Source organism: Mycobacterium sp. 1274756.6 (assembly GCF_001668625.1).
Taxonomy (GTDB): domain Bacteria; phylum Actinomycetota; class Actinomycetes; order Mycobacteriales; family Mycobacteriaceae; genus Mycobacterium.
In genome coordinates this window covers 1-112060 of record NZ_LZLJ01000016.1, presented here as the reverse complement: position 1 = coordinate 112060, position 112060 = coordinate 1, and the positions used below count along the sequence as shown (strand labels likewise).

The following is a 112060-nucleotide window of genomic DNA, read 5'->3' as shown; positions in this document are numbered from 1 at the left end:
TGTTGGACCGACCCGCCGGCGACGGCCCCTTCCCCGGGGTGGTGGTGGTCCACGACGCGTTCGGTTACGGCCCGGACAAGGAAGCGATCTCGGCGCGCATCGCAGCGGCGGGTTATCTGGCCATCACCCCGAACCTGTACGCCCGCGGCGGGCGGGCCCGCTGCATCCCCCGGGTCTTCCGCGAGCTACTGACCCAGCGGGGCCGCGCCCTCGACGACATTCTGGCCGCCCGCGACCATCTGCAGGCGCTGCCGGAGTGCTCCGGGCGGGTCGCGGTGGCCGGATTCTGCATGGGCGGGCAGTTCGCGCTGGTGCTCGCGCCGCAGGGCTTCGCCGCGGCGGCGCCCTTCTACGGCACGCCGCTGCCCCGCCATCTCGACGAAACGCTCAGCGGTGCGTGCCCGGTCGTGGCCAGCTTCGGCCGGCGCGACCTCTATGGCATCGGGGCTCCGGCCCGGCTGCAGCGCGCCGTCGCGGCCAACGGCGTCCGCGCCGACATCAAGGTCTATCCCGGTGCCGGACACAGCTTCGCCAACCAACTGCCCGCTCAGCCGCTGTTGCGGATCGCCGGGTTCGGCTACAACGAGGCGGCCACCGAGGACGCCTGGCGGCGGGTGTTCGCTTTCTTCGGCGAGCACCTGCCCGCTTAGGCGGCCCGGAGCTCCAGGCCGATGTTGTGGCGCATGCCGCCGCGCAGTTTGCTCACGAAGTTGAACGCCCGCCCCATCAATCCGTAGCGCTTGCCGAGCGCGTCGTAGACGGCCCCGGTCTCAGCTTGGTCGAGGATGGCGGCGACGGCCTCGGTCGCCGCGCTTTTGGGCCGGCCCCGCACGTCGCACACGGCCAGGGTCACCCGGGCGGTGTTGCGGATCCGCTTGACCTTCCAGGCGTCGGCGCGGGTGATCACCAGCAGTCGGTCGCCGTCGGGCGCGGCCCAGATCGGGGTCGGTTTGGGCCGACCGTCCTTGGTGAACGTGGTCAGCAGCAGGTAATCGGCTTTGGACAGATCGGCAAACGTTGGAGCCACGCCGGCCAATCTACCGGGTCAGCGGACGTCGAAATCGGTGAGCTCAGGCCGGCGCAGCAATTCGCGGTGTCGTTGCGGTGTCCACGGGAACAGTTCGGGCAGCCCGTCCGCGCCCAGATACCAGCTGTTGCAGCCGGTCACCCAGACCGTCTGCGGCATAGCGGCTTTCATCTCCTGGTTGTAGCGCTCGGTGGCCTGCGCGGTGGGGGCGGCGGTGGTGAATCGACCGTCGCGGATCCGGGTGATCCACCACAGCGCGTAGTCCGCCTGGTCCTCGGCGATCGGCACCAGCGACTGGTTGCCGATCGGTGAATGCGGTCCCATCAGCATGAACAGGTTCGGGAAACCCGGCACCGCCACCGAGCGGTAGGCGTGCGGCCCGTCGGCCCACACCTCCTCGAGGGTGCGGCCGCCCTCGCCGGTCACCGCCAGTGGGCGCACGTAGGCCCGGGCGTCGAATCCGGTGGCGTAGACAAGCACGTCCAGTTCGTGCCGGGTGCCGTCGGCGGTGACCACGCCTTGCGGTTCGATCCGGTCGATCGACTCGGTGACCAGCTGCACGCCGGGTCGCTGCACCGCCCGGTAGAAGTTTGCGGCGGCGATCAACCGCTTGCACATCGGCTGGTCGGTCGGGGTCAGCTTGGCGCGCAGCTGCGGGTCGCGCACCGACAGGCGCAGATTCCACCGGCACACGGCTTGCACGATGCGCCGCTGGAGTCCGGGTTGGACCACCGCCCGCCCGAACAGGGACCGGAAGAAGGTGCCCCAGCCGCGGTAGCCCACCGCGCTCAACGCCGGCCACCGGCGCAGCACCGCGCGGCTCAGCGCCGAGTAGCGCGGGTTGGGCATCGGGTAGATCCACTGCGGGGTGCGCTGGAACATGGTCAACTGCCGCACGTTGCCGCCGAGTTCGGCGACGATCTGCACCCCGGTCGACCCGGTGCCGATCACCCCGATCCGCTTGTCCGGCAGCGACACCGTGTGATCCCAGCGGGCGGAGTGAAACGCCGGTCCGGCGAAGGACTCCCGGCCGGCGATGTCGGGGTAGCGGGGAATCCGCAGCACCCCGGTGGCGGTCACCAGCACGTCGAAGGCTTCCTCGTCGCCATCGGCGGCGGTCAGCCACCAGCGCTGATCGCGGTAGTGCGCCGCGGTCACCGCGGTGCCGAACCGGATGTGGGGCCGCAGACCGCGCTCGTCGGCGACCTGCCGGAAATACGCCTGGATCTCGTGTCCCGGCGGCAGCAGCCGCGACCAGTCCGGGTTCGGCCGAAACGAGTAGCTGTAATAGCGGGACGGCACGTCGCAGGTCAGCCCCGGGTAGGTGTTGTCCCGCCAGGTTCCGCCGACGTCGTCGGCCTGTTCGAAGACGGTGAAGGAGTCGATGCCGACGTCACGCAGCTTCATCGCCATGCACAGCCCCGACATGCCGGCCCCGATGATCGCGACGCGCACCGGTCGAACTGTGCTGGGCACCATCTGATCCTCCCGCCGGACGAAGCCGGGTGCTGCCGCCGATGATGCCACGGTTGATCCGGGCCGGGCGCCGATCACCCGGTTCCGGTGGGTCGGGGGGCCTGCGTCATCGGGCGGCACCCCGGCGGGTGAAGCCGAATCGGCGCCGTCCGCGCGCCGCGGTCAGCCGGAAGACGCCCAGCGCGACCCGCGTCCGGCGGGGCGTGGACGGGAACCACAGCGGCTCTCGGCTGCCGGTCGGCGTCCGCGGCACGGTGATGGCTTGCGGCCGGCAGTATTTGCGGATGCCGGCCGCGCCACCGGAGCGGGCTCCGATGCCGGACTGTTTCCAGCCGGCCATCGGCAGGGCGTGCGCGAAGGCGTTGCTCCATACGTCGTTGACGTTGACTCCGCCGGCCTGCAACCGGCGCGCCACCCGCTCGCCGCGCCGCTTGTCGGCGGTCCACACGGTGGCCGACAGCCCGTAGCAGGAATCGTTGGCCAACCGGATCGCTTCCTCCTCGTCGGCGACCTTCAGCACCGGCAGGGTGGGGCCGAACGTCTCCTCGGTCATACAGGTCATCGCCTGGGTGACGTCGACCAGCACGGTGGGCTGGAAGAAGGTGCCGACGCCGGTCGGCCGGCCCCCGGTGGCCACCACGGCCCCGGCGGCGACGGCCTCCTCGACGTGGCGCTGCACGATGGCGCACTGCGCCGTGCTGGCCAGCGGGCCCACGTCGTGATCGCAGCGACCGCCGTCGCGGCCCTGCCGCAACGTCGCGACGGCCGCGGTGAGCTTGGCGACGAACTCGTCGTAGACCGGCGCCTCGACGTAGACCCGCTCCACCGAGATGCACACCTGGCCCGAGTTGGCCATCCCGCCCCAGGCGATGCCGTTGGCGGCGCGGTCCACGTCGGCGTCGGCCAGCACGATGGCGGGGTCTTTTCCACCCAACTCCAGGCTGTGCGGGATGAGTCGTTCCGCGCAGGCGACCGCGATCTTCCGCCCGGTGGCGGTCGAGCCGGTGAACTGCACGAAATCGGCCTGCGCGAGCACCGCGGCGCCGGTCGCACCGGCGCCGGTGGCCAGCGCCAGAACCGGAGGAGCACCGATCTCGGCCCAGCCGTCCACGAAGGCGACCGCCGCAAACGGGGTCAACTCCGAAGGTTTGAGCAACACCACCGCACCCGCGGCGAGCGCCGGCACCACATCCAGGGCCGGGAGCAGGAGCGGGAAGTTCCACGGGCTGATCACCGCGACCAGCGGGTACGGCCGGTAGGCGGTGATCAGTTTCTTCGTGAGCCCCAGCGGACCGGGCTGCCGGGGTCGGTCATCGGCAAGGAACCGCTTGGCGTTGGCGGCCCAGTAGTGCAATACGTCGGCGGCGACGATCGGTTCGGTGCAGGCTTCGGCGCGGGTCTTGCCGCTCTCCGCCTGGATCACGTCGGCGAGATGGTCCGCGTTGTCGAGGACCCAGTCCTGAAATCTTCGCAGCCATTTGCGGCGGTTTGCCGGACCGATCGCCTCCCACTCGGGTTGGCTGTCGCGCAGTCGCTCGGCCATCGCCGCCACCGCGGCGCCGGTGTGGTCCGGCACTTCGCCCACGACCGTTCCGTCGATCGGGTTACGCACCGTCACCGTTGCGCGGTTGACGGTGTCGATCAGTGCGATCGCCATCAGCGGCCTCCGAATCTCCGTGATCTGCTGAGTATCCGGCCGTGCCGCCGACGCGCCGTAGGGTAGCCGGCTACCCCACTGCGTGCCCGCGCCCGCTCGGGTAGCGGGCTACCCTAGCCACCCCCTGCGCGGGCCAGAACAGTGGACGAATCCGGGGATTCAGTCGCAACGAAACGAGGTTGCCATGTCCAACGTCGATACCGCGCGCTCTGCCTTCCAGGCTTTCCGCAGTGGAGATCTGGCCGCCCTCAAGGAGTTCTACGCCCACGACGCGGTGTGGTACTCCTCCGACGAGGTCACCCCCGGCGGCGAAAAACACAGCCGCGACGCGATCGTCGAGATGATGGCGCAGGTGCCGGAGCACTGGTCGACGTTCAGCCTCGAACCGCGCGAGTACCTCGATGCCGGGGCGTACGTCGTGGTGTTGGGCACCCACCGGTTCGGTAACGATCGGGGCAGCGCGGAGGCACCGTTCGTCAACATCGTTGAATTCGACCGATCCGGCAAGGCGGTGCGCGGCGAGTTTCACAGCGACAGCGCCAAGATGGCCAGACTGCAGCGATGAGCGCACCGCCCGGCGTCTAATCGGCCAGTGGTTGCGCGGCAAGCAGACTCAACAGTTGGCTGCGCCGCTCGATACCCAGCTTGGTGAAGATGCGGTAGAGGTGCCCGTCGATGGTGCGTACCGAAACGCACAGTTGGTCCGCGATCTTGCGATTGGACATCCCGGCCGCCGCCAGCATCGCGATTTCGCGCTCCCGGTCGGTGATCGGCAGCGGATGGGCGGTGGCGACCACCGCGGGCGACCGCAGGTCGCAGCGGGCGGCCAGGGCGTGCGCCCGGCCCGCGGACCCGAGTTCCTTGCTGTACTGGCCGCGTCGGGCGTGTTCGCGCGCCGCCTGCGCCGCCGCGTCGGCCGCCAACGCGGTCGCGCCGAGCTCGATGAACCGCTCCGCGGCGGCGTCCAGCAGGTCGCCTTCGTGGCCGGTGAGGGCCCGCGCCTGGGCCGCCATCACCGCCGCCAGCGGGGTGTCCACGATCGCCGCCAGCTCCGTCAGCCGGGCCGCCCGGGCCCGGTCGCCGAATCGCACGGCCGCATGCAGCGCCGCGATCTCGAGCATCCACATCCCGCTGCGCCGCGCCAGCTGCGCCGCGGTCGCCGCATGCTGTTGCGCGGCGGTGGTCTCGTTGGCGGCCGCGCGCTCCCAGGCGCGAGCCAGTTCGAGTTCCGGACGGAACACCGCCACCTGCGGGCCGTCGGCCTGCTCCGCCAGGCGCACCAACTCCGCCGCGACACCGCCCGCGCCGCGGGCCCCTTCGGTCTGGGCGGCCCAGGCCGCCACGGGCATCAGCCAGCCCGGCGGGAAGCCCTGCGCCATCAACGCCACCGCCTTGGCGAAGGCGGCGGCCGCCGGACCCAACTCGCCGCGGGCGGCCAGCACTCGACCGCGCATCGTTTCGATGATGGCGTCGCCGCCGGGTGCGCCGGCGCTCGATTCGCTGTAGCGGTGGGCGAGCTGTTCCGCTCCGGGCAGGTCGCCGGCCGCCAGGGTGGCGACGACGTCGGCCAATCCGGTGGCCAGTGGTTGCATGCCGATGCGGCCCGGCTCGGCGATCGGCCGCGACGCCCGCGCCGCCAGGTTGGCCGCACCGAACCGGCCGACCAACGCCGAGGCCCACGCGGTGGACATCGTCAGCGCGGTCCAGGCCAGCGCTCGGTGGTGGGTGTCCGTCGCGCAGATCGTCAGTCCGGCGTCGATCGCGGCCGTGACGTCACCGGCGAAGAACGCGAACGAAACCCCCAGCGCGGCGACCACGTCGTCGAGTACCGCCGCCTCAGCGGCGGGCGCGATCCCGGCGAGCAGGCGCTGGGCCGCGTCGACGTCGCCCAGACCCCAGAACAGGTTGGCGGCGCGCGCGCAGCCCCACCGCACCTGTTCGGCCGGTCCGGTCGGTTCGATCCCGGCGAGAACCGCGTCCGCCTCCCGTCCCCGGCCCTGCCAGCTGAGTGCTTCGGCCAGCACCAGTGCGGCGGGCAAGCCGCCACCGCGGTCGAGGGCGAACCGGGCCAGCTCCTCGCCCTTGTCCAGCCCGGACATCGCCACCGCACTGGCCGCCGCCGCGGTGACCAACTCCAGATCCGGTTCGAGATCGCTGCGGATAACATACTGCGCCAACCGGATTCGCCCACGCGCATCCGGTAGCCGAGTCTGTTCGCCACCGGACTGCAGCCTGGTGTGCAGGATGGTCACCAGCCGGCCGTTCAGCTGACGGCACCGCACCACCCCGGCCAGCTTGACGGCCGCATCACCGATGATCGGGTGGTTCAGGCGCGCCAACGTGTGCGAGCCGTCGGCATAAACCTGGATCAGCCCGCGCCGCTCCAGCCGGCCCGCCGCCGCCGCATCGCAGAGTTCCCGCAGCACGTCCCAATCCAGCAGTTCACCGACAGCGAGGGCTTCGACCACCTCCCGTTCGGCGGAGTCGAGGGAGCGCAGCCGGAACTCCAGCAGGTCATCGAGTTCGTGGCCGGGGCGCAGCGGCCCGTGCAGCCGCCAGCCGCTCGCCGACGAAACCAGCACCCCGCTCTCCCGCCCGGCGCTCAGCAATCCGCGCAGTAGCAACAGGTTCCCGCCGGTGCGCCGGTACAACTCGTCGACCAGACCGGCGTCGACCGGCCCGCCGAGTACCGCGCGGGCCAGTTCCTCGACCTGCTCGGCGGTGAACGCCTCGATGCGCAGGGTCCGGAGCCGGCGGTCGGTCACCAGCGCGCTGACCGCGTCGGGCAAGCCGTCATCGGGTCCGATCGTCGCGATCACCCGGGCGTCTCCCTCGGTGACCAGCTGGTGTACCAGCAGGGCCGAAAGCGGGTCGAGCAACTGGGCGTCGTCGACGACGACGGTCAGGTCCTCGGCTTCGGCCAGCGCGGCATGCGCCGCGGCCAACATCGCCGCCGGTTGCTTGGTGACGGTGACGGTCACCGCACGGGAGAACGCGCCCAGCGGCACCGCCCGACCGGTTTCGGTGCCGACCGCATACCGCACCGGGCGGCCGGCCGCCTCGATGCTGCCGGCCACCGCCCGCGCCAGCGTCGATTTGCCGACGCCGCTGGCGCCGTACAACACCGCCCCGCGAAAGTCCGCGCTCGGGTCGAGCGCCGCCAACGCCTGGCGGAGCTCGTCATCGCGGGCCACGATCGGCCAGCCGAGCCGCGGCCCCGCGTCACCCGACACCGGACCCCCTGCCTCCGCACGGAAGGTGGTGTGGAATTTTACGCCCGATCACCGGCGGTGTGTCCAGTGTTCGCCGGTGTGCCCAGCAGCAATCCGGTGCGACCGCGGGACGCCGACGCGGCCCGCCGGTCAGCCCTCGAGGTCGCCTTCGGTCTCCAGCATCACCTGACGCAACCGGTCCAGGGTGTCCTCCGGCGGCGCGGCCCACATGCCGCGGCCGGCGGCCTCCAGCAGCCGCTCGGTCATGCCGTGCAGGGCCCACGGGTTGGATTCGGCCAGGAACTTGCGGTTCTCGTCGTCGAAGACGTAGCTCTCGGTGAGCTGTTCGTACATCCAGTCGGCCATCACGTGGGCGGTCGCGTCGTAGCCGAACAGGTAGTCGACGGTGGCGGCCATCTCGAACGCCCCCTTGTAGCCGTGTCTGCGCATCGCTGCCATCCACCGCGGATTGACCACCCGGGCGCGGAAGACCCGCGTGGTCTCCTCCGACAGCGTGCGGGTGCGGACCGCGTCCGGGCGGGTGTTGTCCCCGATGTAGGCGGCGGGGTCGCGGCCGGTGAGCGCCCGCACCGTGGCGACCATCCCGCCGTGGTACTGGAAGTAGTCGTCGGAGTCGGCGATGTCGTGCTCGCGGGTGTCGGTGTTCTTGGCCGCCACCACGATCCGCCGATAGTTGCGGTTCATGTCGTCGGCGGCGGGCGCGCCGTCCAGCCCGCGCCCGTAGGCAAACCCGCCCCAGGCGGTGTAGACCTCGGCCAGATCCGCGTCGTCCCGCCAGTTGCGGGAATCGATCAACTGCAACAACCCCGCCCCGTAGGTGCCCGGCTTGGAGCCGAAGATGCGGGTGGTGGCGCGCCGCTGGTCGCCGTGCGCCGCCAGGTCGGCCTGGGTGTGCGCGCGCACGTAGTTGTCCTCGGCCGGCTCATCGAGCCCGGCGACCAGTTGCACGGCGTCGTCGAGCATGGCCACCACGTGCGGGAACGCGTCGCGGAAGAACCCGGAGATGCGCACGGTGACGTCGATGCGGGGCCGGCCCAACTCGGCCGGCTCGATCGGCTCCAGGTCCACCACGCGTCGGGAGGCGTCGTCCCAGACCGGCCGGACCCCGAGCAGGGCGAGCACCTCGGCGATGTCGTCGCCCGCGGTGCGCATCGCCGAGGTTCCCCACACCGACAAGCCCACCGACTCCGGCCACCGGCCGTGGTCCTCGTGGTAGCGGGCAAGCAACGAATCAGCCATGGCCACACCGGTTTCCCACGCCAGCCGGGACGGGATCGCCTTGGGGTCCACCGAGTAGAAGTTGCGCCCGGTGGGCAGCACGTTGACCAGCCCGCGCAGCGGCGAGCCGGACGGCCCGGCGGGGATGAACCGACCGTCGAGGGCGCGCAGCACCTGATCGACCTCGGCGGCGGTGCCGGCCAGTCGCGGGACGACTTCGGTGGCGGCGAAGCGCAGCACCGCGGCGACGTCCGGGTCGTCGGTGAGGTCGTTGACCGCCGCGGGATCCCAGCCGCGGTCGGCCAGCCCGGCGACCAGGGCACGTGCCTGCTGTTCGACTTCGTCGACGGTGACGCGTTCGGCGCTGCCGTCCTCGGCCAGCCCGAGGGCCTGGCGCAGCCCCGGCACGGTCTGCTCGCCGCCGAACAGTTGCCGTGAGCGCAGGATCGCCAGCACGAGATCGAGTTGTTGCTCGCCGGTCGGCGGCTGGCCGAGGATGTGCAGCCCGTCGCGGATCTGGACGTCCTTGATCTCGCAGAGCCAGCCGTCGACGTGCAGCAGCATGTCGTCGAACTGCTCGTCGTCGGGGCGTTCTTCCAGGCCCAGGTCGTGGTCCATCTTGGCCGCGCGGATCAGCGTCCAGATCTGCTGGCGGATCGCGGGCAGCTTGCCGGGGTCCAGGGCGGCGATGTTGGCGTGCTCATCGAGCAGCTGCTCCAGTCGCGCGATGTCGCCGTAGCTCTCCGCGCGGGCCATCGGCGGGATGAGGTGGTCGACCAGCACGGCGTGGGCGCGGCGTTTGGCCTGGGTGCCTTCGCCCGGGTCGTTGACCAGGAAGGGGTAGATCAGCGGCACATCGCCCAGCGCGGCATCCGGGCCACACGACCCGGACAGGCCCAGCGTCTTGCCCGGCAGCCACTCCAGGTTGCCGTGCTTGCCCAGGTGCACGATCGCGTCGGCGCGGAAACTGTCCGGGAAGTCGGCACCCAGCCAGCGGTAGGCGGCCAGATAGTGGTGGCTGGGCGGCAGGTCGGGGTCGTGGTAGATCGCCACCGGGTTCTCCCCGAATCCGCGCGGCGGCTGCACCATCACCACCACGTTGTCGGCTTGCAGCGCGGCGATGACGATCTCGCCGGCCGGGTCGCGGCTGTAGTCGACGAACAACTGTCCCGGCGGCGGGCCCCAGTGGTGTTCGACGGCGGCGGCGAATCCGGCGGGCAGCGTGGCGAACCAGGCGCGGTAGTCCGCTGCCGGCACCCGGATCGGGTTGGCCGCCAGTTGGCCCTCGGTGAGCCAGTCGGGGTCCTGGCCGCCGTGCTCGATCAGGGTGTGCATCAGGGCGTCCCCGTCCCCGGCCGCGACACCGGGCAACTCCCCCACCCGGTAGCCGTGCGCACGCAGCGCGTTGAGCACGGCGATGGCGCTGGCGGGGGTGTCCAGCCCCACCGCGTTGCCGATGCGGGCGTGCTTGGTCGGGTAGGCGGAGAACACCAGCGCCACCCGCTTGTCGGCGGCGGGGATGGCGCGCAGCCGCGCGTGGCGCACCGCCAGCCCGGCGACCCGCGCGCAGCGTTCCGGGTCGGCGACATAGGAGATCAGGCCCTCGTCGTCGATCTCCTTGAACGAGAACGGCACGGTGATGATGCGGCCGTCGAACTCGGGGACCGCGACCTGGCTGGCCACATCCAGCGGGGACAGCCCGTCGTCGTTGGCCTCCCACTGCGCACGCGAGGTGGTCAGGCACAGCCCCTGCAGTATCGGGATGTCCAGCGCGGCAAGGTGTTCGACGTTCCAGGATTCGTCGTCCCCACCGGCCGAGGCGCCGGCGGGTTTGGTGCCGCCGGCGGCGAGCACGGTGACCACCATCGTGTCCGCGCGCCCGAGGGTGTCGAGTAGCTCGGGTTCGGCGGTGCGCAGCGACGCGCAGAACACCGGCATCGGGGTGCCGCCGGCGGCCTCGACAGCCGCACACAGCGCGTCGACGTAATCGGTGTTGCCGGCCAGGTGCTGGGCGCGGTAGTAGAGCACCGCGACGACGGGCCGGCCGTCCTCGGCGGGCTCGCGGGTCACTCCCCAGGTGGGGGTGCTCACCGGCGGGGCGAACCCGATGCCGGTCATCAGCACGGTGTCGCTGAGGAAGGCGTGCAGCTGCTGCAGGTTCGCCACCCCGCCGTGAGCCAGGTAGAGGTGGGTCTGCAACGCGATCCCCGCCGGAACCGTGGACCGGTCGGTCAGGTCGGCGTCGGGCGACTGCTCCCCGCTGACCAGCACCGCCGGCACCCCGCTGGCCAGGACGGCGTCGATCCCCTCCTCCCAGGCGCGGTAACCGCCCAGGATGCGCACCACCACCACGTCGACACCGGCGAGCAGCTCCGGCAGCTCCTCGTCGAGCAGCCGCGCCGGGTTGGCCCAGCGGTAGCCGGCGCCGCTGGCGCGCGCGGTGATCAGGTCGGTGTCGGAGGTCGACAGCAGCAGGACGGTGGCATCGGTGACTTCGGGTGCAGCGGACACGCCTACTTCCTACCGCACGGCACTTTCCCGCCCGGCTCCGCTGACCCCCCGGGCCGGCGAACCGGTGCTGCCGTCGCGGGGCGTCCTCATCCGAACGGCTGAGAATCCCGCACCCTGACGTGCCGGAAAACGGGTAACCGGCTGCCCTATCGCCCCGCCGGCCGCAGCGGGAGAGTCGAAGCACCAGGATCTGGATACCGTCGAGGAGGAACCGACATGTCGAACACCGACACCGCCAGGAGCGCCTACGCGATGTACCGCGCCGGCGATATGGGCGGCCTGAAAGACCTCTTCACCCACGACGCCACCTGGTACTCCTCCGACGAGATACCGCTGGGCGGCGAGCTGCACGGCGCGGACGCCATCCTGGAGATGATGTCCCGCATCCCCGACCACTGGTCGGAGGTGACGATCGAGCCCAGCACCTACCTGGCCGCCGACGACTACGTGATCGTGCTGGGCACCCAACGGTTCACCAACGCCAAGGGCACCGCGCAGACACCGTTCGCCCAGGTGCTCAAATTCGACGGTGCGGGCAAGGTCGTGCGCAGCGACCTTTTCGGCGACACCGCGAAAATGGCCAAACTGCAGACCTGATCCGATGAGCGACGACTTCTCCCGATTGGTGTCGGAGATTTATGCGACGATTCTGACACCGGCGCTGTGGGAGACTGTCGTTACCGACATCGGACACACGATCGGTGACTCGGAAACGGCGCTATTGGCTCCGCTCAATGGCTTCGGCCGGCAAATCACCCACGCGAATCTGCCGGCGGCGATATCGGACACCTATAACCGGTATTACGCCCGCCGCGACCCGCTCATGGCGGCCGTCGAGGCGGGGCCGGTGGGGGTGGTGCGGACCCGCGCCGAGTTGGTCGAGCGGCCCGGCAGGACGGAGATCGACGCGGACTGGTGTCTGCCGAACGGATTCCGTGAGGTCTACTTCGCGCTCCTCACCACGACACCGGGACCGACCAGCATCGCGGTCAAGGTGCCGAAAAGCATCGGCGTGTCCGCCGCCGGGTCGGGCGCCCCGCTGCTCCGGCAACTAGTGCCGCACCTGCGCCAGGCCCTTCGCACCCGTGAGCAGCTCGACGAACTCGACTGTCACAACAGGGATCTGGCGCTGGCTGGTGAGTTCTTGCAGCACGGTGTCGTGATTCTCGCCGCCGGCGGACGGATCCTGCACGCGAACTCCGCCGCCGAGGGTCTGTTGCGCCTCGATGACGGGCTACGGCGCCAACTGGCCCGGGTCGAAGCCGAATATCTGCGCGCCGATCCGGCGAAGCTGGCCGGATCCTTCTTGTGCCCACGCCCGTCCGGGAAACGTTCGTACATCATCCATGTCGTTCCGACGACCCAGCCCGTCCCGGATTTCACCCGGTCGCCGCGCCGGATGGTCATCATCGTCGACCCCGAACTGCAGCAGCTGCCGCCTGCCGGCTTGTTACGGCGACTCTACGGCCTGACCCGAAGCGAAGCCGAGGTCGCCGTCATGGTGCTGCGCGGGCACGGCCTCAAGACCATCGCCGAAACCCTGTCGGTCTCGTTGGCCACGGTGAAGACCCACCTGCAGCATGTTTTCGACAAGACCGACACCCACCGGCAGGCCGAACTGGTCCGGTTGCTGCTCAACCACGGCCCCTGCCTCCATCCGGCCCAGAACGACGACGGGGCCGATGACGGCGACGATGAGGTCAGAGGTGACGTAGCTCGCGAGTCATTCTCGCGTCCTGGATGAACACCGACTCACGCGGCGGAACGCTCCGTCGCTTTTGCGGGGCCGGCACATTTTTGTGGCCGACTGCAGCCGAATGAATTCTGCCGAACCATGGGGCGGCTAACACATTGAACATCGTCGGGGTTCCTTTCGTGTGTGTGCTTTCACCGAAAGAAAACCACCGCCGGCACTGCCCCATCCTCAACCGCATGGATGAAATAGAAAGAGGAATGCCACGTTTCATCCATTCGGGTGAGAACCCGTCGGGCGGCTTCGCCGCCACCGGGCGCACGGCACTGCGCACGCCCTTAGGCTGGGTGAATGAGCCGCGCCCGCGACACCGACGCCTGCCCCGGCGCGCTGCAGACCCATCCGGCCGCCGACGGCGCCCTGGCCCGGATCCGGCTGCCCGGCGGGCAGATCAGCGCCGCGCAGTTGGCGGCGCTGGCGCGCACCGCCGTCGAATTCGGCGCGCCGGCGCTCGAACTCACCTCCCGGGGGAATGTTCAGCTGCGCGGCATCACCGATCCCGTGGCCGTCGCCGAGGCGGTGGCCGCCGCGGGTCTGCTGCCCTCGGCCAGCCACGAACGGGTCCGCAACATCGTCGCGTCGCCGCTGACCGGCCGGGTCGGCGGAACGGTCGACCTGCGCGCGCACGTGACGCGGTTGGACACCGCGATCCGGGCCGAGCCGCGGCTGGCCGAGCTGCCCGGCCGGTTCTGGTTCGGGCTGGACGACGGGCGCGGTGACGTCGCCGGGCTACGGCCCGATGTCGCCGCGCTGTGGCTCGGCCCCGACACCGCGGCGCTGCTGCTGGCCGGCCGGGACAGCGGGGTGCGCCTGCCGGGTGCCGCGGCGGTGCCCGCGCTGACCGCGGTCGCCGCCCGGTTCGCCGCCGTCCGCGGCGACGCCTGGCGGATCACCGAACTGGCCGCACCCGAGGCGCTGCTGACCGGGCTGGAGATCACTGCCGAGCCGGGCGCCACCTGGGCGCCGCAGACCCGGCCGCCGGTCGGCTGGCTGGACCAGACCGACGGGCGGGTGACCCTCGGCGCCGCGGTGCCGTTGGGGGTGCTGTCGGCCCGGGTTGCCGAGTACCTCGCCGCGATCGAGGCTCCCCTGGTGGTGACGCCGTGGCGCTCGGTGCTGATCTGCGACCTCGACGAGCCGGCCGCCGACACCGTCGTGCGGGTGCTGGCGCCGCTCGGGCTGGTCTTCGACGCGCACTCCCCGTGGCTGACCGTCAGCGCCTGTGTCGGCAGCCCGGGGTGCGCGCGATCCGCGGCCGACGTGCGCGCCGACGCCGCCGCCCGCCTGGACGAGTCGGCGGACGACCATCGCCACTTCGTCGGCTGCGAGCGGGCCTGCGGCAGCCCACCGGGCGCCCGGGTGCTGGTGGCCACCGCGGACGGATACCGGGAGCTCACGCCGTAGGGTGAGCGCGTGCTGGACTACCTGCGCGATGCCGCCGAGATCTACCGGCAGTCGTTCGCCACGATCCGCGCCGAGGCGGACCTGGCCCGGTTCCCCGCCGACGTGGCCCGGGTCGTGGTGCGACTGATCCACACCTGCGGACAGGTCGACCTGGTCGACCACATCGCCTACACCGACGACGTGGTGACCCGGGCGCACGCGGCGCTGGCCGCCGGTGCGCCGGTGCTCTGCGACTCCTCGATGGTGGCGGCCGGCATCACCCGGTCGCGGCTGCCCGCGGACAACGCGGTGGTGTCGCTGGTCGCCGACCCGCAGGCCGCCGAACGCGCCCACCAGTCGGCCACCACCCGTTCGGCAGCCGGGGTGGAGCTGTGGGCGGACCGTCTCGGCGGGGCCGTGCTGGCCATCGGCAACGCCCCGACCGCGCTGTTCCGGCTGCTGGAGTTGCTCGACGAGGGCGCCCCCGCCCCGGCCGCGGTGCTGGGCGGGCCGGTCGGCTTCGTCGGCTCGGCGCAGTCCAAACAGGAGCTCATCGACCGCCCGCGCGGACTGGCCTACCTGGTGGTGCGCGGCCGGCGCGGCGGCAGCGCGATGGCCGCCGCCGCCGTCAACGCGATCGCGAGCAGCGCCGAATGAGCGCGCCCGGCACGCTGTTCGGGGTCGGCCTGGGCCCCGGCGACCCCGAGCTGGTGACGATGAAGGCGGCGCGCATCATCGCCGCCGCCGACGTCGTCGCCTACCACAGCGCGCGGCACGGCCGCAGCATCGCGCGCGGGATCGCCGAGCCCTACCTGCGCCCCGGCCAGCTCGAGGAGCACCTGGTCTACCCGGTGACCACCGAGACCGTCGACCACCCGGGCGGCTACGCCGGCGCGATGGCGGATTTCTACCGCTCGGCGGCCGACCGGATCGCCGCTCATCTGGCCGCCGGGCGCGACGTGGCGCTGCTCGCCGAAGGCGACCCGCTGTTCTACAGCTCCTACATGCACCTGCACACCCGACTCACCGAGCGTTTCAACGCGGTCATTGTGCCCGGGGTGACCTCGATCAGCGCCGCCTCGGCGGCGTTGGCGACCCCGCTGGTGGCCGGCGAGGAGGTGCTGTCGGTGTTGCCGGGCACCATGGGCGTCACCGAGTTGAGCCGCCGGCTCGCCGACGTCGACGCCGCGGTGATCCTCAAACTGGGTCGCTCCTACCCGGCGGTGCGGGAGGCGCTGTCGCGCACCGGGCAACTCGACGACGCCTACTACGTGGAGCGGGCCTCCACCGCGGCGCAGCGGGTGCTGCCGGCCGCCGACGTCGACCCCGCCGACGTGCCGTACTTCTCGCTGGCGTTGCTGCCCGGCGGACGGCGCCGCCGCACGACCACCGGCATGGTCACCGTGGTCGGGTTGGGGCCGGGCAGCGCCGACTGGATGACCCCGGAGAGCCGGCGGGTGCTGGCCGCCGCCACCGACCTGATCGGGTACGGCCCCTACCTGGACCGGGTGCCCACCCGCGACGGTCAGCGGCGCCACCCCAGCGACAACACCGACGAGCCCAAACGCGCCCGGCTGGCCTGTGAGCTGGCCGAGCAGGGCCACACGGTGGCGGTGGTGTCCTCCGGGGACCCGGGCGTGTTCGCGATGGGCGCCGCCGTGCTCGAGGAGGCCCGGCAGTGGCCGGGGGTGACGGTGCAGGTGGTGCCGGCGATGACCGCGGCGCAGGCGGTGGCCAGCCGGGTCGGTGCGCCGCTGGGCCACGACTACGCCGTGCTTTCGCTGTCCGACCGGCTCAAACCGTGGGAGGTGATCGCCGCCCGGATCAGCGCGGCCGCCGCCGCGGATCTGGTGTTGGCGATCTACAACCCGGCCTCCAAAAGCCGCACCTGGCAGGTCGGCGCGATGCGGGAACTGTTGTTGGAGCACCGCTCCCCCGAGACTCCGGTGGTGATCGGGCGGGACGTGTCCGGCCCGGCCGAGCAGGTGAGCGTGGTGCGGTTGGGCGACCTGGATCCGGCGGCCGTCGACATGCGCTGCCTGCTGATCGTGGGATCGTCCCGAACGCAGTGGTACGCCCAGGATTCGGCGGATCGGGTGTTCACCCCCCGGCGCTATCCGGGTTAGCCGCGCCAACTTCCCGGCAGCATCGGCACCCTGATGTCGTCCTCGTCGTCGACGGTGATCAGGCCGACCGCCGACGATGCCCGGTCGGTTGCGGCCACCCCGGCGAACCCGAACGCGCCCGCGCTTCGCGTCGAGGCCGCCACCCCGGCCGGTTCGGGAGGCGCCGGGTCGGCGAGCGACTCGGCGTCGAGGAACTCGTAGCGGTAGCCGCGTTCGGTGGCCACGCCCGGACGCCGGCGCCGGTGTCTCATCCGGCTGCGCAGCGCCGCGCCGGCCTGCGCCGGGTTGGGGGCGTCGGTTTCGGCGCCCTCCGCCGCGGACCGCCGGGCGGCGCGGCGGCTGCCGGCCGACCGCTGCGCCGACAGTGCGCTCGCCGTTGCCACGAACAGCGGATCACTCATCGGCGCGCCGGTGCCCTCCGCGGCGGTGGGCCCGAACCCGGCGCCCGGCCCGCCCCCGCCCGGTCCGGGCGCCGTCGCCGCCGCCCCGGGTGCGGGCGCCCCGGCCGGCGCGGTGCCGGCCGAAGCGCTTCCCGCCGATGTCATGGCGCTCGGCGCCGGCCCGCCCGCGACCCCGGCGGGTGCGACGCCGCCGACGGCCACCGGCAACTCCGCGGGGGCGCCGATGCCCGCCAGCCCCGACAGGCCGGCCGCACCCGCCATGCCAGCCACCCCGGCGGACCCCACCATCGCCCCGGCGAGCAGCGGTGCGGCGCCGACCAGCACCGGGATCGCCAGCTGCACCGCGATCTGTCCCATCGGCCAGATCAGCATCAGGGTGTGGTAGGCCGACCAGCCCAGCGCGCCGGCGAGCACCGGCGACATCCCCGGGATCATGCCGAACAGCTGGGCGAACTGGGTCGCCGTCTCGTAGGCGGGCAGCGGATACCCGTCCACCCCGAGCAGCTTCCACAGCTGCTTGGCCACCGGGTCGAGCACCCCCATGTTGATGTTGGTCAGCAGGTCTTTGATCTGTTGCTCCCAGCCGGTGGCGGCCTGGCTGTCAGCGGTGGTGTCGGCGGCCCGCAGGTGCGCTCCCGCCTCGCCGGACCGGCCCGCGCCGGCCCCGTCGGTGCCGGCGGTTGCCGCGGCGGCGGCCTCCGCGCCGGGCGCCACGATCGGGGGGGCCGGGATGGTTGGCGCCACCGTGGCCAGTGCGGTCTGGGCTACCACCTGGTAGCCGGCCATGGTCTCGGCGGCCTGTACCCACATCCGCACGTAGTCGGCCTCGTTGACCGCGATCGGGATGGTGTTGATCCCGAAGAAGTTGGTGGCGACCAGCGCGGCGTGGAGGGCGTGGTTGGCGGCGAGTTCGGCCAGGGTGGGCATGGTGGCCAGGGCCGCGCTGTGCGCGCCTGCCGCGGTCTGGTGCGCGGCGGCGGCGACGCTGCTCTTGGCGGCGCTCTCGGCCAGCCAGGCCAGGTAGGGGCCGTGGGCGGCCAGGTAGCGCGCGGCGGTGGGGCCCTGCCAGGCGCCCGCGTGTACGGCGGCCAGGTCGGCGGTGAGTTCCTCGGCCGCGGCGGTGTACTCGGCGGCCAGCTGCGCCCACGCCGACCCGGCTGCGACCAGCGGGCCCGCTCCGGGCCCGGAGCTGAGCAGCGCGGAATGAACCTCGGGGGGTGAGGCCAGCCAGATCGGCGCGATCATCGCGACCGGCACCCCCTTTTTCCGTCAGCTCGCGGCGGCCTGCCCGGTAGGCGCCGTCAGATGAGTAGTCGGATCGCGGGCCGGGTTAGTTCCCGGCGGTGCGGGGTTTTGTCCGCCGAGGTCGATTTGTCAGGATGAGGTGGTGAATTGCGAGGTCGCGCGTGAAGCACTCTCGGCGCGTCTGGACGGCGAGGCCCAGCCGGTGCTGGGCCACCAGCTCGACGCCCACCTGCGCGGCTGCCGGGGCTGCCGGGAGTGGCTGATCGCGGCGGCGGCGCAGACCCGCGATATCGCGGTGGCCGGCCCGCCGCGCGGCCCGGACCTCACCGAGCAGATCCTCGCCGGTGCGCGCGCCCGCGCGGCCGGCACCGCGGCGCTGTGGTGGCGCGGTGCGCTGATCGTTATCGGGGTCGGGCAGCTGGTGTTGGCGGCCGCGCAGATCGCCGGGCTGGACTTCGGGATGGTGCACACCGAGGGGCACGGCGCGGCGACCGGCGCGCACCTGCTGCACGAGTCCACCGCCTGGCTGGTCGCCCTCGGGGTGGCGATGATCGCGGCGGGGATCTGGACGGTCGCCGCGGTCGGGGTGGCCGCGATCACCGGCGCGTACACGGTGGCGCTGCTGGGCTATGTCGTGGTCGACGCGGTGACCGGGCAGGTGACCGCCTCCCGGGCGCTGAGCCACATCCCGATCCTGTTCGGGCTGGTCTTCGTGCTGCTGGTGGTGCGCGACCGGTTCGGGGCGCCGCGGCGCGATCGCGGGACCGCCGAGGCCGACCCGCCGGTCCCGTGGCCGGAGCCGGGGCGGCGGGATCACCTGCGGCCGGTGAACCGGGCGGCGGCATGACCACACCCCGCACTGACCTACGACTGCGCGTCGTAGACTGGCCGCGATGACCGCGCGCAACGACGACGAGGCCGTGACGGCGCTGGCGCTGGCCGCCGCCGGGCGCAACAGCCGCGCGTTGGAGGCCTTCATCCGCGCCACCCAGCAGGACGTGTGGCGGTTCGTCGCCTACCTCGCCGACGTGGGCAGCGCCGACGATCTCACCCAGGAGACCTTCCTGCGCGCGATCGGCGCCATCGAACGGTTCTCCGGCCGGTCCAGCGCCCGCACCTGGCTGTTGTCGATCGCGCGGCGGGTGGTCGCCGACCACATCCGCCACAACCGGTCGCGGCCCCGCTCGGCGTATGGCGCCGATCCGGCGCAGCTGGCCGACCGGGCGCACACCAGCCGCGGCTTCGAAGACGTCGTCGAGGTCACCGCGATGATCGCCGATCTCTCCCCCGACCAGCGCGAGGCGCTGCTGCTCACCCAGCTGCTCGGGCTGTCCTACGCCGATGCCGCCGCGGTCTGCGGCTGCGCGGTGGGCACCATCCGGTCCCGGGTGGCCCGGGCCCGCGATGCCCTGCTGGCCGACCCGGATTCCGACGAACTCACCGGGTAGCGGCCAGCCGGCGCACCCATGCGGCGGCCCGCGCGGCATCCGGCGCGGTGTCGACGCCGGCGGGCAGGGCGGGCCGCTGCACCATGACCACCGGGATGTCGTGATCGGCGGCGGCGGTCAGTTTCGCGCGGGTCATCTGCCCGCCGCTGTTCTTGGTGACCAGCACGTCGATGCGGTGTTCGGCCAGCAGCGCGGCCTCCTCCGGGTAGCCGTAGGGGCCCCGGGAGAGCAGCAGCCGATGTCGGGCCGGCAGCGCGCCGGGCTCCGGCGCGGTGACCACCCGGATGAGGAACCAGGCGTCGACGCCGGTGAACGCCGTGACGCTGGAGCGCCCGGTGGTCAGGAACACCCGCCGGTAGCCGTGCTCGGCGATGACCTCGGCGGCCCCCCGATTCGACGCCACCGGGATGGCCCCGTCGGTGGGCCAGGCCGGCCGGGCCAGCACCAGGTGCGGCAGCCCCAGCTCGGTGCAGGCCGCGGCGGCGTTGGCGGTGATCGTGGCGGCGAACGGGTGGGTGGCGTCGACCACGGCGTCCACGGCGGACTCGGCCAGCCAGCAGCGCAGTCCTTCGGCCCCGCCGAACCCGCCGATGCGCACCGCCCCGACCGGCAGCGCCGGGTCGGGCACCCGGCCGGCCAGGGAGCTGATCACCTCGATGTCGGGTTGCAGCGCGGCGGCCAGTTCGCGGGCCTCCCCGGTGCCGCCGAGCAATAGGACCTTCACGGGCCGCTCCCCCGCCGCCGCCCGGCCGAGTACAGGTAGCTGTCGGTGAAGCCGGCGGCCGCCAGCGCGTCGCCGACGAAGATCACCGCGGTCTTGGTGATGTTGGCGGCGTGCATCTGCTCGGCGATGTCGGCCAGGGTGCCGCGCCGCACCGTCTGCTGCGGGCGGCTGGCGAACGCGACCACCGCCGCCGGGGTGTCGGGACGGTAGCCGCCGGCCAGCAGCTGCGGCACGATCGTGTCGATCTGGGCGGCGGCCAGGTGCAGCACCAAGGTGGCGCCCGGTTTGGCCAGCGCGGTGAGTTCCTCGCCGGCGGGCATGGCGGTCGACAGGGTGGCGACCCGGGTCAGGGTCACCGTCTGCGCCACGCCCGGCACGGTGAGTTCGCGCCCGAGTTCCGCTGCGGCGGCGGCGAAGGCCGGGACGCCGGGCACGATCTGGTAGTCGACGCCGGCCGCGTCGAGGCGGCGGCACTGTTCGGCGACCGCGCTGTAGAGCGACGGATCCCCGGAGTGCAGCCGGGCGACGTCGTGGCCCGCCGCGGCGGCGGCGGTGATCTCGGCGATGATCTCGTCGAGGGTCAGCGGGCCGGTGTCGACGATGCGGGCGTCGGGCGGGCAGAACGCCAGCAGGTCGTCGGACATGATCGATCCGGGGTGCAGGCAGACCGGGCAGGCGGCCAGCAGCCGCTGGCCGCGGACGGTGATCAGGTCGGCGGCGCCGGGTCCGGCGCCGATGAAGTACACGGTCATCGGGTCAGCTCCCACTGGGTCACCGGGCGGTGCGGCAGCCAGCCGCGGAACGCCCCCAGCGGTTCCACCCGGTGGTGCTCCAGCCGTCGCAACACCCCTCCGTGTTGCGAATACGCCTGCAACAGAACGGCTTCGGACTCGACGGTGACCGTGTTGGCGACCAGCCTGCCGCCGGCGGGCAGGGCCTGCAGACAACCCTCGAGCAGCCCCGGTGTGGTCAGGCCGCCGCCGATGAACACCGCGGCGGGGGCGGCGGCGCCGCCGAAGGCCTCCGGCGCGGCACCGCGCACCTCGACCCGGGCGCCGGCGCCGGCCGCGTTGCGCGCGATGTCGCGGCGGCGGGCCTCGTCGTGTTCGAACGCCACCGCGGTGCACCCCGGCGCGCTGCGGGCCCACGACACCGCGATGCTGCCCGATCCCGACCCGACGTCCCACAGCCGCTCGCCCGGCCGCGGGGCCAGCGCGGCCAGCGTGACCGCGCGGATGCCGTATTTGGTCAGCTGGCCGGTGGTTTCGAACGCGCTGTCGGGCAGGTGGACACCGGCCTCGTCCGGCAGGTAGCGCACGGCGATGACGTTGAGGTCGTCGAGGTCGGACTCGGCGGCGCCGGCCCACTCCCGGGCGGTGCCGTCGCGGCGGCGTTCGGCCGGTCCGCCGAGTTGCTCGAAAACGCTGAGTTGCGAGTCGGCGCGGCCGTGCTCGCACAGCAGCGCGGCGAGCTGCGGCGGGCTGGACCGGCCGCGGGAGAGCACGATCGCCCGCCCGCCGCGCCGCACCGCGGTGTGCGGCGGCGCGCTCACCAGGCTGATGACCTCGGTGTCGGCGACGCTCCAGCCCAGCCGGGCGCAGGCCAGCGCCGGGGACGACACGTGCGGCAGCACCGTGACCCGCTGCGGGCCGAACAGCCGGATGACGGTGACGCCGATGCCGTGCAGCAGCGGGTCGCCGCTGGCGAGCACGTGCACGTCGTGCGGCTGGTCGAGCAGCGCGGGCAGCGCCTCCAGCAGCGGCGACGGCCAGCTCCGCCGGTCCGCCGCAACCGTGCCGTCGAGCAGCCCGAGTTGCCGGTCCGACCCGTAAACCACGGTGGCGGAGCGCAATTCGGTACGGGATCGCTCGGCCAGGCCGCCCATCCCGTCGGCACCGATGCCGATCACCACGATCCGGCTCACCGCGGCAGCCTCCGCCACACCGCACGGGGCAACAGCCGCATCCCGGCGAATAGCGGGCGCAGTGCCCACGGGATCCACACCGTGTGACGGCGGCGGGCCAGCGCGCGGGCGGTCGCGGCGGCGACCTGCCGCGGGGTGCTCGACAGCGGCGCCGGGGTCATCCCCTCGGTCATCCGGCCGACGACGAAGCCGGGTCGGGCGACCAGCAGGTGCACCCCGCTGCCGTGCAGGGCGTCGGCGAGCCCGCCGGCGAACCCGTCCAGGCCGGCTTTGGCCGAGCCGTAGACGTAGTTGGCCCGCCGCACCCGCACCCCGGCCACCGAGGAGAACACCACCAGCGCGCCTCGCCCGGCCGCGCGCATGGTGACGGCCAGGTGGGTGAGCAGGCTGATCTGGGCGACGTAGTCGGTGTGCACGATCGCCACCGCGTGCGCGGCGTCGGTTTCGGCCCGGGCCTGGTCGCCGAGGACCCCGAACGCCAGCACCGCGGTGCCCAACGGCCCGTGCTCGGCGACCAGCTCGGCGACCAGCGGCCCGTGCCCGGCGAGGTCGTCGGCGTCGAACTCGACGGTGTGCACCGCGGCGGCGCCGGCGGCGCGCACCGCGGCCACCTGCGGGTCGAGCCGGTCGGCGTTGCGGGCGGCCAGCACCACCGTCGCGCCCGGCGCCAGCAGGCCGGCCAGCTCGACGCCGATCTCGCTGCGCCCGCCGAAGATGACCACCGGTGGGTTTCTCGTGTCCTCCACGCCAGCGATTATGTCCTGCGCTAGCGTGGGCCGTGATGGCGAACACCACGACCCGGCTCACCGACGACGCGCACTCGTTTCTCACCGAGCGGCACTTGGCGATGCTGACCACGCTGCGCGCCGACGGCTCGCCGCACGTGGTCGCGGTCGGATTCACCTTCGACCCGAAAACCCATATCGCACGGGTGATCACCAACGGCGGCTCGCAGAAGGCGCTCAACGCCGAGCGCGGCGGGGTGGCGGTGCTGTCCCAGGTCGACGGGGCGCGCTGGCTGTCGCTGGAGGGTCGGGCCAGTGTGAGCGCGGACGCCGATGCGGTGCGCGACGCCGAACTGCGCTACGCGCAGCGTTACCGCACCCCGCGGGAGAATCCGCAGCGGGTGGTCATCGAGGTGCAGATCCAGCGGGTGCTGGGCTCCTCGACGCTGCTCGACCGCGACACCGATTAGCCGGCCACGCCGGCCACGGCTCAGCCGGCGACGACCAGCTCGTGGGGGCGGGTGTTGACCGGTTCCGCGCCGTCGTCGGTGACGATGACGATGTCCTCGATGCGGGCGCCCCATCGGCCGGGGAAATAGATTCCGGGTTCGACGGAGAACGCCATCCCGGCGGCCAGCGGCAGGTCGTTGCCGGCGACCAGGTAGGGCTCTTCGTGCACCGACAGGCCGATGCCGTGCCCGGTGCGGTGCACGAAGTACTCGGCCAGCCCGGCCTCGGCCAGCACGTCGCGGGCGGCGGCGTCGATCTGCTCGGCGGTCGCCCCCGGACGCACCGCGCTCACCGCGGCGCGCTGGGCGCGCTGCAGCACCGCGTAGTGCTGCGCCACTTCGGGGCCGGGTTCGCCGACGCTGTAGGTGCGGGTGCAGTCGGAGTAGTAGCCGGGCTCGACGGGCCCACCGATGTCGACGACCACGATGTCGCCGTGGCTCAGTTGCCGCTGCGAGCAGGCGTGGTGCGGGTCGGCGCCGTTCGGCCCGGACCCGACGATGATGAACGCCACCTCCGAATGCCCTTCGGCCACAATAGCTTCGGCGATATCGGCGGCGACGTCGGCTTCGGTGCGGCCGGCCCGCAGCAGCGCGGGAACCGCGGCGTGCACCCGGTCGATGGCGGCGCCGGCGCGGCGCAGCGCGTCGATCTCGGCGGGATCCTTGCGCATCCGCAGCCGGCGCAGCACCGCGGTGGCCAGCTCCGGCGGGGCGCCCAGCAGGGTGGCCAGCGGCACCAGGTGCAGGGCGGGCATCGCGTCGGTGACCGCCGCGGTGGTCCCGGGCAGCGCGTCGGCGACCAGCCGGTAGGGGTCGTCGCCGTCCACCCAGTCCCGCACCGTGATGCCCAGGTCGCCGACCGCGGATTCGGCCAGGGCGGGCACCTCCAGCCTGGGCACCACCATCGTCGGCTCCCCGTCGGCGGGCAGCACCAGCGCGGTGAGCCGCTCGAAGGTCTCCGCCCGCGACCCCAGCAGGTAGCGCAGGTCGTGTCCGGGGGTGATGACCAGCCCGGCCAGTCCGGCCTCGGCGGTGGCGGCGGCCGCGGCGGCCAGCCGGCGGGCGTAGACGGAGCTGTCGAACCGGGAAGTCACCTCCCCAGGCTATCGGGTGGGGCGGCGGTCGATCCGGGCGGGAAATAGCATGGCGGGCATGCCCGCTCCGCTGCTGCTGCTCGACGGCGCCTCGATGTGGTTCCGTTCCTTCTACGGGGTGCCGTCGTCGATCACCGCACCCGACGGGATGCCGGTCAACGCGGTGCGCGGTTTCCTCGACGCGGTGGCCACCCTGGTCACCGCACAGCGGCCGCGCCGCCTGGTGGTCTGCCTGGATCTGGACTGGCGTCCGCAGTTCCGGGTGGCGCTGCTGCCGTCTTACAAGGCGCACCGGGTGGAGGAGGTCGAGGCCGATGCCCCCGACGTCGAGGAGATGCCCGACGAGCTCGGCCCGCAGGTGGAGGTGATCCTGGAGGTGCTGGACGCCTTCGGGATCGCCACCGGCGGCGCGGAGGGGTTGGAGGCCGACGACGTGCTGGGCACCCTGGCCGCCGCCGAGACGGCCGACCCGGTCGTGGTGGTCTCCGGGGACCGGGATCTGCTGCAGGTGGTCGCCGAGGACCCGGTGCCGGTGCGGGTGCTCTACCTCGGGCGCGGGCTGGCCAAGGCGACCCTGTTCGGGCCGGCCGAGGTCGCCGAACGCTACGGGGTGCCCGCCGCGCGGGCCGGGGCCGCCTACGCCGAGTTGGCGTTGCTGCGCGGTGACCCGTCCGACGGACTGCCCGGGGTGCCGGGGATCGGGGAGAAGACCGCCGCGCGGCTGTTGGCCGAGCACGGCTCGCTGGCCGCGGTGCGGGCCGCCGCAGCCGATCCGAGCTCGCCGATGGCCAAGGGGATCCGGGCGAAGCTGGTCGCGGCGAGCGACTACATCGAGACCGCGGGCCCGGTGGTGCGGGTGGTCACCGACGCCGCGGTGGAACTGTCCCGGGCCACCGACGCGCTGCCGGAACGGGCGGTGGACGCCGATCGTGTTGCCGCCCTTGCCGACCGGTACGGGGTCGGCTCGTCGGTGCGGCGGCTGGAGACCGCGCTGCAGACCGCCGCCCGCACCGGTTGACCGGTCAGCGGGGCCGGCCGACGGCGTAGGTGCCCGAGTCGTCCTGGAAGGTCACCGTCACCTTGCGCTTGGTGCCGTCGATGCTGACCTCGCAGTCGAAGGTGCCGTCCTTCTTGACCGTCGGGTTGCCCTTGCCCTCGTTGCAGATGACGTCCTTGACGTTCTTGGCGCCGTAGCCGTTGGTCTCGTCGCTGAGGATCTGCTGCACGCCGGCCTGGGCCTTGTCGATGTTGAGTTTGGTGGTGACCAGGAAGCCGGGCCACAGCAGCCCCAACACCAGCACCGCGACGATGATCGCGCCGGTCAGCGCGGCCAGGGTGACCGCGGCGCGCCCGCTGATCGGCATGCCGAGGAACTTCTTGCGGGCGTCGGAGACCAGGTGGTGTTCGTGGCCGGCGGGAGCGCCGGGCTGCGCCGGGGGCTGACCGGGCTGGGCGTACGGGCCCGTCGCGCTGTAGTCGGTGGGTTGGCCGTACGGGCCGGGCTGGGCGTACTGGGTGGGATGCCCGTACTGGCCCGGCGGCGGGTATTCGGCGGTCTGGCCGTAGGGCTGACCGGGCGAACCGTAGGGGGTGGGCTGGCCGTACTGCTCGGGCTGCGGGTAGCCGGGCACCGCCGGGTAGGTGGGCGGGTACTCCTGCTCGTAACCGGTCGGCTGCCACGGCGACGGCTCGGCCGGCGGCACCGCGGCGTCCTGGTGACCCGACTCGGCCTGCTGGGGGCTCTCCGCCGGCTCAGCCGGGGGCTGCCAGGCTTCCGTCGGGTCCGGTCCCTGCGGTCCGCTCATGCCATCTCCCTGTGTACTGCGTTCGCCTCGCTGTTCGCGCCTACCCTACCGGCCTATCCCCCGTCCACCGCGACGACGCCGCGCCGAACCGCGCCGATCGCTTGTTGGGCGGTTCGGCGCAGTTCGGCTTGCGGGCCGGCGTTGCGGACCTGATCGAGCAGGTCGAGCACCTGGCGGCACCAGCGCACGAAATCCCCTGCCGACAGCGGGCTGCCGGTCTCGGTCACATCGGAGGCGGCCAGCGCGGTGGCCAGGTCGCCGGTGCGGGCCCAGTGGTACGCCGCCGCCGCGAAACCGTCGTCGGGCTCACGGCCGGTGGCCAGCCGGTGGCGCTGCTCGTCGGAGCGCAGCTGCGCGGAGAGCCGCAGCGTGTTCTGCAAGCCGCGCCGCACCCCGGCCGACGGGGCGTCGGCGCCGTGGATGCCGCCGTGGCCGTCCCCGCGGGTCTCGAACAGCACCGCCGAGACCACCGCGGCCAGCTCGGTGGGTTTGAGACCCTGCCACGCGCCGGTGCGCAGGCATTCGGCCACCAGCAGGTCGCTTTCGCTGTAGATGCGGGCCAACAGCCGGCCGTCGTCGGTGACCGACAGCTCGCCGTCGGGGCCGCGGCGGATGTAGCCGCGTTCGGTGAGCAGCCCGACGATCCGGTCGAAGGTGCGGGCCAGCGAGTTCGTCGCCGCCGCGACCTTCTTGTCCAGCTGGGCGTTGTCCCGCTCGATGCGCAGGTAGCGCTGCGCGGCGGCCAGTCCCTCGTCCCGGTCGGCGGCGTGGTGCACCGGGTGGGCCCGCAGCTTGGTGCGCAGCGCCGTCAGTTCCGGGTCGGCCGGTTCGTCGTCGCGGCCGCGGCGCCGGCCGGGCAGCGGCAACCCGGCGGCCGCCGACCGCAGCGCCGACGCCAGGTCCCGGCGGACCCGCGGCTGGCGGTGCTCCACCCGCTTGGGCAGCCGCATCGTTCCCAGCGGCGGCGTCGCCCCGGAGTAGTCGGCCGAGGAGATCCGGCCCGCCCAGCGGTGCTCGGTCAACACCAGCGGCCGCGGGTCCAGCTCGTCGCGGGCGGCTTCGATCACCACCGCCAGCCCGCCGCGGCGGCGGTCGTTGATCGTGATGATGTCGCCGCGGCGCAGCGCGGCCAGCGCGTCGTTGGCGGCCCGGCGCCGCTGCAGCCGTCCGGCGCGGGCCTGCGCCTTCTCCCGCTGGGAGACCTGGTCGCGCAGCCGGGCGTAGTCGAGGATGGGCGCGTCGGTGCCGCCGAGTTCGGCGGCGATCTCGGCCAGCATCCGCCGGCCCCGCTCCGCGCCGCGCACCAGGCCCACCACCGACCGGTCGGCCTGGTACTGGGCGAAGGACTGTTCCAGCAGCCGGTGGGCCTGCTCGGTGTCCATCCGCGAGACCAGGTTGATCGTCATGTTGTAGGACGGCGCGAACGAGCTGCGCAGCGGGAAGGTGCGGGTGGAGGCGAGCCCGGCCACGTCGGCGGGTTCGATGTCGGGCTGCCACACCACCACCGCGTGGCCCTCGATGTCGATGCCGCGCCGCCCGGCCCGCCCGGTCAGCTGGGTGTACTCCCCCGGGGTGAGCGGGGCGTGTTCCTCCCCGTTGAATTTCACCAGCCGTTCCAGCACGACGGTGCGGGCGGGCATGTTGATGCCCAACGCCAGGGTTTCGGTGGCGAACACCGCCTTGACCAGCCCGGCGGTGAACAGTTCCTCCACGGTGTGCCGGAAGCCGGGCAGCATCCCGGCGTGGTGGGCGGCCATGCCCCGCAGCAGCCCCTCGCGCCATTCGTAGTAGCCCAGCACCCCCAGGTCGGTGTCGGCCAGGTGCGCGCAGCGCCGCTCGACCACCTCGGCGATGCGGTCCCGCTCGGCCTCGGTGGTCAGCCGCAGCGGGGAGCGCAGGCACTGGCGCACCGCCGCGTCGCACCCGGCGCGGGAGAACACGAACGTGATCGCCGGGAGGAGCCCGGCGCTGTCCAGCGCGGCGATCACCTCCGGTCGGGCCGGCGGCCGGAAGGCGCGCACCGGCCCGGGGCCGCGGTGCCGGTGCGGACGCCAGTCGGAGAGCCGGTCGGCTTCGCGGCGCTGGCTGATGTGGCGCAGCAGGTCGGGGGCGACCGCGCCGGGTTTGCCGTCGGCGTCGAACAGGTCGAACAGCCGCTTGCCGACCAGCATGTGCTGCCACAGCGGTACCGGCCGGTGCTCGTCGACGACGACGGTGGTGTCGCCGCGCACGGTCTGGATCCAGCCGCCGAACTCCTCGGCGTTGCTCACCGTCGCCGACAGGCTGACCAGCCGCACCGGTTCGGGCAGGTGCAGGATCACCTCCTCCCACACCGCGCCGCGCATCCGGTCGGCCAGGAAGTGCACCTCGTCCATCACCACGTGGGAAAGCCCGTGCAGCGTCGGGGAATCCGCGTAGAGCATGTTGCGCAGCACCTCGGTGGTCATGACCACCACTGGGGCGTCGCCGTTGATCGACTGGTCGCCGGTGAGCAGCCCGATGCGCTCGGCGCCGTAGCGGGCGCTCAGGTCGGTGTGCTTCTGGTTGCTCAGCGCTTTCAGCGGGGTGGTGTAGAAGCATTTGCCGCCGCCGGCCAGCGCCAGGTGCACCGCGAACTCCCCCACCACGGTTTTGCCCGCGCCGGTGGGGGCGCAGACCAGCACGCCGTGGCCGGCTTCCAACGCGGTGCAGGCCCGCCGCTGGAACTCGTCCAAGGCGAACGGCAGGTCCGCGGCGAAGCGGGCCAGTTGCGACTCAGGTGGCGTCGTCATCGGTGCGGGTGATCGGGCCGGGCGCGGGCACCGGGGCGGGCTCCTCGAGCACCGACGCCTCGTCGTCGGCCAGGGTGGCGGCTTCGCGTCGCGCCCGGCGTCTGTCGTGCAGGCGAGCGATCTGGATCGCGAACTCCAGCAGCAGGGTGAGCGCGAGGCCCAGCGCGATCATCGAGAACGGGTCGGAGCCGGGGGTGAAGATCGCCGCGAACAGGAACACCACGAAGATCAGGCCGCGCCGCCACTGCTTGAGCCGCTGGTAGCTCAGCACCCCGACGGCGTTGAGCATCACGATCAGCAGCGGGAACTCGAAGCTGATGCCGAAGACCAGCAGCAGGTTGATCAGGAACCCGAAGTACTGGTCGCCGGAGAGCGCGGTGACCTGCACGTCGCTGCCGATCGTCAGCAGGAAGTGCAACGCCTTGGCCAGGACCAGGTAGGCCAGCAGCGCGCCGGCGACGAACAGCACCGCCGCCGAGACCACGAAGGTGACCGCGAACCGGCGCTCCTTGCGGTAGAGCCCCGGGGTGATGAACGCCCACAGCTGGTAGAACCAGACCGGGCAGGCCAGCACCACCCCGGCGGCCAGGCCCACCTTGAGCCGCAGCATGAACTGGTCGAACGGGGCGGTCGCCAGCAGCCGGCACTGCCCGTCGGCGCTGATGTCGGCCCGCGCCGACGGCGGCAGCGCGCAGTACGGGTGGCGCAGCCATTCGCCCAGGCTCTCCAGCCCGAACACCGAGTGCGAGTACCACAGGAAACCGGCGATCGTGGTCACGAAGATCGCCGCCAGCGAGATCAGCAGCCGGGTCCGCAGTTCGCGCAGGTGGTCGGCGAGCGCCATGGTGCCGTCCGGATTGGTGCGGCTGCGGCGCTGCCGCGGATCCAGCCGTTTGAACAATCCTTGGGTGCGCACCATCAGAAGTCGGGGCGTGCGGCCGTGCCGCACGCCGGGGTCGAGGCCGGGTTAGGAAGCCCGTCCGTCGGCCGCGGGTGGGTCGACGCGCTCGGACTGCACCGCGGTGGGCGGCGCGGCGGGGGAGGCAGGGGACTCGGCCCTGCTCTCGTTCTGCAGTTCACGAACCTCGGATTTGAAGATCCGCAACGACTTGCCCAGCGACCGTGCTGCGTCGGGAAGCCGTTTGGCACCGAACAGAACGATCACCACGACCAGCAGGATCGCCCAGTGCCACGGACTAAGACTGCCCACTTTGGTTACCTCCAGACGTCGCCACGATGCTACCGCAGCCGGCTGGCAGCGTTAGGTGGAGAGGCCCGCGGCGTCGTAGGCGGCCAGCGCCGCGGTCGCGGCCTGCCGCACCTGATCGGCCAGCGTCTCCGGTTTCAGAACCCGCACCTGCCCGCCCAGGCCGAGCAGCAGCCGGGTCATCCAGTCGTCGGAGGCATAGGTCATCGCCGCCTCGCAGGTGCCGTCGGGCCGTTCGTTGAGCACCCGCATCGGGTAGTACTCGAACATCCAGGCCGCCGTCGGCGCCACCAGCAGGGTGGCGGCCGGCAGGCCCGGGTCGGCGGTGAACAGCGACATGTCGGTCGGGGCGGTCACGGCCGGCTCCGGTGGGGACGACGGTTCGTCGAGCACGGTGGTGTCCACGATCCGGTCGAACCGGAACAGCCGGACCCCCTCGGCTTCCCGGCACCAGCCCTCCAGGTAGCTGTGGTTGCCGATCAGCACCACCCGGATCGGGTCCACCATCCGGGTGGTCAGGGTGTCGTGGGAGGCGGCGTAGTAGTCGATGCTCAGCGCGCGGCGGTCGGTGACGGCCTGGCGGACCGCGGCGGCGGCGTCGTGCTCGGCGGGGGCGGGTTCGTCGACGGCGGCCACCGCTTCGGGCTGGTCAGCGGTGGCCGCGCCGGCCGCCGCCTCGATCTTGGCGATCGCACTGCGCGCGGCCTCCGGCTCCACCACGCCGGGGATGTCGGTCAGGGCGCGCAGCGCCATCAGCAGACCGGTGGCCTCCGGGGAGGTCAGGCCCAGCGGGTGGTCCAGCCCGGCGGAGAAGGTCACCTCGATGTGGTCGGCGTCGATGTCGACGAAGTCGATCAGGTCGTCGGGGTAGTGGCCGGGCAGGCCGCTGACGAACAGCAGGTTGAGGTCGTCGACCAGCTGCTCCTCGGTGACCCCGAGGTCGGTGGCCGCCTTGGCGCGGTGCACCCGCGGGTTGGCCTGGAAGTACGGGACCATGTTGAGCAGCCGTACCAGTCGTTCGGAGATCGGGCGCATCAGCCGGACACCTCCACGTCGTCGCTCGCCAGGGCTCGCAGCCGGGCGAGGACGTCCTCGCGCAGCTCGGCCGGTTCCAGTACCACCGCATCGGCGCCGTACCCGGCGACGGTGCGGGTCAACTGGCCCAGCGCGTCGGCCGGCAGTTCGAACACCGTGCCGTCGCGCTCACCCAGCCGGCGCTGCTCGACGGCGGTGCCGGTGCGCCGCAGCGCCACCCCGCGGTCCTCGGCCACCCAGACCCGCGCGGTCGTCGTGGTCGCCGACCCGGCGACGACGTCGGTGAGCAGTTGTCGCAGGTCGACGTCGGCGGTGCGGCTGACGGCGCCCGGCGCCCCGATCGGGGTGACGGTGTCGCCCATGCGGGACAGCCGGAAGACCCGGGTGTCGTCGCGGTCGCGGTCGTGGCCGACCAGGTACCAGCGGCCCTTGGCGGTGAGCACTCCCCACGGCTCGACGGTGCGCAGCGTGTAGGGCTGGCTGCGGGAGGGCCGGTGCTCGAACTGCACCGCCTGGCCGTGGTCGATGGCGGCGAGCAGACCGGCGAGCACGGTGCCCGCACCGCGCAGGCCGGGCCGTTCGGTGACCGGCGCGATCGCGGTGGAGGCGTCGGGGTCGACGTCGACGCCGGCGGCGCGCAGCTTCAGCAGGGCCCGCTGGGTCGCGGTGATCAGTTCGGGGGTCTCCCACAGCTGGCCGGCCACCGCCACCGCCGCGGCCTCCCCCGCGGTCAGGGTGATCTCGGGCAGCGCGTAGTCATCGGCGCTGATCCGGTAGCCCTCCACCGGGCTCGATGAGGACGCCTTGCCGGTCTCCAGCGGGATGCCCAGGTCGCGCAGTTCGCTTTTGTCCCGCTCGAACATGCGGGCAAAGGCGTCGTCGCTGGAGTTGTCGTAGCCGACCACCGTGGCGCGGATCTTCTCGGCGGTGAGGTACCCGCGGGTGGACAGCAGTGCGATCACCAGGTTGAGCAGCCGTTCGACTTTCGATTCCGCCACGGCCACAGCCTAATGGGCGTGCGGCGCTCAGGGTCGGGTCCGGCACGCCGATCAGCCCGGGATCACCCAATCCGCCCACGGGCCGGGCCCGACCCGGTAGGAGCCCGGGAACTGCTGGGCCATCAACACGGCCACCGCGACGGTCGGCGGGCCGCCGGTGCGGGCCCCACCGGGTGGCATGCACCCCACATCGGCGATACCGAGTTTGACCGCATAAGACCCCGGCCCGCTGGTCAGTTCGCAGGCTTCCCGCACGGTCACTGTGCGATCAGCGTGCGCGAGCGGCGCCGCAGCGACCGCGGCGACCGCCGCGAAGACCATTCCGATCACGATTCGGTTCATGACAGCCCCTTTGCTGTGCATCTGATCCGACGCACAGTAATCGCGGAGCGATGTCGGCGGGCGGCTTTGACCGGATCGCCCGGAATCGCGCGCGGCTCACATGCTGGCGATCAGCCGCGCCACCCGCTCGTCCTCGTACCGGAACGGGTCCTTGCACAGCACGGTGCGCTGCGCCTGGTCGTTGAGCTTGAGATGCACCCAGTCGACGGTGAAGTCGCGGCCGGCGGCCTGGGCGGCGCTGATGAACTCCCCGCGCAGTTTGGCCCGGGTGGTCTGCGGCGGGGTGTCGACGGCCGCGTCGATCTCCTCGTCGGTGGTGACGCGGGCGGCCAGCCCTTTGCGCTGCAGCAGGTCGAACACCCCGCGGCCGCGTTTGATGTCGTGGTAGGCCAGGTCCAGCTGGGCGATCTTGGGATCGGACAGTTCCATGTCGTAGCGGTCCTGGTAGCGCTGGAACAGTTTGCGTTTGATCACCCAGTCGATCTCGGTGTCGACTTTGGCGAAGTCCTGGCTCTCCACGGCGTCGAGTTGGCGGCCCCACAGGTCGATGACCTGCTGGAGCTGCGGCGCGGGCGCCCGGTTGGCCAAGTAGTCCACCGCGCGGCTGTAGTACTCGCGCTGGATGTCCAGTGCGCTGGCCTGTCGCCCGCCGGCCAGCCGGACCGGGCGCCGGCCGGTGACGTCGTGGCTGACCTCCCGGATCGCGCGGATCGGGTTGTCCAGGGAGAAGTCCCGGAACGCCACCCCGGCCTCGATCATCTCCAGCACCAGCGCGGCGGTGCCCACCTTGAGCATCGTGGTGGTCTCGCTCATATTGGAGTCGCCGACGATGACGTGCAGGCGACGGTACTTCTCGGCGTCGGCGTGCGGCTCGTCGCGGGTGTTGATGATCGGCCGGGACCGGGTGGTGGCGCTGGAGACACCCTCCCAGATGTGCTCGGCGCGCTGGCTCAGGCAGAAGGTGGCGGCCTTGGGGGTCTGCAGCACCTTGCCCGCGCCGCAGATCAGCTGGCGGGTCACCAGGAACGGCAGCAGCACGTCGGAGATGCGGGAGAACTCCCCGGCCCGCACGATCAGGTAGTTCTCGTGGCAGCCGTAGGAGTTGCCGGCCGAGTCGGTGTTGTTCTTGAACAGGTAGATGTCGCCGCCGATCCCCTCGTCGACCAGCCGCTGTTCGGCGTCGATCAGCAGGTCTTCGAGCACCCGTTCCCCGGCGCGGTCGTGGGTGACCAGCTGCAGCAGGTTGTCGCATTCGGCGGTGGCGTACTCGGGGTGGCTGCCCACGTCGAGGTAGAGCCGCGCCCCGTTGCGCAGGAAAACGTTGGAGCTGCGTCCCCAGGAGACCACCCGGCGGAACAGGTAGCGGGCCACCTCGTCGGGGGACAGTCGGCGTTGGCCGTGGAACGTGCAGGTCACGCCGAACTCGGTCTCGATGCCCATGATTCGTCGCTGCACGGTTTGAGCCTACTGGGTGGGCGGGTGCGGTGCGGGTCGGCCGCGCCGATAGGCGGGAGAGCGCTAGTCGGTGCTGTCCGCCGCCCGCTCGGGCAGCAGCGCCTCCAGCGCGGCCCCGGTGATCCGGCGGAACGCCCGCTTGGGCCGGCCGGCGTCGAGGATCGCCACCTCCAGCGTGCCCGGCCCGAGCACCCGGGGCTCGGCGGCCTCCCCGTTGTCGGCGTGCAGGGCATGCACCGCCACCTGCACCGCGTCGGCCAGGTCGGCGTTCTCGGTGTAGGAGTCCTTCATCGCGGTGATGATCGGCTCGGTGGTGCCGCCCATGACCACGAAATGCGGTTCGTCGTTGATCGAGCCGTCGTAGGTGATGCGGTACAGCTCCGGGCGTTTGGTCTCGCCGTAGTGCGCCACCTCGGCGACGCACAGCTCCACCTCGTAAGGCTTGGCCTGCTCGGTGAAGATCGTCCCCAGCGTCTGGGCGTAGACGTTGGCCAGCTGCCTGCCGGTGACGTCGCGGCGGGCGTAGGCGTAACCGCGGGTGTCGGCGAACTGGATTCCGCCGCGGCGCAGGTTGTCGAACTCGTTGAACCGGCCGACCGCGGCGAACCCCACCCGGTCGTAGAGCTCACTGACCTTCTGCAGGGACCGCGACGGGTTCTCGGCGACGAACAGCACACCGTCGGCGTAGGAGGACACCACCACGCTGCGGCCGCGCGCGATCCCCTTGCGGGCGAGCTCGCTGCGCTCGCGCATCGCCTGTTCCGGCGAGATGAAGTAAGGGAAACTCACTGCTGCTCACCCCGCTCGCCCGCGGCGCCGTCGGGGCCGAATGTATCGGCGCGGGTGCGGCTTTCGATGATCTCGCGGGACAACTCGGCGATCCGCTGCTCGGTGACCTCCTCGGCGCCGTCGGCGTCGATGGTCACCGCGGTCGGGAAGATGCCGCGCACCAGATCCGGTCCGCCGGTAGCGGAGTCGTCGTCGGCGGCGTCGTAGAGCGCCTCGATGGCCACCCGCAGCGCCGAGTCCGCGTCGCGCACTTGGGCGTAGAGCTTCTTCATCGACGACTTCGCGAACAGCGAGCCCGAGCCCACCGACTGGTAGCCCTCCTCCTCGAGGTTCCAGCCGCCCGCGGCGTCGAACGAGACGATCCGCCCGGCCGAGTTCGGGTCGGCGGCGTCGATGTCGTAGCCGGCCAGCAGCGGCAGCGCGATCAGCCCCTGCATGGCCGCGCCCAGGTTGGACCGCACCATGATCGCCAGCCGATTGACCTTGCCGGCGAACGTCAGCGGCACCCCTTCGAGCTTTTCGTAGTGCTCGAGCTCCACCGCGTAGAGCCGGGCGAACTCCACCGCGACCGCGGCGGTGCCCGCGATGCCGGTCGCGGTGTACTCGTCGGTGATGTAGACCTTCTGCACATCGCGCCCGGCGATCATGTTGCCCTGGGTGGCGCGACGGTCACCGGCGACCACCACCCCACCGGGGTACTTCAGCGCGACGATGGTGGTGCCGTGCGGCAGCCGGTCACCGACGCTGTCGGCGGTCGCGGTCATCGGCAGCAGGTCGGGCGCCTGGCGGCGCAGCAGATCCGAAAACGAGGAGAGCTCGGTGAAACCGGAGCCGGTCGTGGCGAGGTGGAGGCCCTGATGGTCACCGAACATCCAGGTCACTCGCCGCCCTTCTGCACGTAGGCCCGCACGAAGTCTTCGGCGTTCTCCTCCAGCACGTCGTCGATCTCATCCAGCAGATCGTCGGTCTCGGAGGCCAGCTTCTCGCGACGTTCCTGACCCGCACCGGTGTCCCCGGTCAGGTCGTCGTCACCCCCGCCTCCGCCGCGCTTGGTCTGCTCCTGCGCCATCGCTGCCTCCTGCTTGGTCGTTGGCGGGCGCATCACGCGTCCGCCAGCTTCTTCAGCCTACCGTCCGGGGCCCGGCGCGCCGCGCTCAGCGGCGCTCAGGTCGTGAGTTGATCCACCAGCTCCACGGCGCTGTCCACCGAGTCCAGCAGCTCCCCGACATGCGCCTGGCTGCCGCGCAGCGGCTCCAGGGTCGGGATGCGCACCAGCGAGTCCCCGCCCAGGTCGAAGATCACCGAATCCCAGCTCGCCGCGGCGATATCGGAGCCGAACCGGCGCATGCACTCACCGCGGAAGTAGGCGCGGGTGTCGGTGGGCGGGTTGTCGACGGCGTGCAGCACCTGCTGTTCGCTGACCAGCCGGCGCATCGAGCCGCGCGCCACCAGACGGTTGTACAGGCCCTTGTCCAGCCGGACATCGGAGTACTGCAGGTCGACCAGGTGCAGCCGCGGCGCGGACCAGGCCAGGTTCTCACGCTGGCGGAACCCCTCCAGCAGCCGCAGCTTGGCCGGCCAGTCCAGCAGGTCGGCGCATTCCATCGGGTCGCGTTCGAGCAGGTCGAGCACGCGTGCCCAGGTCTCCAGGACGTCGGTGGCCCGCGGATCGGGGTCGCGCCGGTCCACCAATTTGGCGACCCGTTCCAGGTAGATGCGCTGCAGGGCCAGCCCGGTCAGCTCGCGCCCGTCGGCCAAGGCCACCGCCGTACGCAGCGAGGGGTCACGGCTGATGGCGTGCACGGCGTGCACCGGCCGGGCCAGCGCCAGGTCGGTGAGTTCCAGGCCGTGCTCGGGCCCCTCCTCGATCAGATCCAGCACCAGTGCGGTGGTGCCCAGTTTGAGGTAGGTCGACGTCTCGGCGAGGTTGGCGTCGCCGATGATCACGTGCAGGCGGCGGTATTTGTCGGCGTCGGCGTGCGGCTCGTCGCGGGTGTTGATGATGCCGCGTTTCAAGGTGGTCTCCAGCCCCACCTCCACCTCGATGTAGTCGGCGCGCTGGGTGAGCTGGAAACCGGGTTCCTCGCCGGCGGGGCCGATCCCCACCCGGCCGGACCCGACCACCACCTGCCGGGACACGAAGAACGGGGTGAGTCCGGCGATGATGGTGGAGAACGGCGTCTGGCGGCTCATCAGGTAGTTCTCGTGGGAGCCGTAGGAGGCGCCCTTGCCGTCGACGTTGTTCTTGTACAGCTGCAGTTTGGCCGCGCCGGGCACGCTGGCGACGTGGCGGGCGGCGGCCTCCATGACCCGCTCGCCGGCCTTGTCCCAGATCATCGCGTCCATCGGGTCGGTGCACTCCGGCGCGGAGTACTCCGGGTGGGCGTGGTCGACGTAGAGCCGGGCGCCGTTGGTGAGGATCATGTTGGCGGCGCCGACCTCGTCGGCGTCGACCACCGGCGGCGGGCCCGCGCTGCGGCTCAGGTCGAACCCGCGGGCGTCGCGCAGCGGTGATTCCACCTCGTAGTCCCACCGGGTGCGTTTGCCGCGCTGCAGACCGGTGGCGGCGGCGTAGGCCAGCACCGCCTGCGTGGAGGTCAGGATCGGGTTGGCGGCCGGATCCGACGGCGAGGAGATGCCGTATTCGACCTCGGTTCCGATGATCCGCTGCATACCCCCACCCTAGGCGGTGGGATCAGGCAGCAACTCCCAGCGGTCGTCGTTGCCGACGCCGCCCGCGGTCACCCGCAGGGTGCGGTCGTGGCCGGCCGGGTCGGTGGCCGTGCAGTCGAAGGACTGCCCGGCGGCGACGATCTTGATGCCCTCACCGCAGTCGACGCGCACGTCGAATCCCTGGTTCGCGGTGAGCTGCTCCCCCAGCTTCTCCGCCGCGGTCGGCAGGTCGTAGAGGGTGTCGAGGGTGCGGAAGTCCACGTGCCCCTCCTCACCGACGGTGACCTCGATGCGGACCGTCTGGTCGTCGTGGCCGTCGACGGTGGCGGTGCACTCGAAGGTGTCCCCGGTTTTCGGCGGGGGCTTCACCCTCGGGCACTCGACATCGGACGGGGTGTGCCCGAATTCGCGGTACTGCCCGGCGAGGGTGTCGTTGATCTGGGCTTGCAGCTTGTCGTAGTCCAGGTTGTCGCCGGTGGAGAACCACATCGAGCAGGCGCTCGCCAGCGGGACCGCCAGCAGCGGGGCGAGCCGCCGAATGCGTTGAGGCATGCGGAAACGGTAACGCGGCCGCCGGCACCCCCGGCACGGAATATCCGGGCTACAGGTACTGGCCGAGGTTGGATTCGGTGTCGATGGCGCGGCTGGCGCTGGAGCTCTTGCCGGTGACCAGCGTGCGGATGTAGACGATCCGCTCGCCCTTCTTACCGGAGATCCTCGCCCAGTCATCCGGGTTGGTGGTGTTGGGCAGGTCCTCGTTCTCGGCGAACTCGTCGACGATCGAGTCCAGCAGGTGCTGGATGCGCAGACCCGGTTGGCTGGTCTCCAGCACCGATTTGATCGCGTACTTCTTGGCCCGGTCGACGACGTTCTGGATCATCGCGCCGGAGTTGAAGTCCTTGAAGTACATGACCTCCTTGTCACCGTTGGCGTAGGTGACTTCCAAAAACCGGTTGTCCTCGATCTCGGCGTACATCCGGTCGACGACCTTCTCGATCATCGCCTTGACGGTGGCCGCGTGGTCGCCGTCGAACTCGGCGAGGTCGTCGGCGTGCACCGGCAGGTCCTCGGTGAGGTACTTGGAGAAGATGTCCTGAGCGGCTTCGGCGTCGGGCCGCTCGATCTTGATCTTCACGTCCAGCCGGCCCGGCCGCAGGATGGCCGGGTCGATCATGTCCTCGCGGTTGGACGCGCCGATGACGATGACGTTCTCCAGGCCCTCCACACCGTCGATCTCGCTGAGCAGCTGCGGCACGACGGTGGTCTCCACGTCCGAGGAGACGCCGGTGCCGCGGGTGCGGAAGATCGAGTCCATCTCGTCGAAGAACACGATCACCGGGGTGCCTTCGGAGGCCTTCTCCCGGGCCCGCTGGAAGATCAGCCGGATGTGCCGCTCGGTCTCGCCGACGAACTTGTTGAGCAGTTCCGGGCCCTTGATGTTGAGGAAGTAGGACTTGGCTTCCTTGGCGTTGTCGCCGCGCACCTCGGCCATCTTTTTGGCCAGGGAGTTGGCGACCGCCTTGGCGATCAGGGTCTTACCGCAGCCCGGCGGGCCGTAGAGCAGCACGCCTTTGGGTGGGCGCAGCAGGTATTCGCGGTACAGCTCGCCGTGCAGGAACGGCAGCTCCACCGCGTCGCGGATCTGTTCGATCTGCCGGCCCAGGCCGCCGATATCGGCGTAGCTGACGTCGGGCACCTCCTCGAGCACCAGGTCCTCGACCTCGGCCTTGGGGATGCGTTCGAAGGCGTAGCCGGCCTTGGTGTCGACCAGCAGCGAGTCGCCGGGGCGCAGTTTGCGGGGCCGCGAATCGTCGCTGAGGGTGCCGCTGCCGTGGTCGGGCAGGTCCTCGGCGATCAACGGATCGGCCAGCCAGACGATGCGTTCCTCGTCGGCGTGCCCGACCACCAGTGCGCGGTGGCCGTCGCCGAGGACTTCACGCAGCGTGGAGATCTCCCCGACCGACTCGAACGTGCCGGCCTCCACCACGGTCAGCGCCTCGTTCAGCCGGACGGTCTGGCCCTTCTTCAGCTCGGCGATCTCGATGTTCGGTGAGCAGGTCAGCCGCATCTTGCGACCGGAGGTGAACACGTCGACGGTGTCGTCGTCGTGGGTGCCCAGCAGCACCCCGTACCCGCTGGGCGGCTGGCCGAGCCGGTCGACCTCCTCGCGCAGCGCCAGCAGCTGCTGGCGGGCTTCTTTCAGCGTCTCCATCAGTTTGGCGTTGCGGGCGGTCAGCGAATCCAGCCGGGCCTCCAGCTGGTGCACCTCCCGGGTGCCGCGCGTTCCGCCCGACGCTTCGAGCCGGTCCCGCAGCGTGGCCGCCTCGCGACGCAGTTCCTCGAGTTCGGCGGCGTCGTCACTGGACAGGGGGTGGCTGCGGGGATCGCCGAACGCGTCACGCTCTGACTCGCCCATGGGGCCCTCCTTTCCAACGCCGGAACCGGCGGAGTGGATAGTTCAACGCTACCGGCGATCAGCGTTTCATGCGTGCAGGAGAAATCCGACACTCCGGTGGCACTGTTAACCTGGATCCTCAGCTGGTCCGGAGCCGGACCGATTGAAAGGACGACTTTTACCGTGAAATTCCTAGCCACAGGTGTTGCCGCCGTCGCCGCCATCGGCGCCGCGGCGACCGGACTGACTTCGCCGGCCGCCGTCACCGCCCCGCCGGTCCAGCCGGTGGTGTTCGACGCGCCGCTGCCGCTGGAGCCGCCGGACGCGGCGCTGCCCTCCCCCGACCAACTGACCGGGGTGCTCAACGGCCTGGCCGACCCCAACGTGCCGTTCTCCAACAAGAGCTACCTGGTGGAGGGCGGGCTGGGCCTGCTGGAATCCCGCACCGCGGACAAGGCGCTGCAGCGCGCCGCGGAGAAGGGCAGCCTGCCGCTGTCGTTCAGTGTGGCCAATATCGCACCGGCCGGTCCCGGCGCGGCCAGCGCCGACGTCACCGCCAGCGGCCCCTCAACCCCGGCGATCACCCAGTCACTGACCTTCGTCGACCAGGGCGGCTGGAAGCTGTCGCGCACCTCGGCGATGACGCTGCTGCAGTCGGTGCGTTAAGCGCGAGCAGATGCGTCGGACGCTGACCGCCGCGCTGGCCGCCCCGGCGGCGGCCGCGGTGTTGTGGGTGCCCGGGTGTGCGCCGCAGGCGAGCACCCCGGTGGACACCACGTTGCCGGCGCCGCCGTCGACGACCACCACGCCGCCGCGTGACCCGGGCTTGCCCGATCCGGGGGCGCTGACCGACGTGCTGTACCGGTTGGCGGATCCGGCGGTGCCGGGGATCGAGAAGGTGCCGCTGGTGCAGGGCGCTACCGAAGCCGACGCCGAAACCCTGGACCGGTTCGCCACGGCGTTGCGGGACAACGGCTACCGGCCTGCCACCTTCACCGCGGACAACCTCGTGTGGTCGGCTGCCGGCCCGCCGGACGGGGTGGTGGCCGACGTCACGATCGCCAAGAACGGTGAGGAGCACGGCTTCTCGCTGCCGATGGAGTTCGACCGCACCGACCAGCAGTGGCAGCTGTCCCAGGACACCTTCGACATGCTGTTGGGCAGTGCGCCGGCCGGGCCGGACTCGCCTGAACCATCCGAGCCGGAGAACCCCGAACCGGAAGCCCCCGAACCGCCCGGGTGACCGATGTGGATCGGGTGGCTGGAGTTCGACGTCCTTCTCGGTGATGTGCGTTCGCTGAAGCAGAAGCGGTCGGTGGTGCGCCCGATCGTCGCCGAACTGCAACGCCGGTTCGCGGTGTCGGCGGCCGAGATCGGCCGGGTCGATCTGCATCGCCGTGCCGGGATCGGGGTGGCGGTGGTCGCCGGTGACCGCGCTCACGTCGTCTCGGTGCTCGACGCCGCCGAACGACTGGTGGCCGAACGCCCGGAGATCGAGTTGCTCTCAGCCGGTCGCGGTTTGCACCGCAGTGACGACTGAGGTGCCGGCCGAGTCACCGAATGTGTACTCCCTGCGAAGTTTTCGGCGATTTTTCGCACTGAGTACACGCTCGGGACGGGCTAGTCATCGGAGGTGTGATCGCGCCCCGCACGGCTTTACCGGGGCTGCTTGCGGCGTTTGGGGGCCGGTGGGGTGACCCCGGGGGCCATCCGCCGGGTCGCGACCAGGAAGGCCGTGTGCCCGCGCATGTTGTGTTGCGGGCGCACCGCCAACCCCACCACGTCCCAGTCGCGTTGCAGGGTCTCCCAGGATCGCGGTTCGGTCCAGCATTGCTGTTCGCGCAGCGCCTCGACCACCTTGGACAACTGGGTCACCGTGGCGACGTAGACGATCAGCACCCCGCCGGGGGTCAGCACCCGGCTCACCGCGTCGAGCACCTCCCAGGGTGCGAGCATGTCGAGCACCACCCGGTCGACCGAGTGCGACGGCAGGTCGGTGCGCGAAACGTCGCCGATGATCAGTTGCCAGTGCGCCGGCGCCTCGCCGAAGAAGGTCTCGACGTTGCGGCGGGCGTGCTCGGCGTGGTCCTCGCGCACCTCATAGGAGATCACCTGCCCGGTCGGGCCGGTGGCGCGCAGCAGCGAGCAGGTCATGGCCCCGGAGCCGGCCCCGGCCTCCAGCACCCGCGCCCCCGGGAAGATGTCGCCCTCGTGGACGATCTGGGCGGCGTCCTTGGGGTAGATGACCTGCGCCCCCCGTGGCATCGACAGCACGTAGTCGACCAGCAGCGGCCGCAGCACCAAAAACGGATTGCCGTTGGTGGAGGTGACCACGCTGCCCTCGGGCAGGCCGAGAATGTCGTCGTGCCGCACCGCGCCGCGGTGGGTGTGGAACTCACCGCCTTCGGCGAGCAGCACGGTGTAGCGCCGCCCTTTGGCGTCGGTGAGCTGGGCACGGTCGCCCACGGTGAACGGGCCGGTGATGGACACGGACGTCTAGCCTGCCAAAGCCGCGCGAGGCGGCGTCGGCCGGGCCGATCAGCCCGCGGCGGCCAGCGCCAGCACCCCGACCCCGCCGAGGACGGCGACGCCGTCCTCGATCGACCCCGCCGTCAGCCGGCGTCCACCGGTGGCGTTGATCAGCAGCTGCCGGCCCGCGTAGCCGCCGAGGGTGCCCAGCACGGCGCCGATGAGGCCCGCGCCCAGGCTCGACCAGCGGTAGCCCCACACCGTGCCCAACACGGTGCCGGCGAAGGCGCCGGCCAGCAGGCGGGCAGCGAACTGCGCGACGATGGTGCGGTCGGGGGCACCGGGCAGCTTGTCGCCGACCAGTTCGGTCACCGCCAGCAGGGTCAGCAACACCACGGTCACCGGCTGGCCGACCCAGGAGGCCCAGGTGTCGTCGAGGCCGATCCAGCCCAGCATGGCGGCCCAGGAGACCACGGCCGGCGCGGTGAGTGCCCGCAGTCCGGCGATCACGCCGATCAGCAACGCCAGGGACAGCACCATCAATTGGGTCACCATTGCCTCCAGCGCCTTGCCGTTGCCGTCCCGGCGGTCACCGGGACGCTAACACGGTTCAGAATCGGCAGAACCGGATATCGGAGGCCAGAATCGCCCGCGCCCCCACCTCGGAGAGCCGGTCCATGGTGGTGTTGACATCACGGCGCGGCACCAGGGCGCGCACCGCCACCCAATCCGGGTCGGCCAGCGGCGCGATCGTCGGAGACTCCAGGCCCGGGGTGATCGCGGCGGCCGCCTCGAGCACCGAGCGGGGGCAGTCGTAGTCGAGCATCAGGTACTGCTGGCCGAACACCACGCCCTGCACCCGGGCGGCCAGGTGCCCGCGGGCGGCGGTCTTGGCCTCCTCCGGCGGGTTGCGCTCGATGAGCACGGCCTCGGAGTCGCACAGGGAGGCGCCGAAGGCGGCCAGGTTGTGCAGCCGCAGGGTGCGCCCCGACCCGACGACGTCGGCGATGGCGTCGGCGACACCGAGCTGGATGGAGATCTCCACCGCGCCGTCGAGCCGGATGACCTCCGCGCTGATCCCCCGGTCGGCGAGGTCCTTGCGGACCAGGTTCGGATAGGAGGTGGCGATGCGTTTGCCGGCCAGGTCGGCCACCGACCAGTCCCGCCCGGCCGGTGCGGCGTAGCGGAAGCTGGAGCGGCCGAAGCCCAACGCCAGCCGCTCGGTCACCGGCGCCTCGGACTCCAGCGCCAGATCACGCCCGGTGATGCCCAGATCCAGTTCCCCGGAGCCCACGTAGATCGGAATGTCCTTGGGGCGCAGGAAGAAGAACTCGACCTGGTTCGCCGGGTCGAGCACGGTGAGGTCCTTGGCGTCGCCGCGGCGTCGATACCCGGCCTCGCCGAGCATCTCCACGGCGGACTCACTCAACGCACCCTTGTTGGGCACCGCGACTCGCAACACGTTCACAGCTTCCGGTAGATGTCGTCGAGAGTCAGTCCGCGCGCCAGCATCAGCACCTGCGTCCAGTACAGGAGTTGGCTGATCTCGGCGGCCAGCGCCTCGTCGGACTCGTGTTCGGCGGCCAGCCACACCTCGCCGGCCTCCTCGAGGATCTTCTTGCCGACGGTGTGCACACCGGCGTCCAGCGCGGCGACGGTGCCGCTGCCGGCCGGGCGGGTGCGGGCCCGCTCCCCCAGCTCGGCAAAGAGCTCCTCGAAGGTCTTCACAGGCAGGGATTGTTTCATGGCACATCCGCGGAGGTCACATCGGTTTCACCGGCCCGCAACCTCCGGTGCACCGCCGCCAGCCCCGCGACGTCGAAATCGGTGAGCGCGGCGGCGTGGTAGCGGCCCGGCCCGGTCGGCACGGCGACCGCGTTGGGCACCACCAGCACCGGGCAGCCCGCGGCCTGCGCGGCGTCGGTCCCGGTCACCGAGTCCTCGATCACCAGGCAGTCACCGGGGGTCACCCCCAGCGCCGTCGCGGCGGCCAGGTAGGGGTCCGGGGCGGGTTTGGCGCGGGGCACCTCGTCACCACAGACCGTCACCGCGAAGTAGTCACGTCCGATGCTGTCGAGGGCGCGTTCGGTCAGTTCCCGGGCGGTGTTGGTGACCAGGGCCATCGGAACGGCTGCGGCGGCCAGCGCGTCGAGCAGTTCCTCGGCCCCGGCGCACCAGGGCAGCCCACCGGCGAACAGCGCGCCGACCCGGTCGTGCAGCCACCGCGCGGAGGCGTCGAGGGTGGCGGGGTCCAGTCCCAGCCCCAGGTCGGTGTGCACGATGTGCATCGCGCTCTGCGCGGAGCTGCCGACGGTGGCTTCCCGTACCGCCGCGGAGAGCCGGCCACCGTGGCGGGCGTAGAACGCCTGCAGCGCGGTGTCCCACAGGTTCTCGGACTCGACGAGGGTGCCGTCCATGTCCCACAGGACCGCCCGCAGGGCTCAGTCCTCCGGGTTGTAGCCGAGGTTGGCGCCGAGCCAGCGCTCGGCCTCACCCAACGTCCAGCCCTTGCGCTTGGCGTAGTCGGCGACCTGGTCCTGGGCCAACCGGCCGATCACGAAGTACTGGGACTGCGGGTGCGAGAAGTACAAGCCGCTGACGGCGGCACCGGGCCACATCGCCATCGAGTCGGTCAGCTCGATGCGGGTGCGCTCGTGGACGTCCATCAACGTCCAGATCGTCGCCTTCTCGGTGTGCTCCGGGCAGGCCGGGTAGCCCGGGGCGGGGCGGATGCCCTGGTACTTCTCGGCGATCAGGGCCTCGTTGTCCAGGGCTTCGTCGGGCTGAAAGCCCCAGAACTCCTTGCGAACCCGCTGGTGCATCCGTTCGGCGAAGGCTTCGGCCAGTCGGTCGGCTATCGACTCCAGCAGGATCGCGCTGTAGTCGTCGAGGTCCGCCTTGAACTCCGCGATCTTCTCGCCGCTGCCGAGCCCCGCGGTGACGGCGAACGCGCCGATGTAGTCGGCCAGACCCGTTTCCTTGGGCGCGATGAAGTCGCCCAGCGACCGGTTCGGGATGCCTTCGCGGTGCGCACCCTGCTGGCGCAGGTTGTAGAACTTGGTCAGCACCTCGGTGCGGGTGTCGTCGGTGTAGACCTCGACGTCGTCGCCGACCGCGTTGGCCGGGAAGAACCCGATCACCGCGTTGGCCGTCAGCCACTTCTCCTCGATCGCGCGGTCGAGCATCTGCTGGGCGTCGTCGTAGAGCTTACGGGCGGCCTCCCCCGATGCCGGGTTGTTGAGGATGTCGGGGAAGCGGCCCTTCATCTCCCAGGCGTTGAAGAACGGCTGCCAGTCGATGAACTCGCGCAGCTCGGCGAGGTCGTAGTCGAGGAATTCGCGGACGCCGAGGCCCTGGGCGGGCACCGGCGGCGTGTAGCCGTCCCACTCGATCGGCGTCCGGTTCGCGCGGGCCTTCTCCAGCGACACCATCGGCCGCTCACTCTTCTGGGCGTGCCGCGCCCGCAGCGACGCGTAGTCGGCCTCGGTCTGCTCCAGCAGCGCCGGGCGCTGTTTGTCGTCGAGCAGCGCGGCGACGACCGGCACCGAGCGGGAGGCGTCCTTGACCCAGATCACCGGAGCGCTCCGGCGCGGCGCGATCTTCACCGCCGTGTGGGCACTCGACGTGGTCGCCCCGCCGATCAGCAGCGGGATCTGCAGGCCTTCGCGTTCCATCTCGGCGGCGAAGCCGGCCATCTCCTCCAGCGACGGGGTGATCAGGCCGGACAGTCCGACGATGTCGGCGTCGTACTCGTTGGCCGCGGCCAGGATCTTGTCGGCGGGCACCATCACACCGAGGTCGACGACGGTGTAGTTGTTGCACTGCAACACGACCCCGACGATGTTCTTGCCGATGTCGTGGACGTCGCCCTTCACGGTCGCCATCACGATCGTGCCGTTGGTGTGCTCGGCTTCCCCGGGCTGCTTCTCCGCCTCGATGAACGGCAGCAGGTAGGCCACGGCCTTCTTCATCACCCGGGCCGACTTGACCACCTGCGGCAGGAACATCTTGCCCGCCCCGAAGAGGTCGCCGACGACGTTCATGCCGTCCATCAGCGGCCCCTCGATCACCTCGATCGGCCGACCGCCCGCGGCGGCGATCTCGGCCCGCAACTCCTCGGTGTCCTCGTCGACGTGGGCGTCGAGGCCCTTGACCAGAGCGTGAGTGATCCGCTCGCGGACTTCGAGGTTGCGCCACTCGGCCGCCGCGGAATCGTCAACCTTCTCCGAGGAATTGAACCGTTCGGCGATCTCCAGCAGCCGCTCGGCGGCGTCCTGGCGACGGTTGAGCACGACGTCCTCGATGCGTTCCCGCAACTCGGAGTCGATCGAGTCGTAGGGCACCAACGCTCCGGGGTTGACGATGCCCATGTCCAGGCCGGCTTCGATGGCGTGGAACAGGAACACCGCGTGGATCGCCTCGCGGACCGGGTTGTTGCCGCGGAACGAGAACGACACGTTGGAGATGCCCCCGGAGATGTGCACCCCGGGCAGGTTCTCCTTGATCCACGCGCAGGCCTCGATGAAGTCGATGCCGTAGGTCGCGTGCTCCTCGATACCGGTGGCCAGCGCGAAGCAGTTCGGGTCGAAGATGATGTCCTCGGCCGGGAAACCGACCTCCTCGGTGAGGATCCGGTAGGCGCGTCCGCAGATCTCCTTGCGGCGCTCCAGGTTATCGGCCTGGCCCTGTTCGTCGAAGGCCATCACGACAACGGCGGCGCCGTACTTGCGGCACAGCCGGGCCTCGGCGATGAACTTCTCCTCACCCTCCTTCATCGAGATCGAGTTGACGATCGGCTTGCCCTGCACGTTCTTCAGGCCCGCCTCGATGACCTCCCACTTGGAGGAGTCGATCATCACCGGGATGCGGCTGATATCCGGCTCGCTCGCGACCAGTCTGGTGAACCGGTCCATCGCGGCGACGCCGTCGATCATGCCCTCGTCCATGTTGATGTCGATGACCTGCGAACCGACCTCGACCTGCTGCAACGCGACCGACAGCGCGGTGTCATAGTCCTCGGCCTTGATCAGGTTGCGGAACCGGGCGGAGCCGGTGATGTTGGTGCGCTCACCGATGTTGACGAACAACGAGTCGTCGGTGATGTTGAGCGGTTCCAGGCCGGCGAGCCGGGTGGCCACCGCGATCTCGGGCACCTCACGCGGCGGCTTGCCCTCGACGACCTTGACGATCTCGGCGATGTGCTCCGGCGCTGTTCCACAGCACCCACCGACCAGGTTGACCAGGCCCGCGTCGACGAAATCGGCCATATAGCGGGCCTGCCGCTCCGGGTTCTCGTCGTATTCGCCGAACGCGTTGGGCAGGCCGGCGTTGGGGTAGCAGGAGACGAAGGTGTCCGCGATCCGCGCCATCTCGGCGATGTAGGGCCGCATCTCCGGCGCCCCCAGGGCGCAGTTGAGGCCCACCGCGATCGGCTTGGCGTGCCGGATCGAGTTCCAGAACGCCTCGGTGACCTGGCCCGACAGGGTGCGCCCGGAGGCGTCGGTGATGGTGCCCGAGATGATGACCGGCCAGCGGCGCCCCCGCTCCTCGAACAGCGTCTCGACGGCGAACACCGCCGCCTTGGCGTTCAGCGAGTCGAAGATCGTCTCGACGAGGATGAGGTCGGCGCCACCGTCGACCAGGCCGCCCGCCGCCTCGAGGTAGGCGGCGACCAACTGGTCGTAGGTGATGTTGCGAGCGCCGGGGTCGTTGACATCCGGTGAGATCGACGCCGTCCGGGTCGTGGGCCCGAGGGTGCCCGCCACGTAGCGGGGTTTCTCCGGGGTGCTGAACTCATCGGCGGCCGTGCGGGCCAGGGCGGCGCCGGCGTAGTTCAGTTCGTAGGCCAACTCCGCCATGTCGTAGTCGGCCAGCGAGATCGCGGTCGAGTTGAACGTGTTGGTCTCGATGATGTCGGCGCCCACCTCGAGGTACTCGCGGTGGATGCCCTCGATGATCTGCGGCTGCGTCAGGTTGAGCAGGTCGTTGTTGCCCTGCAGCGGAGACGGCCAGTCTTTGAACCGCTCGCCGCGGTACCCGGCCTCGTCGGGGCGGTCCCGCTGAATCGCGGTGCCCATCGCGCCGTCGATCACCACGATGCGGCTGCGCAGCGCAGCCGTCAGCTCGTCGGTGCAGTCCGGCCGGATGTTGGGCGCGAAGGTTTCGACCTCAGGGTCAGTCATGCGGGCTCCCTCCGTGACGGAAGGCGTCCTTTAACTCCGTCGAGCGTGGCGGCCACCGATAGAACCCGGCGCGCCGTTGCAACGCCTCTCGACCCTGAAGAGTCTACTTCGTCGCGGAACGCCGGCACGAAGGCTCCAAGGCACGGGCCGCACGCCGTAGGCTGAATTCCGTGACCCGACCGTCCGATGGCCCTGCGCTGCCCGACCTGCACGACCCCATCGTGGTGGTCGCGTTCGAGGGGTGGAACGACGCCGGCGACGCCGCCACCGGTGCGCTGGAGCACCTCGACACGGTCTGGGCGGGCGTGCCGATCGTGGAGATCGACGACGAGGACTACTACGACTATCAGGTCAGCCGGCCGGTGATCCGGCTGGTCGACGGGGTGACCCGGGCGCTGGTGTGGCCGTCGATGCGGATCGCCTACTGTCGCCCGCCCGGCGCCGGCCGGGACATCGTGTTGATGCACGGGGTGGAGCCGAACCTGCGGTGGCGCACGTTCTGCACCGAGCTGCTCGACACCGCCGAACGCCTCGGTGTCGACACGGTGCTGATCCTGGGGGCGCTGCTGGCCGACACCCCGCACACCCGCCCGGTACCGGTCTCCGGGGCGGCGTACTCGGCGGAGTCGGCCGCCCGGTTCGGTCTGACCGAGACCCGCTATGAGGGGCCGACCGGGATCGCCGGGGTGTTGCAGGAGATCTGCGTGGGCCGCGGCATTCCGGCGGTGTCGTTCTGGGCGGCGGTGCCGCACTACGTGTCGCAGCCACCGAACCCGAAGGCGACGGTGGCGTTGCTGCGCCGGGTCGAGGAGGTCCTCGACATCGAGGTGCCGCTGGGCGACCTGCCCGCCCAGGCCGAGGAGTGGGAACAGCTGGTCAGCGAGATGACGGCCGAGGACGACGAGATCGCCGACTACGTGGCGGCGCTGGAGGAACGCGGCGACGCCGAGGTCGACCTGCACGAGGCGCTCGGCCAGATCGACGGGGATGCGTTGGCCGCGGAGTTCGAGCGGTACCTGCGCCGGCGCCGACGCTGAGGCCTCCGCACCCGCCCGCTGACCGGCTGCACGAACCTTGAGCTAGCGGGGCTGAGCCGAGGGTTCGGCTACGGCCGGCCGGGCTGCTCGTCCACCGGCACCACCTCGCGCAGGAAGTCCCGCCGGCCCAGGTATTCGGAGAGGTACTGGCGGTGCTCCGGGCAGGCCAGCCAGATCTTGCGCCGATCCGTGGTGTGAATCTTGGGGTTGTTCCAGACCACCTGGTAGGCCGCGGTCTGCTCGCAGCCCTTCGCCGAGCAGATCAGCGGCTCCTGCGGTGCACTCATCCCCCGGCCCTCCTCGGTGTCGTCGTCGCTGTGGCTATCCGGTGCGGTGACCGGTCCGGTCGGTGCAACCCCCCGCGCGGCCGCAAGCTTCCGTTACCGCCGCTCCAAACCTTCGGTGTGGGCGCTGGTGGAGCGGCCCAGCGCGGCGACCTGGGCGTCCATCCGGGGCAGCAGGTCGGCGACGAAGCGGCGCACCGGCTGTTCCCCGGCCCGGGTGGACAGCACCGGGCGCAGCCAGCGCATCGCACCCACCCAGCGGGGGCTGTTGACCCGCCGGCGGCGCCGCTCGATGCCGTCGACGAACGCGGCGGCGCAGTCCGCGACCGAGGTGGTGCGGTTCAGCGGGGCGGGCAGCCGGGCCACCATCTCGGTGAAGGTCGACAGGTCGGTCTTGGAGTCGCGCACCATCGCGGTGTCGATCCAGGACATGTGCGCCGAACCGACCGCGACGCCGCGGTGGGCGACCTCCAGGCGCAACGCGTTGGCCAGCTGCTCCACCGCGGCCTTCGAGGCCGCGTAGGCGGCCAGCCCGGGCGCGGCCGCATAGGCCGCCAGCGAGGACACCAGCAGCAGGTAGCCGCGCCGCTCGAGAACGGCGGGCAGCGTCGCCCGCACGGTGTTGAACACGCCCACCACATTGACGTCGAGAATCCGCTGGAAGGCGACCGGATCGATCTGGCTCACCGAGCCGTAGCCGATGATCCCCGCGTTGGCCACCACCACGTCGAGTCCGCCGAACCGCTCCGCCGCGGCAGCCGCCGCGGCCTGCAGAGCGGCCAGATCCCGCACGTCGGCGGCGGCGGTGAGCACCCGCTCGCCGGTCAGGGCTCCCGCCAGCGCAGTCAGTTTGGTGTCGTCGAGGTCGACGAGCACCAGCTGGGCGCCGCGGGCGTGCAGCCGGCGCGCCAGTTCGGCGCCGATGCCGTCGGCGGCGCCGGTGATCAGCACCGTTTTGCCGTGCACCGATCCGCTGCGCCCGCCGCCCATGCCGGCCAAGCTACCGGCCGCCGGCGGCGCTGTCAGCCGGGTCGAGCACCACGCCGAGCAGCGCGTCCACCGCCGCGGCCACCGCGCCGGGCGCGGCCGGGTCGTGGCCGCCGTACTCCAGGGCGTCGGTGACCCAGCCGTCGAGGGCGGCCAGCGCCTTGGGGGTGTCCAGGTCATCGGCGAGGTAGCGGCGCAGCCGGGCGATCACGTCGGCGGCGTCGGGTCCGGCCGGCAGGGCCGCCGCCGCGCGCCAACGGTCCAGCCGGGCGGTGGCGGCGGTGAGCACGGTGTCGTCCCAGAACCGGTCGGCGCGGTAGTGGCCGGCCAGCAGGCCCAGCCGGATCGCCGAGGGGTCGACGCCGTCGGCCAGCAGCCGCGAGACCAGCACCAGGTTGCCGCGGCTCTTGGACATCTTGTGGCCGTCCCAGCCGATCATCCCGGCGTGCACGTAGTGGCGGGCGAAGCGGCGCTCCCCGGTCGCCGATTCGGCGTGTGCGGCGGAATACTCGTGGTGCGGGAAGATCAGGTCGCTGCCGCCGCCCTGGATGTCCAGGCCGGGCCCGATCCGGTCCAGGGCGATCGCCGAGCACTCCACGTGCCAGCCGGGCCGGCCGGGACCGAACGGCGAGGGCCAACTGGGTTCGCCGGGCCGCTCGGCCGACCACAGCAGCGCGTCGAGCCGGTCGATCTTGCCGGGCCGGTCCGGGTCGCCGCCGCGTTCGGCGAAGAACGCCAGCATGGTGTCGAGGTCGTAGTTGGATTCGTAGCCGAACTGCGCGGTGGCGTCGGCGCGGAAGTAGACGTCGGGGTGGGCCGGGTCGTCGATGACGTAGGCGGCGCCGGCGGCGAGCAGCTTCTCGATGATCTCGATGACCTCGGCGATGGCCTCGGTGGCGCCGACGTAGTCGTGCGGCGGCAGCACCCGCAGCGCCGCCATGTCGGCGGTGAACAGCGCGACCTCGCGCTCGCCCAGCACGCGCCAGTCGATGCCGTCGCGGTTGGCCCGCTCGAACAGCGGATCGTCGATGTCGGTGACGTTCTGCACGTAGCGCACCGCCAGCCCGGCGTCCAGCCAGATCCGGTGGATGAGGTCGAAGGCGAGGTAGGTGGCGGCATGCCCGAGGTGGGTGGCGTCATAGGGGGTGATCCCGCAGACGTACATGGTGGCGGTCGACCCGGGGCTCACCGGGCGCACCCGCCGGTCGGCGGTGTCGTAGAGCCGCAGCTGCGGACCGTGTCCGGGCACCACCGGAACCGGGACCGCCGACCACGACTGCATACCGTCGACTCTAAGGCCCGTGCTCATCGGCTCAGCGAACCGCCCGACCGATCGCCGCCAGCAGCGGCTCGGCCACGTCGGGGCGGCAGATCAACAGATCCGGCAGGTAGGGGTCGGGGCGGTTGTAGAGCAGCGGGGAGCCGTCGAGGCGGGAGGCGTGCAGCCCCGCCGCCAGCGCCACACCGGCCGGGGCGGCCGAATCCCATTCCCACTGGCCGCCGGCGTGCAGGTAGGCGTCGACGTCGCCGCGCAGCACCGCCATCGCCTTGGCCCCGGCCGAGCCGATCGGGACCAGCTCCAGCGGCACCGACTGGTGGATGAACCGCAGGATCGCCGGCGGGCGGCTGGCGCTGACCGCCACCCGCACCGGCTGGGCGCCGGGGCCGGGCGTCGCGGCCGCGGTGTCGCTGCGGTGCACCTCGCCCATCGCCGGCAGGGCGACGGCGGCGTCGGTGATGGCGCCCTGCGGGCCGGCGTCGCGGCGCCACAGCGCGATGTGCACCGCCCAGTCCGGGCGGCCCGGGGTGGAGAACTCGCGGGTGCCGTCGAGCGGGTCGACGATCCAGACCCGCTCGGTGTGCAGCCGGCGCGCGCTGTCCGGGGATTCCTCGCTGAGCACCGCGTCGCCGGGCCGCGCGGCGCGCAACCGGTCGAGGATGAGGGCGTTGGCGCGGGCGTCGCCGGCGTCGCCGAGCCCCCACGGGTGGTCGAAGCCGACCTCGTCGCGCACGGCCAGCAACAGCCGCCCGGCCTCCTCGGCCACGTCGGCGGCCAGCGCCGCATCGGTCCGGTCATCCGCGGCTGAGTTCACCGGCCCAGTATCGGCGGTGCGCGGAACGCGGCGGCCGGTGGGGTCGGCGGCTCACCGGCGGGATCAGAACGCCGGCCAGGGGATGGGATGGAACCGGTCGTCGGGGTCGGGCATCACCGGCTCGGCGAGCAGGTCTTCGGCGCGGCGGCGCAGCGCGGCGATCTCCGCGCCGGTGATGTGGCCGGCCAGCTCGGCGGCCAGCGGCCCGTCCAGCGCCTCGGTCAGGGCGGCGATGTCGGTCAGGACGGTGTCGTCGACGGGTTTGCCGGCCCAGCCCCACAACACGGTGCGCAACTTGTCCTCGGTGTGCAGGGTGAGGCCGTGGTCCACCCCGTAGACGGCGCCGTCGGCGCCGCACAGGACGTGCCCGCCCTTGCGGTCGGCGTTGTTGACCAGCACGTCGAAGACCGCCATCTGGAACAGCCGGGGGTGATCGGCGTGGACCAGGATGACCCGCGCCCCGGTGTAGTCGCGGGCCTGCAGCACCGGCAGGTAGCCGTCGGGGACGGTGGCGGCGGGCACCACGTCGACCAGGTCGCGGGCCGGGGCGCCGGTCTCCTCGGGCGCGTCGATCCACCGCTGCACCATGCCCTCCCCGGCCGGGCCGTCGCGGATCACCGTGTCGGGCACCAGGTTCCAGCCCAATCGGCGGGAGACGAGGTAGGCGCCGAGTTCGCGGCCGGCCAGGGTCCCGTCGGGGAAGTCCCACAGTGGCTGCTCCCCGGCCACCGGCTTGTACACGCAGTGCATCGCGTGCCCGCCGATGCTCGCCTGGCACAGGAAGGTGGCGTTGCTCGCCGAGCGGATCCGGCCCAGCACGGTCAGCTCGCCGCTCCGCAGCAGCTCGTGGGGGTCAGGCGCCGGGGTCATCATCGGCCCACGCGCCGCGCCGGTAGCCGTTGCTGCGGACACAGATGTGGCCTTCGGCGTCCAGCGGTTCGGTGCAGATCGGGCACGGCGGGCGTCCCGCGGCGATCACCCGGTTGGAGCGGCTGGCGAACTGGCGGGCGGCGTCGGGGGTGAGGAACACCCGCACCGCGTCGGGGCCCTCCTCGGTGTCGTCGAGCACCACCGAGGCGTCGAACTCGGTGTCGGTGACCGCGAGCAGTTCCACCACCACGGTCAGGGCTTCGGAGTCCCAGCCCAGCCCCATGGTGCCGACCCGGAATTCGGCGTCGACGGGGGTGACCAGCGGGTCGAGGTCCTCGACGGTGTCCGGCTCCGGGGGGATCGGGGTGCCGAACCGGCGGTTGACCTCCACCAGCAGTGCGTCGATCCGCTCGGCGAGCACCGCGACCTGCTGTTTTTCCACCATCACCGAGACCACCCGGGTGTCGTGCACCGCCTGGAGGTAGAAGGTGCGGTTGCCGGGCTGTCCCACGGTGCCGGCGATGAACCGGTCGGGGCTGCGGAAGACGTGGATGGCGCGGGACATGGCAACTCCAAAATACCGGTGTTCAGCCGGGCGACCCGCCGACCGGGGCGTCGCCGGTCGGGTCGGCCGGGGCGCTGAGCGCGGCGGCCAACCCGGCGCCGGTGTGGTTGACGTGCAGCACCAGCGGCCGCAGCCGGGTGTAGCGGATCACGCTCAGCGACGCCGGGTCGACGTTGATGCGCTGGAAGCTGTCGAAGTGGGTGCCGAGGGCGTCGGCGACGACGGATTTGATCACGTCACCGTGGGTGCAGGCCAGCCAGAGCACGTCGGCGCCGTGCTCCTCGGCCAGCCGCCGGTCGTGGTCGCGGACCGCGGCGACGGCCCGCGCCTGCACCTGGGCGAGGCCTTCGCCGTCGGGGAAGACCGCGGCGCTGGGCTGGGCCTGCACCACCGACCACAGCTCTTCGCTGACCAGGTCGGCGAGCTTGCGGCCGGTCCAGGCGCCGTAGTCGACCTCGCTGAGCCGGTCGTCGACGACCGGGGTCAGGTCCAGCGCCGCGGCCAGCGGGGCGATGGTGCGCTCGCAGCGCAGCAGCGGCGAGCACACCAGCGTCTTGATCGGCAGCGCGCCGATCCGTTCGGCCAGCCCGGCGGCCTGGGCCCGGCCGGTGTCGTCGAGGTCGACGCCGGCGGAGCGGCCGGCCAGCACCCCGGCGGTGTTGGCCGTCGAGCGGCCGTGGCGCAGCAGCAGGACGGTCATGTCGCCAGCACCCCGGTGCCCAGCAGCACCAGCACGGCCGCGCCGGCGAGCACCCGGTAGCCGACGAACCAGTACATGGTGTGGTTGACCAGGAACCGCAGGAACCAGGCCACCGCGGCGTAGCCCACCACGAACGCGATCACGGTGGCGACCAGCAGTTGCGGGCCGGTGGCGCTCATCCCCTCGCTGACCGGGTGGAAGGCGTCGGGCAGGGAGTACAGCCCGGAGGCGAACACCGCGGGGATGGCCAGCAGGAAACCGAACCGGGCGGCCAGTTCGCGGTCGAGGCCCAGGAACAGCCCGGCGCTGATCGTCGCCCCCGACCGGGACACACCCGGCACCAGCGCCAGCATCTGGGCGCCGCCCACGATCAGGGCGTCGGAGAGCCGCAACTGGTCGATGTGGCGGGTCTGGCGGCCGGTGTACTCGGCGGCGGCGATCACCGCGGAGAACACCACCAGCGCGGTGGCCACCACCCACAGGCTGCGCACCCCGGAGCGGATGAGGTCGGTGAACAGCAGACCGGCGACGCAGATCGGGATCGTGCCGATGATGACGTACCAGCCGAGACGGTAGTCGGGGCCGCGGTGAGCGGCCACGAACAGCCCGTTGAACCAGGCCCGCACGATGCGCACGATGTCACGGGCGAAGTAGATGATCACCGCCGCTTCGGTGCCCAGCTGGGTGACGGCGGTGAACGAGGCGCCGGCGTCGGCGTCGAAGAACAGCCGCGAGGTGATCGCCAGGTGCCCCGAGGAGGAGATCGGCAGGAATTCGGTCAGTCCCTGCACCACCGCGAGTACGACGGTCTGCAGCCAGGACATCTCCAGGGGCACAGACACGACGATGACCGTACCGGTGGACCCGGCGGGTGGGGCTTAGCGGGTGACGGGCTGCGCGGCGGCGACCGCGTCACGCACCGCGGCGGCCAGGCTGCGCTCGTCGGTCACGTCGATGCCGACGAGGCTGCGCGTCGCGGTGGCGACGACGTCCTCGGCTTGCGGGACCGGCCCGGCCAGCCGGGGCCGGTAGATCTCGACGAGCAGGGACTGGTGGTCGACGTGGAAGGCGAAGCTGCGTCCGTCACCGACCGCGCCGAAACCGCTACCGAAGATGCCGGTGGAGATGTCTTCGATGCTGAACGCCTGGCCGGTGTGAGGCTGGGGTGCGGCAAGGGTCATAGCCGTGACCATACCCCCAGTACCGGGCTGCGGGGGGGCAGACCGGCCGGGGTGGCGCGCGGCGCGTTTCGCCACGGCGGGGGCCGGTTCCCTACAATCGGTCGACGATGCCCGCCGCCCCGACTCCCCCGCGAGTGACCCGTTGCTGAAACTCGGTAGCCGCGCAGTTCGCCGCGCCTGGATCGGTTTGCTGTGCGCGACGGTCCTGGCGGCGGCCTCGGCGGGCTGCTCCTCCGAGCGCTTCGATCCGGCGCCGCGCACCATCCCGCCGGCCACCCCGGCGCAGTCACCGCCGGCCGCGACCAGCCCCGCCGGTGTGGTGCACCCGCTGCCCGGGCGCCCCGCCGGGGCGCTGTTCGACGCCGACGCCGGGCTGGTGGCGCTGGTGCCCGGCGCCGACGCGCAGGATCCGGCCACGCTGGCGGTGTTGGCCGCGGGGGCGGACACGCCGCGCAGCATCCCGCTGCCCGGCCCGGTGGCCGCGCTGGCCGGTGACGGGCACGGCACCGCCTATCTGCCCACCCGGGGCGGCTATTTCGTCGTGGATCTCGCCGCCGGGCATGCCAGCCGCGTCGAGGTGGACGACGCCGCCGACACCGAGTTCACCGCGCTGGCGGTGCGCGGTGACGGCACGCTGGTGCTGGGCAGCGCCGACGGTGTGGTGTTCACCCTGTCCTCGCCGACCGCGGTGGCCCACCGGGAGGACGCGTTCGCCCGGGTCGACGCGATCGTCGCCCGCGCCGACACCGCCGTGGTGCTCGACCGCGGGCAGACCTCGGTGACCGCGATCGGCCCCGACGGGGCGATGCGGCAGGCGTTGCGGGCCGGGCAGGGCACCACGACGCTGGCCACCGACCCGCACGGGCGGGTGCTGGCCGCCGACACCCGGGGTGGGCAGTTGCTGGTCTTCGGCACCGACCCGCTGATCATGCGGCAGGCCTACCCGGTGCCCGACTCCCCCTACGGGCTGGCCGGTTCCGCGCGACTGGCCTGGGTGTCGCAGACCGCGACCAACACCGTCGTTGGCTACGATCTGGACACCGGTATCCCCGTGGAGAAGGTGCGTTATCCGACCGTGCGCCAACCCGACTCGCTGGCTTTCGACGACGCCGCCGACACGCTGTATGTGGTCTCCGGCGCCGGCGCCGGCATCCAGGTGATCGAACACGCCGGGGCCGGCCGGTGAGCGCGGCGCGGGCGCCGCGGCTGCCCGTCGGCTGGGAGGTCGACCTCTCCGACGACTACGAGTGGGTGCCGCTGCGGTTGCCGCCGGACGTGACCCGGCTGTCCGCCTCGATCCGGTTGTCGATCGAGGCGGAGTACCGGGGGTGGGAGTTGACCCGGGTGCGGCTCTACACCGACGGCAGCAGGCGGGTGTTGCTGCGGCGCCGTAAAACCCCCCAGCTGCTCGACCGGCCGGAGCACTGATGGCCTACCGCGCGTTGCGGCGGGTGATGTTCGCGGTGCCGCCCGAACGCATCCACACCGTCGTGTTCGCCGGGTTGCGGGGCGCGACCGCGCCGCCGCCGCTGCGTCGGGCCCTGCGCCGGCGGCTCGGGCCCGCCGACCCGGTGCTGGCCAGCACCGTGTTCGGGGTGCGGTTTCCCGGCCCGCTGGGCTTGGCCGCCGGGTTCGACAAAGACGGTGTCGGTGTGAACACTTGGGGCGCAATGGGTTTCGGCCACGCCGAGGTGGGCACGGTGACCGCGCAGGCGCAGCCGGGCAACCCCGCGCCGCGGCTGTTCCGGCTGCCCGCCGACCGCGCCCTGCTCAACCGGATGGGGTTCAACAACCACGGCGCCGCCGCGCTGGCCGCGCGGCTGGCCCAGCAGCACCCCGACGTCCCGATCGGGGTGAACATCGGCAAGACCAAGGCGACCCCGCCGCAGGAGGCGGTCGAGGACTACCGCGCCAGCGCCGCGCTGCTCGCCCCGCTGGCGGCCTACCTGGTGGTCAACGTCAGCTCGCCGAACACCCCGGGTCTGCGCGACCTGCAGGCGGTCGAGTCGCTGCGCCCGATCCTGGCCGCGGTGCTCGGAGAGGCCGCCCCGACCGCCACCCCGGTGCTGGTCAAGATCGCCCCGGACCTCTCCGATGCCGACGTCGACGCGGTCGCCGACCTGGCGGTCGAGTTGGGCCTGGCCGGCATCGTGGCCACCAACACGACGGTGTCCCGCGCCGGTCTGCGCAGCACCGGGGTCGACGAACTCGGTTCCGGCGGGGTATCCGGCCCGCCGGTGGCGGCCCGGTCGCTGGCGGTGCTGCGCCGGCTCTACGCCCGGGTCGGTGACCGGCTGGCGCTGGTCAGTGTCGGCGGGATCGAGACACCCGACGACGCCTGGGAGCGGATCACCGCCGGCGCGTCGCTGCTGCAGGGGTATACCGGGTTCGTCTACGGCGGCGGCCTGTGGGCCAAGCGGATCCACGACGGGGTGGCCGCCCGGTTGCGTGCGGGCGGCCACCGGTCGCTGGCCGAGGCGGTCGGGTCGGCCGCCGGTTAGCTCTGTTCGTAGGTGGCGTGGATGACCGCGCGGGCGATGGCGTTGCTGAACAGGTTGAAGCCCAGGTAGGCCGGGGTGGCCTCGGCGGGCAGGTCCAGCTTCTCCACCTTCACCGCGTGCACGGCGACGTAGTAGCGGTGCGGTCCGTGCCCGGCCGGCGGGGCGGCGCCCACGTAGCGGCGCATGCCGGCGTCGTTGGCCAGTGTCAGGGCCTCGCCGGGCAGCAGGCTGCCGTCGCCGGCGCCCTCGGGCAGGTCGGTGGTGGTGGCCGGCAGGTTAGCCACCGCCCAGTGCCAGAACCCTGAGCCGGTGGGGGCGTCGGGGTCATAGACCGTCACCGCGAAGCTGCGGGTCTCCTCGGGGAACCCCGACCAGCTCAGCTGCGGGCTCAGGTCCTCACCACCGGCCCCCATGATGCCGCTGACCTGGGCTTTGGGCAGCGGCTGGCCGTCGGTGATCGAGGTGGAGGTCAAGGTGAAGCCCGGCAGCTGCGGCAGGGCGGCGTAGGGGTCGGGCACGGTGGCCATGTCGGTCCTTTCTGTTGCGGTGGGTGTCCTAGCAGTGGCGCAGGAAGTGCTCGAGCACCTCGGTGCCGAAGGTCAGTGCGTCGACGGGTACCCGCTCGTCGACGCCGTGGAACAGGGCGGCGAAATCGAGTTCGGGGGGCAGCCGGAGCGGGATGAACCCGAAACAGCGGATCCCCAGCCGGTCGAAGGCCTTGGCGTCGGTGCCGCCGGAAAGCATGTAGGGCACGGCGCGGGCGTCCGGGTCGACCGCCAGCAGGGCGGCGTTCATGGCGTCGACCAGGTCGCCGTCGAAGCTGGTCTGGTAGGGCGCGAGCTCGGTGATCCACTCCCGGGTGACGTCCGGGCCGATCAGTTCGTCGATCTCGGCCTCGAACGCCTCCTGCCGGCCGGGCAGCACGCGGCAGTCCAGGACGGCCTCGGCGACGGCCGGGATGACGTTGGCCTTGTAGCCCGCGGCGAGCATGGTGGGGTTGACGGTGTCGCGCAGGGTGGCGCCGATCAGCTTCGCGATCGGGCCGAGTTTCGCGATGGTGCCCTCCAGGTCCGGGGAATCCGGGTCGAAGGCGTGGCCGGTCTCCTCCCCCACCGCGGTGAGGAACTGCTCGACGGGTTCGCTGAGGATCAGCGGGAACCGGTGGCGGCCCAGCCGGGCGACGGCTTCGGCGACGGCGGTGACGGCGTTGTCCTCGTTGATCATCGAGCCGTGCCCGGCGCGGCCGCGGGCGGTCAGCCGCATCCAGCGCATGCCCTTCTCGGCGGTCTCGATCAGGTACAGCCGGCGCAGTTCGCCGTCGCGGCGCGGCACGCTCAGGGAGAAGCCGCCCACCTCCCCGATCGCCTCGGTGACCCCGTCGAACAGGTCGGGGCGGTGTTCGACGAGCCATTGCGCGCCGAAGCGCCCGCCGGCTTCCTCGTCGGCGACGAAGGCGAACACCAGGTCGCGGGGCGGCACCACCCCGGTGCGCCGGAAGCGGCGGGCGACCGCGATCATCATGCCGATCATGTTCTTCATGTCGACCGCGCCGCGGCCCCAGACGTAGCCGTCCTCGATCGCTCCGGAGAACGGGTGCACGCTCCAGTCGGCGGGCTCGGCGGGCACCACGTCGAGGTGGCCGTGGATCAGCAGCGCCCCGCGGCTCGGGTCGGCGCCGGGCAGCCGGATGATCACGTTGCCGCGCCCGGGTGCGCCGGATTCGACGTACTCGGGCTGGTAGCCGACTTCGGCGAGGCGCTCGGCGACCCAGTGCGCGCATTCGGCTTCCCCGATCGTGGTGTCGGGTTCGCCGGTGTTGGTGGTGTCGAACCGGATCAGCCGGCTGACGAGATCCACCACTTCCTCGGCGGCACTGGGGGCATCGGTCACAGTCCCTTGTCTACCACTGCGCCGCCTGCCGGGTTTGGGTCGACCCGCGGCCATCCGATAGCCTTAGCTGCCCCGGCGTTCTCGTCGGGTCGGTCCGAGTGGCGGAATGGCAGACGCGCTAGCTTGAGGTGCTAGTGCCCTATTAACGGGCGTGGGGGTTCAAGTCCCCCCTCGGACACATTTGTGATGAGTCGCGTCATCGGTGACTCACTGCGCGCTTGTGCGCCGGTTGACAAGACCGATGATCACGCCCCGGTCGGCAACACGAACGCCGAACGCCCGGCCACCGTGGCCATGTGGCGCATCACCACGGTCTCCGGGACCAGCACGCTGGCGCGGGTCAACACCGCACCGAGGAAGCCGGGACGGGCGTTGAGCACCTTGCCGATGCGCGCCGACTCGCGGACCAGCCGTCGCAACCGGGGCCGCCGGACGGCGACGAACCGAGCGAACGCCGAAGGCAGGTCGGCGGCGTCGTCGACGCACGCAGCCAGGATCGCGGCGTCCTCCAGTCCCTGGCAGCCGCCCTGCCCGAGGTGCGGGCGCATGGGATGCGCCGCGTCGCCGACCAGCACGATCGGCCCGCGGGCCCACTGGCGCGCGGTGGCGCGATCATAGAGATCGTCGCGCAAAACGTTGTCCGGCGCGGTTGCCGCGAGAATGTCCGGAATCGGCTCGGCCCACTCGGCGTACTCGCTCCGCAGATAGTCCAACTCCCCGTTCGGCGCTTGCGAGCCCTCGGGTGTCCGTTGGGTCGTGAACCAGTACGTCCGGTTCGCGCCCATGGGTACGTGGCCGGTTTCGACGCCCGGCGCCAGCGTCAACCCCGACAGATCCGGGTTCATGACGTATTCGGCGATACCGCGCCATGCGGTGTAACCGGTGTAGCGCTGCGGGAGCGGGCCGTTGAGGTGGCGGGCCACGGCCGAATTCGTGCCGTCGGCGCCGACGACCGCATCGACGGTTTGCTCCGAGCCGTCGGAAAAGCGAAGTCGCACACCGGCGGCGGCGTCCGTCAGCGCGGCGACGCTCCGTCCGTACGCCACGGTTCCGGTCGTCAGCGCCGCGGTGAGGATGTCGCGCAGCACCGAGCGCTGCACCACCACCAGCGGCTCGCCGAGCGCCCGGACGATCCGTTCCGGCGCGGGGCGCCGTAGCCATGACCCGTTCTTCCAGCGCACCGCGCCTGCGGTGATCCGACCACCGGCCTCGCGCACCGCATCCCCGGCCCCGAGCAGATCCAACGCGGCCAGGGCGTTGGGCCAGATGCTGATGCCGGCACCGGTCGAGGTGTCGGTGCGCCGCTCGACGACGGTGATCTCATAGCCCGCTCGTTGCAGGCCGAGCGCGGTGGCCAGGCCGGCGATGCCGGCGCCCACGATGACGATGCGTCGCGCCATGCGTCTCTCTCCTTTAGGTCGAAGGCCCCGGTACCGGCCCGGTCAATCCCCGGCTCGACCGGCGCACCGGCTCCTACGATGGGGTCATTGACCGTCTGGAGTGATCTAAGCCGAGGGCGTCCGTGACCCGTACTTTTTCCGACCGCCGACACGCCGGGCAGGCCCTGGCCGAACTGCTGGCCGCTTACCGCGACCGCGACGACCTGCTGGTGCTGGGCTTGGCGCGCGGCGGGGTGCCGGTGGCCTGGGAGGTCGCCGCCGCACTCGACGCGCCGCTCGACGTGTTCGTGGTGCGCAAACTGGGGGTGCCGCACTGGCCGGAGCTGGCGATGGGGGCGCTGGCCACCGGCGGGGCGGTGGTGCTCAACGACACCGTGATCGCCAACGCGGGGGTGCGCCGCGACCAGCTCGACGCGGTCATCGCGCGGGAGACCGCCGAGTTGCAGCGCCGCGAAACCGCCTATCGCGGCGATCGGCCGCCCGCCGACCCGCGGGGCAAGACCGTGCTGCTGGTCGATGACGGGATCGCCACCGGGGCGAGCATGCGGGTCGCGGTGCAGGCGGTCCGCGCCGCCGGGCCGGCTGCGATCGTGGTGGCGGTGCCGGTCGCGCCGCCCTCGGTCGACCGCGACCTCGGTGGCGCGGCCGACGAGGTGGTCTGTGTGAGCACGCCGCCGGATTTCCAGGCGGTCGGGCAGGCCTATGCGGATTTCGCCCAGGTCGGCGACGACGGGGTGCGCCGACTGCTGGAAAGCGAAACCTGAAGCGCCGCTTGAGCTTTACTCGTCGCGGTCGGTTTCGGCGGTCTCGGCGGAGCTCTCCTCGACCCCGTCGGTGGCTTCCGCGTCCGCGGTGTCCGTGACCTCGGCGACGTCTTCGGTCTCATCGGCGTCCGCGAGGTCGTCTTCCTCGAGGATGCCCTCATCGTCCTCGGCGATGTCGGGGTGTTCGTCCTCGGCGGCGCTGGCGGTGCGGCGCCGGCGATCACGCACCGCGTCGGCGGTCAGCAGCAACACCCCCAGCAGGCTGGCGCCGATACAGACCCAGGCCACCACGGCGTTGCTGGTCACCACGGCGAACACCAGCGCCGCCAGACCTATCACCGCCAGGACCAGCGCAATGATCAGCACCGCTTACCTCCAGCCGTGTCGCGCTCGCTGAACCGGGTGAACCGGCCCTCGGGTCAGTTCCCGCCCCGGTTGTACTGGGTGAAGCCGCCGCTGTCACCGGCGTTCGCGTCGACCGGCGCTGCCGAGCCCCGCTGCCCGAGCTCTTCCAGCTGGGACTCGAGGTAGGTCTTGAGCCGCGTGCGGTACTCCCGCTCGAAGGTGCGCAGCTGCTCGAGCCGGCCCTCCAGGACCGTGCGCTGCTGGTTGATGGTGCCCATGATCTCGGCGTGCTTGCGCTCGGCGTCCGACTGCAGTGCGTCGGCCTTCTCCTGCGCCTGGCGCAGTTGGGCCTCCGAGCGGGTCTGGGCGTCGGCCAGCATCGCGTCGGCGCGCTGGCGGGCCTCGGTGACCGTGGTCTCGGCGGTCTGGCGGGCCTCGGTGAGGATCTGGTCGGCGTTGGCGCGCGCATCCGACATCAGCTTCTCGGATTCGGCGCGTGCGGTGTTGGTCAACCGGTCCGCGGTGTCCTGGGCGAGGCTGAGCACGCGGGCGGCCTTGAGGTGCTGCTCCTCGGAGACCGCCGCGGTGCGGGCCGGCTCCGGCTCGGGCTCGGGCGCCTGGTAGACCGGCGCGGCCGGTGCCGGCTGGACGGCGCCGCTCGACCGCGCCGACGCCAGCTCCTGGTCGAGTTCGCTGACCCGCTGGCGCAGATCCGAGTTCTCCTCGATCAGTCGGGCCAGTTCCGCTTCCACCAGATCGAGGAAGGCATCGACTTCGTCTTCGTTGTATCCGCGTTTGCCGATGGGCGGCTTACTGAATGCCACATTGTGCACGTCGGCTGGTGTCAGCGGCATGGTCTAACCCCTCAACTCTGGACCGTCGGACCGATCAGATCGTTCGTGCTGGACGATACGCTACCGTACTTTAACTGGCGTCCATCCTGTCACAACTGACGCGTTGTTCGCCGCTGGGGATGATAATTAAGAGCGATTTTCACATATTTGCCAACGCCCGGTCTATTCCCCGGTTCGACGGCTAGCGAGCCGCCTGGTTGAACGCCAATTCCATGCCGAAGAAGGCGACCAGAAGCAGCACCATGATCGACAGGTCGATGCGCACCGAGCCGACGGTCAGTTGCGGGATCAACCGGCGCAGCAGCTTCACCGGCGGGTCGGTGACGGTCATGATCGCCTCCAGGATCACCACCGTGGCGCCGCGCGGGTGCCAGTCCCGGCTGAACGAGCGCACGAACTCGATGACGATCCGGGCGATCAACAGCAACCAGAACAGGAACAGTGCGAAGCCCAGGATCCCGAAGAACAGCGCCACTAAACCGACCTCACCGATGAACAACGGACATCGCTGACCGGGGCCAGCAGGACGTTCCACAGCCTACCGAGTCGCCGCGGCGGTGCCGCGGGGGCCGACTACTGGTAGGCGTAGAAGCCCGTCTCGGCGATCCGGCGGCGTTCCTCGGGGCTGACGTCGATGTCGGCCGGCGAGAGCAGGAAGACCTTGGTGGCCACCTTGTCGAACGAGCCGCGCAGCGCGAACGCCAGGCCCGCAGCGAAGTCGACCAGCCGCTTGGCGTCGGCGTTGTCCATCGACACCAGATCCATGATCACCGGGGTGCCGTCGCGGAACCGCTCACCGATGGTGCGGGCCTCGCTGTAGTCCTTGGGGCGCAGCGTGGTGATCTTCGACAGCGGGCTGCTCTCGTCGAACATCATCGCCATCCGGCGCGGGTCCATCGCCAGCGCGCCGCGGGTGGCGCCGCGCAGCGATCCGAATCGGCTGCGGCCCAAGTCGTGCGGGCGCTCGAACTCGCGCGGCCGGAACCGGGGCTCGTCGGCGAAGCCGCCCCGGTAGCCGCCCGGTGGGAAGTCGTCGTGCTCGGGGCGCGGGCCACGCGGGTCGTCGAAGTCACGCTCGAAACGGTCGTACTCGTCGTCGGGGAACCGGGGCTCGGGCCGACGGCCATACCCGCGGGCGGGTGCACGATCGTCGTCCTCGTAGTACTCGTCGTCGTAGTCCTCCATGGGCGCCATACCGAAGTAGGCCTTGACCTTGTGGAGTGTGCTCATCGCGGGGCCCTTCTCAAGCGGTGGTGTCGGTGATGAAGATGTGACTAGAGTGACGATTCACGGTGACCGTAACCGTCCGGCGGCGGTTAGCGCGGTATCGACACGCGCGGAGAATCGTCGAGGTTCACGCCGATTTTCCCGGTCGCCGGTCGGGCTCCATCCACACCAGCGACGCCAGCCGCCCGGTCGGGGCGTCGCGACGGTGACTGAACAAACTCGGGTCCTCGACCGTGCACCGGGGGTCGACGTCGATCGCAGTCACCCCCAATGCCCTTAACTGACAGGCGATTCCGGCCCGCAGGTCCAGCCCGGGGGTGCCGGCGGCGGTGGTGGTCCGGCTGCCCGGCAACACCCGTTCGACCTCGTCGGCCATCGCCGCGGGCACCTCGTAGTTGGCGCCGCTCACCGCCGGACCCAGCCAGGCCGAGATGTCGTCGCGGTGCGCGCCCGCGTCGGTCATCGCCGCCACCGCGTTGGCCACCACGCCGTGTTGGGCGCCCACGCGCCCGGCGTGCACGGCGGCCACCACCCCGGCACGGGCATCGGCCAGCAGCACCGGCACGCAGTCGGCGGTCACCACCGCCAGCGCCAGTCGCGGCACCGCGGTGACCAGCGCGTCGGTGTCGGCCAGCGCGGTGTCGCGCGGCCCGTCCACCACCGCGACGCGGGCGCTGTGCACCTGGTGCATCCACACCACCCGATCGGCGGTCAGCCCGGTGGCCGCGACCAGCCGGGCCCGGTTGGCGGCGACCGCCGCCGGGTCGTCGCCGACGTGATCGCCGAGGTTGAAGCTGTCGAACGGCGGGGCCGAGACCCCGCCCGCGCGGGTCGTGGTCACCCGGCGGATGCGCACGCTCATCGGCGGGGCGTGGTCAGCGCCGCATGAACGGCGGCACGTCGACGTCGTCGTCATCGTCGCCGCCGCCGACGCTGACCGTGGCGCCGTTGGTCGGCGCCGGGATGCTGGCCGCTTCGGCCGGCTCGAACAGCGACGAGGAGACCTTGCCCGCCTGGCCCGGCGCGATCGACTGACCGGAGCCACCGGAGGCCGGTTCGCTGGTGCCCATCACCGGTTTGCGGCTGGGGCCGTTGGCGTCGAACCCGGCCGCGATCACGGTGACGCGCACCTCGTCGCCGAGCGAGTCGTCGATGACGGTGCCGAAGATGATGTTGGCTTCCTGGTGGGCGGAGTCCTGCACCAGTGACGCGGCCTCGTTGATCTCGAACAGGCCCAGATCGCTGCCGCCGGCGATGGACATCAGCACCCCCTGGGCGCCTTCCATCGAGGCCTCCAGCAGCGGCGAGTTGATCGCGATCTCGGCGGCCTTGAGCGCCCGGCCGTCGCCGCGGGCCGAGCCGATGCCCATCAGCGCGGTGCCCGCGCCGCTCATCACGCCCTTGACGTCGGCGAAGTCGACGTTGATCAGCCCCGGCGTGGTGATCAGGTCGGTGATGCCCTGCACCCCGTTGAGCAGCACCTCGTCGGCGCTGCGGAACGCGTCCATCAGCGAGATCGCGGCGTCGCCCATCTGCAGCAGCCGGTCGTTGGGGATGACGATCAGGGTGTCGCAGCTCTCCCGCAGCTCGGTGATGCCGGCCTCGGCCTGCTTGCTGCGCCGCTTGCCCTCGAACGAGAACGGCCGGGTGACCACGCCGACGGTCAGCGCACCGAGCTTGCGGGCGATCGAGGCGACCACCGGGGCGCCGCCGGTGCCGGTGCCGCCGCCCTCGCCGGCGGTGACGAACACCATGTCCGCGCCGCGCAGCAGTTCCTCGATCTCGTCCTTGGCGTCCTCGGCGGCCTTGCGCCCCACCTCGGGGTCCGCGCCGGCGCCGAGCCCACGGGTGGACTCCCGGCCGACGTCGAGCTTGACGTCCGCGTCGCTCATCAACAGGGCCTGCGCGTCGGTGTTGATGGCGATGAACTCCACACCCTTGAGGCCCTGCTCGATCATCCGGTTCACGGCGTTGACGCCGCCACCACCGATGCCCACCACTTTGATGACGGCAAGGTAGTTGTGTGGGGGGGTCATCATTGGTCTTCCTCCCTGACGGGTTTGTCTGGTCCGAAACCCCCGGGCAAACCCTCAACCTCAACCAGAGGCTTAGAGTTATGTCAAGTAGTTTCGTGCAAACAGAACGGTAGAGCCGCGACCGCGGGTTACCGGGCAGGCGCGCCGGTGAGCCGCCCGCGAATTTTTTCGCCGGCGCGCCGACCGGCTCAGCGGACGGTCGGCAGGTCCGGGCTGGAGACGTCGTAGACCTGGCCGGGCTGGGTCAGCAGGGCGGCCAGCTTGTCGGCTTTCTCCTGGGTCCGGTCGGCGGTCCCCCACACCACCACCCGGCCGTCGGCGAGGGTCAGCGTGATCGAGGCCACCGACGGGGCGGCGATCTGGCCGACCTGGCTGACCACCTCCGGGCGCAGCGCGACCAGCACCGCCAGCGCCGCCCGGGTGGGCGGATCGGCCGGGCCGGGGTGTTCCACGTCGAGGTAGGGCAGCGTCGGCGGCGGCGGGCCGGTGGCGAAGTCCACCCCGTCCCGATCGAACAGGTGCGGGCCGTCGGGGAAGTCCTTCACCGCCACCGGGACCCGTTCCACGATCGTGACCCGCAGCGTCGAGGGGTACTGCCGCTGCACCCGCGCGCTGGCCACCCGCCGGATGGTGGCGACGCGATCGGCGACCTCATCGGTGTTGACCTGCAACAGCGGAGTGCCCGGGGCGACCCGGACCGCGTCGAGCACCTCCTGCTCGGTGACCGCGGCCAGGCCGGTGACCACGGTGTTGCGCACCGACATCACCGGCGTGAAGTACAGCACCAGGCCCAGGCCGACCACGGCCAGCACCGCCAGCACGCCGGTCACCAGCAGTTTGAGGCCGCGGACCGCCCCGCGCGGCACGGTTTTGCTCTCCACCGGGGCGCGCAGTCGCCGTTTGGCCTCGCGGCGGGCCTCTTCGATGGCCCGGGCGCGCTCCTGGGCGGCGCGGCGCTCGGCGCGCTCGCGGCGGGCCCGCCGCCGCGGTCCCTCGAAGTCCTCGTCGCCGGGTTCGGGCGCCGGCGGCGGTTCGGCGTCGGTCTGCGGGCTCGGCTCCGGTTCCGCGGTCGGCTCCGGTTCCGCGGCCGGGTCCGGCGGCCGGTTCTCCTCGGTCACGGCTGTCCCGCCGCGTCGTGGCCGGCGTGGGCCGCCAGCGCGGCCACGATCTCCGGACCGAGCAGGGTGACGTCCCCGGCGCCCATCGTGATCACGAGGTCGCCCGCGCCGGTGGCGGCCGCGACCGTGTCGGCCACCGCGGAGAAGTCGGGCAGGTACCGCACCGGCGCGCTGACCTGCTCGGCGATGGTGGCCCCGCTGATGCCGGGCAGCGGTTGTTCGCGCGCCCCGTAGACGTCGAGGACGAACACCTCGTCGGCCGCGCCGAGCGCCGCGCCGAACTGCGGGGCCAGATCCCGGGTGCGCGAATACAGGTGCGGCTGGAACACCACCAGCAGCCGGCCGGTGCCGGCCTGCTCGACCATGGTGCGCGCGGCGGTCAACGTGGCGGTGACCTCGGTGGGGTGATGGGCGTAGTCGTCGAAGACCCGCACCGCGCCGGCGGTGCCGACCAGATCGAACCGGCGGCGCACGCCCTCGAACGCGGCCAGCCCGTCCAGCGCGTCCTGCGCCGGGACCCCGATCTCGACCGCGGCCAGCAGCGCCCCGAGCGCGTTGAGCGCCATGTGCCGGCCGGGCACCGACAACGTCATGGTGCGCGGCCCGGGCTCGCCGGCCAGCTGCACGGCGGCCTGCGCGCCGGTGCCGCGCTGCTGCCAGGACAGCAGGGTGCCGGCCAGGCCCGCCCCGGCGCTGCCGTAGGCCAGCACCCGGGTCCCGCGGGCGCCGGCCCGTTCGGCGAACGCGGCGGCGCCGGGGTCGTCGACGCAGACCACCAGCGCGCCGCCCGGGGCGAGCTGGCCGGCGAAGGTGTCGAACACGGCGGTGTAGGCCTCGTCGCTGCCGAAGAAGTCGAGGTGGTCGGATTCGATGTTGGTGACCACCGCGACGTTCGGGCGGTACTCCAGCAGCGAGCCGTCGCTCTCGTCGGCCTCGGCGACGAAGCTGTTGCCGGTGCCGTGGTGGGCGTTGGTGCCCGCTTCGCCCAGCTCACCGCCGACCGCGAAGGACGGGTCCCAGCCGCAGTGCTGCAAGGCGACCACCAGCATCGAGGTCGTCGAGGTCTTGCCGTGGGTCCCGGTCACCAGCACCGTGGTGCGCCCGGCCATCAGGGTGGCCAACACCGCGGGCCGCAGCAGCACCGGAAGGCCGCGCCGGCGGGCCTCGACGAGCTCGGGGTTGGTCTTCGGGATGGCCGCGTGGGTGGTGATGACCGCGCTCGCGCCGCCGGCGAGCAGGTCCAGCGCCGACGCGTCGTGGCCGATGCGGATCTGGGCGCCGCGGGCCCGCAACGCCCGCACCCCGGCGGACTCCTTGGCGTCCGATCCCGACACCTGCCCGCCCCGGTCCAGCAGGATGCGGGCGATGCCTGACATCCCGGCGCCGCCGATGCCGACCATGTGGACGCGCTGCAGCTGCGGGGGCAGCCCGTCGCCGCTCATCGGCGGCCCGTCCGGCTCGCGCGGGCCACCTCCAGCGCCACCGCGGCCAGCTGGGCCGCGGCGTCGCGGTGCCCGACCTGCGCGGCGGCCGCGGTCATCGCCGCCAGCCCGGTGCCGTCACCGAGCAGGGCGGTCACGGTTCGGCCGACCCAGTCCGGGGTCAGGTCGGCGTCGGCGACCAACACTCCCCCGCCCGCCTCGACCACCGGCAGGGCGTTGAGCCGCTGCTCGCCGTTGCCGATCGGCAACGGCACGTACACCGCGGGCAGGCCGACCGCGGACACCTCGGCGACCGTCATCGCCCCGGAGCGGCAGATCGCCAGGTCGGCGGCCGCGTAGGCGAGGTCCATCCGGTCCAGGTACGGCAGCGCCACATAGGGCGGGTCACCGGCGCCCGGGGTGGGCAGCTCCAGGGTGTTCTTGGCGCCGTGGGCGTGCAGCACCGAGATCCCGGCGGCGGCCAGGTCGGTCGCCGCGCCGGCGACCGCGCGGTTGATCGAGGCCGCGCCCTGCGATCCGCCGAACACCAGCAGCACCCGCGCGTCGTCGGCGAAGCCGAAGTGGGCCCGCGCCGCCGCCCGCTGCGCCGCCCGGTCCAAGCCGGTGATCGCCGAGCGGACCGGGATGCCGATCACCTCGGCGCCGCGCAGCCCGGAGTCCGGCACCGCGGCCAGCACCCGCCGGGCGCCGCGGGCGCCGACCCGGTTGGCCAGCCCGGCGCGGGCGTTGGCCTCGTGGATCACCACCGGCACGCGGCGCCTGCGCACGCCGCGGGCGGCCAGGTAGGCCGGCAGCGCCACGTAGCCGCCGAAGCCGATCACCACGTCGGCGTCGACGTCGTCGAACACCGCCCGGGTTTCAGCGACCGCGCGCCGGACCCGCAGCGGCAGCCGCAGCAGATCGGTGTTGAGCTTGCGCGGCAACGGAACCGGGGTGATCAGCTCCAGCCGGTAGCCGCGCTCGGGCACCAGCCGGGTCTCCAGACCGCGGGCGGTGCCCAGCGCGGTGATCCGCACCCGCGGGTCCTGTGCCCGCAGCGCGTCGGCGACCGCCATCGCGGGCTCGACGTGGCCGGCCGTACCGCCACCGGCCAGCACCACCGAGAGGGAGCGGTCGGCTGGCTGTGAGACCGAGTCGTTCACCCGTAACGATGACCTTCCAGTGCCGGTGGGCGCCCGCCGCGGGCGCGACGCTGGTCAGCGTAGCGCTGACCCCCTCCATGATGCCCCGACCGGCGGGCGGGCCGGCCCCCGGACCGGGTTTTGCCGGTACCGGCGCGCTTCCGGCCGGTCGCCGACGGAGTCCGGGCCGGTTGCGGGCGCCGGTCGCCGCGACGCGGTTTGCGTTCCGGCTCCGGCCGCGAGCGCAGCCGGTCGCGCAGCGCCTCGGCGCGGCTCGGGGTGTAGGGCGCCGGCAGCGGGAGGCGCAGCATGCGGTTGACCCGGTCGCTGCGCCCGGCGCGCAGCGCGGCCACCGCCTCGGGCTCGTGGCGGGCCGCGTTGGCCATGATGCCGATCATCAGCAAGGTGGTGGCCGCCGAGGTGCCGCCGGAGGAGATCAGCGGCAGCTGCAGCCCGGTCACCGGCAGCAGTCCCACCACGTAGCCGACGTTGATGAAGACCTGGCTGAGCATCCACATCGTGGTGGTGGCGGCCAGCAGCCGCAGGAACGGGTCCACCGAGCGGCGCGCGATGCGCATCCCGGTGTAGGCGAACAGGCCGAACAGCAGCAGCAGACCGAACGCACCGATGAACCCCAGTTCCTCCCCGACGATGGCGAAGATGAAGTCGTTGTGGGCGTGCGGCAGGTAGTTGTACTTCGCGGTGCCCTGCCCGAGTCCCTCGCCGAGGAAGCCGCCGTTGGCCAGCGCCAGTTTGGCCTGGCGGGCCTGGTACCCGGTGTTCTGCGGGTCGGCGCTCGGGTCCAGCCAGGAGCGCACCCGGTCACTGCGGTAGCCCTCGGCGACGGCGAGCACCGCGGCGGCGGCCATGATCGCGGCCAGCGAGCTGACGAACACCCGCAGCGGCAGGCCGGCGTACCAGAGCAGGGCCAGCAGGATGATGCCCACCGAGACGGTCTGCCCGAGGTCGGGCTCGGCCAGGATCAGCCCCATCGCCAGCACCGCGCCCGGCACCAGCGGCACCAGCATCTCGGTCAGCGACGCGCGCTCCATGCGCCGGGTGGCCAGCAGGTGGGCACCCCAGACCAGGAACGCGATCTTGGTGAACTCCGAGGGCTGCATGGACAGCCCGGCGATCACGAACCAGCCCCGCGATCCGTTGGCGACGGTGCCGATGCCGGGCACCAGCACCAGCACCAGCAGCACCAGGCTGACCACGAAGGCGCTGAAGGCGGTGCGCCGCATCAGCCAGATCGGGGTGCGCAGCGCGATGTAGAAGGCGGTCAACCCGACCAGGGTCCACACCACCTGCCAGCCGAAGATCGTCCACGGGGAGCCGTCGGCGCTGTAGGACTGCACGCCCGAGGCGGACAGCACCATGATCAGCCCCAGCGTGGTCAGCAGCGCGGCGACCGCGATGATCAGGTGAAACGAGGTCATCGGTCGGCCCAGCCAACTGCCGAAGCGGGTGCGGGCGGCCAACGCCTGCAGCCGGGCCCGCCCGGTGGGCCCGGTCGGCACGGTGGCGGTGTCCGTCGGGGTGGCGGTCTCGCCGGTCTCGGTGCTCGCGGCGGCGTCGGCGCTCGCGGCGTCGGCGGCCTTGGGGGTGCGGCGGAGCAGGTTCAACATGGCGCCCCGCCGGTCAACTCGTTGCGGCGCGGGCGGCGGCCGCGAAGGCCTCGCCGCGGTCGGCGTAGCCGGCGAACTGGTCGAACGACGCCCCGGCCGGGGCCAGCAGCACGGTGTCGCCGGGGCGGGCCAGCTCGCGGGCCGCGGCGACGACCGCGGTCATCACCCGGGGTCCCAGCGCACCGCCCGAGTCGTCGACCAATCGAGTCACAGTCGCAACAGGAGCCTCACCAGTATCACGCACATCAGCATCCTCCCCCGTGACCACCTGGATGACCGGCACATCCGGTGCGTGTCGCGATAACGCCTCGGCAACCTCGGCGCGGTCGCGGCCGAGCAGCACGACCCCGACCAGCCGGGACGCGATCCGGGCGACGGTGGCGTCGATGGAGACGCCCTTGAGCAGGCCGCCCGCCACCCACACCACCCGCCGGTGCCCCCGCACCGCGGCTTCGGCGGCGTGCGGGTTGGTGGCCTTGGAGTCGTCGACGTAGCGAACGCCGTCGACGACGGCCACCACCGCGCCGCGGTGCGGGGCGGCGTGGAAGCCGCGCAGCGCCGCGGTGATCGCCGCCGGCGGGGTGTCGACCGCGCGGGCCAGCGCCGCGGCCGCCAGCGCGTCGAGCACCCCGACCGGGCCGGGGACCGCGACGGCGTCCAGCGGGGCCAGCGGCAGCCGGTGGGCGAACGCCCGGTCGACCAGCCAGCCGTCGTCGACCCCGAGTTCCCCGGCCGCCGGCGCGCCGAGCCGGAAGCCGGCCCGCACCGCCGCCGGGGCGGCCGCCAGCAGGGCGGCGGCGCGGTCGTCGTCGAGCCCGGCCACCGCCACCCGGCCGGTCAGCGCCCGCGCCTTGGCCGCCGCATACGCCTCGAGGGTGCCGTGCCAGTCCAGGTGGTCCTCGGCGATGTTGAGCACCGCCCCGGCCTCCGGGTGCAGCGACGGCGCCCAGTGCAGCTGGAAGCTGGACAGCTCGACGGCCAGCATCTCCGCCGGCTCGGTCAGCACGTCGAGCACCGGCCGGCCGATGTTGCCGCAGGCCACGGCGCGGTGCCCGGCGGCGGTGAGCATGGCGTGCAGCATCGCGGTGGTGGTGGTCTTGCCGTTGGTGCCGGTGACCACCAGCCAGCGGCGCGGCGGCCCGTAGACGCCGGCGGTGTCCAGCCGCCAGGCCAGCTCCACATCGCCCCAGACCGGCACGCCGGCGGCTGCGGCGGCGGCCGGCACCGGCGCCGGCGGCGGGACGCCGGGGCTGGTGACGACCAGGGCGAATTCGTCGATGCGGGCGGCGGCCTGCGCGGCGGGCAGGGTCGCGACCCCGGTCTCGGCGGGGCCGGCCAGCGCGGCGGCCCGGTCGTCGCAGAGGGTGGCGCGCACCTGCAGCGGGGCCAGCGCCGCGAGCACGGCGGCGCCGGTCACCCCGGCGCCGGCGACGAGCACCGGGGTGCCCGCCGCCAGGGGCGGCCCGGTCATCTCAGTCACCGACGGTGGCAAACCATTCGCCGTAGAACAACGCCACGCCCAGCCCGCAGGCGATGGCGGTGAGCAGCCAGAACCGGATGATCACGGTGGTCTCGGCCCAGCCGAGCAACTCGAAGTGATGATGGAACGGCGCCATCCGGAACACCCGGCGCCCGGTGGTGCGGAACGCCAGGATCTGCACCACCACCGAGGTGATCTCGGCGACGAACAGCGCGCCGAGCACGACTGCGAGGATCTCGGTGCGGCTGGTCACCGACAGCCCGGCGATGATCCCGCCGAGGGCCAGCGATCCGGTGTCGCCCATGAAGATCTTCGCCGGTGCGGCGTTCCACCACAGGAAGCCGATGCAGGCGCCCGCGGTGGCGGCGGCCACGAACGCCAGATCCAGCGGGTCGCGCACGTTGTAGCAGCCCAGTTCCGGGGTGATCGCGCAGGCGTTGCGGTGCTGCCAGACGGTGATCAACACGTAGACCGCGCTGACCATGGCCATCGCTCCGGCGGCCAGACCGTCAAGGCCGTCGGTGAAGTTGACCGCGTTGGACCAGGCGCTGACCAGCAGCACGCAGAACAGCACGAACACGATGACCGGCAGGGTGACGGTGGCGATCTCGCGGACGTAGGACAGCTGGGCGCTGCCGGGGGTCAGCCCGGCGGGGTTGCGGAATTTCAGCACCAGCACCCCGAACACGACGGCGGCGCTGACCTGCCCGACCGTTTTGGTGGTCTTGTTCAGCCCCAGGTTGCGTGACAGCCGGATCTTGATCAGGTCGTCGACGAACCCGACCACCCCCAGCGCGGTGGCCAGGCCCAGCACCAGCAGCCCCGAGGCCGACGGGCCGCCGCCGCCGTAGGCCAGCCCGGCCAGGTGCGCGACCAGATAGCCCGCCCAGATACCGGCCACGATCGCCACCCCGCCCATCGAGGGGGTGCCGCGTTTGGTCTGGTGGCTCGGCGGGCCGTCCTCGCGGATCTCGTGGCCGAAGCCCTGCCGGGTGAACAGCCGGATCAGCATCGGGGTCAGCAGGATGGCCACCGCCAGCGCCACCCCGGCGGCGATGAGGATCTGGATCATGCCCGCGCGTCTCCGCCGGTCGGGTCGCCGTCGGCGACGAGAGCCTCGGCCAGCGCCCCCAGCCCGGCCGCGTTGGACGCCTTGACCAGCACCGCGTCCCCGGGTTGCAGCTCGGCGCGCAGCAGGGCCAGGGCCGCGTCGGCGTCGGCGACCTGCGTCGACTCCGCTCCCCACGACCCTTCCATCACCGCACCGTGGTGCATGGCGCCCATCGCTCTCCCGGTTCCGACGACAACAAGTCGAGACACATCTAAGCGCACCGCCAACCGGCCGATGGCATCGTGTTCGGTTATCGCGTCCTCGCCGAGTTCGGCCATCTCGCCGAGCACCGCCCAGCTGCGCCGCGGCCGGGCGCCCTCGCCCCGGGCGATCCAGGCCAGGGCCTGCAGCCCGGCGCGCATCGAGTCGGGGTTGGCGTTGTAGGCGTCGTCGATGACGGTGACGCCGTCGGCGCGGGTGTGCACCGCCATCCGGTGCGCCGAGGCCGGGCGCGCGGCGGCCAGCGCGGTGGCCACCTGGTCGGGTCGGGCGCCGCACTCCAGGGCGACGGCGGCGGCGCACAGCGCGTTGCTCACCTGGTGGTCGCCGTGCACGCCCAGGGTGACCTCGACGGCGGCGTCGCCGGCGTGCAGGGTGAACTGGGGGCGGGCCAGGCCGTCGAGGCCGACCGGTCCGGCCCACACGTCGGCCGGCGCGGCGCCGGCCCGCGGCGTGCGGCTGACCCGCACCACCCGCGCCGCGGTGGTCTCGGCCATGGCGGCCACCGCGGAGTCATCGGCGTTGAGCACCACCACCCCGCTTGCGGGAACCGCTTGGGGCAGTTCGGCTTTGGTCGAGGCGATGGCTTCGCGGGAGCCGAACTCGCCCAGGTGGGCGGTGCCGACGTTGAGCACGACCGCGATCTGCGGCGGTGCGATCGCGGCCAGGGTGGCGATGTTGCCGGGGTGGCGCGCCGACATCTCCAGGATCAGGTAGTCGGTGTCCGCGCCGGCGCGCAGCACCGTCCAGGGGTGGCCCAGTTCGTTGTTGAACGAGCCGGGCGGGGCCACCACCTGCCCCAGCGGCGCCAACAGCGCGGCCAGCAGGTCCTTGGTGGAGGTCTTGCCCGAGGAGCCGGTGATCCCGATGATCGTCAGGCCGCCGGCGACCAGTTCGGCGGCGACGGCGCCGGCCAGTTTGGCCAGCGCGGCCAGCACCGCGGCCCCGGAGCCGTCGGTGTCGTGTTCGAGCACCCCGGCCTGCCGGTCCGCTCCGGCCGGCCCCACGGGTGGGACGACGACGGCGGGCACGCCGACCGGGCGGGCGGCCAGCACGGCGACGGCGCCGGCGGCGACCGCGGCCGCCGCGTGGTCGTGGCCGTCGGCGCGGGCGCCGGGCAGCGCCAGGAACAGCCCGCCCGGACCGACCTGGCGGGAATCGAACTCCACGCTGCCGGTCACCCGGGTCGCCGCGGCGTCCGCCGCGGAGATATCGGTGAGGCGGCCGCCGACGATCTCGGCGATGCGGGCCAGGCTCAACGCGATCACGGGCGTCTGCCCTCCAGCGCGGCCGCCAGTTCCCGGCGGTCATCGAACGGCCGGGTCACCCCGTGTGCGGTCTGCCCGCTCTCGTGGCCCTTGCCGGCCACCACGACCACGTCGCCGCTGCGGGCCCAGCCGACGGCCTCGGCGATCGCCGCCCGCCGGTCCCCGACCTCGATCACCCGGGCCGGTCCGCCGGCCGCGCCGTCGAGGATCGCCCGGCGGATGGCGGCCGGGTCCTCGCTGCGCGGGTTGTCGTCGGTGACCACGACCAGGTCGGCCAGTTCGGCCGCGATCTGCCCCATCGGCTGGCGTTTGCCCGGGTCGCGGTCGCCCCCGGCGCCGATGACCACCGCCACCCGGCCCTGCGGGTTGGTGCGGCTCTGCCGCAGGGTCTGCAGCACGGCGCGCAGCGCGCCCGGCTTGTGCGCGTAGTCGACCAGGGCCAGGAAATCCTGGCCGCGGTCGACGGCCTCCAGCCGCCCGGGCACCCTGGCCTCGCGCAATCCGGGTGCGGCCTGCTCGGGTGAGACCCCCACCCGGTCCAGGATCGCCAGTGCCAGCAGGCAGTTGGCGACGTTGTAGTCGCCGGGCAACCGGATGCCGACGCGGTGGTCGACCCCGGCGGGATCGGTGGCGGTGAACTCGCTGCCGCCCTGCGGCAGCAACCGCACCGCGCCGCAGCCCCAGTCGGCGCGGTGGCCGGCGGCGCTGACGGTGACCGGGTCGGCGGCGCGGGCCGCCATGGCCCGGCCGGCGTCGTCGTCGACGCAGATCACCGTCGCGGCGGCGTGCAGCGGGCAGGCCGGATCGAACAGCCGCGCCTTGGCCTCGAAGTAGTCGGCCATGCTGGGATGGAAGTCCAGGTGGTCGCGGGAGAGGTTGGTGAAGGCGCCGACGGCGAACCGCACCCCGTCGACCCGGCCCAGGCTCAGCGCGTGGCTGGAGACCTCCATCACCGCCGCGTCGGCGCCGCGCTCGACCATCAGGGCGAGCAGCGCCTGCACCGCCGGGGCTTCCGGGGTGGTCAGCGCGCTGGGCACGTCGGTGCCGTCAATGCGGACCCCGACGGTGCCGATCAGCCCGACCGTCCGGCCCGCGGCGCGCAGGCCGGCCTCGACGAGGTAGCTGACCGTGGTCTTGCCCGAGGTTCCGGTGATGCCGATGACCGGGATCCGCTGCGCGGGGTGGCCGTAGACGGTGGCGGCCAGCGCACCGAGCACCGCCCGCGGGTCCGGGTGCACCAGCAGTGGCACGGCCGCCGCGTCGGCGGGCAGGGCGGCGATCCCGGCGGCGTCGGTCAGGATGGCGACGGCTCCGCCGGCGATCGCGTCGGCGGCGTAGCGGGCGCCGTGGGTGCTGGCGCCGGGCAGCGCGGCGAACAGGTCACCCGGGCGGCAGTCCTGGGCGCGCAGGGTCACCCCGGTGATCGGGAGGTCGGCGATGGTGCCGCCCGCCGCGGGTGCCGCGCCGGTCTGGGCGGCCAGCGCCGCCAACCCGACCGCGGTGCCGCCGCCGGGGCGCGGACCGGTGGGCACGTCCATCACCTCCGTCCCCGCTGTGCTGTCAAGCCCTGACACTGTATCCAGGCCGGCTCGGCCGCCGACGCGGGTCACCGGGGTTAGAGCGCCTCCAGGGTCAGCGGCGGGCCGGGGTCCGGAGACAGCGGCGCGTTCTCCCGCTGCAGCAGCCACGCGGCGATGTTGTGGAACAGCGGGGCGCCGGAGGTGCCCGGTGAGCCGTCGGCGGCGTGGTGCGGGTTGTCCATCATCAGCCCGATCACGTACCGGGGATTGTCGACGGTGGCGATGCCGGCGAAGGTGATCCAGTAGACGTCGTCGTAGTAGCAGCCGCAGGCGGGGTTGATCTGCTGGGCGGTGCCGGTCTTGCCGGCGATCTGGTAGCCCTCGACGGCGGCCTGCGGCCCGGTGCCCTGCTGGTAGCCCATCGGGTCGTGCTGGACGACCGCGCGCAGCATGTTGCGGACGGTTTTGGCGGTCTCGGCCGAGACCACCCGGACGCCCTCGGGCCGCGGCTCGTCGGTGCGGGTGCCGTCGGCGGCCACGGTGGATTTCACGATGCGCGGCGGGACGCGCACCCCGTCGTTGGCGATCGTCTGGTACATGCTGGTCATCTGCAGCAGGGTCATCGAAAGCCCTTGCCCGATGGGCAGGTTGGCGAACGAGCTGCCCGACCACTGGTCGATCGGCGGGACCAGCCCGGCGCTCTCCCCGGGCAGGCCGACCCCGCTGCGCTGGCCGAGCCCGAACTTGCGGGCCATCTCGAACCAGCGTTCCGGGCCGACCCGCTGGGCCAGCATCAGGGTGCCGACGTTGGAGGACTTCCCGAAGATGCCGGTGGTGGTGTAGGGGGCCACGCCGTGGTTCCAGGCGTCGCGCACGGTCACCCCGCCCATGTCGATCGAGCCGGGCACCTGCAGCACCTCGCCGGGGTTGCTCAGGTTGTTCTCGATGACCGAGGAGGCGGTGATGAGCTTGGCCACCGAGCCTGGTTCGAACGGTGAGGACACCGCCGGGTTGCCCAGTTGCCGGTCGCCCTGGCGGCCGATGTCCTGGGAGGGGTCGAAGGTGTTGTCGTTGGCCATCGCCAGCACCTCGCCGGTTTTGGCGTCGAGCACCACCGCGGAGACGTTGTTGGCCCCGGACAGGTTCTTGGCCTGCTGGACCTGTTGCTGGACGTAGAACTGGATGTCGTCGTCGAGGGTGAGTTGCACGGTCGCGCCGTCGACGGCGCGGTGGCGGTTGCGGTAGCTGCCCGGGATGACCACCCCGTCGGAGCCGCGGTCGTAGGTGACCGACCCGTCGGTGCCGGCCAGCACCGCGTCCATGGCGTCCTCGAGTCCGAGCAGGCCGTGGCCGTCCCAGTCGATGCCGCCGACGATGTTGGCAGCCAGCGAACCGCCGGGGTACTGACGCAGGTCCTGGCGTTCGGAGCCGACCTCGGGGAACTCGGCGGTGATCGCGGCGGCGTCGGCCGGGTCGACGGCGCGGGCGAGGTAGACGAAGGTCTCGTTGCTGCGCAGCTTGCTCAGCAGGGTGCCGCTGTCGGGTTTGTTGTGCAGCCGCCCGGCGACCCCCTGGGCGATCTCGCGCAGCCGCTGCTGCGGGTCGGTGGCGGTGGGGTCCTTCTGTTTGGCTTCGGCGAGTTGCTCGCGGATCCGCTTCGGCTGGAAGGTCAGCGCCCGCGCCTCGATGGTGAACGCGAGCTTCTTGTTGTTGCGGTCGACGATGCTGCCGCGCAGCGCCTGTTCCTTGTCGGTGACCTTGAGCTGACCGGCCACCTCGGCGCGGAGTCCCGCGGCACGCGGGACCTGCAGGATGAACAGCTGGGTGGCGACCACCGCGAGCACCAGGAAGATGATGGCGCTGCCGATCCGGTGCCGGAAGCCGAAGGCCGCGGTGGCGGCGCCGACCGGTTCGGCCGGCCGGGTGCGGCGGCTGCGGGCCGAGCGGCCCAGCGCCGGGGCGGCCGTCATCTCCGGCGTGGCCTGCCGGATTTCCTTGCGGGGGCTGGTCTTCGGGGAGTTGCCCTTGCGGACGCGGGATGCCGGAGGCGTCGCCGCCCGGGCGCGGCGGCCCGCGCCGGGCGCGGACCGGGCGGGCTTGCCCGGGCGGCGGGTGCGCTTGTCCCGGCTCATCGCAGTGCTTCCAGGGTGCCGGCGATCAGCGGGTCGAGCAGCCCGGCCGGGCCGGGCGCGGCCGGCGCGGGCGGGGCCGCGGGGGCCGGCGCGACCGGTGCGAGCTGAGCCGGCTCCGGCTGGGCCGGTGGCGGAGCCGCCGGCGCTGGGCCGGGCGGCGGGCCGGTGCGCGGTGCGTCCGCCGGGCGGGGCAGGTGTTCGGTGCCCAGCGTGGCCGCCCCGTCGGGGCTGCGGACCAGCACCTCGGGTCCGGTGGCGGGCCGCGGCGCCTGCGGGTCGGCGCTGACGCGCACCGGCACCTCGACCGGGTTGACCGGCGGGGGCGGTGGCGCCGGATCCTCGTCGGGCAGTTTGACGTTCAGCGGTGGCGGCGGCAGCCCTTCGGCGGGTTTGGGGGTGCCGACCACCACCCAGTTGCCCTGCGGGTCCTGCACCAGGTGGGCGGTGTCCTTGCTGGGGATCATCCCGAGCTTGCGGGCTTCCTCGGCCAGCGCCGGCGCGGCCTGCGCCTCCAGCACATCGCGTTCCAGCGCTTCCTTCTGCTGCAGCAGCACCTGGTTGGCCTTGCGGGCGCGGCCGAGTTCGTAGGCGCGCTCGGCGGAATCGGTGGACAGCCACAGCGTCAGGCCCAGCCCGAGTCCGAGCGAGCCGATGATGACGACGACGAACGGGACCTTGGCGGCCAGCGTGCGCGGGCGCAGGTCGACGCTGGCCAGCCTGGTCAGCAGGCGTTCCCGAAGCGGAACCCGGATCGTCTTGGGCCGTTTGGCCTTGCGGGCCTTGGCGCGGGCCTTGGCCTGGCTGCTGTTCTTGGCGGCGCGCACCGGCGCCGGATGCCGCGGTGTGGTCTTGGGGCCGGTGCGCGGGGCCCGCGTCTCGCTCGATGCGACCCCGCGGCTGTCGCGGGGCCGGCGGGCGGCGGAGCGGGGCGGCTCGGTGTCGCCGCGGCGGCGGTCGCCGGAACGGCGTTGCGACGTCTGGCTTTTCACCTTCACTGTTCACCCCTTCTGGTTGCCGAGCCGCGCGGTGCGGCGATGCGTTGCAGCGCGCGCAGCCGAACCGGTGCGCTGCGCGGATTCGACGCCACCTCGGCGTCGCCGGCCCGCTCGGCGCCCCGGGTCAACGCCGCGAATTCCGGCCCGTGGCCGGGGAGTTCGACCGGCAGATCCACCGGTGTCTGCGAGGCGGTCGCCGCGGCGAACGCCCTCTTGACGATGCGGTCCTCCAGGGACTGGTAGGCCATCACCGCCACCCGCCCACCGTCGGTGAGGAGCCCGAGCGCGGCGGGCAACGCGTCGTGCAACACGGTGAGCTCGTCGTTGACCGCGATCCGCAGCGCCTGGAAGGTGCGCTTGGCCGGGTGCCCGCCGGTCCGGCGGGCGGGTGCGGGGATCGCCTGGTACAGCAGTTCCACCAGGTCGCCGGTGGTGCGCAGCGGGGCCCGGTCGCGGCGGCGCACGATGTGCTCGGCGATGCGCCGAGCGAAGCGCTCCTCGCCGTAGCGGCGCAGGATGTCGCTGAGCGCGTCACGGTCGTATCCGTTGACGATGTCGGCGGCGGTCAGCGCGGTGTCGGGGTCCATCCGCATGTCCAGCGGCGCGTCGTGGGCGTAGGAGAAACCCCGCCGGACCTGGTCGAGTTGCATCGAGGAGACCCCGAGGTCGAACAGGATCGCCTCGACCCCGCCATCGCGGGCGTGCCCGGATTCGCTGACCGCGGCGGCGATGTCGTCGTAGCGGGCCCGCACGAACGTCACCCGGTCGCCGAACCCGGCCAGCCGGCGCCGCGCGATCTCCAGCGCGGCGGGATCGCGGTCCAGCCCGATCAGGTGCAGACCCGGCAGGTCGGTGAGGAAGCGTTCGGCGTGGCCGCCCGCACCGAGGGTGGCGTCGACGAGCACCGCGCCGCTGCCGTCGGCGTCCCGGCGGGTCAGGGCGGGGCCCAGCAGCGCCGCGCACCGGTCGGCCAGCACCGGAACGTGCCCGAAATCCGCTGGGGTGCCGGTCATCGCCCCACCTCCGGAAAGCCTGCCTCGGGTTTGTCCGCCGGCCGGGCGGTCCGCCTGCGCGGCGAGGTCCCTGTCCGATGTCGCGAACCTGGCGTTGGGGAAGTACGTCAGGGTCGGCTCGGGCAGAGGCCACGCCGCACGGGCGGACGCCTCAGATAATGTCGCTGAGCGCGTCATTGGTGGCCGCGGAGAAGTTCTCTTCGTGTTCCTGCTGGTAGTCGGTCCAGGCCTGGGCGTCCCAGATCTCCAGGTAGTCGACCGACCCGATCACCACGCAGTCCTTGCTGAGGTTGGCGTAGCGGCGGTGGTCCGCCGACAGGGTGATCCGGCCCTGGGCGTCGGGACGCTGTTCGTCGGTGGCGGCGGCGAGGTTGCGCAGGAACGCCCGGGCTTCGGGGTTGCTGCGGGAGGCCGCGGCGGCGCGCCGGGCGAGCTGCTCGAACTGGTCGCGGGGGTAGACCGCCAGGCTGTAGTCCTGGCTCTTGGTGACCATCAACCCTCCTGCCAGTGTGTCGCGAAACTTGGCGGGCAGTGTCAGCCGCCCCTTGTCGTCGAGCTTGGGCGTATAGGTGCCGAGGAACATCGCGCACCTCCCGCCGTGACCCGAAGTCGCCGCACTCCGTTCTCCAACACCGGCCACGATACCCCACTACCCCCCACCCGTGACCATTTCGTGCGGTAACAACTGGGTGTCATCCCCACTTTTTGCCGCAATCCGGGTGTAGATGACCGCAGTCGACCCGCCGCCCCCGGACAAGAGCCCAGGTCAGTACGGTTTCGGCGCGGTGGGGGGAAGTGGGGGACGCCACCGGGGGCGGGTGTTTTTCGGCGTGCCGCGACGCCTCTTCGGCGTGTCCTACGTCACGTTCCCGGTCGTCGGGGCAGAAAAAAGCGGGGCAGCCCGAAGGCCGCCCCGCGTGCGGGTGTTTTGCGTCAGGGTTCGAAACGCCGGCGGAACCGGTCTTCCATCCGGCTGGCGAACGAACTGCCCGCGCCCTTGGCGCGGCGCTGCTGCCCGGGACCCGCCTCCGTTTCCGAGGCCGCTGCCGCGGCGTGGTCGGCGGAGCCGGTGATGGCGAACACCACCCCGCCGAACATGATCACGAAACCGACCACGCTGAGGATCGGGAAGCCGCCGAGCATGGTCGCGCTGAACGCCACCCCGGAAACCAACAGGGCCAGCCCGACGACGAACAGTCCCGCCCCCTGCAGCCGCCGCCGGGTCGACGGGGTGCGCAACCGCACGCCCCGCACGCTGGAAGCGAATTTGGGGTCCTCGGCGTAGAGCGCGCTCTCGATCTGGTCGAGCATGCGCTGCTCATGATCGGAGAGTGGCATTCGTCCCTCCTTGCCGACGGTTCCCTCAGTGGTCAAAAAGCATGCAGCCGCCCGGTGCACCAGGCATCCGACCCCATGATACGAGGTCAATCGGCGCGGTACCACTGGGTTCACCCGATTCCGGGGCGGGCCGGGCCGGCGGTCGCGCGCCGGGCCCGATAATCGAGACCGATAATGACATCCGGGCGCCGCGGCCGGCGCCCCGCCGGACCGACCGTCGAGGAGAAGACCGCCATGGCGACGTTTCTCGTCGACCTGTCCCCCGCCGAGTTGGCCGACCGGCTCGACGACGCCCTGCGGGTCTACGTCGACGCGATGCACTACCCGCCGGGCACCGAGCACCAGCGGGCCGGGATGTGGCTGGAGCACACCCGCCGCCCGGGCTGGCAGGCGGTGGCCGCGGTGGCGACCGCCGACGGTGACGCGCCGACCCCCGCCGCGCTGCGCGCCGGGGAGCTGCTCGGGGTGGCCTACGGCTACCGCGGCGCCCCCGACCAGTGGTGGCAGCAGCAGGTCATGCAGGGCCTGACCCGATCCGGGGCGGACCCCGCGACCGTCCACGGCATCCTGGGCAGCTACTTCGAGCTCACCGAACTGCACATCCGGCCCGCGGCGCAGGGCCGCGGCCTCGGCGAGGCGCTGGCGCGGCGGCTGCTCGCCGACCGGCGTGAGGCCCACGTGCTGCTGTCCACCCCGGAGATCAGCGGGGAGAGCAACCGCGCCTGGCGGCTCTACCGCCGGCTGGGATTCGCCGACGTCATCCGCGGCCATCGCTTTGCCGGGGACCCGCGCCCGTTCGCGATTCTGGGCCGCGGGCTGCCGCTGTGAGCCGGGTCTGGCACGATGACCGGGTGCAGCTGAGGTCCTTGTCGTCCACCGGCCCGGGGACCCGTGCCCGCCGCCTGCTCACCATCGGGTTGCTGATGCTGCTGGTGGTGCCGTGGGCCGTCGGGTGTGTGCGGGTGCGCGCCTCCTTGACGATCTCGGCCGACGACACCGTCTCCGGTCAGATCATCGCGGCCGCCAAACCCCGCAGCGACTCCGACACCGGCCCGCAGCTGGATTCGGACCTGCCGTTCGCCCGCAAGGTCGCGGTGTCGAAGTACAACCGGGACGGCTACGTCGGCTCCCAGGCGGTGTTCTCCAACCTGACCTTCGGTGAGCTGCCCCAGCTGGCCGGCATGAACCCCGAATCCGCCGGGATGAGTCTGACCCTGCGCCGCGCCGGCGACGTGGTGATCCTGGAAGGGCGGGTCGACCTGACCTCGCTGGAGGACTCCGAGGCCGACGTCAGCCTGACCGTGACCTTCCCCGGCGAGGTGACCAGCACCGACGGCAGCCGGGTCGGCGACGACATGGTGCAGTGGAACCTCGAACCCGGCATCGTCAACACGATGTCCGCGCAGGCCCGCTACACCGACCCGAGCACCCGCTCGTTCATCCGCGCCGCGGTCTGGCTCGGGGTCGTCTCGCTGGCGGTGGCCGCCGGGGTGGCGGCGTTGGCCTGGCAGGGCCGGGACCGCTCCCCCGGGTTCGCCGCGCCCGCCGACGAGGACTATTAAGGCGCCCAGTAGGCCAGCATCTCGGCGAAGGTCTCGAACGCCGGACGCGATACGCCGTAGGTCGCCTCCAAGTGGATGCTCAGCGGGAAACCCAGGTCGGCGACCCCGTCGATGACCCGCCGGTACAGGTCGAGCATCAGTTGGCGTTTGCGGTCCGGTTCGCTGGCGGCCAGCCGGGCCACGAACTCCTGCTCGGCGGCGACCGCCGGATTGCCCGGATCCTGGATCAGCCAGTTGATCAGCCCCGACCGCTGCTCGAGGCCGGGCACGAACCCGAACGACAGCAAGATCTCCGGACGGTGGTCGCTGGTGCGGGCGAACTCGGCCAGAAACTCCACGATCGCTTCGGAGTAGAGCAGCTGGGTCATGCCGAAGGTGGCGCCGCGGTCGCATTTGAACCGGAACCGGCCCTGCTCGCCCTCCCGGGTCGGGATCAGCACGACACCGCGGTCGGAGACCACGTCCTGGTAGGCGGCCAGCGCGTCGGTGGGCGCCACCCCGGAGCCCTCCCCGTCGGCCATCGTGCGCGGCACCCCGACGAACACGATGCCCTCGATGCCCGCGGCGCCGAGGTCGCCGAGCCGGCGGCGCAGCGCCGCGTCCTCGGTGAAGGCGGTGACCTGCGTGCACAGCCCCCGCACCCCCGGCAGCTCCGGGCCGATGATCTTCCAGAAGTCGAGCACGTCGAGCTTCGGCTTCATCGTCACCGGCCGGTCGGGGTCCTCCTCGATCATGCCGGGCATCATCACGTGCCCGATCCGGCCGGTCAGCCCGGTCTCCTCGGAGAACCGCAGCACCTTGCCGGCCTCGTCCAGCGCCTTGTCCCGACCGTGCTCGACGTTCGGCGGCACCAGCTCCAGCACGATGCTGTTCAGGGTCACCAGCTTGCTCCTCTGTCAACGCGTCGTGGGCCGCGCGCATCCGGCGGCCGGGCGCCCTCACCCTACCGACCCGTGCGGGGGCGACACCGTGGGCCACAGGCCGCTACCTGCACGGCGCCGGATGCCGCACCGCTACTCTGAATGCACCTGCGGCCCGGTCCGGGCCGCAGTCGGTACCGGTACGCGGAAAGGGGCGCGGCGCTGAGCGTCGAAGCAGCGGCACCGTCGGCAGTCGAGCTGGCCGGCGCCATCACCGAGCAGTTGCGGCTGTACCTGCGCGACCGGCGCGCCGGCACCGCCTATATCGGCGGCGACTACGACGCCCTGGTGACCAGGCTCGAGGACTTCGTACTCGGCGGCGGCAAGCGGCTGCGTCCGGCGTTCGCCTACTGGGGGTGGCGGGCGGTGACCGGCCGGGCCGCCGACGCGGCGCAGCTGCGGCTGTTCTCCGCGCTGGAGTTGCTGCACGCCTGCGCCCTGCTGCACGACGACGTCATCGACGCCTCGGCGACCCGCCGCGGCAACGCGACCGCCCACGTGCAGTTCGCCGACCTGCACCGGCAGCGGGGCTGGCGCGGCGAGCCCGAGCAGTTCGGCATCTCCGCGGCGATCCTGCTCGGCGACCTGGCGCTGGTGTGGGCCGACGACATCGTCGCCGCCGCCGACCTGCCCGCCGACGCCCGCACCCGGGTGCAGCAGGTGTGGTCGGACATCCGCACCGAGGTGCTGGCCGGGCAGTACCTCGACATCGTCGCCGAGGCCAGCGGCGCGGAGTCGATCGCCTCGGCGATGGCGGTCAACACCTACAAGACCGCCTCCTACACCGTTTCCCGGCCACTGCAGTTCGGGGCCGCCGCGGCCGGCGACCGCCCCGACGTGCTCACCGCCTTCCACGACCTGGGCACCGACCTGGGGGTGGCGTTCCAGCTGCGCGACGACGTTTTGGGCGTGTTCGGGGACCCGGCGGTCACCGGCAAACCCTCCGGCGATGATCTGCGCTCGGGCAAGCGCACCGTGCTGCTGGCCGAGGCGCTGGCCCGCGCCGAGGCATCCGACCGGCCGGCCGCGGAGCTGCTGCGCAACTCGATCGGCACCGCCCTGACCGACGCGCAGGTCGCCACCGTGTGCCAGGCCATCGAAGACGTCGGTGCGCTGGCCGCGGTGGAGGAGCGCATCGGGGCGCTGACCCGGCGCGCGGTCGCGGCGCTGCAGGCCGCCCCGATCGACCCGACGGCCCGGGCCGGGTTGTCCGAGCTGGCCAACCTGGCCGCGGACAGGTCGGCCTGAGCGCCGATGACCAGCACCACCTCGTCGCCGACCGCCGGCCAGCGGCTGATCGCATTCGTCACCGCGCCGGAGGGCCGTCCCGCGCTGCTCGGCTTCGTCGGCTCCACCCTGATCACCCTGGGCGGGCTGGGCGCGGGCAGCACCCGGTTGCACGACCCGCTGCTGGAGAGCGCGCACCTGTCCTGGCTGCGCTTCGGGCACGGTCTGGTGGTCTCCTCGGCGCTGCTGTGGCTGGGCGTGGGCCTGATGCTGATCGCCTGGCTGCGGCTGGGCCGGCGGGTGCTCGACGGCTCGGCCACCGGCGCCACGATGGTGGCCACGACCGGTTTCTGGCTGGCCCCGATGCTGTTGTCGGTGCCGGTGTTCAGCCGCGACACCTACTCCTATCTGGCGCAGGGCGCGCTGCTGCGCGACGGTCTGGACCCCTACCTGGTCGGCCCGGTGGTCAACCCCAATCCGCTGCTCGAGGACGTCAGCCCGATCTGGATGTCGACCACCGCGCCCTACGGGCCGGCGTTCATCCTGATCGCCAAGCTGATCACGATGCTCGTCGGCGACAACGTGGTGATCGGCACCGCGCTGCTGCGGCTGTGCATGCTGCCCGGCCTGGCGCTGCTGATGTGGGCGACCCCGCGACTGGCCCGCCACGTCGGCGGCTACGGCCCGGCGGCCATGTGGGTCTGCGTGCTCAACCCGCTGGTGCTCATCCACCTGATGGGCGGGGTGCACAACGAGATGCTGATGGTCGGGCTGATGTCGGCGGGCATCGCGTTGACCTTCCAGCGCAGACACCTCGCCGGGGTGACGCTGATCGCGGTGGCGACGGCGATCAAGGCGACGGCCGGGATCACCCTGCCGTTCCTGGTGTGGGTGTGGATGCGGCATCTGAAGGACCGGCGCGGGTACCGGGCGCCGCAGGCGTTCGCGGTGGCGACCGCGGCGTCGCTGGGGGTGTTCGTCGCGGTGTTCGCGGTGCTCTCCACGCTGGCCGGGGTGGGGCTGGGCTGGCTGACCGCGCTGGCCGGCTCGGTGAAGATCATCAACTGGCTCTCGGTGCCCACCGCGGTGGCCAACCTCACCCACGCGATCGGCGGGCTGGTGTGGCCGGTGGACTTCTACGCGATCCTGCACGTCACCCGGATCAGCGGGATTCTGATCATCGCGGTGGCGCTACCGCTGCTGTGGTGGCGCTACCGCCGCGACGACCGCGCCGCGCTGACCGGGATCGCCTGGGCGATGCTGTTCGTGGTGCTGTTCGTGCCCGCCGCCCTGCCCTGGTACTACAGCTGGCCGCTGGCGGTGGTGGCGCCGCTGGTCACCTCACGCTCGGCGCTGGCGCTCATCGCAGGGTTCTCCACCTGGGTGATGGTGATCTTCCGGCCCGACGGCGCCCACGGCATGTACTCCTGGCTGCACGTGGGCATCGCGACCGGGTGCGCGGTGTTCGCCTGGTACTGGCTGCGCCGGGCCCCGCAGGACCGGCCGGCCGGCGTGCAGCCGGTGCCGGCCGGCGAGCCCGGTCAGTAGGCCATCGCCTGGGCGCGGCGCATCACCTCGCGGGCCTGGTGGGAGTGCAGCGCGTCGACCGGTCGGGCGTTGCCGCGCTGTTCGGCGGCCCCGTCGTGCAGGATCGTCAGGGTCGGGTCCGGGGTGAACAGCCAGCGCAGGATCTCGGTGTCGCGGTAGCCGCCGTCGTGCAGCACGGCGAGCAGGCCGGGCAGGTGTTTGACCAACGCGCCGGCGGCGGTGAAGAACGCCTGCGGCACCACCGCCGCGCCGTCGCGCCGGATGGCCACCAGCTGTCCCTCCCGCAGGTGCTGGTGCACCTTGGTGACCGGCACCGCCAGCAGTTCGGCGACCCGGGCCAGGTCGTAGGTGGGTTCGTCGGGATCCAGCACATCGTCGCCGGTGGGAAAGCTGCTCACCGCGCCCAGTGTAGGCACCGGGCGCGCCGCCGGTGCCCGTCGCCGGGACCGGCGGGCACCTAAGATGACCACCGTGACTGGTCCGGCCCTGCTCGACGGCGCGGTGCTGGACGGGCGCTACCGGGTGGACCGCCGGATCGCCACCGGCGGCACCTCGACGGTCTACCGCGGCCTGGATCTGCGGCTGGAGCGGCCGGTGGCGCTGAAGGTGATGGATGCCCGCTACGCCGGGGACCGGCAGTTTCTGACCCGCTTCCGGATGGAGGCCCGCGCCATCGCCCGGCTCAACCACCCCGGCCTGGTGGCGGTCTACGACCAGGGACTCGACGGCGATCACCCGTTTCTGGTGATGGAGCTGGTCAGCGGCGGCACTCTGCGCGAACTGCTCGCCGAGCGCGGCCCGATGCCCCCGCACGCCGTGGTGGCGGTGCTGCGCCCGGTGCTGGGCGCGTTGGCGGTCGCGCACCGCGCCGGCCTGGTCCACCGCGACATCAAACCGGAGAACGTGCTGATCTCCGATGACGGCGAGGTCAAGATCGCCGATTTCGGGCTGGTCCGCGCCGTGGCCGAGGCCGGGATCACCTCCAGCAGCGTGATTTTGGGCACCGCGGCCTACCTCTCCCCCGAGCAGGTCCGCGACGGCAACGCCGGCCCGGCCAGCGACGTCTACGGGGTCGGCGTCCTGTGCTACGAACTGCTCACCGGCCGGACCCCGTTCGTGGGCGATACCGCGCTGGCCGTCGCCTACCAGCGCCTCGATCATGACGTGCCCGCGCCCGGGGCGGCCATCGACGGGGTGCCGTGGCAGTTCGACGACCTGGTGGCGCGCGCCACCGACCGTGACCCGGCCCGCCGGTTCGCCGACGCGGCGCAGCTGGCCGCGGCGGTCGACGCCGTCGCCGCCGAGTTGGATCTGCCGGACTTCCGGGTTCCGGCGCCGCGGAACTCCGCCGAGCACCGCTCGGCGGCCACCGGATCGGCCCCGCAGACCCCGGGCGCCGCGGCCCGCACCACCCGCCAGTTCACCATGCACCCCGACGACTGGGCGGGGCCCCCACCGGGCGGGGCGTCCGGCCACCGCGAGGACCACGACGATCCCGACGCGGGTGCGCCGGACCGCTACGGCGACTACGGCGACTACTGCGACTACGAGGACGACGACGGCTACGACGACTACGACGGTTACGGCGGGGAGCCGCAGCGCTTCGCCGGCATCGAGTTGAGCGAATTCGCTTGGGAGCAGCAGCGTTCCCGACGCACCGTGCTGATCTGGCTGGCGCTGGTCATCGCCGCTACCGGCATGGCCGGCGCCGCGGGCTGGACGCTGGGCACCAACCTGAGCGCCCTGCTGTGACCCGGTCGGGTCAGTCGCGCAGCATCTCGGCGACCAGGAACGCCAACTCCAGCGACTGCTGGGTGTTCAACCGCGGGTCACACGCGGTCTCGTAGCGTCCGCCGAGGTCGGCGTCGGAGATGTCCTGCGCCCCACCGAGGCACTCGGTGACGTCTTCGCCGGTGATCTCGACGTGGATGCCGCCGGGGTGGGTGCCCAGCTCGCGGTGCACCTCGAAGAAGCCCTGCACCTCGTCGACGATCCGGTCGAAGTGCCGGGTCTTGTGACCGGTGGAGGCCTCGTGGGTGTTGCCGTGCATCGGGTCGCACTGCCAGATCACCTGGTGGCCGGTGGCCTGCACCTTCTCGATGATCGGCGGCAGCAGGTCACGCACCTTCGCGTTGCCCATCCGGCTGACCAGCGTCAACCGGCCCGGCTTGTTGTGCGGGTCGAGGCGCTCGACGTATTCCACCGCCAGCTCCGGGGAGACCGACGGGCCCAGCTTGACCCCGATCGGGTTCGCCACCACCTCGGCGAAGGCGATGTGCGCCCCGTCGATCTGGCGGGTGCGGTCACCCAGCCACAGGTAGTGCGCCGAGAGGTCGTAGAGGGTCTGCCCGCCCTGGTCGTCCTCGGAGAGCCGCAGCATGGCCCGCTCGTAGTCGAGCACCAGCGCCTCGTGGCTGGCGTAGATCTCGGCGGTCTGCAGGTTGCGGTCGGCCACCCCGCAGGCGTCCATGAACTTCAGGCCGCGGTCGATCTCGTTGGCCAGCGCCTCGTAGCGGGCGCCGGCCGGGGAGGTGCGCACGAACTCGCGGTTCCAGTCGTGCACCAGGTTCAGCGACGCCAGCCCCGACGAGGTCAGCGCGCGCACCAGGTTCATCGCCGCGCTGGCGTTGGCGTAGGCCCGCACCAGCCGGGAGGGGTCGTGTTCACGGGCCGCCGCGTCGGCGACCAGCGAGTTGACCATGTCGCCGCGGTAGGACTTCAGCCCGAGCGCGTCGACGTCGGCCGAGCGCGGCTTGGCGTACTGACCGGCGATGCGGGCGAGTTTGACCACCGGCATGCTGGAGCCGTAGGTGAGCACCACCGCCATCTGCAGCAGGGTGCGGATGTTGGCCTTGATGTGCGGTTCGGTGTTGTCGACGAACGTCTCCGCGCAGTCCCCGCCCTGCAGCAGGAACGCCTCGCCGCGGGCCACCTGCGCCAGCTGGTCGTGCAGCCGGGCCACCTCGGCGGGCACGGTGATCGGCGGCACGCTCTCCAGCACGGTGCGCATGGCGGCGGCCTGGTCGGCTGGCCAGCTGGGCTGCTGGGCGGCCGGTTTGGCCAGCGCCGCGTCCAGCCGGGCCCGCAACTCCGTGGAGAGCGGCGGCAGCGTGGGCAGCTGCTCGATCGGTACGTCAACGGTCCAGTTCACCTGTTCATGGTAACCGGGTCCGCGCGACACCGATCGGGTCAGCCGGGTGCGGCACCGGTGATGACCGCGTAGCGGTGACGCTGGTCACGGGCGTCGACCAGGGCGTCGTGCGCGTCCGGTGACCGCGGCGGCAGCTCGGGGCGGCCGCGGTCCTCCCAGAGCTGGCGCAGCTCGTGGGTGAACCGCGGCATCGCCGCGGGCAGTTCGGGCATCGTCCCCCACAGCTGACACAGCACCACGTGGTCGTAGGCACCGATCCAGGCCCACAGCTCGATCGGCTCGGCGCCGTCGCGGGCGTCCAGGCCGAAGAACTCCTCCAGGTCGGCGCGGATCTGGCTGCGGGAGCGCCACACCTTCGCCGCCGGGGACGGCAGCTTGGGCAGCACGTGGGTGCGCACCCAGCGGCCGGCCCGCTCCGGGTCGAACTCGGTGGACACCGCGTAGTACTCGCGGCCGTCCTCGGCGACCACCCCGATCGAGACCAGCTCGATGGTGCGTCCGTCCTCGATGAACTCGGTGTCGTAGAAGTACCTCACCGCGACGTCACCGCCGGTACCCGCCGGGTGGCCGGCGCCGGTAGACCTGGATCGGCATGGTCGGTGCCGCCGCGGCGCGGGCGTCCTGTTCCCGGCGCTGCGGGCCCGGCGACGCGGCGTCCGCCGCGGCGACCCGCACGATCCGCGGCAACGTGATCGGCATGGTGGGCGCCGCGGCCGCCCGCACCTCCCGGTCGAGTTCGGCGTCGACGGCGGTGTCGTCGGGAACCTGCGGCCGGCCGGCGATGGCGTCCTGCAGCCACAGCTTGACCTGCACCACCGGGCGGCGCAGCCAGCGTTCCCGCTCCATCGCCCGGCGCATCTTCTCCGGGCGGTCCACGTAGCGCCACCGCGCCCAGGGGGCGTGCGGGCGGGACAGCCGGACCGCCCCGACCACCAGCAGCGGGTAGAAGAACATGCCGCTCAAGCCGGTCCACACCTTGCCCTTGAACAGCACCATCACCGCCAGCGGCAGGGCGAGCACCAGGCTGGAGAACACCCCGGCGCGCACCCACAGCGACGCCGTGTCGTGCCAGATCGACAGCAGGAAGGTCAGCGGGTGGAACCCCAGCACCAGCAGGCCGGCCACCGCGCCGGCGGCGAACACCGCGTCCACCGAGGCCCGGCCGTCCTCCTCCCAGTACACGTCGGCCAGGTGCAGCAGCAGCGCGTACTCGTCGAGCACCAGCGCCGCACCGATGCCGAACCCGATCGAGGCGACGATGATCAGCGCCTCCCCGCCCTCGACGGCGCCGGTGACCAGGGCGACCCCGGAGATCAGCACGAGCACCACCCCGAAGACGACGTGGTGGATGTGGACGCTGCCGATGTGGATGTTGCGCGGCTGCCACCACTTGGGCGGGGCGGCGCTGGGGGGCCGGCTGCGGATGTAGCGCACCGTGAACCGGGTGATGAGAAAGGTCAGCAGAAACGCGATCAGGCAGCACAACAGCGGCAGCCGGCCGCCGTCGATGATGTCGTGCTGCAACCAGTCGCGCATGTGTGCAACGTAGTCCGCTCCGGGCGTCTTGGGCAGCGGCGCTCGACCCGGCGCGTCGCCGGTGCGCCCTACCCGGCCGCCTGCTCGGAGATCCGGTCGCCGATCTGATCGACCGGGGCCTGCTGGCTGCCGTCTTTGATGCTGGCCGCGTAGATGTCGACGTACTCCTGCCCGGACAGGCCCATCAGCTCGTACATCACCTCGTCGATGACGGCCCGCTCGATGAACCGGTTACCGCCGAGCCCGTCGAAGCGGGAGAAGTCCATCGGCTTGCCGAACCGGACGGTGACCCGCCCGAAGCGCCACATCTTGCTGCCGGGTGGGTTGACCACGTCGGTGCCGATCATGGCGACCGGGATCACCGGGATGCCGGTCTCCAGCGCCAGCCGGGCCAGGCCGGTCTTGCCCTTGTAGAGCCGGCCGTCCGGTGAGCGGGTGCCCTCCGGGTACATGCCGAGCAGTTTGCCCTCCTCCAGCAGCCGCTTGGCGGTGTCCAGGGCGGCCTGCGCGGCGTCGGCGCTGGTGCGGTCGATGGGCACCTGCCCGGAGACGCTGTAGAACCACCGGGTGAACCAGCCCTTGACGCCGGTGCCGGTGAAGTACTCCGCTTTCGCCAGGAACGTGATGCGCCGGCGCACCACCAGCGGCAGGTAGAAGCTGTCCGCGACGGCCAGGTGGTTGCTGGCCAGAATCGCCGCCCCCGACGGCGGGACGTGCTCGAGGCCTTCCACCTTCGGGCGGCCCAGCAGGCTCAGCAGCGGGCCCATGAAGATGTACTTGAATAGCCAGTACCACATGGCCCCTCCCGATTCGCCCGTCCGCCGACACGTGCTCTGCGGGTCAACTTTACTCGCCGGGCGGGTACCGGCCACCTGTGGATTACTCTTCGACGTCCACCGGGATGTGTTGGTAGCCGGTCCGGGCCCGCTCCTCGCCCACCGGCGCGCCGTCGACCGGCCCGGCCCCGGAGTTGTCGACCATGGCGCGGATGACCGTCAGCAGCGCCACGCTGTGCTCGGCGATCACGTCGAGCAGCGGGTGCTGTTCGCCGCCGGCCAGCGCGGCCAGCGCGCACACCGGGCACCACACCTGCTGGCATTTGCCGGGATCCCCCGCGACGGCGGCGGCGGCCACCGCCCGCAGCGTCGGGTCGACGCCGTCGAGGACGGCCCGGGCGATGCGCCGCAGTTCGGGGCCGAGCTCACCGAGGTCGGGGTGCACGCCGGTCATTTGGGCCACACCTCCGGGTTCGGTCGGAAACGCACCGTCAGCTCCGTGCCGCGCAGTGCCGCGTCGATCACCGTGCACCGCCGCAGCACCGAGGCGAGTCGGACCCGCCGCCGCATACCGCCGGCACCGATGATCAGGTCGTCACCGACCCGGCCCAGTTTCAACGTGCCGGGGTCGACCTGAGGCAACTCTAGACGCAGCCGGTACACCGACCCCAATCCCGATCCCGATTCGCGGTCCACCGTCGGCCGCAGCGGGCCCGGCGGGGCCGACCCGTCCCGGCGCCGGATCGCGGCGAGCAGATCCGCCAGCGCCTTGGGGCCGATCGGCTCGCCGGCCAGGTGCGGGGCCAGCACCAGCGCGACGTCGCCGATCGTGTTGTCCAGCTCCTCGAGCACCGCGCGCTGCTCGGCGATGCGCTCGGCGTACCAGTCGAAGGCGGGATGGGCGGGCAGGTTGTGGTATTCGTACGAATCGTCTTGCAGCAGAACCTGGTTGACGATAAGTTCCTCGATCCGCACCCCCATCAGGGCCAGCGAGCCCAGGGTGCGCGCCGCCTCGGCGGCCACCACCCGTTCGGCGGTGAGGACCAGGTGCGCGCCGACCCGCTCACCATCGGTGAGCAGCGCGGTGAGTCGTTCCGCCCCCGCCGACAGCCCTTCGAGCAGCAGCGCGATCGCGGCGGTCGCACCGTCGGCGGCGGTCAGCCTGCGGTGCCGCGGCCAGGCCCGTTCCGCATACAGCGCGAAGGTGCCCGGCAGGGTCAGCATCCGCAGCGCGTCGGCGGTCGAGGCGCAGTCCACCACGACGTGGTCCCAGCGGCCGCACTCCGCCAGCTCGCCGACCTCGTGCAGCCCGAGCACCTCCTGCACGCCGGGCAGCGCCGACAGTTCCTCCGGCGCCAGGGTTCCCAGTTCGGAGTCGGGGAAGCGGGCGGCCAGCGCCGCGGCCAGCTGCCGCCACCGGTCCGCCAGCAGCGCCAGGGTGTCCAGGGCGAGCGCGTCGAGGGAGCCGACGTCCTCGACACCGTCGTCGAGACGAACCCGGACCGGATCGCGGCGTCCGGTCGGGGCCACCGCCACACCGAGCACGTCGCCGAGCGAATGCGCCTGGTCGGTGGAGACCAGCAACACCCGTTCGCCGGCGGCGGCGTCGCGCACCGCGGTCGCCGCGGCGAGGGTGGACTTGCCTACTCCACCCTTGCCGACGAACAGGCTGATGCGGGCCGGGCCGGACGCCGGGGCCGTGGCGTTCTCACTCAGCCTCGACTCGTTTCTTCAGGTCCTTCAGCGCGGTGTCGGTCAGCCGGCGCTCCGCTTTGCGCTTGAGCAGGCCGATCATCGGCACCATCAGGTCCACCGACAGTTCGTAGGTGACCTCGGTGCCGGAACCCTTGGGGCGCAACAGGTACGCGCCCTCGAGCGCCTTGAGCAGCGAACTGGAGACCAGCGACCAGCGCACCGAGTTGCGGTCGGCGGGCCAGTCGTAAGACAGCACCATGGTGTCTTTGATGACCGCGGCGTCCAACTGCAGCCGGGCCTGTTTCGGGTAGCCGTCCGCGTCGGCCTCCAACACCTCGGCCTGCTTGTACTCCGAAACCCATTCGGGGTAGGAGCCGATGTCGGCGATGACAGCCATCACCGCTGCGGGTTCGGCCTCGATGTAGATGGTCTGCGCCGTCTTGTCCGTCACGAAAATGCTTCCTGCTCGCTACGCCTGTACTCCCCCAGGCAAGAACCTACCCTGCCGCGCCCGCCGCCGGGTCGGCCAGGGCGCGGTCCGACGGGGTCGGTCAGGCCCGCGGAGCGACGCCGATCGGCCGGTCGGCCTCCAGGGTCTGTTTGAGTTCGAACGACATGGCCTTGCCCGCGACGCGACGCCGGTGGGTCAGCGCGGGCAGGTTCATCCGGGCCAGCTGCCAGGCCGCCGCGCCGCTGGGTTCGGCGTGCAGGAAATAGTGCAGTAGCACCCCGTCGAGGCAGGGTTCCAGCCAGATCTCCATGGTGCCGGTGAGCGGGCCGCTCACCGTCCACCGCACCCCCAGCTCCCCCCGGTCCTCGACGACCTGCAGCAGCAGATCCGGCCACCACCGTCGCCAGTTGGCGCGGTCGCCGACGGCCGCGCCGACCGTGGCGGCGTCGGCGGCGATGAACGTCTCGTCGGCGACCTGGATGCTGTGCACCGCCCTAGCTTCACATACCGCCGCGGCCGTCGTTAACGGCGGAGGTGAACCCAGTCACACCGGCGCGGTCTAGGGTGGACGGCGAACCGCCCGCCACGATGTTGGAGAGGTCAGCAAAGTGCGTGAATTCACTGTTCCGGCGTCGTTCCCGGTCGACGACCGCGACACGCTCGCGACTGCGATCTTCGACCACGAACGCGACAATCCCGACGAGGTGATCTTCCAACGCCAGGTCGACGGCGCCTGGACCGACGTCACCTGCGCCGAGGCCGCCGACCAGGTCCGCACGCTGGCCCGCGGGCTGATCGGTCTGGGGGTGCAGCCCGGCGACCGGGTGGGATTGCTCTCGGCGACCCGCTACGAGTGGGTGCTGGTGGACCTGGCGATCCTGGCCGTCGGCGCGGTGCTGGTGCCGATCTACGAAACCTCCTCCACCCACCAGGTCAACTGGGTGCTACGGGATTCCGGTGCGGTGCTGGTGGTCGCCGAGACCGACCAGCATGCCGCGACGGTGGCCGACGCCGCCGGGGAGGGCACCGCGCTCAAGGAGACCCTGGTCATCGACGGCGCCGAGACCCCGGCGTTCACCCGGCTGGCCGAGGCGGGCGCGCAGGTCGACTCCGCGGAGGTGGCCAGCCGGCTGTCGGCGGTGCGCTCGACGGATCTGGCCACGCTGATCTACACCTCGGGCACCACCGGCCGGCCCAAGGGCTGCCAGCTCACCCACGCCAACCTGGTCTATGAGGCGCGCGGCGCCAAGGCGGTGCTGCCGTCGCTGTTGAGCGAGGACGCCCGGATGCTGACGTTCCTGCCGATGGCGCACGTCTTCGCCCGCTCGATCACGTTGGCCGCGTTCGTCAACAAGGTCACCGTCGGGTTCACCAGCGACATCAAGAACCTGGTTCCGCTGTTCGCCACGTTCAAACCGACCGTGGTGGTCTCGGTGCCGCGGGTGTTCGAGAAGGTCTACAACACCGCCGCGCAGAACGCCGCGGACGGCGGCAAGGGGCGCATCTTCAGCGCCGCCGCCGACACGGCGGTGGCCTGGAGCAAGTCGCTCGACGAGGGCGGGCCGGGACTGTGGTTGCGCGCCAAGCACGCCCTGTTCGACCGGCTGGTCTACCACAAGCTGCGCGACGCCCTCGGCGGCGACTGCCGGGCGTCGATCTCCGGCGGCGGGCCGCTGGGTAAGTGGCTGGGGCACTTCTACCGCGGGGTCGGGTTGACCATCTACGAGGGCTACGGCATGACCGAGACCTGCGCGGCGATCACCGTCAACCAGATCGGCGCGGTGAAGGTCGGCACGGTCGGACAGTTGTTGCCGGGCAACAGCATGCGCATCGCCGAGGACAGCGAGTTGCAGGTGCGCGGCGGGGTGGTGTTCACCGGCTACTGGAACAACGAGGAGGCCACCGCCGACACGTTCGCCGACGGCTGGCTCAAGACCGGTGACCTGGGCTCGATCGACGACGACGGGTTCTTGACGATCACCGGGCGCAAGAAGGAGATCATCGTCACCGCCGGCGGCAAGAACGTCGCCCCCTCGGTGCTCGAGGACCAGTTGCGGGCGCACCCGCTGATCAGTCAGGCGATGGCCGTCGGCGACGCCAAGCCGTTCGTCGGCGCGCTGATCACCATCGACCCGGAGTCGTTCGACGGCTGGAAGCAGCGCAACAGCAAGGACGGCGGAGCGACCGTGGCGGATCTGGCCACCGACCCGGACCTGCTGGCGGAGGTGGACGCCGCGGTCAAGCAGGCCAATCTCGCGGTGTCGCATGCCGAGTCGATCCGCAAGTTCCGGATCCTGCCGAGTGATTTCACCGAGGAGACCGGTGAACTGACCCCGACGATGAAGGTCAAGCGCAAGGTGGTGGCCGAGAAGTTCGCCGACGAGATCGCCGCGATCTACGGCGAGGCCGCCGACGCGGGCCGGCGCCGGTAACGCTCACCCGCGCAGCAGGCCCGCCAGCCGCTCGGTCAGCACGTCCCAGCGCCACTGGGCGCTGACCCAGTCGCGTCCGGCGGCGCCCATGGCGGCCGCCCGGTCGGGCTCGGCCAGCAGCCCGCTGACGGCCTCGGCGATCTGGTCGACGGCGCGGCCGTCGACCACCAGGCCGGTCTTGTTGTCCTGCACCGTTTCCGGGGCCCCACCCGAGTCGCCGGCGACCACCGGGACGCCGGTGGCCGAGGCCTCCAGGAACACGATGCCCAGCCCTTCCACGTCCAGCCCGGCCCCGCGGGTGCGGCACGGCATCGCGAACACGTCGGCCAGGGCGTGGTGGGCGGGCAACTCCGACGCGGCGACCCCGCCGGTGAACGTGACGTGGTCGCCGACACCGGTGCGCTCGGCCAGCTGCGCCAGCTTGGCGCGGTAGGGCCCGCCGCCGACGACGACCAGCGCGGCCCCGTCGACGCGGCGGCGGATCTGCGGCAGTGCCCGGATGAGCATGTCCTGGCCCTTGCGCGGCACCAGCCGGGACAGGCACACCACGGTGGGCCGCTCCCCCAGTCCGTAGCGGGCCCGCAGCTCGGCCCGGGCGGCCGGGTCGGGCCGGAACCGCTCGGTGTCCACCCCCGGCGGCAGGTGTTCGAGCGCCGCCGCCGGGCCGAATGCGCTGGCGAACCGGCCGCGCGTGTAGTGGCTGACGAAGGTGACCGTGTCGGTGTGATCGCCGATGCGGCGCAGCACCGAGCGGGCCACCGGAAGCATCGACCAGCCGACTTCGTGGCCGTGGGTGCTGGCCAGCACCCGCCGGGCGCCGGCGCGCCGGGCGGCCGGGGCCAGCAGCGCCAGCGGCGCGGCCGCGCCGAACCAGACGGTGTCGATTTCGTGTTCGGCGATCAGCGCCCGCATCCGCGACTCCACCGTGGGCACCGGCAGCATCAGGCTTCCGGGGTGGCGCACCACCGGGTACCCGGCGGTCTCGGCCGCGGCGTCGTAGGCCGCGTCGCCCTTCCAGGCCGGGGCGTAGACGACGACCTGCTGGTCGCCGGCGCCGACCAGTCGACCCACCAGTTGCTCCAGGTAGGACTGGATGCCGCCGGGCCGCGGCGGGAAGTCGTTGGTTACCAGCAGTACCCGGGTCACGTCAGCAGGCTAACCGGTCGCCCACCGCTGCCACTGCGCGAGCAACCGCGGCAACTCGACACCCAGGCTGGCGCGCACGGCGGCGGGCAGGCCGACATGATCGACGCCGCAGGCGGCCACATAGAGGTCGCGCAGTCGCTGCGGCCCGTAGCGGTCGGCGACGAAGCGGGAAAACCACCAGGCCCGGTCGTAGGCGGTGTTGCGGTGCGGCCCGGGGGTATCCAGTTCGGCGTCCGAGGGCAGGGTCAGCTCGGCGCCGGGCGGCACCGCCGGGTCGGTCTCGCGGGCCACGTAGTCGGCGACCCCCTCCACCAGCCAGCGCGGGGCGTCCAGCGCGGTGACCGCGCGGGTGGCGTAGTGAAACAGTTCGTGGCGCAGCACGATTCGCAATGCCGCAGCGCTCATCGCGGCGGCCCCGGGCGCCAGCACGATCCGCTGACCCGCCGCACGCCGTCGGGCCGGGTCGACCCGGGTGGCGATCGCCACCGCCGCGGTGTCGGCGGCCACCGGGGCGGCCACCGCGGCGCGGAACTGCGCGTTCGTGGCGGTGGCCTCGATCACGATGCGGTGCGGCCAGTCCAGCCCCCAGAACTCTTCCACGGCGGCGGTGGCCGGCCCGATCTCGGTGGCGACCCGGGCCAGCAGCGCGTCGGTCGCGGCCGTACCGCCGCCGAGCAGTTCGACCGCGCGCCCGTCCCCCACCAGCAGCGCATCCGGTTCGGCCGCGCGCGAGCCGGGCTCGTCGGCGCGGTGCAGCAGCACCGCGGCGGCGGCGACCAATTCGATCAGCAGCAGCGCCACCAGCGCGGCGGCGCGACGATCAGTAACGGCGGGCGTTGTAGATCGGGCCGGAGGCGGTCATCGGCACCACCGCGACCGGCACCCCGTAGGTGGAGGCGTGCACGATCATCCCGTCGCCGATGTAGAGGCCGACGTGCGACGCGTCGGAGTAGAAGCTGAGCACGTCGCCGGGCTGCAGCTCGGACAGCGAGACCGGCTGGCCGCCGGCGGCCATCGCATAGCTGGAATGCGGCAACGAGATGCCGGCCTGCTGGAAGGCCCACATCACCAGCCCGGAGCAGTCGAACGCGCCGGGGCCGGAGCCGCCCCAGGAGTAGGGCGAGCCGACCCGGGTCAGCGCCGCCTGCACCGCGACCGCGCCGGCCCCCGAACCCCCGCCGAGGTTGGGCAGCAGCGCGTCCGGCGGGGTGCCGGGCGCGGCCTCGGGCGGGGCGGGCAGCGCCTCGGGCGGCGTTCCGACGTCGGCCAGCGCGGTGCGCTGCACCGGGGTGAGCGCCTGGTACTGGGCCTTGACGATGGCGATCTGGGTCTGCAGCTCGCGCTGCTTGCTGATCAGTCCGGCGCGCACCTCGGCGGCCTGGTCCGCGGCGGACTTGGCGTCGGCCGCCGACTTCGCCGAGGCCTGCTCGGCGGCGGCGGCCTCCCGGCCCGCGGTGCGGTACTGCGACATCTGGGTGGACATCTCGGTGCCCATGACCTGCTGCACGGAGAGCTTGTCGATGACGGCCTGCGGGGAGTTGGCGGTCATGATCGCGTCGAAGCCGTCGGTGCGCCCGCCCATGTACATGGTGGCGGCGAATCCGTCGACGGCGCTCTGGTAGGAGTCCAGGCGCTCGCGCGCGGCGTCGACGGCGGCCTGGTCCTGCTCGTGCTGCTGTTCCGCGGCCTGCTGGGCGGCGAGCTTCTCGTCGTAGTCGAGTTGGGCGCTGTGCATGGCCTCGGTGGTCTGCTCGGCCTGCCGCGACAGCTCGTTGAGCCTGGTCAGAGCGTCATCGGCGGGGTCCGCGTGCCCGCTGGCGCTCAGCGCGCCCGCCAGCACGGTGAGGCCCACCACGGCGCCGATGACCGGTCGCCGGGTCGCGCGCAAGGTCCTGTGCATCCAGTCGAGCACCACGATGGCATCCTCACAACTGCGCTCGACGGCACGGCCCCCCCACGGCCCCGAACCGTCGATTGAACTTTGATCTCGAACAGGTTACGAAATGGTCTCGTCCCTGTCTACCAGGGCTGGAACTCTATCAGTCAGCCGTCGCCCCGCGGACAGACACGCCGCGGTCAGGCTACCCCAGACTCGCCGCCGTCCCGAATCGGCACGAGCCGCAGCCGCGGCGCCAGGCCGGCTTCGGCGAGCACGTCCAGCGCCGCCCGCTCGTCGTCGTGCAACGTGGTCGGCACCCCGAGCAGAACGCTGACCACGCAGTCCTGACAGGCCGGGCCGCGCACCGCGCAGGTATCGCAGTCGATGAGCACCGGGGCGCCGTCGGCCGGTGGGGGCGACGGCGCGGCGGGCGTGGGCTGATGCGGATGGGCCACGGGGGATCCTCTCGTTGCTGCGGTCCGGTTGCCCGGCACGCTAACCGCGGCCACCGACAACCCGCCCGGCGTGGCCGCACCGCGATGTCCGAGCGGTTGCCTACCGTCGGTGAGTGTGGCCCTCCCCGCACCCCCCGAGGTGACCCAGCTCAGCCTGCCCGGGCTGGGCGCCGACGCCGACGCGGCCGGCGACACCGCGCTGGCCGAGACCACCTTCGTCGTGGTCGACCTGGAGACCACCGGCGGCAGCGCCGCCGGGGACCGGCCCGACGCGATCACCGAGATCGGCGCGGTCAAGGTGCGCGGCGGGGAGGTCCTCGGCGAATTCGCCACCCTGGTCGACCCGCGCCGCGGCATCCCGCCGCGGATCGTGGAGTTGACCGGCATCACCACCGCCATGGTGCGCACCGCCCCGACCATCGAGGCGGTGCTGCCGTCGTTCCTGGAATTCAGCGAGTTCGGGCGGGGCGCGGTGCTGGTGGCCCACAACGCCGGGTTCGACGTGGGGTTCCTGCGCGCCGCCGCCGCCGGCTGCGGGCTGGCCTGGCCGCGCCCGCCGGTGCTGTGCACGGTGCGGCTGGCCCGCCGGGTGCTCAGCCGCGACGAGGCCCCCAGCGTGCGGCTGGCGGCGGTGTCCCGGCTGCTCGGCGTCTCGGTGCAGCCCACCCACCGCGCGCTCGACGACGCCCGCGCGACCGTGGAGGTGCTGCACGCGCTGATCGAGCGGGTCGGCAACCAGGGCGTGCACAGCTACGCCGAGCTGCGGGACTACCTGCCCGCCGTCCCGGCCGCCCAGCGCCGCAAGCGGGTGCTCGCCGCGGACCTGCCGCGCCGGCCGGGGGTGTATCTGTTCCGCGCCGCCTCCGGGGAGGTGCTCTACATCGGCACCGCCACCGACCTGCGCCGGCGGGTGGGCCAGTACTTCACCGGGGCGGAGCGGCGCTCCCGGATGACCGAGATGGTCGGCCTGGCCGGGCGGGTCGACCACGTCGAGTGCGCCCATCCGCTGGAGGCCGGGGTGCGGGAACTGCGGCTGCTGGCCGCCCACGCCCCGCCGTACAACCGCCGGTCGAAGTTCCCGCGCCGGTGGTGGTGGCTGACCCTGACCGACGAGGCGTTCCCGCGCTGGTCGGTGGTGCGCTCCCCGCGCCACGACCGCGCGGTGGGCCCGTTCCGCTCCCGCGCCGAGGCCACCGAGACCGGGGCGCTGCTGGCCCGGTTCACCGGGCTGCGGACCTGCACCGCGCGGCTGGCCCGCGCCGCCGTGCACTCCTGCCCGCCGCGCGAGGTCGCGCCCTGCCCGGCGACGGTGGGGCTCAGCGCCACCCAGTACGCGGCGGCGGTGGCCCGCGCGGCGGCCCTGCTCGACGGCACCGACAGCACCCCGATCGGCGCCGCGGTGCGCCGCGTCGCCGAGCTCGCCGCCGACCACCGCTACGAAAGCGCCGCGCGGCTGCGCGACCGGGTGGCCGCCGCCGTCGAGGTGCTCTGGCGCGGGCAGCGGCTGCGGGCGCTGGCCGCGGTGCCCGAACTGGTCGCCGCGGCCCCCGACGGGGCCGGCGGCTGGCGGCTGGCGGTGATCCGCCACGGCCAGCTGGCGGCGGCCGGGTCGGCGGCCCGCGGGGTGCCGCCGCTGCCGGTGGTGGCGGCGATCACCGCCGCCGCCCAGACCGTCCTGCCCGAACCGGCGCCGCTGGGCGGGGCGCTGGTCGAGGAGACCGCGCTGATCGCCCGCTGGCTGGCCGGCCCGGGGGTGCGCATCGTGCGCGCCGAGGAGCCGGGCTGGTCCACTCCGCTGGGATCGGCGGGGGCGTGGGCGGACTGGTCGGGCGCGGCCCGGTCGGCGCGGCTCGCCGCCGAGCAGGCCCTCGGCGACGCGGTGGCCGACCGCTCAGAGCTGCTGGCCGAACCGCACCCAACGCGCGAGCAGCTGTTCGGCGGCCCCGCTGTCGATCGCCTCGGTGGCGCGGGCCAGGCCGTCCTCCCAGGCCGGCAGCCATTCGGCGCTGCTGGATAGGCCGGTGTGGGCGACCATCGCCCCGGCGGCGTTGAGGATGACGGCGTCGCGGACCGGGCCGGCGACCCCGGCCAGCACCGCGCGCGCCTCGGCCGCGTTGGTTTCGGCGTCGCCGCCGACGAGCTGGTCGAGCTCGGCGCGGGCGAACCCGAACCCGGCCGGGTCGAACGTCACCTTCTCCACGGTGCCGGCCTGCACCCGCCAGATGGTGCTCGTCGTGGTGGTGGTCAGTTCGTCGAGCCCGTCGTCGCCGTGGACCACCAGCACGCTGGAGCGGCGGGCCGCGAACACGCCGGCCATCACCGGCGCCAGCTCGGCGAACGCGCAGCCGATCAGCCCGGCGCGGGGCCGGGCCGGGTTGGTCAGCGGGCCCAGCAGGTTGAACACGGTGGGCACACCGATCTCGCGGCGCGGCGCGGACGCGTGCCGGTAGGACGGCTGGAACTGCGGGGCGAAGCAGAACCCGATCCCCACCTCGGCGACGCTGCGGGCGACGTCCTCGGGCCGCAGGTCGATGCGCACCCCCAGCGCCTCGAGGGTGTCGGCGCCGCCGGAGAGCGAGGACGCCGCCCGGTTGCCGTGCTTGACCACCGGCACGCCGGCGGCGGCCACCACGATGGCCGCCATCGTCGACAGGTTCACCGTGCTGACCCCGTCGCCGCCGGTGCCGACGACGTCGACGGTGTCGGTGCCGATCGCCTCGGTGGGCATCCGGCGGGCGTGGTGCAGCATCACGTCGGCCAGTTCGGCGACCTCCGCGGCGGTCGGACCCTTCATCTTCACCGAGACGCCGAACGCCGCGATCTGCGCCGGGGTGGCGGTGCCGGCCATGATCTGCTCCATCACCCAGCCGGCCTGCCCGCGCTGCAGGTCTTGACCCGTCGTCGTGCGGGCCAGGATCTGCGACCACGACCAGCCGGGTTCGGCTCCCGAGGACGGACCGGAATGCTGCTGAGATGACGCCACCACGCGCCGATCGTCGCATGCCGGACGGCGACACGCCGCACGCCCACCGCACGCCGCGGAGGTGTCAAGCCGCTGAGAAGCTGCTGAAACCCGCCCGGGTGTGACCGGTTTGCGACCAAATCGGCGACCCGGGTGGAGATTGACAACTACATAACGTCATACTTGCGGATGTGACGAGCGCTGTTGGGTCTTCAGGTACTGCCATCACATCGCGCGTGCATTCGCTGAACCGGCCGAACATGGTCAGTGTGGGCACGATTGTGTGGCTCTCCAGCGAGCTGATGTTCTTTGCTGGACTGTTCGCGATGTACTTCACCGCCCGCGCCCAGGGCGGCGACCAGTGGCCACCGCCGCCCACCGAGCTGAACCTGGCGCAGGCCGTGCCGGTCACGCTGGTGCTGATCGCCTCGTCGTTCACCTGTCAGATGGGCGTGTTCGCCGCCGAGCGCGGCGACGTGTTCGGGCTGCGCCGGTGGTACACGATCACCTTCCTGATGGGCGCCTTCTTCGTCGCCGGGCAGGGCTACGAGTACTACCACCTGGTCAACCACGGCACCACCATCTCGTCCAGCGCCTACGGCAGCGTCTTCTACATCACCACCGGCTTCCACGGGCTGCACGTCATCGGCGGCCTCGTCGCCTTCCTGTTCCTGCTGGCCCGCACCAAGATGAGCAAGTTCACCCCGGCGCAGGCCACCGCGGGCATCGTGGTCTCCTACTACTGGCACTTCGTGGACATCGTGTGGATCGCGCTGTTCGCGACGATCTACTTCATTCGATGAGCAGCCACCCGACGAACAGGAGTGTTCGGTTGAAGTCACTGCGTATCACCCGGTCGGCCGGTTCCGATCGGTCCCGACGCCGGCTGCGCCGGCGCATGTCCGCGGCGGTGCTGCTGCTGATGGCGCTGACGGTGGCGGGCGGGCTGGCCGCCCTGCTCACCCCGAGCCCGCAGGTGGCGGTGGCCGACCAGGACTCCTCGGCGCTGCTGCGCACCGGCAAGGACCTGTTCGACACCTCCTGTGTGTCCTGCCACGGCGCGAACCTGCAGGGCGTCGACGGTCGCGGCCCGAGCCTGATCGGGGTCGGCGAGTCGGCGGTGTACTTCCAGGTGTCGACCGGCCGGATGCCGGCGGTGCGCGGTGAGGCCCAGGCCCCCCGCAAGTACCCGGTCTTCGACGAGCACCAGACCGACGCGCTGGGCGCCTACGTCGCGGCCAACGGCGGCGGCCCCGCGGTGGTCCGCAACGCCGACGGCACCGTCGCCCAGGAGTCGCTGCGCGGCAACGACATCGGCCGCGGCGGTGACCTGTTCCGGCTCAACTGCGCGTCCTGCCACAACTTCACCGGTAAGGGCGGTTCGCTGTCCTCCGGTAAGTACGCGCCCAACCTCGACGGTGTCAGCGAGCAGCAGATCCTCGCCGCGATGCTGACCGGCCCGCAGAACATGCCCAAGTTCTCCGACCGGCAGATCCCGTTCGAGGAGAAGCGCGACATCATCGCCTACGTCAAGAGCTCCACCGACGAACACAACCCCGGCGGTGTCGGCCTCGGCGGCTTCGGGCCCGCCCCCGAAGGCATGGTGATGTGGATTGTTGGGATGGTCGCCGTCATCGGCGTCGCAATGTGGATCGGGGCACGCGCATGACCGAGAGCAACAACACCGGCCGGCCCGACGACGCGGAGCTGGCCGCCATGTCCCGCGAGGAGCTCGTCGAGCTCGGCGGCCGGCTCGACGGGGTGGAGACCGTCTACAAGGAGCCGCGCTGGCAGGTCGAGGGCACCCGCGCCGAGAAGCGCGCCGAACGGCAGGTGGCGCTGTGGTTCCTGCTGGCCGGGTTCTTCGGTCTCGCCCTGCTGCTGGTGTTCCTGTTCTGGCCGTGGGAGTACAAGTCGGTCGACGACCCCGGCGGCTTCCTCTACTCCATCGCCACCCCGCTCTACGGGTTCACCTTCGGGATGTCGGTGCTGTGCCTGGGTATCGGCGCGGTGCTGTTCCAGAAGAAGTTCATCCCCGAGGAGATCTCGGTTCAGGAGCGGCACGACGGTCAGGGCGACGGCTCGGCGGAGATCGACCGCAAGACCGTCGCCGCCAACCTCACCGACGCGCTGGAGGGTTCGACGATCCGGCGCCGCAAGGTGCTGGGCCTGTCGGTCGGGATCGGCTTCGGCGCCTTCGGGCTGGGCACCGTGGTGGCCGGCCTGGGCGGCATCATCAAGAACCCGTGGAAGCCGGTCGTTCCGACCGCCGACGGGATGAAGGCCGAGCTGTGGACCTCGGGGTGGACGCCGCGCTACCACGGCGAGACCATCTACCTGACCCGCTCCACCGGCACCCACGGCCCCGGGGCGTTCGTCAAGATGCGCCCCGAGGACATCGACGCCGGCGGGATGGAGACCGTCTTCCCGTGGCGCGAGAGCGACGGTGACGGCACCACCGAGGAGTCCCGGGACCGGCTGCACGCGATCACCATGGGTGTGCGCAACCCGGTCATGCTGATCCGGATCAAGCCCAACGACATGGAGCGGGTGACCTACCGCAAGGGTCAGGAGAGCTTCAACTTCGGGTCGCTGTTCGCCTACACCAAGATCTGCTCGCACCTGGGCTGCCCGTCGTCGCTGTACGAGCAGCAGACCTACCGCATCCTCTGCCCGTGCCACCAGTCGCAGTTCGACGCGTTGCACTTCGCCAAGCCAATCTTCGGCCCGGCCGCCCGCGCCCTGGCGCAGCTGCCGATCACCATCGACAAGAACGGGTATCTGGTCGCCAACGGCGACTTCGTGGAGCCCGTGGGACCGGCATTCTGGGAGCGTTCCTCATGAGTCCGACCAACAACTCCAAGATCGGCGCCCTGCTCACCGCGCAGGGCAACGACATCGACTCCCGCTACCACCCGTCGGCGGCGCTGCGCCGCCAGCTGAACAAGGTGTTCCCGACGCACTGGTCGTTCCTGCTCGGTGAGATCGCCCTGTACAGCTTCGTGGTGCTGCTGATCACCGGGGTGTACCTCACCCTGTTCTTCGACCCGTCGATGGCCGAGGTCACCTACAACGGCGTCTACCAGCCGCTGCGCGGCGTGCAGATGTCGCGGGCCTACGAGACGGCGCTGAACATCTCCTTCGAGGTGCGCGGCGGGCTGTTCGTGCGTCAGGTCCACCACTGGGCGGCGCTGATGTTCGCCGCGGCGATCATGGTGCACCTGGCCCGGGTGTTCTTCACCGGCGCGTTCCGCCGGCCGCGGGAGGCCAACTGGATCATCGGCTCGCTGCTGCTGATCCTGGCCATGTTCGAGGGCTACTTCGGCTACTCGCTGCCCGACGACCTGCTCTCCGGGATCGGCCTGCGCGCCGCGCTGTCGTCGATCACGCTGGGCATGCCGGTGATCGGCACCTGGCTGCACTGGGCGCTGTTCGGTGGGGACTTCCCCGGCGACATCATCATCCCGCGCCTGTACGCCCTGCACATCCTGCTGTTGCCGGGCATCATCCTGGCCCTCATCGGTGTCCACCTGGCGCTGGTGTGGTTCCAGAAGCACACCCAGTTCCCCGGCCCCGGCCGCACCGAGCGCAACGTGGTCGGCGTGCGGGTGATGCCGGTGTTCGCGGTGAAGTCCGGTGCGTTCTTCGCGCTGACCACCGGGGTGCTCGGCCTGATGGGTGGGCTGATGCAGATCAACGGGATCTGGAACCTCGGCCCGTACAAGCCGTCGCAGATCTCCGCGGGCAGCCAGCCCGACTTCTACATGATGTGGACCGAGGGTCTGGCCCGCCTCTGGCCGGCCTGGGAGATCTACGTCGCCGGCTACACGATTCCCAGCTCGGTGTGGGTGGCGCTGATCATGGGGCTGGTCTTCGGTCTGCTGGCCGTCTACCCGTTCCTGGAGCGGCGGTTCAGCCGCGACACCGCCCACCACAACCTGCTGCAGCGTCCCCGCGACGTCCCGGTGCGCACCGGCCTGGGGGTCATGGCGATCACCTTCTACATGATCCTCACCCTGGCCGCGATGAACGACATCATCGCCTGGAAGTTCCACATCTCGCTGAACGCGACCACCTGGATCGGTCGTATCGGCATGGTGGTGCTGCCGATGGTCATGTTCTTCGCGACCTACCGCTGGTGTGTGGGGCTGCAGCGCAGTGACCGCGCGGTGCTCGAGCACGGTGTCGAGACCGGCATCATCAAGCGGCTGCCGCACGGCGCCTACGTCGAGATGCACCAGCCGTTGGGCCCGGTCGACGAGCACGGCCACCCCATCCCGCTGGAGTACCAGGGCGCGCCGGTGCCGAAGAAGATGAACAAGCTCGGCTCGGGCGGCGCGCCGGGTACCGGCAGCTTCCTGTTCGCCGACCCGGTCAGCGAGGACCGCGCCCTGCGCGACGCCCAGCACGCCGCCGAGCAGCGGGCCCTGACCGCGCTGCGCGACCACCAGGACGACGAGTACCCGGACGGTCAGCGCTAGCCGACATCACGAGTGCAGCGTCAGGGCGGGATCCCTTTCCGGATCTCGCCCTGACGCTTCTTTCGCGGGTGTGTGTGCGGCTGTTAGCGGGTGTTCGCGCGGCGGTCAGCGGTCGTCGGCGGCGGCGATACGCTCCTGGATGAACCGGGCGATGGCGTCGAAGGCCGCCTTGCTCTCCGGCAGGAACGGGAACACCGCCGGGAAGGCGTGCAGCTGCCGCGGCCACACCCGCAGGGCGCAGGGCCGCCCGGCGGCCACCAGGGCGTCGTGCATGCGCTCGGCGTCGCAGCGCAGCGCCTCGCTCTCGGCCACCACGATCAGCGACGGCGGGAAGTCCTCGAGGTCGCCGTGCACCGGCGACGGGTCGGCGATACCCTCGTCGGGGCGCGCGCAGGCCATGATCGGCGGCAGCGCCGCGGCCCAGATCACCGGGTCCCGCCAGGCATTCTCGTGCTCGCTGCGGGTGACGCAGTCGATGTCGAGCAGCGGCGAGATCCCGACCACCCCGGCCGGGCCGTCGAGGCCCTGCTGCCGGACGGCCTGCGCGGTGGCGAAGGCCAGGAACCCGCCCGCCGAGTCCCCACCGAAGATCACCCGCTGCGGCGTGGCGCCACGCTCCAGCAGCCACCGGTAGGCGGTCACACAGTCCTGCACCGAGCCGTCCACCCGCACCGCGGGATGCTGCCGGTAGTCGACGTGCACCACCGGCAACCCGGTGCGTTCGGCCAGGATCGCCACGGTCTGCAGGTGGGAGTCCAGATTGCCCAGGAAGAAGCCGCCGCCGTGGAAGTACAGCAGCGCACCCTCGGCCAGCGACGCGGTGCAGCCGGGCGCCCGGACGGTCTCCACGGTGACGCCGTCGACGGTGTCGCGGGTGATCTGCAGCCGACGGACGAACGGCCGGCGCCGCTGCGCTCGGGAGAGCCGCTCCACCGCCTTGCCGACGGTGACCATCCGGTCGGCGATCGGCACCTTGCCGTCCTCGGAGAGGTACCGGCGGGTCAGCGGCCCGATGGCGCGCACGCCCACCGAGTAGGCCGCCCGCGCCCGCCAGCTCGGGCGGGTGGTGGACAGGGAACCGGGAGGCAGGGGCATCGAGCTCACTCCGTTTCTCGGTCCAGCAGTACGTGCAGTTGACGCAGGAAGAACCACGGGATCACCGGCATCGCGGCGGTGATCAGCCCCGCCACCGCGTAGCTGCCCCAGGCCACGCCGTCGCGGCCGACGGCCATCAGGTTGGTGGCGATCGCCACCGCGGTCAGCGCCGCGCCCACCGCGATGGCCAGCAGCACGGTGCCGCGCACCCAGATCCGCTCCATCGGCGTGACCGCGACCGGGTCGAGGATCCGCAGCTTCTCGGTGGCCGCTCCCCCGCTGTCCACGCCGGCGCGGTACTTGTCGGGACGCACCGGCTGCCGCGGCGTCACCGCGGGTGCGGCGGCGTTCTGGCGGGCCCGCAGCAACACCGGGATGGCGGCGAGGATGACCAGCGCGGAGACGACCGCGATGACGTAGAGCAGCCACGGCGTGTGTCCGCTGCGGACCGCCTCGCTGTGGTTGTTGCCCTGGCCCAGGTTCACCAGCGACACCACCGCGGCGACGCCGGTGCCCAGTAGGACCAGCCAGATCACCGCGCTCACCCCGATGAGGATGCGGTCGGTGTCGACCGGCGATCGGGAGATCCGGGTGGGGACAAATTTTCGGCTCATCAGCAACTCGTCTGGGGTGCGTTGTTGGTGTTGGAGGACAGTACGGTTCCGTCGTTGGCGGTGATCGAGCAATTGAGCTTGCTGACCCGGAACAGGCTGGACGCCTCGACGGAGCCGACCTCGGACGTCGAGATCGGCGTGAGCGTGATCGACCACGGGATGTAGACGTTGCGCTGGGTGCGCCGGCGCCCGGAGGCGTCGATGTAGGTCACCGTGATGATGTCGCCGGGGGCTTTAGTGCCGGTCACCGAGTAGGTGACCTGCCGCGGGCCGGCGCGCGTCGTGGTGGTCGGTGTGGTCGTCGTCGGCTCCGGGGTGGTCGTCTCCGGCTCCGGTTCGGGCTCCTCGACCGGCGGCGGGGGCGGCGGCCACCGAGAAGCTGCGGATCCTCGACCCGGTCGCGGTCACGCCGATGGAGCGGATCTGGGTGCGCGGC

The 112060-nt window shown here is 72.1% G+C and carries 108 protein-coding genes, 1 tRNA gene and 2 pseudogenes (1 of these 111 cut by a window edge); 31 read left to right on the top strand and 80 right to left on the bottom strand.

The annotated features are described in order from the left end of the window. A protein-coding gene (locus A5643_RS02330; protein ID WP_066851526.1) for a dienelactone hydrolase family protein crosses the window boundary here: on the top strand, positions 1-650 show its 3' portion. Its footprint begins 46 nt before the window's first position; the window shows 650 of its 696 coding nt (coding positions 47-696); its start codon lies beyond the left edge, outside the window; it ends in the stop codon at positions 648-650. Here the strand turns inward: A5643_RS02330 and A5643_RS02325 are convergent. From A5643_RS02325 to A5643_RS02315, 3 genes are all read right to left on the bottom strand, one after another. Next, the gene (locus tag A5643_RS02325) at positions 647-1027 is read right to left on the bottom strand and encodes a PPOX class F420-dependent oxidoreductase (RefSeq protein ID WP_066851523.1); all 381 of its coding nucleotides are present in this window, start codon (positions 1025-1027) and stop codon (positions 647-649) included. The genes A5643_RS02330 and A5643_RS02325 overlap by 4 nt on opposite strands. An 18-nt stretch (positions 1028-1045) precedes the next feature. After that, positions 1046-2503, bottom strand: coding sequence for a flavin-containing monooxygenase (locus A5643_RS02320; RefSeq protein WP_286143628.1), 1458 nt, complete (start codon positions 2501-2503; stop codon positions 1046-1048). Between the two features lie 106 nt (positions 2504-2609). Continuing rightward, positions 2610-4160 (bottom strand): aldehyde dehydrogenase family protein, encoded by a 1551-nt coding sequence (locus tag A5643_RS02315; RefSeq protein ID WP_066851519.1) that lies wholly within the window; start codon positions 4158-4160, stop codon positions 2610-2612. 184 nt (positions 4161-4344) lie between these two features. On the opposite strand from A5643_RS02315, the gene A5643_RS02310 reads away from it, so the two are divergent. Then, complete coding sequence (locus A5643_RS02310; RefSeq protein ID WP_066851517.1) at positions 4345-4725, top strand: nuclear transport factor 2 family protein; 381 nt, start codon at positions 4345-4347, stop codon at positions 4723-4725. 16 nt (positions 4726-4741) lie between these two features. On the opposite strand, the gene A5643_RS02305 is transcribed toward A5643_RS02310, so the two are convergent. Both A5643_RS02305 and cobN read right to left on the bottom strand, forming a co-directional pair. Next, positions 4742-7393: a LuxR C-terminal-related transcriptional regulator gene (locus A5643_RS02305; protein ID WP_231995412.1), complete on the bottom strand. Its 2652-nt coding sequence runs from the start codon at positions 7391-7393 to the stop codon at positions 4742-4744. Positions 7394-7522: 129 nt separating this feature from the next. Next, entirely contained in the window at positions 7523-11122 is a 3600-nt protein-coding gene (gene cobN / locus A5643_RS02300; RefSeq protein ID WP_066851515.1) for a cobaltochelatase subunit CobN, read from the bottom strand. 216 nt (positions 11123-11338) lie between these two features. Here cobN and A5643_RS02295 point away from each other — a divergent pair, with 216 nt between their 5' ends. The 5 genes from A5643_RS02295 to A5643_RS02275 all read left to right on the top strand — a co-directional run bounded on the left by A5643_RS02295 (position 11339) and on the right by A5643_RS02275 (position 16384). Further along, on the top strand, positions 11339-11719 hold the full coding sequence (locus tag A5643_RS02295; RefSeq protein WP_066851513.1) for a nuclear transport factor 2 family protein: 381 nt from the start codon (positions 11339-11341) through the stop codon (positions 11717-11719). 4 nt (positions 11720-11723) lie between these two features. Continuing rightward, entirely contained in the window at positions 11724-12866 is a 1143-nt protein-coding gene (locus A5643_RS02290) for a helix-turn-helix transcriptional regulator (protein ID WP_066851511.1), read from the top strand. Positions 12867-13166: 300 nt separating this feature from the next. Then, on the top strand, positions 13167-14279 hold the full coding sequence (cobG, locus tag A5643_RS02285; RefSeq protein WP_066851509.1) for a precorrin-3B synthase: 1113 nt from the start codon (positions 13167-13169) through the stop codon (positions 14277-14279). A 9-nt stretch (positions 14280-14288) separates the two neighbouring features. After that, positions 14289-14915, top strand: coding sequence for a precorrin-8X methylmutase (locus A5643_RS02280; protein ID WP_066851507.1), 627 nt, complete (start codon positions 14289-14291; stop codon positions 14913-14915). Further along, entirely contained in the window at positions 14912-16384 is a 1473-nt protein-coding gene (locus A5643_RS02275; RefSeq protein ID WP_066851505.1) for a precorrin-2 C(20)-methyltransferase, read from the top strand. The genes A5643_RS02280 and A5643_RS02275 overlap by 4 nt, the downstream gene beginning before the upstream one ends. Here the strand turns inward: A5643_RS02275 and A5643_RS02270 are convergent. Next, a complete protein-coding gene (locus tag A5643_RS02270) occupies positions 16381-18030 on the bottom strand; it encodes a PPE domain-containing protein (protein WP_066851597.1) in 1650 nt (549 codons plus the stop codon). The two genes, A5643_RS02275 and A5643_RS02270, sit on opposite strands and share 4 nt — an antisense overlap. Before the next feature lie 142 nt (positions 18031-18172). Between A5643_RS02270 and A5643_RS02265 the strand changes: the two genes are divergently transcribed. Beyond that, positions 18173-18877: a DUF2275 domain-containing protein gene (locus A5643_RS02265; protein ID WP_197497617.1), complete on the top strand. Its 705-nt coding sequence runs from the start codon at positions 18173-18175 to the stop codon at positions 18875-18877. Between the two features lie 46 nt (positions 18878-18923). Beyond that, positions 18924-19478, top strand: a complete 555-nt coding sequence (sigC, locus tag A5643_RS02260; RefSeq protein ID WP_066851502.1) for an RNA polymerase sigma factor SigC — start codon at positions 18924-18926, stop codon at positions 19476-19478. On the opposite strand, the gene A5643_RS02255 is transcribed toward sigC, so the two are convergent. From A5643_RS02255 to A5643_RS02240, 4 genes are read right to left on the bottom strand one after another with little or no spacing between them, the layout of a single operon-like run. Then, complete coding sequence (locus tag A5643_RS02255) at positions 19468-20202, bottom strand: cobalt-precorrin-6A reductase (protein WP_066851501.1); 735 nt, start codon at positions 20200-20202, stop codon at positions 19468-19470. The genes sigC and A5643_RS02255 overlap by 11 nt on opposite strands. Further along, positions 20199-20954 (bottom strand): precorrin-4 C(11)-methyltransferase, encoded by a 756-nt coding sequence (gene cobM / locus A5643_RS02250; protein ID WP_066851500.1) that lies wholly within the window; start codon positions 20952-20954, stop codon positions 20199-20201. The genes A5643_RS02255 and cobM overlap by 4 nt, the downstream gene beginning before the upstream one ends. Further along, positions 20951-22126, bottom strand: coding sequence for a precorrin-6y C5,15-methyltransferase (decarboxylating) subunit CbiE (gene cbiE, locus A5643_RS02245; RefSeq protein WP_082948679.1), 1176 nt, complete (start codon positions 22124-22126; stop codon positions 20951-20953). The genes cobM and cbiE overlap by 4 nt, the downstream gene beginning before the upstream one ends. Further along, entirely contained in the window at positions 22123-22872 is a 750-nt protein-coding gene (locus A5643_RS02240; RefSeq protein ID WP_066851498.1) for an SDR family NAD(P)-dependent oxidoreductase, read from the bottom strand. Before A5643_RS02240 ends, cbiE begins: the two co-directional genes overlap by 4 nt. 35 nt (positions 22873-22907) lie before the next feature. Between A5643_RS02240 and A5643_RS02235 the strand changes: the two genes are divergently transcribed. Further along, complete coding sequence (locus A5643_RS02235) at positions 22908-23321, top strand: F420-dependent biliverdin reductase (protein WP_066851496.1); 414 nt, start codon at positions 22908-22910, stop codon at positions 23319-23321. A gap of 20 nt (positions 23322-23341) precedes the next feature. Here the strand turns inward: A5643_RS02235 and A5643_RS02230 are convergent, their stop codons facing one another. After that, positions 23342-24454, bottom strand: coding sequence for a M24 family metallopeptidase (locus A5643_RS02230; protein WP_066851494.1), 1113 nt, complete (start codon positions 24452-24454; stop codon positions 23342-23344). A gap of 58 nt (positions 24455-24512) precedes the next feature. On the opposite strand from A5643_RS02230, the gene A5643_RS02225 reads away from it, so the two are divergent. Then, on the top strand, positions 24513-25472 hold the full coding sequence (locus A5643_RS02225; protein ID WP_066851593.1) for a 5'-3' exonuclease: 960 nt from the start codon (positions 24513-24515) through the stop codon (positions 25470-25472). Between the two features lie 4 nt (positions 25473-25476). Here the strand turns inward: A5643_RS02225 and A5643_RS02220 are convergent, their stop codons facing one another. From A5643_RS02220 to arc, 14 genes are all read right to left on the bottom strand, one after another. Beyond that, positions 25477-26259: a DUF4333 domain-containing protein gene (locus A5643_RS02220; protein WP_066851492.1), complete on the bottom strand. Its 783-nt coding sequence runs from the start codon at positions 26257-26259 to the stop codon at positions 25477-25479. A gap of 53 nt (positions 26260-26312) precedes the next feature. Beyond that, positions 26313-29030 carry a DEAD/DEAH box helicase gene (locus A5643_RS02215; RefSeq protein WP_066851491.1) on the bottom strand — a complete coding sequence of 906 codons (2718 nt, stop codon included), beginning with the start codon at positions 29028-29030 and terminating at the stop codon, positions 26313-26315. Continuing rightward, positions 29014-29946: a twin-arginine translocase subunit TatC gene (gene tatC, locus A5643_RS02210; protein WP_156628455.1), complete on the bottom strand. Its 933-nt coding sequence runs from the start codon at positions 29944-29946 to the stop codon at positions 29014-29016. Before tatC ends, A5643_RS02215 begins: the two co-directional genes overlap by 17 nt. Before the next feature lie 51 nt (positions 29947-29997). Then, positions 29998-30240 carry a Sec-independent protein translocase subunit TatA gene (gene tatA / locus A5643_RS02205; RefSeq protein WP_066851487.1) on the bottom strand — a complete coding sequence of 81 codons (243 nt, stop codon included), beginning with the start codon at positions 30238-30240 and terminating at the stop codon, positions 29998-30000. A gap of 51 nt (positions 30241-30291) precedes the next feature. After that, positions 30292-31272, bottom strand: a complete 981-nt coding sequence (locus A5643_RS02200; RefSeq protein WP_066851485.1) for a helix-turn-helix transcriptional regulator — start codon at positions 31270-31272, stop codon at positions 30292-30294. Further along, positions 31272-32270, bottom strand: a complete 999-nt coding sequence (locus tag A5643_RS02195) for a helix-turn-helix transcriptional regulator (RefSeq protein ID WP_066851592.1) — start codon at positions 32268-32270, stop codon at positions 31272-31274. The genes A5643_RS02200 and A5643_RS02195 overlap by 1 nt, the downstream gene beginning before the upstream one ends. A 51-nt stretch (positions 32271-32321) precedes the next feature. Further along, a complete protein-coding gene (locus A5643_RS02190; RefSeq protein ID WP_066851483.1) occupies positions 32322-32612 on the bottom strand; it encodes a hypothetical protein in 291 nt (96 codons plus the stop codon). Positions 32613-32708: 96 nt separating this feature from the next. Beyond that, positions 32709-34067, bottom strand: coding sequence for a Pup--protein ligase (gene pafA / locus A5643_RS02185; RefSeq protein WP_156628453.1), 1359 nt, complete (start codon positions 34065-34067; stop codon positions 32709-32711). A gap of 63 nt (positions 34068-34130) precedes the next feature. After that, a complete protein-coding gene (gene prcA, locus A5643_RS02180) occupies positions 34131-34856 on the bottom strand; it encodes a proteasome subunit alpha (RefSeq protein WP_066851479.1) in 726 nt (241 codons plus the stop codon). After that, a complete protein-coding gene (gene prcB, locus A5643_RS02175; RefSeq protein ID WP_082948678.1) occupies positions 34853-35728 on the bottom strand; it encodes a proteasome subunit beta in 876 nt (291 codons plus the stop codon). The genes prcA and prcB overlap by 4 nt, the downstream gene beginning before the upstream one ends. Before the next feature lie 5 nt (positions 35729-35733). Next, positions 35734-35925: a ubiquitin-like protein Pup gene (locus tag A5643_RS02170; RefSeq protein WP_066851475.1), complete on the bottom strand. Its 192-nt coding sequence runs from the start codon at positions 35923-35925 to the stop codon at positions 35734-35736. A gap of 95 nt (positions 35926-36020) precedes the next feature. Continuing rightward, positions 36021-37529 carry a depupylase/deamidase Dop gene (dop, locus tag A5643_RS02165; RefSeq protein WP_066851473.1) on the bottom strand — a complete coding sequence of 503 codons (1509 nt, stop codon included), beginning with the start codon at positions 37527-37529 and terminating at the stop codon, positions 36021-36023. 9 nt (positions 37530-37538) lie between these two features. Then, positions 37539-38081: a DUF4333 domain-containing protein gene (locus tag A5643_RS02160; RefSeq protein ID WP_066851471.1), complete on the bottom strand. Its 543-nt coding sequence runs from the start codon at positions 38079-38081 to the stop codon at positions 37539-37541. 49 nt (positions 38082-38130) lie between these two features. Next, positions 38131-39945: a proteasome ATPase gene (arc, locus tag A5643_RS02155; RefSeq protein ID WP_066851469.1), complete on the bottom strand. Its 1815-nt coding sequence runs from the start codon at positions 39943-39945 to the stop codon at positions 38131-38133. Positions 39946-40107: 162 nt separating this feature from the next. Here arc and A5643_RS02150 point away from each other — a divergent pair, with 162 nt between their 5' ends. Genes A5643_RS02150 through A5643_RS02140 form a run of 3 tightly spaced genes read left to right on the top strand, consistent with a single transcriptional unit; the run spans position 40108 to position 41464 of the window. After that, positions 40108-40590: an MTB12 family secreted protein gene (locus tag A5643_RS02150; protein WP_156628451.1), complete on the top strand. Its 483-nt coding sequence runs from the start codon at positions 40108-40110 to the stop codon at positions 40588-40590. Positions 40591-40600: 10 nt separating this feature from the next. Then, positions 40601-41167, top strand: a complete 567-nt coding sequence (lppK, locus tag A5643_RS02145; RefSeq protein WP_082948670.1) for a lipoprotein LppK — start codon at positions 40601-40603, stop codon at positions 41165-41167. 3 nt (positions 41168-41170) lie between these two features. After that, positions 41171-41464 (top strand): DUF503 domain-containing protein, encoded by a 294-nt coding sequence (locus tag A5643_RS02140; RefSeq protein WP_066851467.1) that lies wholly within the window; start codon positions 41171-41173, stop codon positions 41462-41464. A gap of 116 nt (positions 41465-41580) precedes the next feature. Here the strand turns inward: A5643_RS02140 and A5643_RS02135 are convergent, their stop codons facing one another. Genes A5643_RS02135 through metH form a run of 6 tightly spaced genes read right to left on the bottom strand, consistent with a single transcriptional unit; the run spans position 41581 to position 48575 of the window. Continuing rightward, complete coding sequence (locus A5643_RS02135) at positions 41581-42414, bottom strand: tRNA (adenine-N1)-methyltransferase (RefSeq protein WP_066851465.1); 834 nt, start codon at positions 42412-42414, stop codon at positions 41581-41583. A 48-nt stretch (positions 42415-42462) separates the two neighbouring features. Further along, entirely contained in the window at positions 42463-42945 is a 483-nt protein-coding gene (locus A5643_RS02130; protein WP_066851588.1) for a DUF4126 family protein, read from the bottom strand. A 58-nt stretch (positions 42946-43003) separates the two neighbouring features. Further along, a complete protein-coding gene (gene hisG, locus A5643_RS02125) occupies positions 43004-43855 on the bottom strand; it encodes an ATP phosphoribosyltransferase (RefSeq protein ID WP_066851586.1) in 852 nt (283 codons plus the stop codon). Positions 43856-43857: 2 nt separating this feature from the next. Beyond that, complete coding sequence (locus tag A5643_RS02120) at positions 43858-44139, bottom strand: phosphoribosyl-ATP diphosphatase (protein WP_066851463.1); 282 nt, start codon at positions 44137-44139, stop codon at positions 43858-43860. Next, the gene (locus A5643_RS02115) at positions 44136-44831 is read right to left on the bottom strand and encodes an HAD family hydrolase (protein WP_066851461.1); all 696 of its coding nucleotides are present in this window, start codon (positions 44829-44831) and stop codon (positions 44136-44138) included. Before A5643_RS02115 ends, A5643_RS02120 begins: the two co-directional genes overlap by 4 nt. 3 nt (positions 44832-44834) lie before the next feature. Further along, positions 44835-48575, bottom strand: a complete 3741-nt coding sequence (metH, locus tag A5643_RS02110; protein ID WP_066851459.1) for a methionine synthase — start codon at positions 48573-48575, stop codon at positions 44835-44837. Between the two features lie 170 nt (positions 48576-48745). Here metH and A5643_RS02105 point away from each other — a divergent pair, with 170 nt between their 5' ends. Further along, the gene (locus A5643_RS02105; RefSeq protein WP_066851457.1) at positions 48746-49612 is read left to right on the top strand and encodes a PAC2 family protein; all 867 of its coding nucleotides are present in this window, start codon (positions 48746-48748) and stop codon (positions 49610-49612) included. A gap of 68 nt (positions 49613-49680) precedes the next feature. On the opposite strand, the gene A5643_RS02100 is transcribed toward A5643_RS02105, so the two are convergent. From A5643_RS02100 to A5643_RS02060, 9 genes are all read right to left on the bottom strand, one after another. Beyond that, positions 49681-49899, bottom strand: coding sequence for a hypothetical protein (locus A5643_RS02100; RefSeq protein ID WP_066851455.1), 219 nt, complete (start codon positions 49897-49899; stop codon positions 49681-49683). A 93-nt stretch (positions 49900-49992) separates the two neighbouring features. Beyond that, positions 49993-50886, bottom strand: a complete 894-nt coding sequence (locus tag A5643_RS02095) for an SDR family oxidoreductase (protein ID WP_066851584.1) — start codon at positions 50884-50886, stop codon at positions 49993-49995. Positions 50887-50896: 10 nt separating this feature from the next. Then, positions 50897-52165: a cysteine--1-D-myo-inosityl 2-amino-2-deoxy-alpha-D-glucopyranoside ligase gene (gene mshC, locus A5643_RS02090; protein ID WP_066851453.1), complete on the bottom strand. Its 1269-nt coding sequence runs from the start codon at positions 52163-52165 to the stop codon at positions 50897-50899. A 31-nt stretch (positions 52166-52196) separates the two neighbouring features. Continuing rightward, positions 52197-52976, bottom strand: coding sequence for a 3'(2'),5'-bisphosphate nucleotidase CysQ (locus A5643_RS02085; RefSeq protein ID WP_066851451.1), 780 nt, complete (start codon positions 52974-52976; stop codon positions 52197-52199). 63 nt (positions 52977-53039) lie between these two features. After that, positions 53040-53846 (bottom strand): SCO1664 family protein, encoded by an 807-nt coding sequence (locus tag A5643_RS02080; RefSeq protein WP_066851449.1) that lies wholly within the window; start codon positions 53844-53846, stop codon positions 53040-53042. After that, positions 53830-54411 carry a DUF3090 domain-containing protein gene (locus A5643_RS02075; RefSeq protein ID WP_066851447.1) on the bottom strand — a complete coding sequence of 194 codons (582 nt, stop codon included), beginning with the start codon at positions 54409-54411 and terminating at the stop codon, positions 53830-53832. Before A5643_RS02075 ends, A5643_RS02080 begins: the two co-directional genes overlap by 17 nt. 22 nt (positions 54412-54433) lie before the next feature. Continuing rightward, on the bottom strand, positions 54434-55111 hold the full coding sequence (locus A5643_RS02070; protein WP_066851445.1) for a histidine phosphatase family protein: 678 nt from the start codon (positions 55109-55111) through the stop codon (positions 54434-54436). Next, on the bottom strand, positions 55108-55935 hold the full coding sequence (locus A5643_RS02065) for an undecaprenyl-diphosphate phosphatase (protein ID WP_066851443.1): 828 nt from the start codon (positions 55933-55935) through the stop codon (positions 55108-55110). The genes A5643_RS02070 and A5643_RS02065 overlap by 4 nt, the downstream gene beginning before the upstream one ends. A 54-nt stretch (positions 55936-55989) precedes the next feature. Continuing rightward, positions 55990-56292, bottom strand: a complete 303-nt coding sequence (locus A5643_RS02060; RefSeq protein WP_066851441.1) for a hypothetical protein — start codon at positions 56290-56292, stop codon at positions 55990-55992. 142 nt (positions 56293-56434) lie between these two features. Between A5643_RS02060 and A5643_RS02055 the strand changes: the two genes are divergently transcribed. Genes A5643_RS02055 through A5643_RS02045 form a run of 3 tightly spaced genes read left to right on the top strand, consistent with a single transcriptional unit; the run spans position 56435 to position 58793 of the window. After that, positions 56435-57478, top strand: coding sequence for a hypothetical protein (locus tag A5643_RS02055; RefSeq protein WP_197497616.1), 1044 nt, complete (start codon positions 56435-56437; stop codon positions 57476-57478). Further along, complete coding sequence (locus A5643_RS02050) at positions 57475-57720, top strand: DUF5703 family protein (protein WP_066851437.1); 246 nt, start codon at positions 57475-57477, stop codon at positions 57718-57720. The genes A5643_RS02055 and A5643_RS02050 overlap by 4 nt, the downstream gene beginning before the upstream one ends. Continuing rightward, the gene (locus A5643_RS02045) at positions 57720-58793 is read left to right on the top strand and encodes a quinone-dependent dihydroorotate dehydrogenase (RefSeq protein WP_066851435.1); all 1074 of its coding nucleotides are present in this window, start codon (positions 57720-57722) and stop codon (positions 58791-58793) included. The genes A5643_RS02050 and A5643_RS02045 overlap by 1 nt, the downstream gene beginning before the upstream one ends. On the opposite strand, the gene A5643_RS02040 is transcribed toward A5643_RS02045, so the two are convergent. Both A5643_RS02040 and A5643_RS02035 read right to left on the bottom strand, forming a co-directional pair. Continuing rightward, positions 58790-59320 carry a YbhB/YbcL family Raf kinase inhibitor-like protein gene (locus A5643_RS02040; RefSeq protein ID WP_066851433.1) on the bottom strand — a complete coding sequence of 177 codons (531 nt, stop codon included), beginning with the start codon at positions 59318-59320 and terminating at the stop codon, positions 58790-58792. The genes A5643_RS02045 and A5643_RS02040 overlap by 4 nt on opposite strands. 28 nt (positions 59321-59348) lie before the next feature. Next, positions 59349-60737, bottom strand: coding sequence for a M20/M25/M40 family metallo-hydrolase (locus A5643_RS02035; RefSeq protein WP_082948669.1), 1389 nt, complete (start codon positions 60735-60737; stop codon positions 59349-59351). A 38-nt stretch (positions 60738-60775) separates the two neighbouring features. On the opposite strand from A5643_RS02035, the gene A5643_RS02030 reads away from it, so the two are divergent. Then, positions 60776-60861: transfer RNA gene (locus A5643_RS02030), tRNA-Leu, on the top strand. Between the two features lie 67 nt (positions 60862-60928). Here A5643_RS02030 and A5643_RS02025 read toward each other — a convergent pair. Beyond that, a complete protein-coding gene (locus tag A5643_RS02025) occupies positions 60929-62083 on the bottom strand; it encodes an FAD-dependent oxidoreductase (RefSeq protein WP_066851430.1) in 1155 nt (384 codons plus the stop codon). A gap of 122 nt (positions 62084-62205) precedes the next feature. On the opposite strand from A5643_RS02025, the gene A5643_RS02020 reads away from it, so the two are divergent. After that, complete coding sequence (locus A5643_RS02020) at positions 62206-62847, top strand: phosphoribosyltransferase (RefSeq protein WP_066851427.1); 642 nt, start codon at positions 62206-62208, stop codon at positions 62845-62847. A gap of 15 nt (positions 62848-62862) precedes the next feature. Here the strand turns inward: A5643_RS02020 and A5643_RS02015 are convergent, their stop codons facing one another. From A5643_RS02015 to A5643_RS01925, 19 genes are all read right to left on the bottom strand, one after another. Next, a complete protein-coding gene (locus tag A5643_RS02015) occupies positions 62863-63213 on the bottom strand; it encodes a hypothetical protein (RefSeq protein WP_066851425.1) in 351 nt (116 codons plus the stop codon). Between the two features lie 53 nt (positions 63214-63266). Further along, positions 63267-64046 carry a DivIVA-like cell division protein Wag31 gene (gene wag31, locus A5643_RS02010; RefSeq protein WP_066851423.1) on the bottom strand — a complete coding sequence of 260 codons (780 nt, stop codon included), beginning with the start codon at positions 64044-64046 and terminating at the stop codon, positions 63267-63269. A 181-nt stretch (positions 64047-64227) separates the two neighbouring features. After that, on the bottom strand, positions 64228-64521 hold the full coding sequence (locus A5643_RS02005; RefSeq protein ID WP_066851582.1) for a YggT family protein: 294 nt from the start codon (positions 64519-64521) through the stop codon (positions 64228-64230). Between the two features lie 98 nt (positions 64522-64619). Further along, on the bottom strand, positions 64620-65276 hold the full coding sequence (locus tag A5643_RS02000; protein ID WP_066851421.1) for a cell division protein SepF: 657 nt from the start codon (positions 65274-65276) through the stop codon (positions 64620-64622). A 124-nt stretch (positions 65277-65400) separates the two neighbouring features. After that, positions 65401-66135 (bottom strand): peptidoglycan editing factor PgeF, encoded by a 735-nt coding sequence (pgeF, locus tag A5643_RS01995; RefSeq protein ID WP_066851419.1) that lies wholly within the window; start codon positions 66133-66135, stop codon positions 65401-65403. A 13-nt stretch (positions 66136-66148) separates the two neighbouring features. Beyond that, positions 66149-67309, bottom strand: coding sequence for a cell division protein FtsZ (gene ftsZ, locus A5643_RS01990; protein WP_066851580.1), 1161 nt, complete (start codon positions 67307-67309; stop codon positions 66149-66151). Positions 67310-67497: 188 nt separating this feature from the next. After that, a complete protein-coding gene (locus A5643_RS01985; RefSeq protein ID WP_066851417.1) occupies positions 67498-68427 on the bottom strand; it encodes a cell division protein FtsQ/DivIB in 930 nt (309 codons plus the stop codon). Then, entirely contained in the window at positions 68424-69869 is a 1446-nt protein-coding gene (gene murC / locus A5643_RS01980) for a UDP-N-acetylmuramate--L-alanine ligase (RefSeq protein ID WP_066851415.1), read from the bottom strand. Before murC ends, A5643_RS01985 begins: the two co-directional genes overlap by 4 nt. Continuing rightward, a complete protein-coding gene (gene murG, locus A5643_RS01975; RefSeq protein ID WP_066851413.1) occupies positions 69866-71011 on the bottom strand; it encodes an undecaprenyldiphospho-muramoylpentapeptide beta-N-acetylglucosaminyltransferase in 1146 nt (381 codons plus the stop codon). Before murG ends, murC begins: the two co-directional genes overlap by 4 nt. Next, the gene (gene ftsW, locus A5643_RS01970) at positions 71008-72618 is read right to left on the bottom strand and encodes a putative lipid II flippase FtsW (protein WP_082948668.1); all 1611 of its coding nucleotides are present in this window, start codon (positions 72616-72618) and stop codon (positions 71008-71010) included. The genes murG and ftsW overlap by 4 nt, the downstream gene beginning before the upstream one ends. Before the next feature lie 13 nt (positions 72619-72631). Next, positions 72632-74089, bottom strand: a complete 1458-nt coding sequence (murD, locus tag A5643_RS01965) for a UDP-N-acetylmuramoyl-L-alanine--D-glutamate ligase (RefSeq protein WP_066851411.1) — start codon at positions 74087-74089, stop codon at positions 72632-72634. A 1-nt stretch (position 74090) separates the two neighbouring features. After that, complete coding sequence (gene mraY / locus A5643_RS01960; RefSeq protein ID WP_066851409.1) at positions 74091-75170, bottom strand: phospho-N-acetylmuramoyl-pentapeptide-transferase; 1080 nt, start codon at positions 75168-75170, stop codon at positions 74091-74093. Next, positions 75167-76696, bottom strand: a complete 1530-nt coding sequence (locus tag A5643_RS01955; protein WP_066851407.1) for a UDP-N-acetylmuramoyl-tripeptide--D-alanyl-D-alanine ligase — start codon at positions 76694-76696, stop codon at positions 75167-75169. The genes mraY and A5643_RS01955 overlap by 4 nt, the downstream gene beginning before the upstream one ends. Next, positions 76693-78234 (bottom strand): UDP-N-acetylmuramoyl-L-alanyl-D-glutamate--2,6-diaminopimelate ligase, encoded by a 1542-nt coding sequence (locus A5643_RS01950; RefSeq protein ID WP_066851405.1) that lies wholly within the window; start codon positions 78232-78234, stop codon positions 76693-76695. Before A5643_RS01950 ends, A5643_RS01955 begins: the two co-directional genes overlap by 4 nt. A gap of 77 nt (positions 78235-78311) precedes the next feature. Next, entirely contained in the window at positions 78312-80186 is a 1875-nt protein-coding gene (locus A5643_RS01945) for a peptidoglycan D,D-transpeptidase FtsI family protein (RefSeq protein ID WP_231995414.1), read from the bottom strand. A gap of 158 nt (positions 80187-80344) precedes the next feature. Next, positions 80345-81343: a cell division protein FtsL gene (gene ftsL / locus A5643_RS01940; protein ID WP_066851401.1), complete on the bottom strand. Its 999-nt coding sequence runs from the start codon at positions 81341-81343 to the stop codon at positions 80345-80347. Beyond that, entirely contained in the window at positions 81340-82533 is a 1194-nt protein-coding gene (gene rsmH / locus A5643_RS01935; RefSeq protein WP_082948667.1) for a 16S rRNA (cytosine(1402)-N(4))-methyltransferase RsmH, read from the bottom strand. The genes ftsL and rsmH overlap by 4 nt, the downstream gene beginning before the upstream one ends. Next, positions 82508-82939, bottom strand: coding sequence for a division/cell wall cluster transcriptional repressor MraZ (gene mraZ / locus A5643_RS01930; RefSeq protein ID WP_066851397.1), 432 nt, complete (start codon positions 82937-82939; stop codon positions 82508-82510). Before mraZ ends, rsmH begins: the two co-directional genes overlap by 26 nt. A gap of 350 nt (positions 82940-83289) precedes the next feature. Further along, a complete protein-coding gene (locus tag A5643_RS01925; RefSeq protein WP_066851395.1) occupies positions 83290-83694 on the bottom strand; it encodes an SCO2097 family morphological protein in 405 nt (134 codons plus the stop codon). A gap of 234 nt (positions 83695-83928) precedes the next feature. Between A5643_RS01925 and A5643_RS01920 the strand changes: the two genes are divergently transcribed. Further along, on the top strand, positions 83929-84522 hold the full coding sequence (locus A5643_RS01920; protein WP_066851576.1) for a GNAT family N-acetyltransferase: 594 nt from the start codon (positions 83929-83931) through the stop codon (positions 84520-84522). A 95-nt stretch (positions 84523-84617) separates the two neighbouring features. Continuing rightward, positions 84618-85256 (top strand): LppM family (lipo)protein, encoded by a 639-nt coding sequence (locus tag A5643_RS01915; protein WP_066851574.1) that lies wholly within the window; start codon positions 84618-84620, stop codon positions 85254-85256. Here the strand turns inward: A5643_RS01915 and A5643_RS01910 are convergent. Next, positions 85253-86137, bottom strand: a complete 885-nt coding sequence (locus tag A5643_RS01910; RefSeq protein ID WP_066851393.1) for a mycobacterial-type methylenetetrahydrofolate reductase — start codon at positions 86135-86137, stop codon at positions 85253-85255. The two genes, A5643_RS01915 and A5643_RS01910, sit on opposite strands and share 4 nt — an antisense overlap. A 237-nt stretch (positions 86138-86374) precedes the next feature. On the opposite strand from A5643_RS01910, the gene idsA2 reads away from it, so the two are divergent. Further along, positions 86375-87424 (top strand): bifunctional (2E,6E)-farnesyl/geranyl diphosphate synthase, encoded by a 1050-nt coding sequence (gene idsA2, locus A5643_RS01905; protein WP_231995413.1) that lies wholly within the window; start codon positions 86375-86377, stop codon positions 87422-87424. Between the two features lie 6 nt (positions 87425-87430). Next, positions 87431-88951: an alpha-(1->6)-mannopyranosyltransferase A gene (locus tag A5643_RS01900; RefSeq protein WP_066851391.1), complete on the top strand. Its 1521-nt coding sequence runs from the start codon at positions 87431-87433 to the stop codon at positions 88949-88951. Here A5643_RS01900 and A5643_RS01895 read toward each other — a convergent pair. Further along, entirely contained in the window at positions 88945-89349 is a 405-nt protein-coding gene (locus tag A5643_RS01895; RefSeq protein WP_066851390.1) for an Rv2175c family DNA-binding protein, read from the bottom strand. The two genes, A5643_RS01900 and A5643_RS01895, sit on opposite strands and share 7 nt — an antisense overlap. A gap of 64 nt (positions 89350-89413) precedes the next feature. On the opposite strand from A5643_RS01895, the gene A5643_RS01890 reads away from it, so the two are divergent. Then, positions 89414-90703, top strand: a complete 1290-nt coding sequence (locus tag A5643_RS01890) for a protein kinase domain-containing protein (protein WP_066851389.1) — start codon at positions 89414-89416, stop codon at positions 90701-90703. Between the two features lie 10 nt (positions 90704-90713). On the opposite strand, the gene A5643_RS01885 is transcribed toward A5643_RS01890, so the two are convergent. The 8 genes from A5643_RS01885 to A5643_RS01850 form a co-directional block, all read right to left on the bottom strand. Next, positions 90714-92102 carry a class II 3-deoxy-7-phosphoheptulonate synthase gene (locus A5643_RS01885; protein WP_066851388.1) on the bottom strand — a complete coding sequence of 463 codons (1389 nt, stop codon included), beginning with the start codon at positions 92100-92102 and terminating at the stop codon, positions 90714-90716. Positions 92103-92140: 38 nt separating this feature from the next. Beyond that, on the bottom strand, positions 92141-92638 hold the full coding sequence (locus A5643_RS01880) for a polyadenylate-specific 3'-exoribonuclease AS (RefSeq protein ID WP_066851386.1): 498 nt from the start codon (positions 92636-92638) through the stop codon (positions 92141-92143). Between the two features lie 7 nt (positions 92639-92645). After that, complete coding sequence (locus A5643_RS01875) at positions 92646-93638, bottom strand: threonine/serine exporter family protein (RefSeq protein ID WP_066851384.1); 993 nt, start codon at positions 93636-93638, stop codon at positions 92646-92648. Between the two features lie 68 nt (positions 93639-93706). Then, a complete protein-coding gene (locus tag A5643_RS01870; protein ID WP_066851377.1) occupies positions 93707-94435 on the bottom strand; it encodes a lysophospholipid acyltransferase family protein in 729 nt (242 codons plus the stop codon). An 82-nt stretch (positions 94436-94517) separates the two neighbouring features. Continuing rightward, positions 94518-94868 carry a hypothetical protein gene (locus A5643_RS01865; protein ID WP_066851375.1) on the bottom strand — a complete coding sequence of 117 codons (351 nt, stop codon included), beginning with the start codon at positions 94866-94868 and terminating at the stop codon, positions 94518-94520. Beyond that, a complete protein-coding gene (locus A5643_RS01860) occupies positions 94865-96130 on the bottom strand; it encodes an ArsA family ATPase (RefSeq protein ID WP_066851373.1) in 1266 nt (421 codons plus the stop codon). Before A5643_RS01860 ends, A5643_RS01865 begins: the two co-directional genes overlap by 4 nt. Continuing rightward, positions 96123-96560, bottom strand: coding sequence for an SRPBCC family protein (locus A5643_RS01855; protein WP_066851368.1), 438 nt, complete (start codon positions 96558-96560; stop codon positions 96123-96125). Before A5643_RS01855 ends, A5643_RS01860 begins: the two co-directional genes overlap by 8 nt. 100 nt (positions 96561-96660) lie before the next feature. Next, positions 96661-97050, bottom strand: a complete 390-nt coding sequence (locus A5643_RS01850; RefSeq protein ID WP_066851367.1) for a polyketide cyclase / dehydrase and lipid transport — start codon at positions 97048-97050, stop codon at positions 96661-96663. Between the two features lie 118 nt (positions 97051-97168). On the opposite strand from A5643_RS01850, the gene A5643_RS01845 reads away from it, so the two are divergent. After that, positions 97169-98992, top strand: coding sequence for an AMP-dependent synthetase/ligase (locus A5643_RS01845; protein WP_066851366.1), 1824 nt, complete (start codon positions 97169-97171; stop codon positions 98990-98992). Positions 98993-98995: 3 nt separating this feature from the next. Here A5643_RS01845 and A5643_RS01840 read toward each other — a convergent pair whose 3' ends face one another. The 4 genes from A5643_RS01840 to A5643_RS01825 all read right to left on the bottom strand — a co-directional run bounded on the left by A5643_RS01840 (position 98996) and on the right by A5643_RS01825 (position 102472). Beyond that, the gene (locus A5643_RS01840; RefSeq protein WP_066851365.1) at positions 98996-100138 is read right to left on the bottom strand and encodes a glycosyltransferase family 4 protein; all 1143 of its coding nucleotides are present in this window, start codon (positions 100136-100138) and stop codon (positions 98996-98998) included. Between the two features lie 9 nt (positions 100139-100147). After that, a complete protein-coding gene (locus A5643_RS01835) occupies positions 100148-100933 on the bottom strand; it encodes a hypothetical protein (protein ID WP_082948677.1) in 786 nt (261 codons plus the stop codon). A 25-nt stretch (positions 100934-100958) separates the two neighbouring features. Then, positions 100959-102038, bottom strand: coding sequence for a peptidoglycan hydrolase RipC (gene ripC, locus A5643_RS01830; protein ID WP_066851570.1), 1080 nt, complete (start codon positions 102036-102038; stop codon positions 100959-100961). A 176-nt stretch (positions 102039-102214) separates the two neighbouring features. Beyond that, entirely contained in the window at positions 102215-102472 is a 258-nt protein-coding gene (locus A5643_RS01825; protein WP_066851363.1) for a hypothetical protein, read from the bottom strand. 70 nt (positions 102473-102542) lie between these two features. Between A5643_RS01825 and A5643_RS17585 the strand changes: the two are divergent. Further along, positions 102543-104426 (top strand): annotated as a pseudogene (locus A5643_RS17585) (DEDD exonuclease domain-containing protein); the annotation flags it as partial. Here the strand turns inward: A5643_RS17585 and trpD are convergent. After that, entirely contained in the window at positions 104364-105458 is a 1095-nt protein-coding gene (gene trpD / locus A5643_RS01820; RefSeq protein WP_082948663.1) for an anthranilate phosphoribosyltransferase, read from the bottom strand. The pseudogene A5643_RS17585 and the gene trpD sit on opposite strands and share 63 nt — an antisense overlap. Before the next feature lie 167 nt (positions 105459-105625). Here trpD and ctaE point away from each other — a divergent pair, with 167 nt between their 5' ends. The 4 genes from ctaE to qcrB are packed head-to-tail and all read left to right on the top strand — an operon-like array spanning position 105626 to position 109915. After that, positions 105626-106237: an aa3-type cytochrome oxidase subunit III gene (gene ctaE, locus A5643_RS01815; protein WP_066851361.1), complete on the top strand. Its 612-nt coding sequence runs from the start codon at positions 105626-105628 to the stop codon at positions 106235-106237. Continuing rightward, entirely contained in the window at positions 106234-107103 is an 870-nt protein-coding gene (gene qcrC, locus A5643_RS01810) for a cytochrome bc1 complex diheme cytochrome c subunit (protein WP_082948662.1), read from the top strand. Before ctaE ends, qcrC begins: the two co-directional genes overlap by 4 nt. Further along, the gene (qcrA, locus tag A5643_RS01805) at positions 107100-108278 is read left to right on the top strand and encodes a cytochrome bc1 complex Rieske iron-sulfur subunit (RefSeq protein ID WP_066851357.1); all 1179 of its coding nucleotides are present in this window, start codon (positions 107100-107102) and stop codon (positions 108276-108278) included. Before qcrC ends, qcrA begins: the two co-directional genes overlap by 4 nt. Next, a complete protein-coding gene (gene qcrB, locus A5643_RS01800) occupies positions 108275-109915 on the top strand; it encodes a cytochrome bc1 complex cytochrome b subunit (protein WP_066851353.1) in 1641 nt (546 codons plus the stop codon). Before qcrA ends, qcrB begins: the two co-directional genes overlap by 4 nt. Before the next feature lie 105 nt (positions 109916-110020). Here qcrB and A5643_RS01795 read toward each other — a convergent pair whose 3' ends face one another. The 3 genes and pseudogenes from A5643_RS01795 to A5643_RS01785 form a co-directional block, all read right to left on the bottom strand. After that, positions 110021-111010: an alpha/beta hydrolase gene (locus A5643_RS01795; RefSeq protein WP_156628447.1), complete on the bottom strand. Its 990-nt coding sequence runs from the start codon at positions 111008-111010 to the stop codon at positions 110021-110023. Positions 111011-111015: 5 nt separating this feature from the next. After that, positions 111016-111624, bottom strand: a complete 609-nt coding sequence (locus A5643_RS01790) for a DUF2561 family protein (RefSeq protein ID WP_066851348.1) — start codon at positions 111622-111624, stop codon at positions 111016-111018. Next, positions 111624-111992: pseudogene (locus tag A5643_RS01785) on the bottom strand (MmpS family transport accessory protein); the annotation flags it as partial. The gene A5643_RS01790 and the pseudogene A5643_RS01785, both read right to left, overlap by 1 nt. Between the last annotated feature and the right edge of the window lie 68 nt (positions 111993-112060).

What these genes read in the sequence shown, in the direction of transcription:
- A5643_RS02315 (WP_066851519.1), bottom strand. Translation starts at nt 4,160, where the DNA reads ATGGCGATCGCACTGATCGACACCGTCAACCGCGCAACGGTGACGGTG.
- A5643_RS02310 (WP_066851517.1), top strand. Translation starts at nt 4,345, where the DNA reads ATGTCCAACGTCGATACCGCGCGCTCTGCCTTCCAGGCTTTCCGCAGT.
- A5643_RS02295 (WP_066851513.1), top strand. Translation starts at nt 11,339, where the DNA reads ATGTCGAACACCGACACCGCCAGGAGCGCCTACGCGATGTACCGCGCC.
- A5643_RS02290 (WP_066851511.1), top strand. Translation starts at nt 11,724, where the DNA reads ATGAGCGACGACTTCTCCCGATTGGTGTCGGAGATTTATGCGACGATT.
- cobG (WP_066851509.1), top strand. Translation starts at nt 13,167, where the DNA reads ATGAGCCGCGCCCGCGACACCGACGCCTGCCCCGGCGCGCTGCAGACC.
- A5643_RS02275 (WP_066851505.1), top strand. Translation starts at nt 14,912, where the DNA reads ATGAGCGCGCCCGGCACGCTGTTCGGGGTCGGCCTGGGCCCCGGCGAC.
- A5643_RS02270 (WP_066851597.1), bottom strand. Translation starts at nt 18,030, where the DNA reads ATGATCGCGCCGATCTGGCTGGCCTCACCCCCCGAGGTTCATTCCGCG.
- sigC (WP_066851502.1), top strand. Translation starts at nt 18,924, where the DNA reads ATGACCGCGCGCAACGACGACGAGGCCGTGACGGCGCTGGCGCTGGCC.
- cobM (WP_066851500.1), bottom strand. Translation starts at nt 20,954, where the DNA reads ATGACCGTGTACTTCATCGGCGCCGGACCCGGCGCCGCCGACCTGATC.
- A5643_RS02235 (WP_066851496.1), top strand. Translation starts at nt 22,908, where the DNA reads ATGGCGAACACCACGACCCGGCTCACCGACGACGCGCACTCGTTTCTC.
- A5643_RS02225 (WP_066851593.1), top strand. Translation starts at nt 24,513, where the DNA reads ATGCCCGCTCCGCTGCTGCTGCTCGACGGCGCCTCGATGTGGTTCCGT.
- A5643_RS02220 (WP_066851492.1), bottom strand. Translation starts at nt 26,259, where the DNA reads ATGAGCGGACCGCAGGGACCGGACCCGACGGAAGCCTGGCAGCCCCCG.
- A5643_RS02215 (WP_066851491.1), bottom strand. Translation starts at nt 29,030, where the DNA reads ATGACGACGCCACCTGAGTCGCAACTGGCCCGCTTCGCCGCGGACCTG.
- A5643_RS02200 (WP_066851485.1), bottom strand. Translation starts at nt 31,272, where the DNA reads ATGCGCCCGATCTCCGAACGACTGGTACGGCTGCTCAACATGGTCCCG.
- A5643_RS02190 (WP_066851483.1), bottom strand. Translation starts at nt 32,612, where the DNA reads ATGAACCGAATCGTGATCGGAATGGTCTTCGCGGCGGTCGCCGCGGTC.
- prcB (WP_082948678.1), bottom strand. Translation starts at nt 35,728, where the DNA reads ATGTTCGGTGACCATCAGGGCCTCCACCTCGCCACGACCGGCTCCGGT.
- A5643_RS02170 (WP_066851475.1), bottom strand. Translation starts at nt 35,925, where the DNA reads ATGGCGCAGGAGCAGACCAAGCGCGGCGGAGGCGGGGGTGACGACGAC.
- dop (WP_066851473.1), bottom strand. Translation starts at nt 37,529, where the DNA reads ATGCAGCGGATCATCGGAACCGAGGTCGAATACGGCATCTCCTCGCCG.
- A5643_RS02160 (WP_066851471.1), bottom strand. Translation starts at nt 38,081, where the DNA reads ATGCCTCAACGCATTCGGCGGCTCGCCCCGCTGCTGGCGGTCCCGCTG.
- arc (WP_066851469.1), bottom strand. Translation starts at nt 39,945, where the DNA reads ATGGGCGAGTCAGAGCGTGACGCGTTCGGCGATCCCCGCAGCCACCCC.
- lppK (WP_082948670.1), top strand. Translation starts at nt 40,601, where the DNA reads ATGCGTCGGACGCTGACCGCCGCGCTGGCCGCCCCGGCGGCGGCCGCG.
- A5643_RS02140 (WP_066851467.1), top strand. Translation starts at nt 41,171, where the DNA reads ATGTGGATCGGGTGGCTGGAGTTCGACGTCCTTCTCGGTGATGTGCGT.
- A5643_RS02120 (WP_066851463.1), bottom strand. Translation starts at nt 44,139, where the DNA reads ATGAAACAATCCCTGCCTGTGAAGACCTTCGAGGAGCTCTTTGCCGAG.
- metH (WP_066851459.1), bottom strand. Translation starts at nt 48,575, where the DNA reads ATGACTGACCCTGAGGTCGAAACCTTCGCGCCCAACATCCGGCCGGAC.
- A5643_RS02100 (WP_066851455.1), bottom strand. Translation starts at nt 49,899, where the DNA reads ATGAGTGCACCGCAGGAGCCGCTGATCTGCTCGGCGAAGGGCTGCGAG.
- A5643_RS02095 (WP_066851584.1), bottom strand. Translation starts at nt 50,886, where the DNA reads ATGGGCGGCGGGCGCAGCGGATCGGTGCACGGCAAAACGGTGCTGATC.
- mshC (WP_066851453.1), bottom strand. Translation starts at nt 52,165, where the DNA reads ATGCAGTCGTGGTCGGCGGTCCCGGTTCCGGTGGTGCCCGGACACGGT.
- A5643_RS02080 (WP_066851449.1), bottom strand. Translation starts at nt 53,846, where the DNA reads ATGACCCCGGCGCCTGACCCCCACGAGCTGCTGCGGAGCGGCGAGCTG.
- A5643_RS02075 (WP_066851447.1), bottom strand. Translation starts at nt 54,411, where the DNA reads ATGTCCCGCGCCATCCACGTCTTCCGCAGCCCCGACCGGTTCATCGCC.
- A5643_RS02070 (WP_066851445.1), bottom strand. Translation starts at nt 55,111, where the DNA reads ATGACCGTCCTGCTGCTGCGCCACGGCCGCTCGACGGCCAACACCGCC.
- A5643_RS02065 (WP_066851443.1), bottom strand. Translation starts at nt 55,935, where the DNA reads ATGTCCTGGCTGCAGACCGTCGTACTCGCGGTGGTGCAGGGACTGACC.
- A5643_RS02060 (WP_066851441.1), bottom strand. Translation starts at nt 56,292, where the DNA reads ATGACCCTTGCCGCACCCCAGCCTCACACCGGCCAGGCGTTCAGCATC.
- A5643_RS02045 (WP_066851435.1), top strand. Translation starts at nt 57,720, where the DNA reads ATGGCCTACCGCGCGTTGCGGCGGGTGATGTTCGCGGTGCCGCCCGAA.
- A5643_RS02040 (WP_066851433.1), bottom strand. Translation starts at nt 59,320, where the DNA reads ATGGCCACCGTGCCCGACCCCTACGCCGCCCTGCCGCAGCTGCCGGGC.
- A5643_RS02035 (WP_082948669.1), bottom strand. Translation starts at nt 60,737, where the DNA reads ATGGCCGCGGGTCGACCCAAACCCGGCAGGCGGCGCAGTGGTAGACAA.
- A5643_RS02025 (WP_066851430.1), bottom strand. Translation starts at nt 62,083, where the DNA reads ATGGCGCGACGCATCGTCATCGTGGGCGCCGGCATCGCCGGCCTGGCC.
- wag31 (WP_066851423.1), bottom strand. Translation starts at nt 64,046, where the DNA reads ATGCCGCTGACACCAGCCGACGTGCACAATGTGGCATTCAGTAAGCCG.
- A5643_RS02000 (WP_066851421.1), bottom strand. Translation starts at nt 65,276, where the DNA reads ATGAGCACACTCCACAAGGTCAAGGCCTACTTCGGTATGGCGCCCATG.
- pgeF (WP_066851419.1), bottom strand. Translation starts at nt 66,135, where the DNA reads ATGAGCGTGCGCATCCGCCGGGTGACCACGACCCGCGCGGGCGGGGTC.
- ftsZ (WP_066851580.1), bottom strand. Translation starts at nt 67,309, where the DNA reads ATGACCCCCCCACACAACTACCTTGCCGTCATCAAAGTGGTGGGCATC.
- murC (WP_066851415.1), bottom strand. Translation starts at nt 69,869, where the DNA reads ATGAGCGGCGACGGGCTGCCCCCGCAGCTGCAGCGCGTCCACATGGTC.
- ftsW (WP_082948668.1), bottom strand. Translation starts at nt 72,618, where the DNA reads ATGTTGAACCTGCTCCGCCGCACCCCCAAGGCCGCCGACGCCGCGAGC.
- murD (WP_066851411.1), bottom strand. Translation starts at nt 74,089, where the DNA reads ATGACCGGGCCGCCCCTGGCGGCGGGCACCCCGGTGCTCGTCGCCGGC.
- mraY (WP_066851409.1), bottom strand. Translation starts at nt 75,170, where the DNA reads ATGATCCAGATCCTCATCGCCGCCGGGGTGGCGCTGGCGGTGGCCATC.
- A5643_RS01950 (WP_066851405.1), bottom strand. Translation starts at nt 78,234, where the DNA reads ATGGACGTGCCCACCGGTCCGCGCCCCGGCGGCGGCACCGCGGTCGGG.
- A5643_RS01945 (WP_231995414.1), bottom strand. Translation starts at nt 80,186, where the DNA reads ATGACGGCCGCCCCGGCGCTGGGCCGCTCGGCCCGCAGCCGCCGCACC.
- rsmH (WP_082948667.1), bottom strand. Translation starts at nt 82,533, where the DNA reads ATGACGCGCTCAGCGACATTATCTGAGGCGTCCGCCCGTGCGGCGTGG.
- mraZ (WP_066851397.1), bottom strand. Translation starts at nt 82,939, where the DNA reads ATGTTCCTCGGCACCTATACGCCCAAGCTCGACGACAAGGGGCGGCTG.
- A5643_RS01925 (WP_066851395.1), bottom strand. Translation starts at nt 83,694, where the DNA reads ATGCCACTCTCCGATCATGAGCAGCGCATGCTCGACCAGATCGAGAGC.
- A5643_RS01920 (WP_066851576.1), top strand. Translation starts at nt 83,929, where the DNA reads ATGGCGACGTTTCTCGTCGACCTGTCCCCCGCCGAGTTGGCCGACCGG.
- A5643_RS01915 (WP_066851574.1), top strand. Translation starts at nt 84,618, where the DNA reads ATGCTGCTGGTGGTGCCGTGGGCCGTCGGGTGTGTGCGGGTGCGCGCC.
- A5643_RS01900 (WP_066851391.1), top strand. Translation starts at nt 87,431, where the DNA reads ATGACCAGCACCACCTCGTCGCCGACCGCCGGCCAGCGGCTGATCGCA.
- A5643_RS01890 (WP_066851389.1), top strand. Translation starts at nt 89,414, where the DNA reads ATGACCACCGTGACTGGTCCGGCCCTGCTCGACGGCGCGGTGCTGGAC.
- A5643_RS01875 (WP_066851384.1), bottom strand. Translation starts at nt 93,638, where the DNA reads ATGCGCGACTGGTTGCAGCACGACATCATCGACGGCGGCCGGCTGCCG.
- A5643_RS01870 (WP_066851377.1), bottom strand. Translation starts at nt 94,435, where the DNA reads ATGTGGTACTGGCTATTCAAGTACATCTTCATGGGCCCGCTGCTGAGC.
- A5643_RS01865 (WP_066851375.1), bottom strand. Translation starts at nt 94,868, where the DNA reads ATGACCGGCGTGCACCCCGACCTCGGTGAGCTCGGCCCCGAACTGCGG.
- ripC (WP_066851570.1), bottom strand. Translation starts at nt 102,038, where the DNA reads ATGCACAGGACCTTGCGCGCGACCCGGCGACCGGTCATCGGCGCCGTG.
- qcrC (WP_082948662.1), top strand. Translation starts at nt 106,234, where the DNA reads ATGAGCAGCCACCCGACGAACAGGAGTGTTCGGTTGAAGTCACTGCGT.
- qcrA (WP_066851357.1), top strand. Translation starts at nt 107,100, where the DNA reads ATGACCGAGAGCAACAACACCGGCCGGCCCGACGACGCGGAGCTGGCC.
- qcrB (WP_066851353.1), top strand. Translation starts at nt 108,275, where the DNA reads ATGAGTCCGACCAACAACTCCAAGATCGGCGCCCTGCTCACCGCGCAG.
- A5643_RS01795 (WP_156628447.1), bottom strand. Translation starts at nt 111,010, where the DNA reads ATGCCCCTGCCTCCCGGTTCCCTGTCCACCACCCGCCCGAGCTGGCGG.
- A5643_RS01790 (WP_066851348.1), bottom strand. Translation starts at nt 111,624, where the DNA reads ATGAGCCGAAAATTTGTCCCCACCCGGATCTCCCGATCGCCGGTCGAC.